At 73.4% G+C, this 99,504-nt stretch carries 99 protein-coding genes, 1 tRNA gene, 2 pseudogenes and 2 riboswitches; of the genes and pseudogenes, 47 read left to right on the forward strand and 55 right to left on the reverse strand.

The annotated features are described in order from the left end of the window. A partial coding sequence (locus ABD879_RS06875) for a hypothetical protein (protein WP_345018562.1) occupies positions 1–182 on the reverse strand: 182 nt, incomplete at its 3' end. Between the two features lie 85 nt (positions 183–267). Here ABD879_RS06875 and ABD879_RS06880 point away from each other — a divergent pair. Next, positions 268–747: a ribosomal protein L7/L12 gene (locus ABD879_RS06880; RefSeq protein ID WP_345018564.1), complete on the forward strand. Its 480-nt coding sequence runs from the start codon at positions 268–270 to the stop codon at positions 745–747. A gap of 17 nt (positions 748–764) precedes the next feature. Here ABD879_RS06880 and ABD879_RS06885 read toward each other — a convergent pair whose 3' ends face one another. Together ABD879_RS06885 and ABD879_RS06890 are read right to left on the reverse strand one after the other, a co-directional pair. Continuing rightward, positions 765–1,685, reverse strand: a complete 921-nt coding sequence (locus ABD879_RS06885) for an anti-sigma factor RsbA family regulatory protein (RefSeq protein WP_345018566.1) — start codon at positions 1,683–1,685, stop codon at positions 765–767. 4 nt (positions 1,686–1,689) lie between these two features. Further along, positions 1,690–2,610, reverse strand: coding sequence for an MEDS domain-containing protein (locus ABD879_RS06890; RefSeq protein WP_345018568.1), 921 nt, complete (start codon positions 2,608–2,610; stop codon positions 1,690–1,692). Between the two features lie 238 nt (positions 2,611–2,848). Between ABD879_RS06890 and ABD879_RS06895 the strand changes: the two genes are divergently transcribed. Then, positions 2,849–2,933, forward strand: a tRNA-Leu gene (locus ABD879_RS06895). Positions 2,934–3,008: 75 nt separating this feature from the next. Here ABD879_RS06895 and bcp read toward each other — a convergent pair. Then, entirely contained in the window at positions 3,009–3,476 is a 468-nt protein-coding gene (bcp, locus tag ABD879_RS06900) for a thioredoxin-dependent thiol peroxidase (protein ID WP_345018570.1), read from the reverse strand. Between the two features lie 188 nt (positions 3,477–3,664). On the opposite strand from bcp, the gene ABD879_RS06905 reads away from it, so the two are divergent. Then, positions 3,665–3,967, forward strand: a complete 303-nt coding sequence (locus ABD879_RS06905; RefSeq protein WP_345018572.1) for a DUF3618 domain-containing protein — start codon at positions 3,665–3,667, stop codon at positions 3,965–3,967. A gap of 80 nt (positions 3,968–4,047) precedes the next feature. Here ABD879_RS06905 and ABD879_RS06910 read toward each other — a convergent pair whose 3' ends face one another. The 6 genes from ABD879_RS06910 to ABD879_RS06935 all read right to left on the reverse strand — a co-directional run bounded on the left by ABD879_RS06910 (position 4,048) and on the right by ABD879_RS06935 (position 8,953). Further along, the gene (locus ABD879_RS06910; protein ID WP_345018574.1) at positions 4,048–5,175 is read right to left on the reverse strand and encodes a carbohydrate kinase family protein; all 1,128 of its coding nucleotides are present in this window, start codon (positions 5,173–5,175) and stop codon (positions 4,048–4,050) included. 55 nt (positions 5,176–5,230) lie between these two features. Then, on the reverse strand, positions 5,231–5,908 hold the full coding sequence (locus tag ABD879_RS06915) for an SIMPL domain-containing protein (RefSeq protein ID WP_345018576.1): 678 nt from the start codon (positions 5,906–5,908) through the stop codon (positions 5,231–5,233). Positions 5,909–5,941: 33 nt separating this feature from the next. Continuing rightward, positions 5,942–7,126 (reverse strand): amino acid deaminase/aldolase, encoded by a 1,185-nt coding sequence (locus tag ABD879_RS06920; protein ID WP_345018578.1) that lies wholly within the window; start codon positions 7,124–7,126, stop codon positions 5,942–5,944. 74 nt (positions 7,127–7,200) lie between these two features. Further along, the gene (locus ABD879_RS06925; protein WP_345018580.1) at positions 7,201–8,172 is read right to left on the reverse strand and encodes a CE1 family esterase; all 972 of its coding nucleotides are present in this window, start codon (positions 8,170–8,172) and stop codon (positions 7,201–7,203) included. Between the two features lie 53 nt (positions 8,173–8,225). Continuing rightward, complete coding sequence (locus ABD879_RS06930; protein ID WP_345018582.1) at positions 8,226–8,525, reverse strand: winged helix-turn-helix domain-containing protein; 300 nt, start codon at positions 8,523–8,525, stop codon at positions 8,226–8,228. Beyond that, complete coding sequence (locus tag ABD879_RS06935) at positions 8,522–8,953, reverse strand: hypothetical protein (protein ID WP_345018584.1); 432 nt, start codon at positions 8,951–8,953, stop codon at positions 8,522–8,524. The genes ABD879_RS06930 and ABD879_RS06935 overlap by 4 nt, the downstream gene beginning before the upstream one ends. Before the next feature lie 207 nt (positions 8,954–9,160). Here ABD879_RS06935 and purU point away from each other — a divergent pair, with 207 nt between their 5' ends. Then, entirely contained in the window at positions 9,161–10,027 is an 867-nt protein-coding gene (gene purU / locus ABD879_RS06940; RefSeq protein ID WP_345018742.1) for a formyltetrahydrofolate deformylase, read from the forward strand. 138 nt (positions 10,028–10,165) lie between these two features. Then, positions 10,166–10,756, forward strand: coding sequence for a DUF6286 domain-containing protein (locus ABD879_RS06945; RefSeq protein ID WP_345018586.1), 591 nt, complete (start codon positions 10,166–10,168; stop codon positions 10,754–10,756). Between the two features lie 496 nt (positions 10,757–11,252). Here the strand turns inward: ABD879_RS06945 and ABD879_RS06950 are convergent, their stop codons facing one another. Continuing rightward, positions 11,253–12,743 (reverse strand): cation:dicarboxylate symporter family transporter, encoded by a 1,491-nt coding sequence (locus ABD879_RS06950; RefSeq protein ID WP_345018588.1) that lies wholly within the window; start codon positions 12,741–12,743, stop codon positions 11,253–11,255. Positions 12,744–12,961: 218 nt separating this feature from the next. On the opposite strand from ABD879_RS06950, the gene ABD879_RS06955 reads away from it, so the two are divergent. From ABD879_RS06955 to ABD879_RS06980, 6 genes are all read left to right on the forward strand, one after another. Further along, positions 12,962–14,596 carry a sensor histidine kinase gene (locus ABD879_RS06955; RefSeq protein ID WP_345018590.1) on the forward strand — a complete coding sequence of 545 codons (1,635 nt, stop codon included), beginning with the start codon at positions 12,962–12,964 and terminating at the stop codon, positions 14,594–14,596. Next, positions 14,593–15,276, forward strand: coding sequence for a response regulator (locus ABD879_RS06960; RefSeq protein WP_345018592.1), 684 nt, complete (start codon positions 14,593–14,595; stop codon positions 15,274–15,276). The genes ABD879_RS06955 and ABD879_RS06960 overlap by 4 nt, the downstream gene beginning before the upstream one ends. A 67-nt stretch (positions 15,277–15,343) precedes the next feature. Beyond that, on the forward strand, positions 15,344–15,631 hold the full coding sequence (locus ABD879_RS06965) for a hypothetical protein (protein ID WP_345018594.1): 288 nt from the start codon (positions 15,344–15,346) through the stop codon (positions 15,629–15,631). 135 nt (positions 15,632–15,766) lie between these two features. Beyond that, positions 15,767–17,167, forward strand: coding sequence for an MFS transporter (locus ABD879_RS06970; RefSeq protein WP_345018595.1), 1,401 nt, complete (start codon positions 15,767–15,769; stop codon positions 17,165–17,167). 129 nt (positions 17,168–17,296) lie between these two features. Beyond that, positions 17,297–18,460 (forward strand): thiolase family protein, encoded by a 1,164-nt coding sequence (locus tag ABD879_RS06975; protein WP_345018596.1) that lies wholly within the window; start codon positions 17,297–17,299, stop codon positions 18,458–18,460. 90 nt (positions 18,461–18,550) lie between these two features. Next, entirely contained in the window at positions 18,551–18,991 is a 441-nt protein-coding gene (locus tag ABD879_RS06980; protein ID WP_345018597.1) for a winged helix-turn-helix transcriptional regulator, read from the forward strand. 42 nt (positions 18,992–19,033) lie between these two features. Here the strand turns inward: ABD879_RS06980 and ABD879_RS06985 are convergent, their stop codons facing one another. The 6 genes from ABD879_RS06985 to gcvT all read right to left on the reverse strand — a co-directional run bounded on the left by ABD879_RS06985 (position 19,034) and on the right by gcvT (position 23,893). Beyond that, positions 19,034–19,384, reverse strand: a complete 351-nt coding sequence (locus ABD879_RS06985) for a type II toxin-antitoxin system death-on-curing family toxin (protein WP_345018598.1) — start codon at positions 19,382–19,384, stop codon at positions 19,034–19,036. A gap of 20 nt (positions 19,385–19,404) precedes the next feature. After that, a complete protein-coding gene (locus ABD879_RS06990; protein ID WP_345018599.1) occupies positions 19,405–19,614 on the reverse strand; it encodes an Arc family DNA-binding protein in 210 nt (69 codons plus the stop codon). Between the two features lie 108 nt (positions 19,615–19,722). Beyond that, positions 19,723–21,096, reverse strand: a complete 1,374-nt coding sequence (locus tag ABD879_RS06995; protein ID WP_345018600.1) for an L-serine ammonia-lyase — start codon at positions 21,094–21,096, stop codon at positions 19,723–19,725. A gap of 48 nt (positions 21,097–21,144) precedes the next feature. Continuing rightward, positions 21,145–22,407: a serine hydroxymethyltransferase gene (locus ABD879_RS07000; protein ID WP_345018744.1), complete on the reverse strand. Its 1,263-nt coding sequence runs from the start codon at positions 22,405–22,407 to the stop codon at positions 21,145–21,147. Beyond that, on the reverse strand, positions 22,404–22,793 hold the full coding sequence (gene gcvH, locus ABD879_RS07005; protein ID WP_345018602.1) for a glycine cleavage system protein GcvH: 390 nt from the start codon (positions 22,791–22,793) through the stop codon (positions 22,404–22,406). The genes ABD879_RS07000 and gcvH overlap by 4 nt, the downstream gene beginning before the upstream one ends. A 20-nt stretch (positions 22,794–22,813) precedes the next feature. Further along, the gene (gcvT, locus tag ABD879_RS07010; RefSeq protein WP_345018604.1) at positions 22,814–23,893 is read right to left on the reverse strand and encodes a glycine cleavage system aminomethyltransferase GcvT; all 1,080 of its coding nucleotides are present in this window, start codon (positions 23,891–23,893) and stop codon (positions 22,814–22,816) included. Between the two features lie 84 nt (positions 23,894–23,977). Continuing rightward, positions 23,978–24,060: riboswitch (glycine riboswitch) on the reverse strand. 3 nt (positions 24,061–24,063) lie between these two features. Continuing rightward, positions 24,064–24,160: riboswitch (glycine riboswitch) on the reverse strand. A gap of 211 nt (positions 24,161–24,371) precedes the next feature. Here gcvT and ABD879_RS07015 point away from each other — a divergent pair. Next, positions 24,372–25,664, forward strand: coding sequence for a M50 family metallopeptidase (locus ABD879_RS07015; RefSeq protein ID WP_345018606.1), 1,293 nt, complete (start codon positions 24,372–24,374; stop codon positions 25,662–25,664). A 30-nt stretch (positions 25,665–25,694) separates the two neighbouring features. Here ABD879_RS07015 and cds1 read toward each other — a convergent pair whose 3' ends face one another. Continuing rightward, positions 25,695–26,792 carry an L-cysteine desulfhydrase Cds1 gene (gene cds1, locus ABD879_RS07020; RefSeq protein ID WP_345018608.1) on the reverse strand — a complete coding sequence of 366 codons (1,098 nt, stop codon included), beginning with the start codon at positions 26,790–26,792 and terminating at the stop codon, positions 25,695–25,697. A gap of 70 nt (positions 26,793–26,862) precedes the next feature. Continuing rightward, positions 26,863–28,464, reverse strand: a complete 1,602-nt coding sequence (locus ABD879_RS07025) for an ATP-dependent DNA ligase (protein WP_345018610.1) — start codon at positions 28,462–28,464, stop codon at positions 26,863–26,865. Between the two features lie 162 nt (positions 28,465–28,626). Here ABD879_RS07025 and ABD879_RS07030 point away from each other — a divergent pair, with 162 nt between their 5' ends. Then, positions 28,627–29,430, forward strand: coding sequence for a hypothetical protein (locus tag ABD879_RS07030; RefSeq protein WP_345018612.1), 804 nt, complete (start codon positions 28,627–28,629; stop codon positions 29,428–29,430). Positions 29,431–29,827: 397 nt separating this feature from the next. Next, positions 29,828–30,538, forward strand: coding sequence for a 4'-phosphopantetheinyl transferase family protein (locus ABD879_RS07035; protein WP_345018614.1), 711 nt, complete (start codon positions 29,828–29,830; stop codon positions 30,536–30,538). Between the two features lie 48 nt (positions 30,539–30,586). Here ABD879_RS07035 and ABD879_RS07040 read toward each other — a convergent pair whose 3' ends face one another. Together ABD879_RS07040 and ABD879_RS07045 are read right to left on the reverse strand one after the other, a co-directional pair. Next, entirely contained in the window at positions 30,587–31,450 is an 864-nt protein-coding gene (locus ABD879_RS07040; protein WP_345018616.1) for an SDR family NAD(P)-dependent oxidoreductase, read from the reverse strand. 60 nt (positions 31,451–31,510) lie between these two features. Continuing rightward, on the reverse strand, positions 31,511–32,137 hold the full coding sequence (locus ABD879_RS07045; RefSeq protein ID WP_345018618.1) for a TetR/AcrR family transcriptional regulator: 627 nt from the start codon (positions 32,135–32,137) through the stop codon (positions 31,511–31,513). An 83-nt stretch (positions 32,138–32,220) separates the two neighbouring features. Here ABD879_RS07045 and ABD879_RS07050 point away from each other — a divergent pair, with 83 nt between their 5' ends. After that, on the forward strand, positions 32,221–33,684 hold the full coding sequence (locus ABD879_RS07050) for a flavin-containing monooxygenase (RefSeq protein WP_345018620.1): 1,464 nt from the start codon (positions 32,221–32,223) through the stop codon (positions 33,682–33,684). On the opposite strand, the gene ABD879_RS07055 is transcribed toward ABD879_RS07050, so the two are convergent. The 6 genes from ABD879_RS07055 to ABD879_RS07080 form a co-directional block, all read right to left on the reverse strand. Further along, complete coding sequence (locus ABD879_RS07055) at positions 33,674–34,738, reverse strand: hypothetical protein (RefSeq protein ID WP_345018622.1); 1,065 nt, start codon at positions 34,736–34,738, stop codon at positions 33,674–33,676. The genes ABD879_RS07050 and ABD879_RS07055 overlap by 11 nt on opposite strands. 142 nt (positions 34,739–34,880) lie before the next feature. Next, positions 34,881–35,414 (reverse strand): DinB family protein, encoded by a 534-nt coding sequence (locus ABD879_RS07060; RefSeq protein WP_345018624.1) that lies wholly within the window; start codon positions 35,412–35,414, stop codon positions 34,881–34,883. A gap of 48 nt (positions 35,415–35,462) precedes the next feature. After that, the gene (locus ABD879_RS07065) at positions 35,463–36,110 is read right to left on the reverse strand and encodes a TetR/AcrR family transcriptional regulator (RefSeq protein ID WP_345018626.1); all 648 of its coding nucleotides are present in this window, start codon (positions 36,108–36,110) and stop codon (positions 35,463–35,465) included. Positions 36,111–36,215: 105 nt separating this feature from the next. Continuing rightward, positions 36,216–36,848, reverse strand: coding sequence for a TetR/AcrR family transcriptional regulator (locus tag ABD879_RS07070; RefSeq protein WP_345018628.1), 633 nt, complete (start codon positions 36,846–36,848; stop codon positions 36,216–36,218). 68 nt (positions 36,849–36,916) lie between these two features. Continuing rightward, positions 36,917–37,816, reverse strand: coding sequence for an aggregation-promoting factor C-terminal-like domain-containing protein (locus ABD879_RS07075; protein WP_345018630.1), 900 nt, complete (start codon positions 37,814–37,816; stop codon positions 36,917–36,919). Between the two features lie 101 nt (positions 37,817–37,917). Beyond that, positions 37,918–38,433 (reverse strand): MarR family winged helix-turn-helix transcriptional regulator, encoded by a 516-nt coding sequence (locus tag ABD879_RS07080; RefSeq protein ID WP_345018632.1) that lies wholly within the window; start codon positions 38,431–38,433, stop codon positions 37,918–37,920. Positions 38,434–38,636: 203 nt separating this feature from the next. Here ABD879_RS07080 and ABD879_RS07085 point away from each other — a divergent pair, with 203 nt between their 5' ends. The 10 genes from ABD879_RS07085 to ABD879_RS07130 all read left to right on the forward strand — a co-directional run bounded on the left by ABD879_RS07085 (position 38,637) and on the right by ABD879_RS07130 (position 48,635). Then, positions 38,637–39,452, forward strand: a complete 816-nt coding sequence (locus ABD879_RS07085) for an MlaE family ABC transporter permease (RefSeq protein ID WP_345018634.1) — start codon at positions 38,637–38,639, stop codon at positions 39,450–39,452. Beyond that, entirely contained in the window at positions 39,453–40,307 is an 855-nt protein-coding gene (locus ABD879_RS07090; protein WP_345018637.1) for an MlaE family ABC transporter permease, read from the forward strand. It begins immediately after the preceding gene. 43 nt (positions 40,308–40,350) lie between these two features. Beyond that, a complete protein-coding gene (locus tag ABD879_RS07095; protein ID WP_345018639.1) occupies positions 40,351–41,415 on the forward strand; it encodes an MCE family protein in 1,065 nt (354 codons plus the stop codon). Beyond that, positions 41,412–42,545: an MCE family protein gene (locus ABD879_RS07100; RefSeq protein ID WP_345018641.1), complete on the forward strand. Its 1,134-nt coding sequence runs from the start codon at positions 41,412–41,414 to the stop codon at positions 42,543–42,545. Before ABD879_RS07095 ends, ABD879_RS07100 begins: the two co-directional genes overlap by 4 nt. Then, positions 42,545–43,579 carry an MCE family protein gene (locus tag ABD879_RS07105; RefSeq protein ID WP_345018643.1) on the forward strand — a complete coding sequence of 345 codons (1,035 nt, stop codon included), beginning with the start codon at positions 42,545–42,547 and terminating at the stop codon, positions 43,577–43,579. The genes ABD879_RS07100 and ABD879_RS07105 overlap by 1 nt, the downstream gene beginning before the upstream one ends. After that, positions 43,579–44,637: an MCE family protein gene (locus tag ABD879_RS07110; protein WP_345018645.1), complete on the forward strand. Its 1,059-nt coding sequence runs from the start codon at positions 43,579–43,581 to the stop codon at positions 44,635–44,637. The genes ABD879_RS07105 and ABD879_RS07110 overlap by 1 nt, the downstream gene beginning before the upstream one ends. Further along, positions 44,634–45,749 (forward strand): MlaD family protein, encoded by a 1,116-nt coding sequence (locus ABD879_RS07115; protein ID WP_345018647.1) that lies wholly within the window; start codon positions 44,634–44,636, stop codon positions 45,747–45,749. Before ABD879_RS07110 ends, ABD879_RS07115 begins: the two co-directional genes overlap by 4 nt. Further along, a complete protein-coding gene (locus ABD879_RS07120; protein WP_345018649.1) occupies positions 45,746–47,044 on the forward strand; it encodes an MCE family protein in 1,299 nt (432 codons plus the stop codon). Before ABD879_RS07115 ends, ABD879_RS07120 begins: the two co-directional genes overlap by 4 nt. Before the next feature lie 24 nt (positions 47,045–47,068). Then, on the forward strand, positions 47,069–48,079 hold the full coding sequence (locus ABD879_RS07125; protein ID WP_345018651.1) for a hypothetical protein: 1,011 nt from the start codon (positions 47,069–47,071) through the stop codon (positions 48,077–48,079). A gap of 88 nt (positions 48,080–48,167) precedes the next feature. Further along, the gene (locus tag ABD879_RS07130; protein ID WP_345018653.1) at positions 48,168–48,635 is read left to right on the forward strand and encodes a MarR family winged helix-turn-helix transcriptional regulator; all 468 of its coding nucleotides are present in this window, start codon (positions 48,168–48,170) and stop codon (positions 48,633–48,635) included. Positions 48,636–48,658: 23 nt separating this feature from the next. On the opposite strand, the gene ABD879_RS07135 is transcribed toward ABD879_RS07130, so the two are convergent. After that, entirely contained in the window at positions 48,659–48,841 is a 183-nt protein-coding gene (locus ABD879_RS07135; protein ID WP_345018655.1) for an EamA family transporter, read from the reverse strand. Between the two features lie 179 nt (positions 48,842–49,020). On the opposite strand from ABD879_RS07135, the gene ABD879_RS07140 reads away from it, so the two are divergent. Beyond that, positions 49,021–49,281: a hypothetical protein gene (locus ABD879_RS07140; protein WP_345018657.1), complete on the forward strand. Its 261-nt coding sequence runs from the start codon at positions 49,021–49,023 to the stop codon at positions 49,279–49,281. Between the two features lie 123 nt (positions 49,282–49,404). Here ABD879_RS07140 and ABD879_RS07145 read toward each other — a convergent pair whose 3' ends face one another. Continuing rightward, positions 49,405–50,292, reverse strand: coding sequence for a TauD/TfdA dioxygenase family protein (locus tag ABD879_RS07145; protein WP_345018659.1), 888 nt, complete (start codon positions 50,290–50,292; stop codon positions 49,405–49,407). Positions 50,293–50,386: 94 nt separating this feature from the next. Next, complete coding sequence (gene rpsD, locus ABD879_RS07150) at positions 50,387–50,992, reverse strand: 30S ribosomal protein S4 (RefSeq protein ID WP_345018661.1); 606 nt, start codon at positions 50,990–50,992, stop codon at positions 50,387–50,389. A 66-nt stretch (positions 50,993–51,058) separates the two neighbouring features. Between rpsD and ABD879_RS07155 the strand changes: the two genes are divergently transcribed. Together ABD879_RS07155 and ABD879_RS07160 are read left to right on the forward strand one after the other, a co-directional pair. Next, entirely contained in the window at positions 51,059–51,952 is an 894-nt protein-coding gene (locus ABD879_RS07155; protein ID WP_345018663.1) for a DUF2470 domain-containing protein, read from the forward strand. Between the two features lie 333 nt (positions 51,953–52,285). Further along, complete coding sequence (locus ABD879_RS07160) at positions 52,286–53,518, forward strand: trans-sulfuration enzyme family protein (RefSeq protein WP_345018665.1); 1,233 nt, start codon at positions 52,286–52,288, stop codon at positions 53,516–53,518. An 8-nt stretch (positions 53,519–53,526) separates the two neighbouring features. On the opposite strand, the gene ABD879_RS07165 is transcribed toward ABD879_RS07160, so the two are convergent. After that, positions 53,527–54,714: a DUF5925 domain-containing protein gene (locus ABD879_RS07165; protein WP_345018667.1), complete on the reverse strand. Its 1,188-nt coding sequence runs from the start codon at positions 54,712–54,714 to the stop codon at positions 53,527–53,529. Between the two features lie 117 nt (positions 54,715–54,831). Between ABD879_RS07165 and ABD879_RS07170 the strand changes: the two genes are divergently transcribed. Next, positions 54,832–55,689 (forward strand): hypothetical protein, encoded by an 858-nt coding sequence (locus ABD879_RS07170; RefSeq protein WP_345018669.1) that lies wholly within the window; start codon positions 54,832–54,834, stop codon positions 55,687–55,689. 56 nt (positions 55,690–55,745) lie between these two features. Here ABD879_RS07170 and ABD879_RS07175 read toward each other — a convergent pair whose 3' ends face one another. Then, complete coding sequence (locus tag ABD879_RS07175) at positions 55,746–56,423, reverse strand: uracil-DNA glycosylase (protein WP_345018671.1); 678 nt, start codon at positions 56,421–56,423, stop codon at positions 55,746–55,748. A 245-nt stretch (positions 56,424–56,668) separates the two neighbouring features. On the opposite strand from ABD879_RS07175, the gene ABD879_RS07180 reads away from it, so the two are divergent. After that, positions 56,669–58,369, forward strand: a complete 1,701-nt coding sequence (locus ABD879_RS07180; RefSeq protein WP_345018673.1) for a WS/DGAT/MGAT family O-acyltransferase — start codon at positions 56,669–56,671, stop codon at positions 58,367–58,369. A gap of 798 nt (positions 58,370–59,167) precedes the next feature. Here ABD879_RS07180 and ABD879_RS07185 read toward each other — a convergent pair. Next, positions 59,168–60,256, reverse strand: a complete 1,089-nt coding sequence (locus ABD879_RS07185) for a GH12 family glycosyl hydrolase domain-containing protein (protein ID WP_345018675.1) — start codon at positions 60,254–60,256, stop codon at positions 59,168–59,170. A 316-nt stretch (positions 60,257–60,572) separates the two neighbouring features. Here ABD879_RS07185 and ABD879_RS07190 point away from each other — a divergent pair, with 316 nt between their 5' ends. After that, the gene (locus tag ABD879_RS07190) at positions 60,573–62,003 is read left to right on the forward strand and encodes an MFS transporter (protein ID WP_345018677.1); all 1,431 of its coding nucleotides are present in this window, start codon (positions 60,573–60,575) and stop codon (positions 62,001–62,003) included. Between the two features lie 63 nt (positions 62,004–62,066). Here ABD879_RS07190 and ddaH read toward each other — a convergent pair whose 3' ends face one another. Next, entirely contained in the window at positions 62,067–62,933 is an 867-nt protein-coding gene (gene ddaH, locus ABD879_RS07195) for a dimethylargininase (RefSeq protein WP_345018745.1), read from the reverse strand. 249 nt (positions 62,934–63,182) lie between these two features. Next, entirely contained in the window at positions 63,183–64,586 is a 1,404-nt protein-coding gene (gene lpdA, locus ABD879_RS07200) for a dihydrolipoyl dehydrogenase (RefSeq protein ID WP_345018679.1), read from the reverse strand. Between the two features lie 561 nt (positions 64,587–65,147). Here lpdA and ABD879_RS07205 point away from each other — a divergent pair. Beyond that, a complete protein-coding gene (locus tag ABD879_RS07205) occupies positions 65,148–65,603 on the forward strand; it encodes a hypothetical protein (protein WP_345018680.1) in 456 nt (151 codons plus the stop codon). A 115-nt stretch (positions 65,604–65,718) separates the two neighbouring features. Here ABD879_RS07205 and ABD879_RS07210 read toward each other — a convergent pair whose 3' ends face one another. The 3 genes and pseudogenes from ABD879_RS07210 to ABD879_RS32905 form a co-directional block, all read right to left on the reverse strand. Then, positions 65,719–66,309: a hypothetical protein gene (locus ABD879_RS07210; RefSeq protein WP_345018683.1), complete on the reverse strand. Its 591-nt coding sequence runs from the start codon at positions 66,307–66,309 to the stop codon at positions 65,719–65,721. Continuing rightward, positions 66,306–66,710 (reverse strand): hypothetical protein, encoded by a 405-nt coding sequence (locus ABD879_RS07215; RefSeq protein WP_345018685.1) that lies wholly within the window; start codon positions 66,708–66,710, stop codon positions 66,306–66,308. The genes ABD879_RS07210 and ABD879_RS07215 overlap by 4 nt, the downstream gene beginning before the upstream one ends. 188 nt (positions 66,711–66,898) lie before the next feature. Continuing rightward, positions 66,899–67,135, reverse strand: a pseudogene (locus ABD879_RS32905) (epoxide hydrolase N-terminal domain-containing protein); the annotation flags it as partial. A gap of 252 nt (positions 67,136–67,387) precedes the next feature. On the opposite strand from ABD879_RS32905, the gene ABD879_RS07225 reads away from it, so the two are divergent. From ABD879_RS07225 to ABD879_RS07235, 3 genes are all read left to right on the forward strand, one after another. Continuing rightward, complete coding sequence (locus tag ABD879_RS07225; RefSeq protein WP_378270044.1) at positions 67,388–68,809, forward strand: family 2B encapsulin nanocompartment shell protein; 1,422 nt, start codon at positions 67,388–67,390, stop codon at positions 68,807–68,809. A 135-nt stretch (positions 68,810–68,944) separates the two neighbouring features. Further along, entirely contained in the window at positions 68,945–70,315 is a 1,371-nt protein-coding gene (locus ABD879_RS07230) for a family 2B encapsulin nanocompartment shell protein (protein ID WP_345018691.1), read from the forward strand. An 8-nt stretch (positions 70,316–70,323) separates the two neighbouring features. Further along, positions 70,324–71,418 carry a family 2 encapsulin nanocompartment cargo protein polyprenyl transferase gene (locus tag ABD879_RS07235; RefSeq protein ID WP_345018746.1) on the forward strand — a complete coding sequence of 365 codons (1,095 nt, stop codon included), beginning with the start codon at positions 70,324–70,326 and terminating at the stop codon, positions 71,416–71,418. A 252-nt stretch (positions 71,419–71,670) separates the two neighbouring features. Here the strand turns inward: ABD879_RS07235 and ABD879_RS07240 are convergent, their stop codons facing one another. After that, complete coding sequence (locus ABD879_RS07240) at positions 71,671–72,324, reverse strand: DUF5701 family protein (RefSeq protein ID WP_345018693.1); 654 nt, start codon at positions 72,322–72,324, stop codon at positions 71,671–71,673. Between the two features lie 302 nt (positions 72,325–72,626). Here ABD879_RS07240 and ABD879_RS07245 point away from each other — a divergent pair, with 302 nt between their 5' ends. The 7 genes from ABD879_RS07245 to ABD879_RS07275 all read left to right on the forward strand — a co-directional run bounded on the left by ABD879_RS07245 (position 72,627) and on the right by ABD879_RS07275 (position 79,231). Next, entirely contained in the window at positions 72,627–73,310 is a 684-nt protein-coding gene (locus tag ABD879_RS07245; RefSeq protein ID WP_345018695.1) for a GntR family transcriptional regulator, read from the forward strand. Between the two features lie 79 nt (positions 73,311–73,389). Next, entirely contained in the window at positions 73,390–74,781 is a 1,392-nt protein-coding gene (locus ABD879_RS07250) for a hypothetical protein (protein WP_345018696.1), read from the forward strand. Between the two features lie 8 nt (positions 74,782–74,789). Further along, positions 74,790–76,253 (forward strand): PTS ascorbate transporter subunit IIC, encoded by a 1,464-nt coding sequence (gene ulaA, locus ABD879_RS07255; RefSeq protein WP_345018698.1) that lies wholly within the window; start codon positions 74,790–74,792, stop codon positions 76,251–76,253. A 29-nt stretch (positions 76,254–76,282) separates the two neighbouring features. Continuing rightward, positions 76,283–76,582 carry a PTS sugar transporter subunit IIB gene (locus ABD879_RS07260; protein WP_345018700.1) on the forward strand — a complete coding sequence of 100 codons (300 nt, stop codon included), beginning with the start codon at positions 76,283–76,285 and terminating at the stop codon, positions 76,580–76,582. Between the two features lie 40 nt (positions 76,583–76,622). Next, positions 76,623–77,357 (forward strand): sugar isomerase domain-containing protein, encoded by a 735-nt coding sequence (locus ABD879_RS07265; RefSeq protein ID WP_345018702.1) that lies wholly within the window; start codon positions 76,623–76,625, stop codon positions 77,355–77,357. A 24-nt stretch (positions 77,358–77,381) separates the two neighbouring features. Further along, positions 77,382–77,978 (forward strand): TetR/AcrR family transcriptional regulator, encoded by a 597-nt coding sequence (locus ABD879_RS07270; protein WP_345018704.1) that lies wholly within the window; start codon positions 77,382–77,384, stop codon positions 77,976–77,978. A 53-nt stretch (positions 77,979–78,031) separates the two neighbouring features. Continuing rightward, positions 78,032–79,231, forward strand: coding sequence for an NAD(P)/FAD-dependent oxidoreductase (locus ABD879_RS07275; protein ID WP_345018706.1), 1,200 nt, complete (start codon positions 78,032–78,034; stop codon positions 79,229–79,231). 171 nt (positions 79,232–79,402) lie between these two features. Here ABD879_RS07275 and ABD879_RS07280 read toward each other — a convergent pair whose 3' ends face one another. Together ABD879_RS07280 and ABD879_RS07285 are read right to left on the reverse strand one after the other, a co-directional pair. Then, the gene (locus ABD879_RS07280) at positions 79,403–79,984 is read right to left on the reverse strand and encodes a phosphoribosyltransferase (RefSeq protein WP_345018708.1); all 582 of its coding nucleotides are present in this window, start codon (positions 79,982–79,984) and stop codon (positions 79,403–79,405) included. 163 nt (positions 79,985–80,147) lie between these two features. Further along, positions 80,148–81,065, reverse strand: coding sequence for a DNA-processing protein DprA (locus ABD879_RS07285; RefSeq protein ID WP_345018709.1), 918 nt, complete (start codon positions 81,063–81,065; stop codon positions 80,148–80,150). 566 nt (positions 81,066–81,631) lie between these two features. Between ABD879_RS07285 and ABD879_RS07290 the strand changes: the two genes are divergently transcribed. Both ABD879_RS07290 and ABD879_RS07295 read left to right on the forward strand, forming a co-directional pair. Then, positions 81,632–82,000 carry a phage holin family protein gene (locus tag ABD879_RS07290; protein WP_345018711.1) on the forward strand — a complete coding sequence of 123 codons (369 nt, stop codon included), beginning with the start codon at positions 81,632–81,634 and terminating at the stop codon, positions 81,998–82,000. Between the two features lie 149 nt (positions 82,001–82,149). Next, positions 82,150–82,578 (forward strand): SRPBCC family protein, encoded by a 429-nt coding sequence (locus ABD879_RS07295; RefSeq protein ID WP_345018712.1) that lies wholly within the window; start codon positions 82,150–82,152, stop codon positions 82,576–82,578. Positions 82,579–82,651: 73 nt separating this feature from the next. Here ABD879_RS07295 and ABD879_RS07300 read toward each other — a convergent pair whose 3' ends face one another. The 7 genes from ABD879_RS07300 to ABD879_RS07330 form a co-directional block, all read right to left on the reverse strand. Further along, positions 82,652–83,608: a LamG-like jellyroll fold domain-containing protein gene (locus ABD879_RS07300; RefSeq protein WP_345018714.1), complete on the reverse strand. Its 957-nt coding sequence runs from the start codon at positions 83,606–83,608 to the stop codon at positions 82,652–82,654. A 138-nt stretch (positions 83,609–83,746) separates the two neighbouring features. After that, positions 83,747–85,861: a PQQ-dependent sugar dehydrogenase gene (locus tag ABD879_RS07305; RefSeq protein ID WP_345018715.1), complete on the reverse strand. Its 2,115-nt coding sequence runs from the start codon at positions 85,859–85,861 to the stop codon at positions 83,747–83,749. Positions 85,862–85,957: 96 nt separating this feature from the next. Next, on the reverse strand, positions 85,958–87,181 hold the full coding sequence (locus ABD879_RS07310) for an SLC5/6 family protein (RefSeq protein ID WP_345018717.1): 1,224 nt from the start codon (positions 87,179–87,181) through the stop codon (positions 85,958–85,960). A gap of 6 nt (positions 87,182–87,187) precedes the next feature. Continuing rightward, the gene (locus ABD879_RS07315) at positions 87,188–88,339 is read right to left on the reverse strand and encodes a Gfo/Idh/MocA family protein (protein WP_345018719.1); all 1,152 of its coding nucleotides are present in this window, start codon (positions 88,337–88,339) and stop codon (positions 87,188–87,190) included. Positions 88,340–88,575: 236 nt separating this feature from the next. Beyond that, complete coding sequence (locus ABD879_RS07320) at positions 88,576–89,391, reverse strand: ABC transporter ATP-binding protein (RefSeq protein ID WP_345018721.1); 816 nt, start codon at positions 89,389–89,391, stop codon at positions 88,576–88,578. Between the two features lie 75 nt (positions 89,392–89,466). Then, positions 89,467–90,489 carry an ABC transporter substrate-binding protein gene (locus ABD879_RS07325; RefSeq protein ID WP_345018723.1) on the reverse strand — a complete coding sequence of 341 codons (1,023 nt, stop codon included), beginning with the start codon at positions 90,487–90,489 and terminating at the stop codon, positions 89,467–89,469. Between the two features lie 93 nt (positions 90,490–90,582). Further along, entirely contained in the window at positions 90,583–91,479 is an 897-nt protein-coding gene (locus tag ABD879_RS07330) for an ABC transporter permease (protein WP_345018725.1), read from the reverse strand. Positions 91,480–91,613: 134 nt separating this feature from the next. On the opposite strand from ABD879_RS07330, the gene ABD879_RS07335 reads away from it, so the two are divergent. Continuing rightward, a complete protein-coding gene (locus ABD879_RS07335) occupies positions 91,614–92,762 on the forward strand; it encodes a LacI family DNA-binding transcriptional regulator (protein ID WP_345018727.1) in 1,149 nt (382 codons plus the stop codon). Between the two features lie 286 nt (positions 92,763–93,048). Here ABD879_RS07335 and ABD879_RS07340 read toward each other — a convergent pair whose 3' ends face one another. The 7 genes and pseudogenes from ABD879_RS07340 to ABD879_RS07370 all read right to left on the reverse strand — a co-directional run bounded on the left by ABD879_RS07340 (position 93,049) and on the right by ABD879_RS07370 (position 97,706). After that, a complete protein-coding gene (locus ABD879_RS07340; protein WP_345018749.1) occupies positions 93,049–93,423 on the reverse strand; it encodes a hypothetical protein in 375 nt (124 codons plus the stop codon). Positions 93,424–93,589: 166 nt separating this feature from the next. Next, positions 93,590–93,733: pseudogene (locus ABD879_RS07345) on the reverse strand (GntR family transcriptional regulator); the annotation flags it as partial. Between the two features lie 105 nt (positions 93,734–93,838). Next, a complete protein-coding gene (locus ABD879_RS07350; protein ID WP_345018729.1) occupies positions 93,839–94,309 on the reverse strand; it encodes a hypothetical protein in 471 nt (156 codons plus the stop codon). Between the two features lie 140 nt (positions 94,310–94,449). Then, complete coding sequence (locus ABD879_RS07355; RefSeq protein ID WP_345018731.1) at positions 94,450–94,875, reverse strand: SgcJ/EcaC family oxidoreductase; 426 nt, start codon at positions 94,873–94,875, stop codon at positions 94,450–94,452. Between the two features lie 192 nt (positions 94,876–95,067). Next, complete coding sequence (locus ABD879_RS07360; protein ID WP_285494976.1) at positions 95,068–95,211, reverse strand: hypothetical protein; 144 nt, start codon at positions 95,209–95,211, stop codon at positions 95,068–95,070. Between the two features lie 181 nt (positions 95,212–95,392). Continuing rightward, on the reverse strand, positions 95,393–96,907 hold the full coding sequence (glpK, locus tag ABD879_RS07365; RefSeq protein ID WP_345018734.1) for a glycerol kinase GlpK: 1,515 nt from the start codon (positions 96,905–96,907) through the stop codon (positions 95,393–95,395). Between the two features lie 31 nt (positions 96,908–96,938). Continuing rightward, on the reverse strand, positions 96,939–97,706 hold the full coding sequence (locus tag ABD879_RS07370; RefSeq protein ID WP_345018736.1) for an IclR family transcriptional regulator: 768 nt from the start codon (positions 97,704–97,706) through the stop codon (positions 96,939–96,941). A 339-nt stretch (positions 97,707–98,045) separates the two neighbouring features. Between ABD879_RS07370 and ABD879_RS07375 the strand changes: the two genes are divergently transcribed. Then, positions 98,046–98,873 carry an MIP/aquaporin family protein gene (locus ABD879_RS07375; RefSeq protein WP_345018738.1) on the forward strand — a complete coding sequence of 276 codons (828 nt, stop codon included), beginning with the start codon at positions 98,046–98,048 and terminating at the stop codon, positions 98,871–98,873. Positions 98,874–98,912: 39 nt separating this feature from the next. Continuing rightward, positions 98,913–99,504, forward strand: a 592-nt coding sequence (locus ABD879_RS07380) for an FGGY family carbohydrate kinase (RefSeq protein ID WP_345018740.1), incomplete at its 3' end; no start/stop codon positions are given.

Genomic DNA, 99,504 nt, shown 5'->3' on the forward strand with positions numbered 1-99,504 from the left:
GCGCCGCCCTCGCCCGCGGCCACCACGCCGTCCCCGCCCGCGCCGGCACCGTCCCCGGTCTCGACGCGGACGCCGGTGCCGGTGTCGACCGCGCGCCCCCGCGCCACGCGGTCGTCCGCGCCGACGACCCCCGACCCCGCGTCGACGGTGCGGCCCGAGGCGACCGCGAACCCGCCGTCCAAACGCCCCGTGACGCCCCGGACACCGCAGACCGCGAGAGCGTCGGAGACGGCCCGCCCGCCCGCGGGGGCGGGTTAAAGTGACGCAATGTCCCCGACCGAGATGATCATGCTCGGCGCCGTCGTCATGTTCATCCTGGGCCTGCTGACGGTCATGACGGCCCGGATCGCGGAGCGGCGGCGCCGGCGCAGGCACGAGGCGGCCCCCGCCGACCCGTCCACCGCCATCGTCGGCGTGCCCGCGCCCCGGCCCGCCCCGCCCGCCATCGCGGTCCCCGCCGCCACCCGCGACCGCGCGCTCGAACTGATCGGGCAGGGGCGGGTCATCCAGGCGATCAAAGAGGTGCGCATGGACACCGGCCTTGGCCTCAAGGAGGCCAAGGACTTCGTCGACTCCCTCAAGGACGGACGCGTCCCGCCCCGGCCCGTCACCGGCGAGGCCCCCCTCTCCGACCGGGTCCGGCGGCTCAAGGCCGACGCCGGCGTCGAAGCGGCCGTCTCCCTCGTCTGCGCCGAGACCGGCATGACCCGCGACGAGGCCGAACGGTTCGTCGCCGCCCTCGACTGACGCCTCGGGCGGCCGTCTCAGGCGATGTAGAGGCGCACGAACGTGCCGTCCCAGCCGGTGCGCAGCTCCATCAGGTCCACCAGCAGCCGGACCGTCCACAGCCCGAAACCGCGCTCCAGCGCCGAGCCCGGCGGCACGAACCCCGTCAGCGAGTCCGGCCGCGGACGCCACAGGCCGTGGTCGCCGACCTCGCACACCACCTTCCGGCCGTCCCGCCACACCCACAGCCCGACCGGCGGGCGGCCGTGGGCCAGCGCGTTGGCGGCGACCTCGTTGGCCGCCGTCACCAGATTGCGCGCCGACCCCTCGGGCAGCCCGTACCGCACCGCCCGCTCGCCGACGAAGGCGCGCAGCGGGTTCAGGTCGTCCGACCGGATCGGCAGGTAGTCGGCGCCGGCGGGACGGCCGACCCTACGGGCCCGGTCGCACTCCTCCCCGAACGCCACCGGATCGGTGTAGCGGCCGCTGCGCACCGTCGCACCGCCCACCAGCAGCAGCGGATGCGTGCGCCGGGCGTGGTCGAGGACCGCGTCAGGCAGCGCCGCCCGGTCGTACGAGCACAGCGCCCGCGCGTCCGCATCGCCGAACACCACGTTGATCAGCGACTCGTACCGCGCCCACTCCACCGCCTCCCTGGCGTCCCACCCCTGCCACATCGGCTCGGCCAGGGCCCGCACGCGGCGCGGCGCCATCGCGTTGACCAGCTGCTGGTACTGGTCCAGCGTCCGCACCGGATGCCGGTAGAACGTCTCGGCGTCGAAGAACTCCACGAGCCCTGCGGCGTCGGACAGGACGCGGCGCAGCGCGCTCAGCGCCGGCTCGCGGACCACCGCCACCACCGCCTCGCCCGCCCGCACCCCGTCGCGCAGGAACGGCGCGGCGACCCGCAGGAACTCCTCCGGCCCCCGGTAGAGGAGCGCCCGGTGCTCCAACGCCATGGGATCACGATCCCCTCGCCGGGGCGGAACCGCGGCGGCCCTGCAGCAGCCCGGGCAGCCGGTGCCGGCCGACCATGTCGATCAGCTCCGCCACGCCGGGCGGCACGTCGTCCAGCACCAGGCCGCGCCCGCCGGGCACGCCGGTGGCGTGCCGCGCCAGCAGGCTCAGCCCGGCCACGTCGATGAAGCGCAGCCCGGACAGGTCCAGGTGCGCCCGCCGCCGCAGGGCCGTGACCCGCGCCAGCCGGTCGGCGAACACCGCGTGCCGCGCCGCGTCCAGCTCGCCCTCCACCCGCAGCCCGTGCGGCTCGAACGTGCGCACGAGCCGCAGGACGCCGTCGTCGTACTCCGGATTGACCGCCACCAGCACCTCGTGCGCGTCGCGCAGCGCCGCCAGCTCGGCGCGCGGCAGGGCCGCGCGGTGCACCTGGCAGACCGCCATGGCGGTGGTGCTGGGCGCGACGGCCTGGTCGACCAGGTGCTCGCAGCTGAGCATCCGGGTCAGGGCGGCGGGGCCGGGCGCGGCCGGCAGCCGGCCGAGCTCGGTGGTGACCCGCACGGCCCGGAACTCCTGCCCGAACGCCGACTCCACCTCGCGCGCCACCGCGTCGGCCAGGCGCGGCGGATCGAACCGCCCGGCCCGGTCGAGGCAGGTCCGCTCCAGCGGCAGCACGCGCAGCTGCCGGCGGCGCAGCCGGTCGGCCAGGGCCGCAGCGGCCAGCCGCCGCACGCCCGGCAGCCGCTCGGGCGGCGCGTCGGTGACGTACACGACCTTCTCCTCGGTGCCGCGCAGCCCGTCGTGCACGAAGTCGCCGATGACGTGCTCGCGTTCCTCGGGCGTGCGGTAGGCGAGCCACCCGTGGTCCCCCGGCCGCAACTCGCCCACGGCCCGCTCGGTGAACCATCCGCCGTCCGGCCCGCTCATGACGGCTGCCTGCGGGACGGGCCGGCGTTCCGGCTCGCGAGACCGGGACCGCGCCGAGGGGGGAGCGGCACGACCCGCCTGAAACGAGGCCATGCCCAAGACTAACCGCCCGCTACTTTCCCGCCCCCGCCGCTTTTCCGACGGCGGCGGCCCGACGTGGCCGGGAATGCCGGTAAACCGGATGCGGCACCCACCCGTCCGGGCGCTAAGCTGATCGCAGTTTCCTCGTCACATTCCGGCGGGCGTGGCGAAATCGGGCATACGCGGCAGGTTTAGGTCCTGTTGGTGGTGACACCGTGGGGGTTCGAGTCCCCCCGCCCGCACTGGACATCCCGCCTTGGGCACCGCATTCGCGGTCGGCGAATGCGTCCGCCCGCGAATGGCGGTCGGCCGCGAAATCAAAGACCGAGGTCGCGGCGGAGGCGGTCGACGTGGCCGGTGGCCTTCACGTTGTAGTAGGCGTGCTCGATCTTGCCGTCGGGGTCGATGATGAAAGTGGAGCGGATCACGCCGACGACGACGCGGCCGTAGAGCTTCTTCTCGCCGTAGGCCCCGTAGGCGCGCAGCACGTCGGCGTCGGGGTCGGACAGCAGCGGGAAGGTCAGCCCCTCCTTCTCGCGGAACTTGGCGAGCTTGGGCGGCGCGTCGGGGGAGATCCCGACCACGGTGGCGCCCGCGGCCTCGAAGTCGGCCAGGCCGGCCTGGAAGTCGACCGACTCCCTGGTGCAGCCGGGGGTCATGGCCGCCGGGTAGAAGTAGAGGATCACTCGCCTGCCGCGCAGGGACGTCAGGGACACCGGGTTGCCGTCGGCGTCGGGAAGCTCGAACTCGGGGGCGACGTCTCCGGGCTGCAGCCGATCGGACACCACTTCCGCCTTTCTCCCTCGAATGGACGCCCTCCCACCGTACCGGCTGGGGTGTGGCGGGCGTTCGGCGGGAAGACCTGACAGACTGTTCGGATCATGCGCTGCCGACGCCCGTGCACGATGCCCGTATCCGGTCCTCGAACGGGCGGGACGATCTCGAAAGACCACCGACGACGATAGGAAACGGCATGGCTGACAGGGGCCGCGACCCGGAGGCGCTGGAGCGGGAGATCGAGCGCACCCGCCAGGAGCTCGCCCGCACCATCGACGCGCTGGCCGAGCGGGTCAGTCCGCGCAACGTCGCCCAGCGCGGCGCGGAGCGGATCAAGGAGGAGGCCGGGCAGGTCGCCAAGGTGGCCCGCACCGTGCTGACCCCGGACGGCCAGGAGCCGGGGGAGCGTGCGGGCGGCGACCGCCGGGCCCTGCTGATCGGCATCGGCGTGGCGGTGACGATCACCGCGTTCGTCATCTGGCGCCGCAGGCGACGCTGAACGATCCTCCCGGAGAACGGGCGCCGGTCCGCTCCCGCGGCCGGCGCCTTTTGCATGCCCGGGGGTGCGCGGGGCGCGGGTCAGCGGAGGGTCGGTTCGGCGCGGGTGACCCAGTCGTGGCCGCGTTCCAGTTCGGCCTCGGGGATGTAGGGGACGATGAAGGCGTACCGTTCGAGCACCTCGGGCGGCACCTCCCCGGTGTCGCCGAAGGCGGCGATCTCGCCCCAGCAGGGGGCGCCCAGCGAGCCGCTGTGGTGGCGGACGGACAGGCCCGCGCACAGGTTGGCGAACGACAGCCGGTGGGCGAGGGGCCAGCCGGCGAGGGTGCCGAAGCAGAAGCCGGCGGCGAACACGTCGCCCGCGCCGGTGGGGTCGAGGGCCTCGACCGGCAGGGCCTCGGCGCGGGCCTGCTCGCCGGTGGTCGAGTCGATCGCGATGGCGCCGGCGGCGCCCTGCTTGACGGCCACGACGGGGACCCGGTCGGCGAGGGCGTGCAGGGCCTCCTCGGGGGTGCGGGTGCGGGTGTAGGCCATGGCCTCGACGGCGTTGGGCAGGAAGACGTCGACGTGGCGCAGGCGGTCCAGGACGTCGGTGGACCAGGTCTCGGTGGGGTCCCAGGCGACGTCGGCGAAGACGCGGGTGCCCGCGCGGCGCAGTTCCAGGGCCCAGCCGGGGACGGGGCGGTCGATGTCGACGAAGCAGGTGGCGGCGGCGGGCGGGGCGGTGACCGGGGCGGTGCCGCCGGGCGGGAAGGGGCGGGCGTAGGTGACCATGCTGCGGTCGGAGTCGTAGGCCAGCGACACCGTGACCGGGGTGGGCCAGCCGGTGATCTCGCGGGACCAGCGCAGGTCGACGCCCTCCTGCTCGGCCAGGGCGCGCCACAGGTACGCCCCGAACAGGTCGTCGCCGAACGCGGCGGCCAGGCCGGTGCGCAGGCCCAGGCGGCTCATGGCGACGGCGAGGTTGGCGACGCCGCCGGGGGCCGAGCCGAGGCCGTCGGTGACCAGTTCGGTGCCGGGCGGGGGCAGGCCGGGCAGCCCGGTGAAGATCATGTCCATGAAGACCCGGCCGGTCAGGAAGACGTCCAGGCCGTGCGGTGCGTCCCCGGCGTGCAGGAGGTCGCCGGCGGGGCCGCGTTCGGCGCACGGGTCGCGCAGGGAGGGCTCGGGGGGCGTGCCGGGCGGCGGCCCCGGGTCGGTCACGGTCATCTCATCCCTCCGGGTCGGTGGCGTGCCCGCGCCGGCCCGCCGTCGCGCCGCCGCCCTAGCCGTCCAGGTCGGGAGGCGTCACGGTGAAGCGGGCCTCGACTGAGGAGCGCACGTACTGGGTCTCGGGTTCCAGGGTGATCGGCTCGGGTTCGGACGGGGGGACGCCGCGGGAGACCTCGCCGGCCAGGGTCGCCATCAGGGGCGCCGCGCCGCGGTGGTCGTCGCGGATGAGACCGGAGTCGGCGAGTTCGATCAGGCCGGTGAGGCGGGCGCCGAGCGCCTCGGCGTAGCTGCGGGCGCGGGCGACGGCCTCCTGGGCGGCCTGGCGGGCGGCGCGCGCGTAGACCTCGCTGTCGCGGCGCAGGTCCCACTGGGGGCCGTGGACGAAGGTGCGCTCCATGTCGCCGAGCCGGGTGACCAGCTCGCCGAGCACGGTGAAGTCGACGACGGTCACCTTGATCCAGGCGGTGCCCTGGTAGCCGCGGATCTCGCCCTCGCGGCGCCGCTGCCGCAGCACCGGGGAGATGGACAGGCCGCCGGTCTCGACGCGTTCGACCGCCTCCCCGTACGACCTGATCAGGTCGAGGGCGCGCTGGTTGCGTTCGACGAGGCGGTCCAGGGCGGTGCGGCGCTCGTCCTCCCGGCTCTGGACGTGCACCGACAGCAGGGCCAGTTCGGGCTGGGCCTCCAGCACGACCTCGCCGCGGACGCTGATCACTGGGGCGTCGCTCATGCCCACAATCTACGCGCGGCGGGGAAGGGGGCGTCAGAGGAAGGTGCGTCCCTCGCCCCGGTAGGTGGGGACGGTCCGCACCAGGCGGTCGCCGTCGATCAGGTGGAGTTCGGCGAAGCGTTCGCACAGTTCGCCGGCCTTGGTGTGCCGGAACCAGACGCGGTCGCCGATCGCGAGCTTGTCGGCGGTCGCGCCGAGCAGCGGCGTCTGCACCTCTCCGGCGCCTTCCTCCGGGTCGTAGGACAGGCCGGTGGGCAGGTAGGGCTGGGGGAGGCGCATCGGGTCGCCGGGGCCGGACGCCAGGTAGCCGCCGCCGAGGCAGGTGACGACGCCGGGGGCGGGGCGGCGGACGACCGGCAGGGCGAACAGGGCGGCGGGGCGGCCGCGGAAGTTGGAGTAGTGGTCGAACAGGTGCGGCTGGTAGAGGCCGGATCCGGCGGCGACCTCGGTGACGGCGCGTTCGGCGGCGGTCTTCTCGACGCTGCCGGTGCCGCCGCCGTTGACGAACTCCAGGTCGGTGAGGCGGCGGACGGCGGCGACGACGGCGGCGCGGCGGCGGGCGAGTTCCAGGCCGGAGCGGCGCTGCATGACCTGGATGGCGCGGGCGCGCACGGGCCGGCCGGGCGGCAGGTCGCCGACGCCGGCGATCTGCCCTTCGTAGGCCATGAGCCCGACCAGCCGCAGGCCGGGCCGTTTGAGGATGCGTTCGGCGAAGGCGCGCACCTGGGCGGGGGTGTGCAGCGGGGAGCGGCGGGCGCCGATGCGCAGCCGGCCGCCCAGGGCGCGGTAGGAGGCGTCGATGTCGATGCACACGCGGACGGGGCGGCCTTCGGCGTGCCGTTCGATGAGGTCGAGGTGGTCGTCGCAGTCGACCATGAGGGTGACGGTGCGGGCGGCGTGCTCGTCGCGGGCGAGGGCGGCGAGGGCGGCGCGGTCGGCGGTGGGGTAGGCGACGAGGATGTCGTCGCTGACGCGGTGCCCGGCCAGCCAGAGGGCCTCGGGGAGGGTGAAGGCCATGACGCCGGCGAAGCCGTCGAGGGCGAGGACCTCCTCCAGGAGCGCCCGGCAGCGCACGGACTTGCTGGCGACGCGGATGGGCTTGCCGGCGGCGCGGCGGACCAGGTCGGCGGCGTTGGCCCGGAACGCGGCCAGGTCCACGACCGCGAACGGGGCGTCGAGGGCGGCGGTGGCCGTGTCGTAGCGCTCCCGGAGGTTCATGGGCACACCCTGCCATAAGGACCGCTAAATATGAAAACACTTCATATCCGGCGGGGGTGTCCGATGCGGCCGTGTCAGGTGCGGGTGTGGTCGGCGAAGAAGTCCCAGAGCATGGCGCTCGCGCGGGACGGCCACTCGTGCGTGCCGCCCCGGACCCGGCACAGCGTGACCTCCGCGCCCCGCGCGCCCCTGCCGGTGGAGTCGCACTCGATCGCGCCGACGGCGATGACCTTGGGCCGCAGCCGGGGCAGGTTCCCGGCGTCGCGCCAGACGTCGACCGCGTAGGAGACGGGCGGGTAGGGGCGGTCGTCGTTGAAGTCGCGGCGCCCGCCGCCGTTGATCGGGACGTTGCGGTCGGCCGTGCCGTGGAAGATCATCGCGGCGACCGGGCGGTCCGGGGCGCACTCGGTCACCAGCGCGCCCTCGACCACCCCGATCGCGGCGACCTTGCCGGGCCGCTCGCAGGCGATGCGGTACGCCATGCCCGCGCCGTTGGAGAAGCCGGCGACGTACACGCGCCGGGCGTCGGCCAGGCCCGCGCCGGTCAGCCGGTCGATGAGCCCGGTGAGGAACCCGACGTCGTCGATCTTGCCGAGCTTGGCGGGGCCGCAGCAGTCGCCGGCGTTCCAGGTGGTCATGAAGCCGTCGGGGTAGGCGACCAGGAAGCCCTTGTCGTCGGCCAGGTCGTCGAACCCGGTCAGCGTGCGCATCTTGGCCATGGTGGCCAGGCCGCCGTGCAGCGCGATCACGAGCGGCAGGGGCCTGGCGGGCCTGCCGCCGCGCCATCGCCCGTTCGCCAGCTTCGGCGGGACGTGCAGCAGGTACTCGCGGTGCCCGAAGGTGCCCACGTCGAGTTCCTGCTTGTGCGTGCCGGCGGAGGTGGGGATGCCGGACACGGTCGCGGGCCGCTTGCCGTCCGCGTCCGAGCCTTCGCGCGTGCCGCCGGCGGTGCCGCTGCCGGTGCCGGTGCGGCCGCCACCGCCGCCGTCCGTGCATCCGGTGAGCGCCACCGTGACCGTCAGGAGGAGGACGAGGAGCCGCCGCATGCGTGCGAATCTAACCCGCCCCGCGCACCGAAACTACCGCTCGGTCAACGAAATCAGGGCGCCGTCCCCGCGATCTGGTTGAGCAGCGCGACGTGGCGGGTGAAGGCGGCCCGGCCCTCGTCGGTGAGGGCGATCCAGGTGGTGGTGCGGCGTCCGGACTGCGTCTTGCGGACGGTGACGTAGCCCGCCCGTTCCAGCGTCGTCAGGTGCTGGGACAGGGCCGAGTCGCTGAGCTCGACCGTCTCGCGGACGAAGCGGAACTCGGCGCGTTCGACCGCCGCCAGCAGCGCCAGGACGGAGAACCGCGCGGGGGTGTGGACGATCGGGTCCAGGTCGTGCCGGGGATGGCTCATGCCCGCCGCCCCGTCCAGGCGGCCGCGAAGAACGGCAGCGCCGCGACGGCCGAGGCGAGCGTCCAGGCCGGGACGGAGGTGTCCCACTGCCAGCGGGTGACCGGCCCGACCGCCACCAGGTAGAGGCCGAACCACGTCGCGGTGGCCGCCGTCAGCCTGCGCCCGGCGCCGAGCGGAAGCGCCGGGCGCCGCTTCATCCACTCGCCCGCCAGCAGGAACAGGGCCGCCCACGCCCCCGCCAGGGGGTAGCGGCCCTGCGGCCACACCGCCTCCATCGCGGTGATCCAGACGATCGACACGGCGCCGACCGCCGTGAGGAACCAGGGGAACCAGCGGCCCGACCTGCGGGCCTGCTCCTGGACGCGCTGCGCTTCGGCGAGGGCCGCACGGGCCTGGTCGGGGGTGGGCACGGTGAGCTTCCATTCCACTCAACTGCTTTAGTAAGGCTAAAGTACATGCCGACCCCTGAAACGGACAACCCGGTGCGCCGCCCGGCGGCGGCCGGCGGGCGGGGGCGGCCGTGAAAACTGCCGCTCAGGCGGCACGGCGCGCGGTGGCGGCGGCGAATGCGCCAGTAAGCTCGTAGGTCTCACCCTGCGTGAGCGTTGAGAAGTCTCCGAAAGCGACGAAAAGACATCGTGACCAGCTCCAGCGCAAGCGAATTCGTGCTGACGCTCTCCTGCCCGGACCGTCCCGGCATCGTGGCGGCCGTCTCCGGGCTGCTGGCCGAGCGCGGCTGCAACATCGTGGAGAGCCAGCAGTTCGGCGACCGCGACTCCGGCACGTTCTTCATGCGGGTGCAGTTCACCGCGCCGCCCGGCACCGACGCCGACGGGCTGCGGGGCGCGTTCGCGTCCCTGGGGCCCGAGCTGAGCCTGGACTGGCGGCTGTACGACGCGGCCGAGCGCACCCGCGTGCTCATCATGGTCTCCAAGGGCGGGCACTGCCTGAACGACCTGCTGTACCGGCAGCGGTCCGGGCTGCTGGACATCGACATCGTGGCCGTGGTGTCCAACCATCCCGACCTGCGGCCGCTCACCCAGTCCTACGGGATCGACTACCACCACCTGCCGGTCACCGCGGGCGGCAAGGCCGCGCAGGAGGCCGAGGTGCTCACCCTCGTCGAGCACTACCGCGCCGACCTGGTGGTGCTCGCCCGGTACATGCAGATCCTGTCCGACGAGTTCTGCGCCAAGCTGCCCGGGCGGGTGATCAACATCCACCACTCGTTCCTGCCGAGCTTCAAGGGCGCCCGGCCCTACCACCAGGCGCACGCGCGCGGCGTCAAGCTGATCGGCGCCACCGCGCACTACGTCACCGCCGACCTGGACGAGGGCCCGATCATCGAGCAGGAGGTCGCCCGCGTCGACCACACCCACAGCCCCGAGGACCTGATGGCGGTCGGCCGCGACATGGAGTGCCTGGCGCTGGCCCGCGCCGTGCGCTGGCACGCCGAGCACCGCGTGCTGCTGAACGGGGACCGTACCGTCGTCTTCCGCTGAGCGCCGCCCGCCGCCCCCGCCGGCCGTTCCGGCGCGCGTGCGCGGGAGTAATGATCCGTCACGGTGGGTAGTGGCGAGGTTACGCATGCCCACTTGTCGACGGGGGTGGCGATGGGCGAGACGACACTGGTCACACACGTGACGGAACGGGCGCGCGCACCGGAGGCCGCGCAGTGGCTGACCCGGCGGGCGTTCCGGCCGCAGTGCGCGCTGGCGGCGCTGGTCGCGGCGGCGGTGGTCACGGCCGCCGGGGCGGTGACGGCGGTCGAGGCGATCTGGGCGATGGCCGCGGGCGGGGCGCACCTGCTGCCGGTCGACCGGATGGCCGCCGTGCTGCGGCGCGTCACCTGGGGCGAGCCGCCCGTGCTGGCCGGGCGGGCCGCGCTGGCCGCGCTCGGGCTGGCCATGGTGGCCTCGGCGGTGCCGCGCAGGGGCCGGACGCTGCCGATGCGCGGCGTCACCCCGTGGTCGGCGGCCGGGATGAGCCGCGCGGACGTGCGGCGCGTCCTGGTCGACACGGCGGCGCGCGTGCCCGGCATCACGCGCGCGCGGGTGGGGGTGCGCGGCAGGCGGCTGCGGCCCCGGGTCGTCGTGCGGGCGACCACGCACTACTGCAATCCCGCCATGTTCGACTCGCGGGTGCGCCGGGCGGTGCTCGACCGGCTGGCCGAGCTGGACCTGCTGGAGGAGCGGCGCGTCAGCGCCCTGACGACGTGGCGGAGGGACTGACCGATGCGAGTCGCCACGGCCCTGACCGGCACGGTGCTGCTGATGTGCGGGGCGCTCGCGCTGTGCGCCGGCCTCGGCGCGTTCGGCGCGGCCTGGCAGCTGCGGCCGGTGCTCGACCCGGCGGTGGTCCGGTACGCGGCGCGCAACGCCTGGTTCTGGCCCGTCCTGGCCAGCGCCGCCGAGTTCCTGGCGCTGGTGGGGCTGGCCTGGCTGATCCGGGAGGGGCGGGCGGCGCTGCGCCGGTGGCGCCCCGCGCTGCGCGGCCACGTCCGCGCGCAGGTCCGGTGGGCGGGGGAGGAGCTGCTCCGCGACGCCGAGCGGGTGCCCGGCGTCGCGGAGGTGCGGATGCGGCTCACCGGCAGCGCGGCCCGGCCGCGGCTGCTGATGACCGTCACCTGCGCCGAGGACGCGTCCCCGGCCGCGATCTACGCCGCGCTGGTCGCGGGGCCGGTGGCCCGGTACCGCGCCGCGACGGCGATGGGGGGCCTGGAGGCCGTCATCGACTTCCGGCTGCGGCGGCCCGGGCGGGCGCGTCGCCGTCCGACCCCGGCCCGGACGCCGCGCCGCTGGAGGCCGCGGACGCCGTCGCGGACGCACCGGACGGTTCGGGCGCGGATCGCCCGGACGGCTCGGACGGTGTCGCCGGCTCGCCTGCTGCGCCGTGGTCGTCCAGGAGCGTCGCCTCGTTGAACGGGTCCTCGCCCGACAGCACGCGGCGCGCCCGGGCCGCGTCCAGCTCGCCCGTCCAGGCCCCGACGACCACGGTGGCGACGGCGTTGCCGGCGAAGTTGGTCAGCGCCCGCGCCTCGGACATGAACCGGTCGATGCCGACGATGAACCCGACGCCGTCCACCAGCTCGGGCCGGTGCGACTGCAGGCCGCCCGCCAGCGTGGCCAGCCCGGCGCCGCTCACCCCGGCCGCGCCCTTGGACGCGATGATCATGAAGACCAGCAGGGACAGCTGGGCGCCCAGGGACAGCGGGTCGTCCTGCGCCGCGGCGATGAACAGGGTCGCCATGGTCAGGTAGATGGCGGTGCCGTCCAGGTTGAACGAGTAGCCGGTCGGCACGGTGATGCCGACCACCGGCCGGCTGACGCCCAGGTGCTCCATCTTGGCGATCAGCCGCGGCAGCGCCGACTCCGAGGAGGAGGTGGACAGGATCAGCAGGAACTCGCGGGCCAGGTAGCGCAGCAGCCGGAACAGGTTGATCCGGGCCACCGCCCACAGCACGGCGCCGAGCACCAGCACCACGAACAGCACGCAGGTGATGTAGAACCCGAGCATGATCACCGCGAGGCTGCGCAGCGCGGACCAGCCGGTCTCGCCGACCACCGCGGCGATCGCGCCGAACGCGCCGACCGGCGCCACCCACATGATCATCGCCAGGATGCGGAACACCAGCCGCTGGACGTGCTCGATGCCGCGCAGGATCGGGGCGCCCGCGGGGCCCATCTTCTGCAGCGCGAACCCGGCCAGCAGCGCCACCAGCAGGGTCTGCAGCACCTCGCCCTCGGTCAGCGCCGACAGCAGCGAGGTGGGGATGATGCCGAGCAGGAAGTCGACGGTGCCCTCGCCGCCCTCGGCCGACTCGTGCGCCTTGGCGGCCGAGCCGGGGTCCAGGTGCATGCCCTCGCCCGGGTGCAGGAAGTTGCCGACCGCCAGGCCGATGCCCAGCGCGAACGTCGACATGACCAGGAAGTAGCCGAGGGAGATCAACCCGACCTTGCCGACCTTGGCGGCCTTGGCGACCGAACCGATGCCCAGCACGATCGTGCAGAAGATGATCGGCGAGATCATCATCTTGATCAGGTTGACGAAGCCGGTGCCGAGCGGTTTGAGTTCGGTCGCGACGTCCGGGGCGGCCAGGCCCACGGCGATGCCTGCCGCCACTGCGCCGATGACGGCCAGGTACAGGTAGTGCACCGCATCTCGGCGGCGTCGGGCCGGGGTGGTGCCGGTGCCGCCGGCTGTCGGCGTGGTGGACACGGTCGCCTCCTCGGGGTCTCGTGGACCTTCGCGGGTCCGGGGGGTGGACGGGAGAGCGCCGGGCGTCCCGGCGCACGTTCCGAAGAGCGACTATCCGGGTTCATGTGATGCCCGTCACGTTTTTGTACATTTCGTTCACATGCCGGTGATGTGCACGTCATGGAGGTCGAGCGATGAGGGGCCCTCGATGAGGGCGCCGCGATGAACGGGGTGCCGTGATGAGGCCGCCGATCCCGTGGGCGGGCCGGCGGTGGAGCCTGGCCGGGCAGCTGCTGGCGCTGCAGGCGGCCGTGGTCGCCCTGCTGGTGGTGCTCGGCACCGCGCTGGCGTACCTGGACGCGGCGCGCTCCGCCGACGCCCGCGCCCGCGAGAAGGTCACCGCCGTGGCCGCCACGCTGGCCCGCACCCCGAGCGTGCGCGAGGCGCTGGCCGGGCCCGACCCCAGCCGCACGCTGCAGCCGCTGGCCCAGCGGGTCCGCGCCGACACCGGCGTCGACTTCATCACGATCATGAACCGGAACCGGATCCGCTACACGCACGCCAACCCGGCGCAGATCGGCCGCCCCTTCCTCGGCAACGTCGGCCCCGCCCTGGCCGGGCGGACGTTCACCGAGACCTACACCGGCACGCTGGGGCCGTCCGTGCGCGCCGTCGCGCCCGTCTTCGACGAGCGGCGCCGGGTGGTGGCGATGGTGGCGGTCGGCATCACCATCCGCGTGATCTCCGCCGAGGTGCGCGGGCGGCTGGTCACGCTGGCCCTCATCGCGGCGGCGGTGCTGGCGGTCGGGATCATCGGCAGCGGCCTGGTCAGCGCGCGGCTGCGCCGGCAGACCCGGGGCGCGGCGCCCGCCGAGCTGCGCGCCATGTTCGACTACTACGAGTCGATCCTGCACGCGGTGCGCGAGGGCCTGGTCCTGCTCGACCGGGACGGCCGGGTCGTGCTGTGCAACGACGCCGCCCGCGAGCTGCTCGACCTGTCCGGCGACCCGGTCGGCCGCCCGGCCGCCGACCTGGGCCTGCCGGACGAGCTGGCCGCCGCGCTGGTGTCGGCCGAACCCCGGTCCGACGAGATCCACGTCGCCGACACCCGGGTGCTGGTCGTCAACACCGTCCCGGTGCGGTCCCGGGGCCGCGCCATGGGCACCGCCGTCACCCTGCGCGACCACACCGAGCTGCAGACGCTCACCGGCGAGCTGGGCGCGGTGCGCGGGTTCGCCGAGGCGCTGCGCGCCCAGGCGCACGAGGCCGCCAACCGCCTGCACACCGTCGTGTCGCTGGTCGAGCTGGGCCGCAGCGATCAGGCCGTCGAGTTCGCCACCGCCGAGATGCAGACCGCCCAGCGGCTCACCGACCGGGTGGTGGGCGCGGTCGGCGAGCCCGTGCTGGCGGCGCTGCTGCTGGGCAAGGGCGCCGACGCCGCCGAACGGGGCGTCGAGCTGGTCCTCACCGACGATTCCGCGCTCGGCGACGCGGTGATCGAGCGGGCCGGAATCGACCCCCGCGACCTGGTCACTATCCTCGGGAATCTGATGGACAACGCGATCGACGCGGCGCTCGAGGGCGCGGCCGCCCACGGCGAGTCGCCCAGGGTGGTGGTCACCGCCCGGGCGGACGGGGGCGAGCTGGTGCTGCGGGTGGCCGACAACGGTCCGGGCGTGGACCCCGAGCGCGTGCCCGCCATGTTCCGCCGCGGCTGGACCACCAAGCCCGCCGAGGGCCCGGTGGGGCACGGCCTCGGGCTCGCGCTGGTCGGCCGGGCGGTGCGGCGGTACGGCGGGTCCATCGAGGTCGCCCGCGACGTCGGCGCGGTCTTCACCGTCCGCCTGCCGCTGCCCGAGGGAGGCGGCCCGTGATCCGGGTGCTGGTGGTGGAGGACGAGCCGGTGGCCGCCGAGGCGCACCGGACGTACGTGGGACGCGTGCCCGGCTTCGCCGTCGCCGGGGTCGTGCACTCGGGGGCGGCCGCGCTGCGGTTCTGCGAGCGCACGCCCGTCGACCTGGTGCTGCTGGACTTCTACCTGCCCGACACCCACGGGCTGAAGGTCTGCCGGGCGCTGCGCGCCGCGGGCAGCACCGTCGACGTGATCGCCGTGACGTCCGCCCGCGACCTGGCCGCGGTGCGCTCGGCGGTGTCCTCCGGGGTGGTGCAGTACCTGCTCAAGCCGTTCACGTTCGCGGCGCTGCGCGACAAGCTGGAGCGGTACGCGCGGTTCCGGCAGCGCGTGGAGCGCTCCGGCGAGGTGGCGGGCCAGGCCGACGTGGACGCGATGCTCGCCACGTTGCGCACCCCCGACCGCGGCTCGCTGCCCAAGGGCATGAGCGAGGAGACCCTCCAGGTGGTCACCGAGGCGCTGGCGGGCGCGGACGAGGGGCTGTCGGCGGCGTCCGCGGCCGCCCTGACCGGCGTGTCCCGGGTGACCGCGCGCCGCTATCTGGAGTACCTGGCCGACCAGGGCGTGGTGGTGCGCCGCCCGCACTACGGCCAGGTCGGCAGGCCGGAGGTGCGCTTCTACCGGGTCGCCGCGGCGGAGTAGATCTTCGCAGGTCCGGGTACGTAACCCGCTGTCCGACCAGGACCGAACGGCAACGGGGGGATGCGCTGTGGGGGACCTGCACGACAACACCGATCGCACGGGCGCCGCGCGGGCGGGCGGCCGGGCCGGGGGCAAGGGCGCGGGACGGGACCGGCGCGCCGGCGGCGATGCCCGCCGCGGCGAGGTGCGCCGCGACGATACCCGCCGAAGCGAAGCCCGCCGTAGCGAGGCCCGCCGCGACGAGGCCCGTCCGGAGGACGCCCGGCGCACGGGACAGGTGCGCCGGACCCCGGACAAGGCCAAGCGGACCGAGGCGGCGAAGAAGATCAGGGCCATGTTCGAGCCCAAGCTGTAGCCGCCGCGCACGCGGAGGGCCGCCGGCCCTCCGCGTGCGACCGGGCGGTTGTGTTCCCGGACGCGCGGCGCTACGTTCGGGCGAGTGAGTTGGATTTTCCAACCCAAAGCCGAACGCGATCTCGAAAGGAACGCCGTGAGCAGTCCGACCACCCGGGCCGGGGACGCCGCAGCCGGCACGGCGGCGCGCGGGGCCCGGCCGGGGGCCGTCTTCGCCGTCGTCGCCGCCGGAGTGGCGATGTCCAATCTCGACATGTTCATCGTCAACGTGGCCCTGCCGCGGATCGGAGAGCGGTACGCGGGGGCACCGCTGTCGGAGCTGTCGTGGGTGCTCAACGCGTACGCGGTGGTCTTCGCCGCGCTCATGGTCCCCGCCGGCGGGTTCGCCGACCGGACCGGGCCCCGCCGCGCCTACCTGCTCGGCCTGGCGGTGTTCACGGCCGCATCGGTGGCCTGCGCCGTCTCGCCCGGGGTGTGGACCCTGGTGGCCGCCCGCGCCGTCCAGGCCGCCGGTGCGGCACTGCTCGTCCCCTCCTCGCTGGGCCTCCTGCTGGCCGCGACCCCGCCGCCGCGGCGGCCGGCCGCGGTGCGCGGCTGGACCGCCGTCAGCGGGCTGGCGGACCTGCTCGGCCCCGTCGCGGGCGGGCTGCTCACCCAGTTCGACTGGCGCTGGGTCTTCCTGATCAACGTGCCGATCGGGCTGGCGGTGCTGGCGGCGGGGGCGCGGCTGCTGCCCCGTCCGCCCGCCCGCGCGGACGGGACGCGGCCGGACCTGCCCGGCGCGGCGCTGCTCACCGCCGGGATCGCCGCGCTCGCCCTCGGCGTGGTCAGGAGCGACGACTGGGGCTGGACGGCGGCGCGGGTGGCGGGCTGCCTCGCGTCCGCCGCCGAGCTGCTGGCGCTGTGCGCGCGGCGGTCGGCGCGGCACCCGTCGCCGGTGGTCCCGCCCGGGCTGCTGAGGCTGCCCGGGTTCGGCCCGGCCACGGTCGCCGGCGTGCTGTTCTCGGTCGCGTTCGCCGCGATGCTGCTGTCGGCGGTGCTGTGGTGCCAGCAGATCTGGCACTGGCAGGCGCTGCGCACGGGGCTGGCGATCGCGCCCGGCCCGCTGATGGTGCCCGCGCTGGCGGTGGGCGCGGCGCCGCTGGCCCGCCGCCTGGGCGCCGGGCCGCTGTCGTTCCTCGGCTGCGCCGTCTTCGCGGCCGGCATCGGCTGGTGGATGTGGCGCGTGGAGGACGGCTACGCCGCCGGCATGCTGCCCGGCATGCTGCTGACCGGGGTGGGCGTCGGGCTGACCCTCCCCACGCTGATCGGGGCCGCGGTGTCCGCGGTGCCGCCGCAGGGCTTCTCCACCGGCTCCGCGGTGGTCACCATGGCCCGCCAGATCGGCACCGTCCTCGGTGTCGCGATGCTGGTGGCGCTGCTGGGCGCGGGCGGGCCGGGCGCGGTCTCCTTCGACACCGGCTGGCTGGGCACCGCGCTCGCCGCCGCGGCCGCCGCCCTGGCCTGCCTGACGCTGCCCCGCCCCCGCCGGCCCTGATGCCGGGCTGCGCCGCCGGATGTGATCACGCCCACCCGGAGAGTGGGTTGCTTCGTGCAACTGACCAGGAGAGAGTAGAAGCAGAACGAGATTCGGCCCGCTGGGGCCGACTCATCGAAGGAGATCCAGATGCGAGACGCGGTGATCGTGGAGGCGGTGCGCACGCCGGTCGCTAAGGGCAAGCCGGGCGGGCGACTGCACGGCGAGTACCCGGTCGACCTGCTGGCCCGCACCCTGAAGACCCTGGTGGAGCGGGCCGGGATCGACCCGGCCGAGATCGACGACGTGGTGGGCGGCGTGGTCACCCAGGTGGGCGACCAGGCGGTGAACGTCACCCGGTCCGCGGTGCTCGCCGCCGGGTTCCCCGAGAGCGTCCCGGCCACCACCGTCGACCGGCAGTGCGGATCCTCCCAGCAGGCCGCGCACTTCGCCGCGCAGGGAGTGATCAGCGGCGCGTACGACGTCGCGATCGCCTGCGGGCTGGAGTCGATGTCGCGCGTCCCGATGGGGTCGAACGTGCTGCCCGGCAGCGACCCCTTCGGCGCGCTCCTCCCCGAGCGCTACCCCGGCGGCCTCATCGGGCAGGGCATCGCCGCCGAGCGGATCGCCGCCCGCTGGAGGCTGTCCCGCGAGGAACTGGACGCGTTCGCCTGCGAGTCGCACATGCGCGCGCACGCCGCCTGGGAGAACGGCGAGTTCGACCGCGAGGTCGCCTGGACCGGGCAGCGCGACGAGACCATCCGGCCCACCACCTCGCCGGACGTGCTGGCCGGGCTCAAGCCCGCCTACTACGACCCCGTCTACGAGGAGCGGTTCCCCGAGATCGACTGGCGGGTCACCGCGGGCAACGCCTCCCCGCTCAACGACGGCGCGGCCGCGTTGCTGATCATGAGCGGTGACGCCGCCCGGCGGCTGGGGCTGCGGCCGCGGGCCCGCTTCCACTCCTTCGCGGTCACCGGGGACGACCCGCTGATGATGCTCACCGCGATCATCCCCGCCACCGAGAAGGTGCTGCGGCGCTCCGGCCTGGCCCCCGACGACATCGACCTGTTCGAGGTCAACGAGGCGTTCGCCTCGGTGGTGCTGGCGTGGCGGCACGAGCTCGGCGTCCCCGCCGACCGGGTCAACGTGCGCGGCGGCGCGATCGCCATCGGCCATCCGCTGGGCGCCAGCGGCGCGCGCATCATGACCACCCTTCTGCACGCCATGGAGGACCGCGGCGCCCGCTTCGGCCTGCAGACCATGTGCGAGGCCGGCGGCATGGCCAACGCCACCGTCCTCGAACGCCTCTGACGGCGCCCGGGAGGGGCCGGGGGCGGGCCCCTCCCGGGCGGAAGGCGAAACGGGCGCGTCGGAAAAACAAACCGACGTAGGCTGGGGCCCATGCCGAAAGACGCCGACCCGCGCGAGTGCTCCATCGCCGACGCCCTGCAGATCATCGGGGAACGCTGGAGCCTGCTGGTCATCCGCGAACTGGTCTACGGGGTGCGCCGGTTCGACGCGATCGCCCGCAACACCGGCGCTCCGCGCGACATCCTCACCACGCGGCTGCGCAAACTGGAGACCGCCGGGATCGTCCGCCGCGAGCTGTACAGCGAGCGCCCGGCCCGGTACGAGTACCACCTGACCGAGTCGGGCTGGGAGCTGAGCGACGTGCTGGCCGTGCTCATGAGCTGGGGCGACCGGCACATCAACCCCGACGACCCGCCCGTCCGCTGGACTCACGTCTGCGGCGAGCGCCTGCGGGCCCAGGTGGTGTGCGCCTGCTGCGGCCGCCCGGTCAGGGACGGCGCCACGCCCACCGGCCGCGGCGCCCGCACCTGACCCGCCGCCCGCGGGCGGGCGGCGCGGCCCCGGCCGGCCTCCTCACGCCGCGACGACGCGCAGCGCCTCGGCGATCTCCTTCACCTCGATGTCCGAACACGACGTCGCGATCCTGATCACCAGGTCGAACGCCTCGTCTTCGTTCAGCGCCGAGACATACCCGTTGGCGACGAGCATGATCTCCATCGTCGCCCATGCCGTTCGCTTGTTGCCGTCGACGAACGGATGGTTGCAGACGATGGAGTGGAGGAGGGCCGCCGCCTTCTCCTCCGCCTCCGGGTACGCCTCGACGCCGAAGGCGATCGTCTGAGGGCGGGCGACCGCGCTCTGCACCAGGCCGACGTCCCGCACGGCGGGCTCGCCGCCGAGCAGCCGCGCATTGATCGCGATCACCTGTTCGACGGTCGGGAAGATCATGTGTCGGCCAGCCGTCGGAACAGCCCTTCGCGCCGGGCGAAGACCTCCTCGGTGGCGGCGGAGATGGCGGCCTCCTGGGCACGGCGCGCCAGCAGCTCCTCGGCCGCCTGCACGAGGATCGAGTTCACGGAGGTGTGCTCGGACTTGGCGAGAGCGACCAGCCGCTCGTCGATGTCGTCGGGGATGCGGACGCTGCGAGTGGTCATGTCCGCAGCATAACTCGTTGTCATACCAGAATGGTATCGCCGAGTTGGCTCTATGTCATCGAACGGTCACAGACGGGTGAACTCTGTCCCCGCGCAGGGGGTCCGGGTTCAGCACTCGATCACATTGACGGCCAGGCCGCCGCGCGAGGTCTCCTTGTACTTGTCGAGCATGTCGCGGCCGGTGTCGCGCATGGTCTTGATGGCCTTGTCGAGGGAGACGAAGTGGCGGCCGTCGCCGCGCAGCGAGATGCGGGCCGCGCTGATCGCCTTGGTGGCGCCGACGGCGTTGCGCTCGATGCACGGGATCTGCACCAGGCCGCCGATGGGATCGCAGGTCAGGCCCAGGTTGTGCTCGATGCCGATCTCGGCGGCGTTCTCCACCTGCTCGGGGGTGCCGCCGAGCACCTCGGCGAGCCCGGCGGCGGCCATCGAGCAGGCCGAGCCCACCTCGCCCTGGCAGCCGACCTCGGCGCCGGAGATGGAGGCGTTCTGCTTGAACAGCACGCCGATCGCGCCGGAGGTGAGCAGGAAGCGGACGACGCCGGTGTCATCGGCACCGGGCACGAACCGGTCGTAGTAGTGCAGGACAGCGGGGATGACGCCCGCGGCGCCGTTGGTGGGGGCGGTGACGATGCGTCCCCCGGCGGCGTTCTCCTCGTTCACCGCCAGCGCGAACAGGGTCACCCAGTCCATCGCGTGCAGCGGGTCGGCGGGACGCTCGGCCAGCAGCTGGCGGTGCAGGTGGGGAGCGCGGCGCCGCACCTTCAGACCGCCGGGCAGCAGCCCCTCGCGGGTGCAGCCGCGTTCGACGCACGCGCGCATCACCCGCCACAGCTCCAGCAGCCCCGAGCGGATCTCCTCCTCGGTGCGCCCGAACGCCTTCTCGTTCTCCAGCATCAGCGCGGCGATCGACATGCCCGTGTCACGGCACAGCGCCAGCAGCTCGGCGGCGGACGCGAACGGATAGGGCAGGACGGTGTCGTCGGGCTTGATGCGGTCGGCGCCGGCGGCCTCCTCGTCGACGACGAAGCCGCCGCCCACCGAGTAGTAGATCCGCGAGCGCAGCTCGCCGCCGGAGTCGTCGTAGGCGGTGAACAGCATCCCGTTGGGGTGGCCGGGCAGGGACTGCTTGCGTTCGAACACCAGGTGCTCGCCGACGACGAACGGGACGTCGCGGGAGCCGAACAGCCGCAGCGAGCCGTTCGCCCGGACGGCGGCCAGCCGCTCGTCCACGGTGTCCACGTCGACGAGTTCGGGCTTGTCGCCCTCCAGGCCGAGGATGACGGCCTTGTCGCTGCCGTGGCCCTTGCCGGTCAGGCCGAGCGACCCGTAGAGGACCGCCCGGACGGAGGCGGTCTTGTCCAGCAGGCCGTCGCGGGCCAGGCCGCGGGCGAAGCGGTGGGCGGCCGCCATCGGCCCGCCGGTGTGCGAGCTGGACGGTCCGATTCCGATTTTGAAAAGGTCGAAGACGCTGATGGCCATCGCTGAGATCCCTCCGTGACCGGGGGGTCGCCCCGGTCACGGGAGGCGCTAGAGGGTCGGGTACAGGGGGTGCTTGTCGGCGAGGGCCCGCACGCGGGCCGCCAGGGCCGCCTGGTCGAACGACGGCTGCAGGGCCGCGGCGATCACGTCGGCGACCTCGGCGAAGTCCTCGGCGGTGAAGCCGCGGGTGGCGAGGGCGGGGGTGCCGATCCGCAGGCCCGAGGTGACCATCGGCGGACGCGGGTCGTTGGGCACCGCGTTGCGGTTGACGGTGATGCCGATCTCGTGCAGCCGGTCCTCGGCGTCCCGGCCGGTCAGCTCGGAGTCGACCAGGTCCACCAGGACCAGGTGCACGTCGGTGCCGCCGGTCAGCACCTTCACCCCGGCCTTGGCCGCGTCCTCGGCCAGCAGCCGCTCGGCCAGGATGCGGGCGCCCTCCAGGGTGCGGGCCTGCCGGTCGCGGAACTCCGCCGACCCGGCGATCTTCAGCGCGACCGCCTTGGCGGCGATCACGTGCTCCAGCGGGCCGCCCTGCATGCCCGGGAACACCGCCGAGTTGATCTTCTTGCCGTACTCCTCGCGGGCCAGGATCAGCCCGCCGCGCGGACCGCCGAGGGTCTTGTGCGTGGTGGTGGTGACAACGTCGGCGTACGGGACGGGCGAGGGGTGCAGCCCGGCCGCGACCAGCCCCGCGAAGTGCGCCATGTCCACCATGAGCAGGGCCCCGACGGAGTCGGCGATCTCGCGGAACGCCGCGAAGTCCAGCTGCCGGGGGTAGGCCGACCAGCCCGCCACGATCATCTTGGGGCGGTGCTCGGCGGCCAGCCGGGCGACCTCCTCCATGTCGATGCGGCCGTCCTCGGGCCGCACGTGGTAGGCGACCACGTTGAGCAGCTTGCCGGAGTAGTTCAGCCGCATGCCGTGGGTCAGGTGCCCGCCGTGCGCCAGGTCCAGCCCGAGGATGGTGTCGCCGGGCTGCAGCAGGGCGAAGTAGACCGCCGTGTTGGCCTGCGCGCCCGAGTGCGGCTGGACGTTGGCGTGCTCGGCGCCGAACAGCTCCTTGGCCCGGTCGATGGCCAGCTGCTCGGTGACGTCGACGTGCTCGCAGCCGCCGTAGTAGCGCCGCCCCGGGTAGCCCTCGGCGTACTTGTTGGTCAGCACCGAGCCCTGCGCCTCCAGCACCGCGACGGGCGCGAAGTTCTCCGAGGCGATCATTTCCAGCGTGCCCTGCTGGCGGCGCAGCTCGGCGGCGACGGCCTCGGCCACCTGCGGGTCGACGGCCGCCAGGGACTCGTTGAGGGACACGGTCAGCTCTCCTCGATCAGCTTGCTGTAGGCGGTGGCGTCGAGCAGGTCGCCCGGCTCCTCGCTTACCCGCACCTTGAAGATCCAGCCCTCGCCGTACGGGTCGTCGTTGATGACCTTCGGCTCGTCCACCACCGTGGCGTTGATCGCGGTGATCTCGCCGCTGACCGGCGAGTAGATGTCGCTGACCGACTTGGTCGACTCCACCTCCCCGCAGGGCTCCCCGGCCTCGACGGTGTCGCCCTCGCCGGCCTGCAGCTCGATGAAGACGATCTCGCCCAGGGCGTCGGCGGCGTGCTGGGTGATGCCGACGGTGACGATGCCGTCCTCGTTGTCGAGGCCGGACACCCACTCGTGCTCCTCGCTGTAGCGGAGCTGTTCCGGAACGCTCACGTTCGTTTCTCCCAGGTTTTTCAGGATCGCTTGTAGAACGGCAGGGGGACGACGTCGACCGGTTCGTGCCGGCCGCGGACGTCCACGGCGAGCCCGCTGTCCGCGGCGCCGCTGTCGACGTACGCCATGGCGATCGGCCTGCCCAGTGTGGGCGACGGAGCGCCGCTGGTCACGACGCCGCACGGCGTGCCGTCGGAGCCGACGACCGGGTACCCCTTGCGGGGCGCCCGGCGGCCGCGCGCGACCAGCCCCACGAGCCTACGGCCTGGCGCGGTCTCGGCCTGCGCCGCGAGCGCGGACCTGCCGACGAAGTCGGCCTTCTTGCCGAGCTTGACCACCCGGCCGAGCCCGGCCTCGTAGGGGGTGGTCTCGGCGGTCAGCTCGTTGCCGTACAGCGGCATGCCCGCCTCCAGGCGGAGGGTGTCGCGCGCCGACAGCCCGGCGGGCACCACGTCCTCGGCGTCGGCGAGCCTCCGCCACAGCGCCACGGCGTCGCCGGGGGAGACGAACAGTTCGAAGCCGTCTTCGCCGGTGTAGCCCGTGCGGGCGATGAGCGCGTCCACCCCGCCGACCTCCCCCGCCAGGACGGCGTAGTAACGCAGGTCGGCCAGCGGGGCGTCGGTGTGTTCGGACAGGACGGCCTGGGAGCGCGGGCCCTGCAGCGCGATCAGGGCGTAGGAGGCGGAGCGGTCGTCGACGGCCGCCTCGAAGCCGGCGGCCCGCTCGGTCAGCTCCGCGCGGACGGTGTCGGTGTTGGCGGCGTTGGCGACCACCAGGAACGTCTCGGCGGCGAGCCGGTAGACGATCAGGTCGTCCAGCACGCCGCCGTCGGGCGCGCAGATCATCGTGTAGCGGGCCTTGCCGACCGCCAGGGGGGACAGCTCGCCCACCAGCGCGTAGTCGAGTGCCGCGCCGGCCCCGGGCCCGGACACGAAGATCTCTCCCATGTGGGACAGATCGAACAGACCGGCCGCGGTGCGCACGGCGCGGTGCTCGGCGGTCTCGCTGTCGTAGCGCAGCGGCATCCGGTAGCCCGCGAAGTCGACGAGCGTGGCGCCGAGGTCGGCGTGGACCTCGTACAGCGGCGTCTTCCTGGACATGGGTGGGCTCCTTCATCGCGGGGGCGCGCGTCGGGACGGGCATCATCATCGTCCCATCGGCGCACCGGCGTCGTCGGTGCCTCCCCCTCTGTCATCGGCGCCTGAGAGCTTCACCCCTCGGGGGTTTTCACCTTCGGCGGGGGACGGCGTCCCCGCTTTCCAGAGGGCGCCTGGCCTGCGCGGTCCTGGGGCCTGAGAGGTTCCGGGGAGGATTTGCTCCTTCGGCGGCCCCCGCCGGCTGCGAGGGCGCTCTCCCGCGCGGGATCAGCGGCGCACGGCCAGCGTATCAGCGGCCCGTCCTCCCGCGTAGGCCCGCGTCGCACCCCTCCCGGGGTATGCCCGACCTGGGCACGCGCGGCCGGGAACGCCGCGGGACGCCCGAACGGCCCGCTACGGCCAAGGTGCACTCGTACGCGGTCGGATATACGGCTCATGACGTACCCTGAGCGGGTCGCCGAGATCACAGGAGGGTGCCACGGTGGACTGGCTGACGGGGGTGCTGATCCTCTTCCTGGGCCTGATGGCGTCCATCGCGCTGCACGAGCTCGGGCACTTCTCCTTCGCCAAGCTGTTCGGCGTGCGCACCACCCAGTTCATGGTGGGCTTCGGGCCCACGCTGTGGTCGCGGACCAAGGGTGAGACCGAGTACGGGATCAAGTGGATCCCGCTCGGCGGCTACATCCGCATGATCGGCATGCTGCCGCCGCGCCGGGGCGACCGGCCCGGGCAGGTCCGGCAGGTCTCCACCGGCCCGTGGCAGGGGCTGATCGAGTCGGCCCGCGGCGCGGCGCTGGAGGAGGTCCGGCCGGGCGACGAGAACCGCGTCTTCTACGCCAAGCCGTGGTGGCAGAAGCTCATCATCATGTTCGCCGGACCGGCCATGAACCTGGTCCTGGCCGTGCTGTTCTTCGCGATCCTGCTGATGGGCATCGGCACGCCCACCCCGCAGCCGGTGATCGGCTCGGTGGCCAAGTGCGCCATCCCGGCCGGGCAGGAGACCACCGAGTGCCCGGCGAACTACACGCCCACGCCCGCCGCGCAGGCGCGGCTGCAGGCGGGGGACCGGTTCGTCTCCTACGACGGCCGCAAGATCTCCTCCTACGAGCAGCTGCAGGAGCTGATCCGCGACTCCGGCGGCCGCACCGTGCCCGTCGTCGTCGAGCGCGACGGCCGCACGCTGCACCTGAGCATCGCCGTCACCCGCAACCAGATGTACGACCTCAAGGACCCCGACAAGATCGTCAACGTCGGGTTCCTCGGCATCACCCCGCTGCAGGAGCGCGAGCGGCAGGGCCCGGTGGCCGTCGCCGAGTACATGGGCGAGCTGACCGCGCACACCGCCGGGGCGCTGGTGCGCCTGCCCCAGCGGATGGTCGGGGTGTGGCAGGCGGCGTTCGGCGGCGAGGAGCGCGACCCCAACGGGCCGATCGGCGTGGTCGGGGTGAGCCGGCTCGGCGGCGAGATCGCCGCCTCCGAGAGCCCGGTGGTGGAGAAGCTGGCGATGTTCATCGCCCTGCTCGGCTCGGTGAACCTGGCGGTCGCCCTGTTCAACCTGATCCCGCTGCTGCCGCTGGACGGCGGGCACATGGCCGGGGCGCTGCTGGAGGCGCTCAAGAAGGCCGTCGCGCGGCTGCTCGGCCGGCCCGACCCGGGGTACGTGGACGTCGCCAAGGCGCTGCCGGTGACCTACGTGATGGCCGCCGTCCTGATCGTCATGGGCGGGCTGCTGATCTACGCCGACCTGGTCAACCCGATCAAATTCTCCGGCTGACGGCCCGCCCGCCGGGCGGGGGCGCCGGGGTCACGGCGACGCGGGCAGCTCGCCGGTCTTGTGGAAGGCGCGCAGCGCCTCCAGGTACGGGGTGATGTCCAGCCCCTGCTCGGCCAGCCACGCGTCCGACCCGTACGACCCCGCGTACCGCTCCGCGCCGTCGCAGATCAGCGTGACCACGCTGCCGCGTTCGCCGCGCGCCAGCATCTCCGCGATCAGCTCGACCGCGCCCCACATGTTGGTGCCGGTCGAGCCGCCGACGCCGCGCCCGGTGACCTCGGCGGTCCAGCGCATGGCGGCGATGGACGCCGCGTCCGGCACGTGGATCATCCGGTCGATCACCGACGGCAGGAACGACGGCTCGACCCGGGGCCGGCCGATGCCCTCGATCCGCGAGCCCGCCGCGGTGCGGGCCGGGTCCTCGTCGCGGAACGCCCCGAAGAACGCCGACCCCTCCGGGTCGACGACGGCCACCCGCGTCTGGTAGCGGCGGTAGCGCGCGTACCGGCCGATCGTCGCCGACGTGCCGCCGGTGCCCGCCCCCACCACGATCCACGTCGGCTCGGGGAAGCGCTCCAGCCGCATCTGCTCGTAGATCGACTCGGCGATGTTGTTGTTGCCGCGCCAGTCGGTGGCGCGTTCGGCGAAGGTGAACTGGTCCATGAAATGGCCGCCGCACTCCTCGGCCAGCCGCCGCGACTCGGCGTAGATCGCCGCCGGGTCGTCCACCAGATGGCAGCGGCCGCCGTGGAACTCGATCAGCTCGATCTTCTCCCGGCTGGTGGAGGCCGGCATCACCGCCACGAACGGCAGGCCCAGCAGCCGCGCGAAGTAGGCCTCGCTGACCGCCGTGGACCCGCTGGACGCCTCGATGATCGTCGTGCCCTCCCGGATCCACCCGTTGGCCAGCGCGTACAGGAACAGCGAACGGGCCAGGCGGTGCTTGAGCGAGCCGGTCGGATGCACCGACTCGTCCTTGAGGTACAGATCGACGCCCCATTCGGGCGGCAGGGGGAACACGTGCAGGTGGGTGTCCGCGCTGCGTCCGGCGTCCGCCTCGACCTTGCGGATGGCCTCGGCGATCCAGGCGCGCGACCCCGGGTCGCAGCGGTCCACGACGTGGCTCATGAGCGGCCTCCCCTCCCCGGTACACCGGGCACGATAGCTCCTGACATCTCCCGGTTCGCCGGACTTGGCGTCACGAGGGCGGCTCGGCGCCGTCCAGCACCGGGGCGACGGCGCGGACGGTGTCGATCGTGTCGGCCTCGGCGGCGGGCTTGTCGGGGCGGTAGTGCAGGACGCGGGCGAACCGCAGCGCGATGCCGCCAGGGTAGCGGGGGCTGCGCTGCACCCCGTCGAAGGCGATCTCGACCACCAGTTCGGGGCGCACGTGCACCGTCCAGGAGTCCTCGTGCGTGGCCAGGGCCCGCAGCCGCTCGGTCTGCCAGGCCAGCAGCTCGTCGGTCAGGCCCTTGAAGGTCTTGCCGAGCATCACGAACCCGCCGGTGGCCGGGTCGCGGGCGCCCAGGTGCAGGTTGGACAGGAACCCGCGGCGGCGGCCGTGCCCCCACTCCGCCGCCAGCACCACCAGGTCGAGGGTGCGGCGCGGCTTGACCTTGATCCACCCGGCGCCGCGGCGGCCCGTGGTATAGGGGGAGGCGAGCGACTTGACCACCACGCCCTCGTGGCCGTGCGCCACCGCCTCGTCGAACATCCGCTCGGCCTCGCCCGGGTCGCGGGTGACCAGCCGCGGCATGCGCAGCCCGCCGGGCACCACCCGGGCCAGCGCCGCCCCGCGCTCGGCGCCGGACGCATCCAGCAGGTCGGCGCCGTCCAGGTGCAGCACGTCGAACAGGAACACCGACAGCGGCACCGGCTCGGCGGGCTTGCGGGTGCGGGTGGCGGTGCGCGCCGCGGTCACCTGGAACGGGTGCGGCCGCCCGTCCGGCCGCAGCGCGATCAGCTCACCGTCGAAGACGGCGTCGCGCACCGGCAGGCCGCGCATCACCTCCAGGACCTCCGGAAGCCGCTCGGTGATCTCGTCCAGCGTCCGCGTGAAGATGCGCACCTCGGCCCGGCCGGGCTCGCCCTCAAACCCTTCTCCGGGGGCGCGGCGGATGTGGATCTGGGCGCGGATGCCGTCGAGCTTCCACTCGACGGCAGCGACGGCGCCCTGGCCGGGCCCTTCCGCGGGCAGCTTGGCGAAGGCCTCGTCCAGCGTGGGCGCGGAGGCGGCCAGCATGGGGCGGACCGGACGGCCGACCTCCAGGCCGAAGGCGCGCAAGCCCGGCACGCCCTCGGCGAGGGCGGCGGTGGCGACCGGGCCGAGCGCGCCGCGCAGCATCGCCGCCCGCCGCACCTCGGCGGCGGGCACCCCGGCGGCCGCGGCGATCGCCTCGGCCATCACCCCGTCCAGCGCGCCCTGGCGCAGCTCACCGGCCAGCAGGCGGACGAGGAAGTCCTGCTCGGCGGGGGTGGCGCGGGCCATCAGCGCGCCCACCAGCGCGCGCCGCCGGGCCACCGAGCCCTTGCCGGACACCGCGCCGATCTCGGTGAACGCCGCGTCCACCTGCGGGACCGTCAGGGTCGCCGCGGCGGCGGGAGGCGGGAGGCCGCGCAGCGCGGCGTACCCCACCCCGATCTGGCGCTGCGGAAGCTCACCGGACAGGTAGGCCACCACGATGGGCGCCTCGCCGGGCGCCGCGGCCCGCAGGCACTCGGCCAGCGCCCCGACCTTGGCCTTGCGCGCCGACGCCGCGGCCACCGCCGCCGAGGTGCGGGCGATCCGCTCCAGCAGCACACGACCCATTGTGTCTTCGGGGTCTGACAACTGGCGCCTTCGGGGGCCCTGGTCAGCACCTCGCCCGGCTGACTACCTTGCCTGGGGTAACGGGAGGAGCGATGCCCGGGCCGCGCGGACGCCCACGCGTGCCGCGGACGGCCGGGAGTGAGGAGCGGGAGAGTGGGCCTTCCGCGTCCGTCGGAGTTCCAGCGCGTCTACTCGACGCCCGAGCCGCCGTCGGGGCGGCGGCCGCGCCTTTTGGCCGTGGTGGTCGCGCTGGCGGCGTTCGCGCTGGCCGCCGGGGCGGTGTTCGTCCTGTCGGGCGGGGACGAGGGCGAGCGGGCCGCGTCGGCGTCGTCGCCGGACGCCGACCGGGGGCCCGCGACCGATCCGGCCGCCGCGTCCACGCCGCCGTCCGAGGCCCCGTCCGCGTCCCCCTCCTCCCCGGCGCCGTCGCGGGCGTCCGCATCGCCCTCGCAGGACACGGCGCGCCCGATCACCTCGCTGCCGTCGGCGTGCGATACCGTGCCCCGGGCGACGGTCGCGCGGCTGGTGCCGAACGCCCAGCGGCGCGAGAGCTCCAACAGCACGCTGACCACCTGCACGTACTCGTCCACGGGAAAGGACTTCCGCTGGCTGCGCGTCGAGGCCCACCTGTACGCGCCGACCGACACGCCCACGCCGGTGGAGGACGCCCGCGGCTACTTCGGCGCGCAGTGGACGCAGGCTCACGAGGCCACGCTCGAGCGCACCGTCCGCCTGGAGCGCCAGACCGGGCTCGGTGACGAGGCGTTCCGCTGGTTCAAGGTCGACAAGGGGCAGCCGACGGTGGTGGGGCAGGTCACGATGCGCATCCGCAATGTGGTCGTCACGGTCGCCTACAGCGAGCAGGCACGCGACGCGGCGGCCGCACGGGATCGAGAAAACGCTTGCCTGAGCAATGCCGGCGCGGTGGCGCGAGAAGTACGCGGCCGCTTCGGCTAACTTGGTTTCTGACCTCAATCGGCCGATCATGGCATATTCGCTGTCAATGGAAACTAAGGTGTTTTGGTAAAGGGGAGGAAAGACACCGGTCGGGGCCCGTGACCATGGGCGGGCCCACCGGCGCCGAGCGCCTGGGGAGGAGGAGATCGGCGACGTGACCGCATATCGGACAGGCGTGTCCTGGGTGTGAGGTAGCCGCTGTGAGCGGATCGACCACAAGGCCGCGGAATGGGGCATCCGTTCCGCGGCCTTTGCCGGTCCCGGTGCGGTCCGCGGTCCGGCGCCCGGACCGGCGCCGTGCGAACCCGTGCAGAAATACGGCCGTCGTCCTCTTTGCGGCGGCTTTCCTCAATCGTCATTGTGACGAATGTCGACGGCGCGTGAGAATGGAGTGAAAGTGGAACCGGTTACCGTGTGGTGGGGCGAGCCCGGCTGGGCTGGCGCCGAGCACGTGGCGTTGCTCGACCCGGTGGAGCGGGGCCGGCGCGACCGCTTTCTGCGGGACGCGGACCGGAACCGGTTCACGCTCGGCGCGGCGGTGACCCGGCTGGCCGTGGGCGCGCTGCGCGGACTGCCGCCGGAGCGGGTGCCGATCTCGCGGGCCTGCGCGGACTGCGGCAAACCGCACGGGCGCCCGGTCATCGAGGGCGGGCCGCACGTGTCGGTGTCGCACTCCGGCGACCGGGTGGCGGTGGCGCTGTCGCCGCACGGGCCGATCGGCGTGGACGTGGAGGCCGCCGACCGCAGGCTCGGCGCCGACATCGTCCCGCACTTTCTGAACGCGGCCGAGATCGAGGCGTCCGCCGGCGGGGAGGACATGGGCCGCGACGAGATGCTGACGTACTGGACGCGCAAGGAGGCCGTGGTCAAGGCCACCGGGGACGGGCTGCGCGTGTCGCTGAAAGACGTCACCGTGTCGCCCGCCGCCGAGGCGCCCCGCCTGCTGGCGTGGGGCCGCCGCCCCGACATGCCGGAGCGGATCGCCATGCGCTCCCTCGACCTGGGCGAGGGCTACGCGGCGGCCATCGCCCTGCTCGACCACCCGCCGGGTGTGCCGGTCGTCGAACGCTCGGCGGCCGAGCTGCTCAAGCCCGCCCCGCGCCTGTGAACGCCCCGCGGCCGCGAGCGCCCGGCGCCCCCGAGCGGCCCGGAGCGGTCAGCGCAGCGGGCTCGGGACGCGGGCCAGCAGGCGCATGGCGCCGGGCGACACGCGCGACAGCACGCGCGCGATGTGGCTCTCGGCCGAGACCGGCACCAGCGGCTTGTTCTTCACGATCGCGGTGACGATCTGCTCGGCGACCTTCTCCGGCGGGCGGCCGCGCACCCGCAGCACCTTCTCCGCGCGCTCGCGCGCCCGGCGCCGCCCGGCCTCGTCCCGCCCCGTGAACGTCGCGGCCCGGACGATGCCGGTGGCGGTGAAGCCGGGGCACACGGCGGTGACCCCGATGCGCAGGCCCGCCAGCTCGGCGCGCAGCGACTCGCTCAGCATCACCACCGCGGCCTTGGTGGTGTTGTAGGCGGCCCCCTCGCGCCAGGGCGCGAACGCGGCGGCCGAGGCGATGTTGACGATGTGCCCGCCGAAGTTGGGCGGCTCGGGACGGACCGGCAGCGCCCGCACCCGCTCGGCCATCTGGCGGCCGAACAGGCGGCAGCCGTGGATCACCCCCCACAGGTCGACCCCGACGATCCGCTCCCAGTCCGCCAGCCCCGTCTCCAGGAACGGGCCGGTGACCAGGATGCCCGCGTTGTTGACCACGATGTCGGGCACCCGGTGCTCGGTGCGCACCCAGTCGGCGAACCGCTCCATCGCCGCCGCGTCCGCCACGTCCACCTCGTAGGCGGCGGCGGCCGGGCCGACCTCGGCGGCCAGCGCGGCGGTGCGCTCGGCGGCGGGCCGGTCGAGGTCGGCGGCGACGACCGCCGCGCCGCGTTCGGCCAGGGCGAGCGCGGTGGCCCGGCCGAGGCCGCGGCCGGCGCCGGTGACGACGGCCAGCGCTCCGTCGAACTGCGCGATGGGCATGGGCACCTCCGGGAGGCAAGGGGTACCCCCACCGTACTCAGCGGGCGCCCGGCGGCGCGATCACTTCAGGTACGGCGCGAGCCCGTGGCGGCAGAAATCGGTCATGTGGCGGGCCGCGTCCTCCACGGTCAGCTCCGGGTGCCCGGCGCGCCACAGCGCCAGCCGCTCGCACGCGCCCACGATGATCTGGGTGTAGGCGGCGACGGCGGTGGCGGGGGCGTCCGGGGCGAACGTGCGCAGCACCCCGGCGATCAGCTCGCTCTGCTGGCGGCGGGTCTCCTCGATCGCCTCGGCGGTCCGCGGCGGGGCCGACAGCGGCTCCTGCACCAGCATCGCGAAGGGGCGGCAGTGGGAGTCGATGTAGGAGAAGTAGGCCACCATGCCGCGCCACAGGACCTCGTCGGGGGTGCTCGCCCCGGCCATGGCCTTCTGGGTCGCCTCGTACAGCTCGGCCTTGGCCCGGCCGACGCAGGCCAGCAGCAGCCCGTCCTTGGAGCCGAAGTACTCGTAGAGCATCGGCTTGGACACCCCGCAGCGCTCGGCGATCTCGTCCATGGACGTGCCGCGGTAGCCGCGCTCGACGAACACCTGCTCGGCGACGTCCATCATCTGCCGCTCCCGCTCGGCGCGCGACATGCGGCGGCGCCGCGGCGGCTCCGGGGCGGCGCCCGGTGTGGCGGCCTTCACAGCCGAAACCCCCTCATTGGACCTACCGTCAGTAACCTACCGCGAGTAACTTACTCATAGTAGATCACGCGGAGGGGACGAGTATGGACGAACGGCACCCCGCGATCGTCATCATCGGCTCCGGCTTCGCCGGGCTCGGCATGGCGGTCCAGTTGAAACGGCACGGCTTCCACGACTTCGTGGTGCTGGAGAAGAGCCAGGCCCTGGGCGGGACCTGGCACGACAACACCTATCCCGGCTGCGCCTGCGACGTGCCGTCGCACATGTACTCGTTCTCCTTCGAACTCAACCCCGGCTGGTCGCGCATGTTCGCGCCGCAGCCGGAGATCCGCGCATACCTGGAGCGCACTGCCGACAAGTACGGCGTCCGGCGGCACATCCGCTTCGGCGTCGCGGTCGAAGGGATGGAGTACGACGAGACGGCGCGGCGCTGGATCGTCACCACCGCCGACGGCGCCGTGCTGCGCCCGCGGGCGGTCGTGTCCGGCATCGGCGCCCTGCACATCCCCAAGTACCCGGACCTGCCGGGCATCGAGAACTTCCGGGGCACCGCGTTCCACTCCGCCGAGTGGGACCACTCCTACGACCTGACCGGCAAGCGCGTGGCGGTCATCGGGACCGGCGCGTCGGCCATCCAGTTCGTCCCGAAGGTCGCCGAGAAGGCCGCCGAGCTGGTGGTGTTCCAGCGCACCGCGCCCTGGATCCAGCCCAAGCCCGACTTCGCCATCCCCGCCCCGGCGCGCGGCCTGTTCAAGGCGGTGCCCGGCGCCGCCCGCGCGTTCCGGTACGCCATCTACTGGGCGCTGGAGGCGCGCGCCGTCGGCTTCACCATCGACCCGCGGTTGTCCGGCCCGCAGGAGCGGCTGGCGCTGCGGCACATCCGGCGGCAGATCCCCGACCCGGAGCTGCGCGCCAAGGTGACCCCCGACTACACCATCGGCTGCAAGCGCATCCTGCTGTCCAACGACTACTACCCCGCGCTCATGCGGCCCAACGTGGAGCTGGAGACCGCCGGCATCACCGAGGTGCGCGAGCACTCGATCGTCACCGCGGACGGCCGCGAGTACCAGGTCGACGCCATCATCTACGGCACCGGCTTCAAGGTGACCGAGGCGCTGGCCGAGCTGCGCGTCGTCGGCCGCGGCGGCCGGAAGATCCAGGAGGCGTGGGCCAACGGCATCGAGGCCTACCGGGGCACCACCGTCCCCGGCTTCCCGAACCTGTTCTTCCTGCTGGGCCCCAACACCGGCCTCGGCCACAACTCGGTCGTCTTCATGATCGAGGTGCAGATCCAGCACGTGCTGAGCTGCCTGCGGCTGCTGGCCGAGCACGGCGCCGACGCGATCGAGCCGCGCCCGGCGGCGCTGCGCCGCTTCAACGACCGCATGCACCGCCGCCTGCGCCGCGCGGTGTGGAGCGAGGGCGGCTGCCAGAGCTGGTACCTGGACGCCGACGGCGTCAACCGCACCCTGTGGCCCGGCCACACCTTCGAGTTCTGGGCGACCACCCGCAAGGCCAGGCCGGAGGACTACATCCTCACCCGCTGAACGCGCGCCTGCGGACCCTTCCGGACAGCTGCGGGGGCAGGGTGCGCAGGCGCGCCGCGGTCAGGCGCTTGCCGGCGTACAGGTGGCGGGCGCGGCGCACGTCGCGGCGGCGCCGCGCCACGCGCACCCGGACGAACACGATGGCGCCCGTCGAGGTGAGCGCGGCCAGCCAGCCCGCCTGGAGCGCGGCCAGGTCGCCGGTGTCCCAGCCGTCGTCCGGCACGGCCCGCAGCCCCGCCACGGGGGTGACCGGCTCCGGGCTCGGCGCCGTCTGCGGCGCGGACACCGGCGGCAGCGCCACCTGCGGCGCGCGGATCGCCGGCACCGACTGGAACGAGGAGTTGGTCAGCGGCGCCACCTGCGGCACCGCGGCGGTCGGCAGGGACGTCCCGGAGCCGGCGCCCGAGCCGGAGCCGCCGCCGCTCGACGGCGCCTCGACCACCGTGAACGTGAACGTCCGCGACACCGGCTTCGCCTTGGCCGCGGTGACCTTCGCGGTGAGCTTCACCGTGCCGGGCCCCGCGTCGGCCGGCACCCGCACCGTCACCCGCGCGGTGCGCCCGGCGGCGCCGACCTCGCCCAGCGCCACGCTGCCCGGTTTCACCGTCACGTCGGCGGCGTTGACGCTGAGCAGCGTCTCCCGCGCCGTCGCCGCGGCCGCCTTCACCCTGGCGGTGGCGGTCACCGACTCGCCGGGCCGCACCGACTTCTTCGACACCGACACGCGAACCGACAGCACCGGCGTCTTCGGGTTCTCACTCGGCGGTTCGCTGGACGGCGGATCGCTGGGGGACGGGTCGCCGCTCGGCGGGTCGCCGGGCGACGGCTCGCTCGTGGGCGGGGTGCTGGTGGGCGGATCGCTGGGCGGCGGCTCGCTTGCGGGCGGGTCGCTCGGCGCGGGCTCCGGTGACGTGGGCTCTGCGGACGGCTCGCTGGACGACGAGCCGCTCGGCGACGGGGTGGGATCGGCCAGCACGGGCGGAGCCAGCACCCCCAGAACAGCCGCCGCTCCGAGCCCGGCCAGGACCGCTCCGCTCCCCGTTCGCGACAGCACCCGTCCGCCTCCCCGGTCCGTCGTTGCGCATCCGTGACTAGTGATCAGATCAGAAGCGCACGGCCCGGTTCAACCCCCGTCAGACGAGCACTTCGGGCGCGCCGGGCGGGCGCGCCCCGGCGGTCGGCGGTGGGCGACCCTCTCACGTGCGGTTTCGCGCGCCGTACAGGGTGCGCAGCAGGCCGACCTCGGCGACGTTCTTGGTCAGCTCGACGGTCACCCAGCCCGCCACGTCCGCCAGCGTCATCTCCACGCCCCACGGCAGCCCGGCCGTGCGCTCGGCGGAGTCCAGGTCGGCGTCGGCGAGCCGGGTCAGCTCCGCGGCCCAGGCGTCCTTCAGCCCGCCCAGCCACGCGGCCGCCGCCGCGGCGGACCCGGGCCAGGCGATCTCCTCGCGCGCGGGCGCCCCGCCGCGGAAGCAGTGCCCGAGGACGGTCGTCCACCAGTAGCCGATGTGCCAGGTCACCCAGCCGATCGCGACGGCGGGCAGCGGGTCGGGCTCGGGCACCTGCCAGTCGGCGACCCAGCGTCCCCGCTCGTCCGGCCGGACGGTCCAGCAGTGCGGCGCCGGCTCCCACAGGCACGCCGCGTCGTCGAGCTCCTTCAGGTGCAGGTCGAACAGCGCCCAGGCGATGTCCGGCTGGCGCAGCAGCAGTTCGGTCCGAGGAACGGTCACCGGCGGAGTGCCCCACCGCGCCGACGGGCCGGCAGAGGATTCACCGGCCTACTTGAGCGGCGCGAAGAGGGGGCGCAGGCCGGTGATGAGGCGGCGGATGACAGCGCGCTGCTCGGCCGCGGTGCGGCCGCGCAGGCCGAGGACGGGGTCGAGACCGTCGTAGTAGGGGGCCAGCGCCAGATGCGGCAGCATCATCAGCATGACCGTCGCCAGCACGTCCAGGTCGGCGTCCTCGCGGATGTCGCCGCGCTCGCGCCACAGCTCCAGCGCCGGGTGGATGACCTGCAGGTAGTGCTGGTTGGCGGTGTCGCGCACCACCTCGCGCACCGTGTTGTCGAGCTCGAAGTTGGTGGCCGCCGTGACCGCGCGCTCCAGCGGGTGGTCGGCCATGTACTCGGTCCACTCGCACATGACGTCGAACAGCCAGTCGTCGAAGGGCTGGTCGAAGTCCAGGCGGGAGATGCGGCGCTCCATCTCCTCGCGGATGCGCCGGGACGTCTCGTCGCACACGAACGCGAAGAACTCGAGCTTGTCGGAGAAGTACTGGAACAACGAGCCCTTGGCGATGCCGGCCTCGCGGGCGATGGTGTTCAGGCTGCCGGTCGAGTACCCGTGCTCGCCGAACTCGCGCATCGCCACTTCGAGGACCCGCTCGCGCTTGGCGACGTTGAGCCGGAACCACGTGGAGGTGGGCATGTGGCGTCGTCTCCTGTCAGCGTGCGCGTGGCCGACAGTCAGGGTACCGGTACGCAGCGGGGTCGGGCAGGAGAACGGCGGCCGGCGGCGCGGCCGCAGCGCCGGTCAGCCCGCCAGGCGGATCAGGATGCGGCAGACCTCCTCGATGATCTCGTTGGCGTCCGCCTCGTCGTCGGCGAGCGCGATCTCCCGGCCCGCCTCGCCGATCACGGTGGTCAGCACCAGGCTGAGCACCTGCTCGGGCCGTCCGGTGCCGGCGACCCCGCGCAGCAGCTTGGTGTTCTGCCCGACCCACTGGCGGGCGCGGGTGCGGCGCATCAGCGAGAAGCCGGACGGGCCCTCCCCGCCGTGGAACAGCCGGGCGGCCTCCCGCCGCTCCCAGCAGACCCGCAGGTAGGCGCGGGCGCCGGCGATGAACAGGGCGATCGGGGCGCGCTCGCCGGCCTGGCGGGCGGCGGCCACCGCCTCGGCGGCGCTGCGCTCCTGCTCGGCGCTGAGCTCCTCCCACAGCGCCAGGTACAGGCCGGCCTTGCCGCCGTAGTGGTGGTAGAGGCTGCCCACGCTGATGCCGGACCGTTCGACGATCTCGGCGATGCCGGCGTCGGCGTAGCCCCGGTCGGCGAAGACCTCCAGGGCGGCCGTCAGCAGCGCCTGGCGGGTGGCGTCCGCCCGCGCCCACTGCCGTCCCGTGCCCTCGCCCGTGCCGTTGGCCCCGGTGCGGGCCCTGCTCGTCCGCATGCACACATGGTGCCTCACCCGGCCGCCGCGAACCGGCCTGTTCGGGATCGGCGGTTCGGCACCGGCCGTCAGTACCAGTGGTTGCGCTGCCAGAAGGCCCACGCCCGGCAGGGGTCCTTGTAGCGGGCCTTGATGTAGCCGAGGCCCCAGGCGATCTGGGTGGGGGAGCTGGTGCGCCAGTCCGCGCCCGCGCTGGCCAGCTTGGAGGCGGGCAGCGCCTGGGGGATGCCGTACGCGCCGCTGGACGGGTTCACGGCGCGTTCGTTCCAGCTGCTCTCGCGCGTCCAGAGGATCTCCAGGGACGGCCAGCAGCGGCTCCACCCCTTGAGGGCGTTCATCTTCTTGCCGTACGCCTTGTTCTGCGCGGCGGTGGGGTTGGACCGGGCCAGCCGTTCGCGCTCCTTCTCCGCCGCGAGCTTGGCGCGGGCGGCGGCGTCCCGCTCGGCCTTCTCGCGCAGCGCCTTCAGCTCGCGCTGGTGCCGCTCGTAGGCCCGCTTCTTGGCCTGCGCGATGGCGTCGGCGGCGACGGGGTCCATGTCGGAGGCGGTCATCAGCGCCAGCATGTCGTTGGTCGACAGGTCCCCGGCGCCCGGCGGCGGCTCGGGGTCGCCGGCGAACCGGTGCCAGTCGACCGCCACGACGGCCGCCATGACCGCCGCGATGGCCACGACGGTGATGGTGACGTTGCTGGTCAGCACCCTCAGGAGCCGGCGCCGCTTGCGCCGCCGCGGGGCCGGGGGCTCGGCGTCGGCCTCGTGGGGCGGGGGATCGTCGTAGGGGCCGTACCCGGCCGTCCCGTACGGGCCGGTCTCGTATCCGCCCGTCTCGTACGAGGGTTCGTACGGGGGCCCGGGCTCGTGGGGCGCGCCTCCCGCGCGGCCTGCCGCCCGCCCCGCGCGTCCGTGCCGGGAGCGTTCCGCGGGACGTGGCGCGGGGGTACGTCTGCGCGTGCCGTGACTTCGAGGCATGGGAGTACTTTGCCTTATCGCCTGTCGGGTTCGGCCTTCGCTGCGCCTGTACGCACCCGGTGCACCGTCCGGTTCAGGCCATGACGGCGGGCGGGGCGGGGTCACAGGTCGGCGTCGCCGGCCGCCAGACGGGCCGGCTGCAGGGCGTCGAAGATCTCGCGGTGCCGTCCGGCGAACGCGCCGAGGGCGCCGTCGGGCGACTCCAGCGCCTCGTTGGCCGCGGCGGCGCGCCGCCGTCCCTCCTCGGTGATGGACACCAGGGTGGCGCGCCGGTCGGTGGGGTGCGGGCGGCGCGTGACCAGGCCCGCCTCCTCCAGCTGGTCGACGGTCAGCTTCACCGTCGTCGGGTGCAGCAGCATCAGCCTGCTGAGGGTGCCGAGCCGGGCGTGGCCCTCGCGGGTCAGCGCCAGCATGGTCAGCAGGAAGTAGCCGGTGCGGCCGAGATCCAGCCGTTTCAGCTCCGCCTCCAGGGCCTTGGTGAGGAGATGGTGGAGCCGGGCCACCGAGCACATCGCCATGAACGGCCAGGGCGCGCCGGGCAGTCCGCGTTCGCTCCAGCGCTCCTGCACCCCGCTGACCAGGGGATCGTCTACGCACCTCGGCGTGGGTGTTCGCACCGGACGATCGTAGCCGCCCTGTATATCAGAAGTAAGTACTCGCTTCTTAGAGCTTTCTGGCCTAGAGTGCTCTAGATCACACCTGTGCTCCCGGGGCTGCGTGCGGCGGGAGGGAACGGGGTGAGGTATCGGACCGGCGTCCGAGCACGAAGGAGGGCTGGCATGTTCCTTCCCCCCGCCCCCGCAGGGGAGGGATCCGGCTGATGGCCCCCTCGCTCGTCACGGGCCTAGCGCGGGCACCCGACCTGGCCCGGCGGCGCGTCGAGAGGGCGCTCGACGAGACCGGCCTGCTGTGCGTGACGTTCCTGGAGGGGCTGCGCCGCACCTGGGACCTGCGCCGGTGGTGGGGCGAGTTCATCGAGCAGTGCTGGTTCCTGGCCCGGGTGACCAGCCTGCCGGTCATGCTGATCGCCATCCCGCTGGGCGCCACCATCTCGCTGCAGGTCGGCGACATCGCCCGGCAGCTCGGCGCGCAGTCCGGCACCGGCGCGCTGCTGGTCGCCGCGATGATCCAGCAGGTGGCGCCGCTGGCCGCGGCGCTGCTGGTGTCGGGGGTGGGCGGCTCGGCCATCACCTCCGACATGGGCGCCCGCAACATCCGCGACGAGCTGGCCGCGCTGGAGGTGATGGGCATCAACCCCGTGCACCGGCTGGTCACGCCGCGGCTGTGGGCGGCCAGCACGGTGTCGGCGCTGCTGTGCTCGGTGGTGATCCTGGCCGGGGTGCTCGGCGGCTACTACTTCAACGTCGTCCAGCAGGGGGTCAGCCCCGGCGCGTTCTTCGACGGGGCCACCACGCTGCTGCAGTTCTCCGACCTCGCGGTCACCCTGTTCAAGGCGTGGGTCTTCGGGTTCATCGCCGCGGCGGTGGCCTGCCACATGGGCATGAACTGCGACTACGGGCCGGTCGGCGTGGGCCGCGCGGTCAACAGGGCGGTGGTGGTCACCTCGATCGTGGTGTTCACCGCCAACTACGTGATCACCATGATCTACCAGGTCCTTTTCCCCCCGAGGTTCTGAATGGTCGCGATCTCCCCGGTACGCAGGATCGGCCGCGCGGTGCGCGGGCGCGCCGCCGGCCTGGGCGCCTCGCTGAACCTGCCGGTGTTCCTCGGCCGCGTGCTGTACCACCTGGCGGTGGACATCGTGCTGCGGCGCAAGTACGGCAGGACGCTGGCCCGCCAGGTCAGCGACATCACCGTCGGGGTGGGCGCGCTGGTGATCGGCGGCGGCATGATCTTCGTGATCGCCACCATGTCGCTGGCCACCGGCGCCATGGTCGGCCTGCAGGGCTACCCGGGGCTGGAGCGCATCGGCGCCGAGGCGTTCACCGGCCTGGTGGCCAGCTACTCCAATGTCCGCGAGGTCACCCCGATCATCGCCGGGGTGGCACTGGTGGCGCAGGTGGGCACCGGTTTCACCGCCGAGATCGGGGCGATGCGCATCTCCGAGGAGATCGACGCCCTGGAGGTCATGGGCATCAACTCGCTGGCCTACCTGGTGTGCACCCGGGTCGCCGCCGGGGTGATCGCGCTGGTGCCGCTGTACCTGGTGTCACTGTTCACGGCGTTCGCCGCGACCCGGCTGATCACCATCGAGTACTTCGGGCTCTCGCCCGGCATTTACGACTACTACTTCCACCTCTACCTGCCGCCGATCGACGTGTTCTACAGCGCCGTCAAGGTCGCGGTGTTCGCGTTCATCGTGATGTTCGTGCACTGCTACCGCGGTTACTACGCGGCCGGCGGGCCGGTCGGCGTCGGGGTGGCGGCGGGCCGCGCGATCCGGGAGTCGACGATCCTGATGATCCTGACGAACCTGGTCCTGTCCTACATCTTCTGGGGCCACGGCGGCACCGTGAGGCTGACCGGATGAGCGGCGCCCGGAGCGGCGGCGCCCCGGCCGACGGGAGGCGCCGATGAGCGAAGAGCCCCTGTCGGGCCGGACGCGGCTGATGTTCGGCCTGCTGGGCACCGGCGTGCTCGCCGCCGCCGCGCTGGCGGCGGCCGCCGGGGCCCGGGAGGACACCTCCGGCTCGACGTACTACACCGCCTCGTTCGGCCGCGCCGGGCAGGGCCTGGACCCCGGCCGGTCGGACGTGAAGATCCGCGGCATCACCGTCGGCACCGTCGACCGGGTGACCCTGGAGCGCGACGGCCGGGTGACGGTGCGGCTGCGGCTGGACGAGGGGGTGCGCGTCCCCGCCACCACCAGCGCCCGCATCGAACCGGTGTCGGTGTTCGGACCCAAGGACCTGGCGCTCGACCTCGGCCGCGACGAGGGCAGGGGCCCCTACCTGGCCGACGGCGGACGCATCACCCGCACCGAGGACCCGCGCGAGCTGTCGGAGACCGCCTGGCCCGCCTACCGGCTGACCCGGGCCGTCGACCCCGACGAGGTGACCGCCATCCTGCGCACGTTCGGCGCGGGGCTGTCCGGGGAGGGGCCCGCGCTGCGCCGCGCCATCGACAACGGCGCCAAGGTGATCGACGCCGCGCACGCCAACCGCGCGGTCATCCGGCGGCTGATCGGCGACCTGGACGGCCTGTCCGGCGAGCTCGCCGACAGGGGCGACACCCTCGCCGCCCTGTCCCGCGACTTCAACCGGGTCTCGCCCGCGCTCAGCGGACGCCCCGACAAGGTGGCGCAGCTGCTCGACCAGTCCGCGGAACTGGCCGGCAAGGTCGGCACGTCCCTCGAAGGCCACGGCGCCGACCTCGGCAAGATCGTCGACGGGGCGGGCGACACCGCGTCCGTGCTGGCCTCCGGCCGCCGCAACATGCCGATGATGCTGGACAACCTCAACGGGTTCTTCTCGATGCTGTCGCGGGTCATCCGCGTGCAGGGCCCGGAGGGCACCCTGCTGGGGCAGGTCGTCAACACCCTGCCGCTCGACCTGTGCCAGACGTTCGTCGACCTGTGCCCGACCCGGCCGGCGCGCACGGCGTTCCAGCAGCCGATCACGACGGTGGTGCAGCGGTGAGCGGGCTGGGCGGCATCGTCCTGCGCGGACTGGGCGTCCGGCGCGGCCGGAGCCGCGGCGCCCGCGGCCCGGCGCCCGGCGTCACGCTGAAGTTCGCGGTGTTCGCCGCGCTGACGCTGCTGCTGACGTTCTTCATCGGCCAGCAGGTCCTGGGCACCAGCCTGCGCCCGCGCTACCAGCTCACCGCCGTGTTCGACGACGTCACCGGCCTGCTGGAGGGCGATGTCGTGAAGATCGCCGGTGCCCCGGTGGGCCGCGTCGAGGACATCAGGGTGCGCGACGGCAAGGCCGTGGTGCGCATGGCGATCGACGACGACGTGCGCGTCCCCGCCGACTCCACCGCCGCCATCCGCTGGCGCAACGTCGCCGGGCAGCGCGTGGTGTACCTGGAGCCCGGCACCAGCCCCGCACGGCTGGGCGACGGCGCGCGGGTGCCGCACACCCGCTCGGTCGTCGACCTGGGCGAGATCGTCGACAGCCTGGGCCCGCTCACCCGCAACCTGGACCCCGACCAGCTCAACAAGATCCTGTTCGCGCTGGCGCAGGCGCTGGACGGCAACGCGCACAGCGTCAACCAGATGATCGACAACCTGGACGCGCTGCTCGGCACGTTCGCCGCCCGCCGGCAGACCATCGAGCGGATGATCGACGACTACGAGACCGTCTCCGCCGCCATCGCCACCCGCGACAAGCAGATCGCGGCCGCCGTCGACAACCTCAGGGAGCTCACCCGGGTCTTCGCGGGCAACCACCGGCTGCTGGAGGACGCCGTCGTGCAGATCGCCGGCGTCACCACCGACCTCAACAAGGTGCTCGGCGGCAACGACGCCCAGCTGTCGCGGATCATCCGCAACCTCGGGGTGCTCGCCGACACCTTCCGCCAGAACGTCGACCAGCTGGAGAAGATGGTCCAGCAGCTCCCGCTGACGATGCGGCAGCTGTTCGCCGCCGTCAACGGGGGCCACTTCATGCGCACCAACGCGCTGTGCCTCAACGTCGTCCAGGGGCCGTGCCCGTTCCCCATGGAGCTGCCGGGCTCGCAGAGCGGCGGCGGCGCGTCCGCGACGTCGAACGGGCCCACCAAGGAGGACCTCGAACAGCTCAGGCGCATCCTGCGGGGTGGTCGCTGATGGCACTGAAGTCCCTGCGCGACGTCAACCACCGGATCGTGGCGATCGTGACGCTGTCGGCGCTGACGGCGGGCTGCGTGTTCGCCTTCGCGGTCGGGCAGCTGCACCTGTTCGACCGCGGCTACACCATGAGCGGGGTGTTCACCGACACCGGCGGCCTGAAACCCGGCCAGGACGTGCGGGTCGCCGGGGTCAAGGTCGGGCGCGTCACCTCCGTCGAACCCGACTTCGACAACGGCCACGTCATCATCACCTGGCACGTCGACGCCGGGATCGACCTCGGCCCGCAGACCCACGCCGACGTGCAGACCACCACCCTGCTCGGCGGCCGCTACCTGCGCCTGTCCGGCCCGGTCGGCGAGCCGAAGATGGCCGACCTGCCGCGGTCGCGGCGGCGCATCCCGGTGGAGCGCACCAGCGTGCCGTACACCGTCCCGGACGCCATCGAGGGCGCCCAGAACATCGTCGGCCGGCTCGACCGGCGCAGCGTCGACAAGCTGCTGGACGAGATCAACAAGATCGAGTCGCCGGACGCGCCGAAGCTGCGCCGCATGCTGGTCAACGTGCAGGAGCTGTCGCGCACCCTCAACGACAGCTGGCCCGAGGTGCGCCGGCTCATCGCCGGCAGCCGCGAGGTCACCGGCACGCTGGCCGCCAAGGACGAGCAGCTCCGCGAGATCGTCAGCGCCGGGCAGGTGCTGCTGCGGGCGCTGGCGCGGCGGCGCGACGAGCTGGCCGCCACCATCGGGCAGGGCAGCCGCACCGTGCGCACCCTGTCCGAGGTCATCGAACGCAACCAGCGGGAGATCAACGGCCTGCTGGACGACCTGCACCTGCTCACCACCCGCCTGGCCCCCAACATGGACGCCCTCAACACCGACTTCGCGCTGATCGGCCCGACGCTGCTGCAGGTCGCGGGCGTCAAGGGCAACGGCGACTGGATCGAAGGGGTGCTGATCGGCCTGGGCCCGCTGCAGCCGCCCGGCCCCATCTCCACGCGGCGCCCGTCCACCGGGCGGGAAGGGGGCGACTGATGACACCCGGACCCGCCGCCCTGCGCAGAACGCTCCTGGCGGGGCTGTGCCTGCTGCTGACGGCGTCGCTCGGCGGATGCTCGCTCGTCCCGCGCCCCGCCGCCGGGCAGCGCACGATGACCGTCTACTTCGCCAAGGCCCGCTCCTTCTACCCGGAGTCCAAGGTCAAGATCATGGGCGCGGACGTGGGCCTGGTGGACCGCGTCGAACCCCAGGGCGACCGCGTCAAGGTCACCTTCCACCTGCGCCGCGACATCCGGCTGCCGCGCGGCGTGCGGGCGTCGATCGTCCCGCTGAACCTGGTGGGCGAGCGCAACCTGATCCTGCACCCGGCGTGGAAGCCGGGCATGCCGGTGGAGACGGGCGACGTGATCCCCATCGAGCGCACGCACGTGCCCGTGGAGGTCGACGACGCGCTCACCTCGTTCACCAACCTGGCCACGGCGCTGGACCCCACCAAGACCCGCAGCGCGCTCGACCGCGCCGCCCGCTCCTTCGCCGGCAACGGCCGCGAGTTCAACGCCGCGCTGGAGCAGAGCGCCCGCCTGGTGGAGAACGTCGCCGGGCAGGACAGGGAGCTGATCGAGGTGGCGCGCAACCTCGACCGCCTGGCCGGGGTGGTGCGCGGACGCGAGCAGGTGCTCGGCCAGATGATCAACGACTTCGCCGCGGCCACCCGGGTGCTCAGCGCCGAACGAGGCGAGCTGCAGGACCTGATCCGCGGCATCCTCGCCCTGGCCGACAACGGCGGCAAGCTGCTCGACAAGTACAAGGGGCGGCTGCCGTCCGACCTGGCCGTGCTCACCCGCACCGCGCTGATGCTGCGGGGCAACTCCCGGCAGGTCGCCCAGCTGATCGAGGCCCTGCCCGGTCTCAACGAGGCGGTGATCGGCGGCTACAACCCCGAGAACAAGTCGCTGCAGATCCGCTTCACCACCGACGCGTTCCTGCGCACCTGGCTCAAGGGGCTGCTGGACGACGACGACGTCGCCTGCCCGCTGCCCCCGCCCAACTCCAACTGCCCCTGGCAGAACGGAACGCGGGGAGGCGGCGAATGACCAAGGCGAACGCCGGGGCGGTGGCGGCCGTGTGCGCGCTGGTCGCCGCGCTGCTCGCCGGCTGCTCCATCCGGACCGCCGGCGCGCCCCGGGGCGGGCTGACCCTGACCGCGACGTTCGACGACGTGCAGGGGCTCGTCACCGGGCACAGCGTGCAGATGTCGGACGTCAAGGTCGGCACGGTGACCGGGGTGCGGCTGGACAAGCGCACCTTCACGGCCACGGTCACCATGTCGATCAAGGACGAGTACCGGATCCCGCGCGGCACCCGCGCCGAGATCAAGGTGACCTCGCTGCTCGGCGAGAACTACGTCGACCTGGTGCTGCCGCCCGGCGGCCGCACCGACCGCGGCCCGTTCCTGGCCGACGGCGCCGAGATCGCCGACACCGGCGTGCAGCCGTCGTTCGAGCAGGTGGTGGGGCAGGCCGGGCCGCTGCTGAAGGCGCTGGCCGGCGACGACGTGGCGGCCGTCGTCAACGCCGGGGCCACCGCCCTGGACGGCAACGGCGGGCGGCTGAACACCGCCGTGGCCAAGAGCGGCGACCTGCTGGCGACCTTCGCCCGGCAGCGGGCCGAGCTCGGCCGGTCGGTGGACCGGCTCGCCCGGCTGGGCCGGTCGCTGGCCGCGGGCGGCGACGAGCTGGAACGCACCCCCGCCGAGCTGGCGAAGACGACCCGGCTGCTCAACGACAACAAGGAGGAGATCCTCACGACGGTGCGGCGGCTCACCGACCTGGCGGTCCAGCTCAACGACAAGGTGCTTGAGGGCCGCGTCCGGCGGTTCCGCGAGCTGCTGCGCGACCTGGACCCGGTGCTGGCCTCCCTGGCCGCCAACCGGCGGCGGCTCACCGACCTGGTCGACGGGCTGGTGACGTTCACCCGGAAGCTGCCGCTGGCCACCTACGACGGCCAGCTGCTGATCTATCCGCTGCTGAAGATCGTGTGGCCGGACGGCACCCCGGTCGTCCCCAGCGGGAACACCGGCGGGAGCAAGGCGAACGGGAGCAGCGGCGGCGGGGCGCGGCCGGAGAAGGCGTCCGGGAAGCAGCCCGGCGCGCAGGAGAACGCCCTGCCCGATATCGGCGAGCTGCTGGGAGGACGGCCACGATGACCCGGCGCGTCGCGATCAACCTGCTGGTGTTCGCCGTCCTCGGCGTGGTGATGGTGGTCTGGGCGTTCCGCAACGTCGTCCGCTTCGACTTCATCGACCGGCCCTACCGCATCACCGTGGAGTTCGAGTCGTCGCCGGGCCTGCACCCGGGCTTCGAGGTGGACTACCTCGGCGTGCGCGTCGGCAAGATCGACTCGGTGCGGCTGGCCGGCGACCGGGTGGTGGTGCGGCTCGACATCGAACGCGGCGTGCGGATCCCGCAGGGCGTCACCGCCGCCGCGGCGCGCAAGTCGGCCGTCGGCGAGCCGGTGGTCGAGCTGACGCCCGGCCCGGGGCAGGGCGACGCGCCGCCGCTGCGTCCGGGCGCGGTGATCCCGGTGTCGAAGACCACGGTGCCGCCCAAGTACAGCGACCTGTTCGACTCCGTCCTGGACTCGCTGGAGGCCATCGACCCCGACGACGCCCGCGTCCTCACCCACGAGCTGGCCGAGGGCTGGTCCGGCCGGGACGGCTCGCTGCGGCAGATCATCCGCGGCTCCGACCGGCTCACCGCCGCGTTCGCGGGCAACAGCGAGCTGCTGGACGGCCTCACCCGCGACCTCGGCAAGATCACCGAGGTGCTCAACCGGAACCGCGGCCGGCTCGGCGAGGGCATCGACGACCTGGCCGCGCTGACCGCGGCGCTGCGGCAGGTCCGCGGCGAGCTGACCCGGCTGCGCGACGACGGCCCCGAGCTGCTCGACACCGTCAACGGACTGCTGGACGAGACCACGCCCGACTTCGAGTGCGCCGTCGACACCCTGGCGAACTGGGGCATCCGGCGGCACAACCCCGACCCGCTGGACGACCTGCGCCGGACGCTGGAGATGGCCCCGCAGCTGAACGAGGTGCTGCGCAACGTCGTCGGCCAGGACCGGGGCCTGCCGGTGCTGAACGTGGTCTTCCTGGTGACCCTCAAGGAGCAGGCCGCCCTGGAGTACCGCTACCCGCTGCCGCAGCCGCGCGTGTCGCCGATCCCCGACTGCCCGGACGGCCGGCGGCCCGGCGTGACCGAGCAGAAGCCCTACAAGGCCGAGGACCCGGGGGAGACCATCCCCACGCACGACCCGTCCGTCCAGCAGGCCGATGGCGATCTGCAGGCGCGCAACGCCGCCGGCCGGTCCGCGCAGGACGGGTCCGGGGGGCCGCCCGGGTGGCTGCTGTACCTGCCGCCGCTGCTGGCCGTGCTGGTGCTGATCAGGGTGGCGGCGGGCTCCGTCCCCGTCCTGTCCCGCCTGCGGCGCGGCAGGAGATGACCCCGACCCCGAGGAGCATCCGAAGTGACAGACAGCGAGAACACGGCCGCGGAGCGCCCGGGCGGCAAGGGAGCCGCGTCCGCCGACCGGCCGCGCCGCAGGCGCCGCGTGCGGGTCATCGAGGTGCTCGACGACGAGGACCTCGACGGGATCCTGGACGCCATCGAGGCCGAGGAGGAGCGGGCCGCCGGGCCCGCCCCGAAGCCCGCCGCCGCCAAGGCCCGCCCGGCGGAGGAGACCTCCCCCGCCGAGGCCGAGGAGCCCGACGCGGATGACGAGGAGGAGCGGGCCGCCGAGGACACCGCGACACCCCCCGAGCCGGCGCGCAAGACCGCCGGCGCATCCGCGGAACCGTCCGCCGACCCGCCCGCGGAGGCGCCCGGCGAGAAGGCCGGGCGGCCACCGCACCGGACCTTCCTCGGGTTCACAACCGGGCAGGCCGTGGCCGTGGTGCTGCTGGTCGCCGTGCTGGCGACCGTGGCCCTCTGGCAGTGGCGCAGCGCGTCCGCCCGGTCGTCCGCCGAGGACGAGCGCGACGAGGTCGCCAAGGTCGCCGCCGCCTACGGCGACGCGGCGCTGACCTACAACGCCTCCAACTACCGGCAGAACATGGCGCGGGCGCAGCGGCTGATGGGCGGCGACCTGCTGGAGTACACCAAGAGCACGCTGCTGTCGAACCTGGACGGCCTCTTCAAGAACAGCCCCAAGGGCGAGTTCCGCTCCAAGACCAGCCAGGTGTTCGTGGGCACCGTGGACGAGCGGTTCGCCACCGCCGTCATCTCGGTCGACATCACGGTCAGCAACGCGGGGCAGTCCGCCGAGGAGCCCGCCACGCTGCTCCGCCTGGCGCTGTCCAAGATCGACGGTGAGTGGAAGGTGACCCGGCAGTACGCCTCGGGCGTCAACGACCAGAACCGCGACAGCGGCACCCTCGGCAGCGTGCCGAGCGGCTCCCCGTCCGCGTCGCCCAGCGCGTCCTCCACCGGCAAGGAGGGCGAATCCGGCGCAGACGGCAAGGCCGGTGGCGACGACTGAGCCGGGATTGTGGCAGTGTGCGCCCTGTGCGGAAGTCGTACGGGGCGCACGTGCGTTGTCAGGGGCCGGGACGGGGGAGGAGGCGGGGATGGGGACGCCCGCGGAGGGGGACGGGGTGGTCCGCGAGTTCGGCGTGCTGCTGGAGGCGGCGACGCTGCTGGAGCGCATCGCGGGCCGCGAGCTGGAACGCCGCTGCGGCATCCGGCATGTGGCGTTCGAGGTGCTGCTGCGGCTGTCGGAGGCCGACGGCCCGCTCACCATGGGCAGCCTGGCCGAGCAGCTGATCCTCACCAGCGGCGGCATGACCCGGCTGGTCGACCGGATGCAGGCGGCCGGGTACGTGCGGCGGCACGCCGCGCCCGGCGACCGGCGGCGGCAGCTGGTGGAGCTGACCGACGCCGGACGCGCCAAGCTGGCCGAGGCGCTCCAGGTGCACGGCGCCACCCTGGACCGCCACTTCGCCGGGCCGCTCGCGCCCGAGCAGCGGCGCCGGCTCGTCGAGGCGCTCGCCGTCCTGGGCGAGCGCGCCCGCGCCGAGCTCGGCAGCCTCGGCTGACGTGCGCGCGGGCGGCCCGCCGCTCACGGGCGCGTCGTCGGGATCGTGCTCACGGCGACCGGGAGCACGGCGAGCAGGGCGAGCAGCGAAACGCTCTCGCCGAGGAAGACCATGCCGAGGGCGACGCTGAACAGCGGCGGCATGAACTGGGCGACGCTGGCGCGGCCCGGTCCCACGCGTTGGATCAGCAAGAGCCACAGCGTCATGCCGGGCACCGACGAACGCGCCCGCGGCGTGGTGCAGTGCGAGCTGCACCGCGCCGAACCGCCGGGCCGCGCTCGCCTACTGCCGCTCCTGCTACGACCACCTCGCCGGCGAGCTCGGCGTCCGCCTGTACGAGTGGCTTCTGCGGCGCGACGCGCTGCACCAGGACGACGACGGCAACGTGGACTTCGGGGAGCAGGCCGAACGCGCCTTCATCGACCTCGGGGTGGGGCTCACCGCGCTGCCCGCGGGGCGCCGCCACCTGGGCTTCGCCTGCCGCGACTGGACGCAGGGGCGCTACCGCCTCGGCGGCGCGCTGGGGGCCGCCCTGCTGTCGGGGCTGTTCGAGCGCGAGTGGCTCACCCGCGAACCGGGGAGCCGGGTCCTGCGCCTCACCGGATCCGGCGAGCGCAACCTGCTCGCCCTGCTGCCGCGCGAATGAGGACGAGGGGCCTCGCGGCGGCGAGCGCCCCTCGACGTTCGAAGGCCCCGCCTCGGATGCCGCGTCAGGTGCCGCACCGCGCCGGGACCGGCCGGCGCCGGGCGCGGCGCGTCGGCGGCGGTGTCACAGATAGCGGGCGGCGGCGGTCTCGGCGGGGGCGTCGGCACCGGTGACGCCGCCGGGGCCCTTGGGCACGCCGTCGTCGATCTCGGCGGGCGCGTTGATGGTGACGCGGTGCATCTTGCGGCGCTGGGTGTAGTCGGCCACGGCGTAGTGCTGGGTGGGGCGGTTGTCCCAGAACGCCAGGGTGCCGACGCGCCAGCGCAGCCGCACCTGGAACTGGGGGTCGCGGACGGCGTCGAACAGCAGCGGCAGGATCTGCTCGTTCTCCCGGCGCGACAGGCCGACCAGCCGGGTGACCGACGAGCGGTTGACGTACAGCGCCTTGCGGCCGGTCTCGGGGTGCACCCGCACCACCGGGTGGATGACCGGCGGGTTCTTCTCCTGCATCTCCCGCAGGTCCAGCCGGTGCCCCTTGTCGATCGCCTTGGTGACCGACATGGTCAGGTCGTGCTCGGCGTACAGCTCGTCGCACAGCCGCCGCAGCCAGGGCGCCAGCGACTCGTACACCAGGTACATGTTGGCCCACAGGGTGTCGCCGCCGACGTCGGGCAGGATGACCGCGCGCAGCAGCGAGCCCATGGGCGGGGTCTTCATGAAGGTGTTGTCGCTGTGCCAGGAGTCGCCGCCCTCGCCCTTGGGATCGGTCTGGTCCAGGACGTGCACGGGCCCGCCGGAGACGTCCATGGGCGGCAGGTTGGCGGTGCCGAACCGCCTGGCGAACGCCACGTGCTGCTCGTCGGTGATGTGCTGGTCGCGGAAGAACAGCACCATGTGGTCGAGCAGGCCCTGCCGGATCGTCTGCACCTGCTCCTCGTCGAGCGGCTTGCCGATGTCGACGCCGGTGACCTCGGCGCCGATGTTCCGGGTCACGGGGTGGAATTCGATCATGTCCTGGGGCCTCCCCATCGGTCACCAAGCAATCGCTAGGTTGATGCTAGCCGATGGAGGTGGAGACCTGTCCAGAGGCGGGGGGCGGCCGGACTCAGCGGGAGTAGTGCTCGACGACGAGCTGCTCGTCGCACACGACCGGGATCTCCGCGCGCGTGGGCAGCCGGGTCAGCCGGGCGGCGAGCGCCTCGTGCCGCACCTCCAGGTACGGCGGGACGCGTTCGGCGTGCGCGCCCGCCGCCGCCTCGACGAACGGCGCCATGGTGCGGCTGCGCGCCGCGATGGAGATCACGTCGCCGGGCCGGACGCGGAACGACGGCCGGTCCACGCGGCGCCCGTTCACCAGCACGTGCCGGTGCACGACGAACTGGCGGGCCTGGTAGATGGTGCGGGCGAACCCGGCGCGCAGGACGAGCGCGTCCAGGCGGCGCTCCAGGTCCACCAGCAGGGCCTCGCCGGTCTTGCCCGCGGACCTGGCGGCCTTGGCGAAGGCGTTGCGCAGCTGGGCCTCGCGGATGTTGTACTGCGCGCGCAGCCGCTGCTTCTCGCGCAGCCGCAGCTTGTAGTCCGACTCCTGCCTGCGGTCGCGCCCGTGCTCGCCGGGCGGGTAGGGGCGGGCCTCGAAGTACTTGACGCTCTTGGGGGTCAGCGGGATGCCGAGCGACCGGGACGGCTTGATCTTGGGCCGGGGGTTGTTCACGGTCCTCCTCGGATGATTAGGTAAACCTTAGTTAGGTAAGCCTAACCTACATGCCGAGGAGGGGTCGTGAGCGACCAGCCAGCCGTGAGCGAGCAGCCGCACGACGGGGCGGGCGCGCGCCCCGGGCGGCGGGGCCGGCCGTCCCGCCCGACGGCGGGGGAGCGGGCGCGCACCCTGGCCTACGGGGTCGCCGACGGCGCCCTGATGGTGCCGGACGTGCCGTACGCACCCGTGCCGGCGCACGCCACCGACCCCGACGGCCGCCCGCTGCTGCTCGTCGAGGCCGCGTCGCCCGTCGCCGCCGCCCTGCGCGCCGAGCCCGATCTGCCCGCCGTCCTGCAGATCGGCGACGTGGCGCCGGTGCCGTTCCCCGACCGGGTGCGCGGGCGGGCCTGGCTGCACGGCTGGCTCGTCGAGGTCCCCGCCGACGCGCGCCGGCGGGCGGCGGCGGTGCTGGCGCGCCTGCACCCGCGGCCCGAGGTCCTCGGCATCCGGGCCGCAGGTCGCAACGCGTACGGAACCGGGCCGTGGCGGCTGCTGGCGCTGGAGGTCGCCGAGGTCGAGATCGAGGACCCCTGGGGCGGCGCCACCGTCGAAGCGGAGGAGTACGCCGCCGCCGCGCCCGACCCGTTCGTGGTCGTCGAGGCGGGGGTGCTGTCCCACCTCGACGGCCACCACCGCGACGAGCTGGCGGCGCTGGTGCGCGGACTGGTCGGCGGCCGGGCCCCGGCCGGGCCGGAGGCGCCCTGGAACGAGGGGCTCGCGGCCGTCGCGCGCGCCGAGACGGTGCGGCCGCTGGCCCTGGACCGGTTCGGCATGTGGCTGCGCTGCACCCGCCCCGGGGAGGACGGCGCGGCGCCGTGGACCGCGGACGTGCGGGTGGTGTTCCCCGAGCCGGTCAGTGATCTCCCCGGTCTGCGGTGCGCGTACCGGCGCCTGTACGCCGCCGCGTTCCACTGAGCGCCACCACCTACGTGGTCGGGGAGCCGGCCACCCCGTAGTGAAATCCGGGTCGATTACCGGTGTTGTCCCGGATGTCAAAAACATCGCCGCCGGGCGATCCTCGGTACTCCGGTCATGGGGCGGCCCGCGGCGCCCGGCCCGGCCCGTTCCGGTACGTCTTGCGGGGTTGGCGATCCGGAGCGGGAATCGGGGACGGGCCTTTCATGGCGCCCGGGACGCCCTGACCGGTCGACGGTGGTCCGGTGCCGCGGTGTTCACGGGGACGCGGCCCGGGCCACTCTTCGTGATTGGATCTGTCGGCGCCGTGCGTCCCGCCCGCACCCTGGTGTCATGAGCGACGCATACCCGACGAACACCCCATCACCGGACGTACAACCCTCGAACGGACAGCATCCGCAGACGCGGACCGTCCACCCGCCCATCGAGACGCCCGTCGGGAGCCGACCGCTGAACGTCCCCCTCTACCAGGGGCACCTGTTCGCCTTCGACGACGCCGACGCCATGGCCGCGGCGTTCGACGGCCCCCGCGCCGCCTACCTGTACGGGCGCATGGGCAACCCCACCGTGCGCGCCTTCGAGAACGCCGTCGCCGAACTGGAGGGAGGCGCCGGCGCGTACGCGGCCGCCTCCGGGATGGGCGCGATCAGCGCCGTGCTGATGGCGCTGCTGCGCACCGGCGACCACGTGATCGCCCAGTCCGGCCTGTACGGCGGCACGTGGGCGCTGCTGCGCGACCTGCGCGAGCGCTGGGGCGTCGAGGTCACCGAGGTCTCCGGCCAGGACGCCGGCGAGGTGCGCGCCGCACTGCGCCCCGCGACCCGCCTGCTGTACCTGGAGACCATCGCCAACCCCATGACGCAGGTGGCCGACATCCCCGCGCTGGCCGCCGCCGCCCGCGAGGCCGGGGTCACCACCGTCGTGGACAACACCTTCGCGCCGCTGCTGTGCCGCCCCCTCGACCACGGCGCCGACATCGTGGTGCACTCGGCTACCAAGTACATGGGCGGGCACGGCGACATCGTCGGCGGGGTCGCGGTGTTCGCCGACCCCGCCGTGCACCGCCGCGTGTGGGACCACGCCGTCGAGCTGGGCGCCACCGCCGACCCGTTCGCCGCCTGGCTGCTGCTGCGCGGCCTGGTCACGATGCCGATGCGCGTCGAGCGGCAGTGCGCCACCGCGCTGGAGCTGGCCCGGCGCCTGGCCGCCCACCCGTCGGTCGCGGGCGTCCGCCATCCGGGGCTGCCCGGCCATCCGCAGCACGAGCTGGCGGGCCGGCTGCTGTCCGGCGGCTACGGCGGCGTGCTGTCGTTCGACCTGGCGGGCGGGCGCGCGGCCGGACGGGCGTTCATCGAATCGGTGCGGGTGGCGTCGCTGGCCGTGTCGCTGGGCGACGCGGCGACGCTGGTGATGCACCCGGCCAGCACCTCGCACCGGCAGCTGGACGCCGCCGCGCTCGCCGCCGCCGGCATCGGGGAGGGCACCGTCCGCGTCGCCGTCGGCCTGGAGGACCCGGACGACCTGTGGGCCGACTTCGAGCAGGCCCTCGCCAAGGCGGCGGCCTGAGCCCGGGGTTACAGGTAGAAGCCGGTCGCGCCGGAGGGGGCGTCCTCGTCGTCGGGGCGTCCCCCGCTCCTGCGCAGCGCCGCCAGCTCCGCCAGCGTCGCGCCCTCGGCGGGGACGGCGTCCCGGGCGGGCGAGTCGTCGCCCAGCCACGCCAGCGCCTCCGGCCGGGTGAGCGGCCCCACCTCGATCTGGGCCAGGCAGCGTCCCGGCCGCACCACCGCGGGGTGCAGGGCCGCGATGTTCTCGTTGGTGGTGATCGCCACCAGCACGTTGCGGCCCTGCCCGAGCATCCCGTCGGTCAGGTTGAGCAGCCGCGCCAGGCCCTGGCCCGTCGCCTGCTTGGCGTCGCCGCCGATCAGCTCGTCGCAGTCCTCCAGGATGAGCAGCCGCCAGCGGTCGGCGCCGTTCTCGTCCTCGTCCTCGTCGCCGATGGCGACGCGCATCAGGTAGCTGGGCGTGCCGAACAGCGCCTCGGGGTCGAGCACGCAGTCGGTCTGGCACCACGGGCTCCACGCGCGGGCCAGCGCCCGCAGCGCGGTGGTCTTGCCGGTGCCGGGCGGGCCGTGCAGCAGCAGGAGCCGCCCGTGCGCCTCGCCGCGGCGCAGGTTCATCACCCGGTCCAGCCGGCGGGCGACGCGGGCGGTGTAGTTGCCGCGGATGTCCGCCCAGGCGTCCGCGCTGATCGGCCGCTCGGTGCGCTGCGGGCACTGGGCCAGATGCCAAAAGCCCATCGGCACCGCGGCCGCGTCCGCCTGCGCCGGTTCGACGGCGTCGCGCAGGCACTCGTCCATGACCGCGTCGGCCAGCTCCTCGCTGACCGCCGACACCTCGATGTAGGCGGTGCTGTTGGGGTAGCGGATGGTCAGCAGGCTCCAGCCGTCGCCCTCGGCCAGCTCCGCCGCCCGCGCCCTCTCCCGGGTCGCCCGCACCACCCGGGCGTTCGGCGGGCGCAGCGGCGCGTCGGGGCGGACGCGGTCCAGGCGGGTGGACCGCCCCCACGGGTGCTGCCCGGTGGCGAACGGGCGCAGCGACAGGACCTGCATCACGTCGGCCTGGCTGCTGCTCTCGTCGAGGTTGAGCGCAACGGGCAGCCCCAGACCGTCGCCTCCGAAGACCGGCTTGAGTGCGGGGGCTGGCTGCTGCCGGGCCTGGGGGAGGCGGACGACCTCCTGCGGCCCCTCCTTGGAGGCGGACATGCCTTCGATGATCGTGGGTGGCGGCCGCAGCCGTCCAACGAATTACCCGAGGGATCGCCGTGTACGCCCCATCTCTGCCATGGTGGGAGGGACGTGATCCTGTGAAGGGGGATGAGCATGGAACCGTTGGACGCGGCGGCGGACGCGCACGCGCTCATCCGGGACCTGCTCCCGGTGCTGGCGCCCACCGCCTGGTTCGACGGCGGAACCTCGGAGGTCGTGGTGCCGGTCGGCCGGTCCGAGGCCCGCGCCTCCACCTGGACGCTGCTGGAGCGGTGCGCGCGGGCGCCGCGCCCGGCCTGGCCGCGGCTGGTGGACGAGTGGGTGCGCGAGGTCCGCGACCGCGCCTTCATGGCGATCGGCGAGATGGAGCTGTTCGGCGACCTGCGCGAGCTGCTGCGGCTGCGGATCGTGCCGAAGCTGGACCCGCGCGACCGGGAGGGCCTGGTGGTGGTCCCGGCCGGGGACCACTTCGACGCCATGGTGATGATCGAGCATCCCCGGTACGGCGGTCCGCTGACCAAGGCGCGGGCCGGGCTGCTCGGGCTGCGCCGCCTGGGCTATGTGGTGACCAACACCCACGACCGGGAGCTGGCGGACGTGGTGGCGCGCGAGCAGCCGCTGCTGGTCGGCGAGAACGTGCGCGTCGTCACCAAGCCCGGCAGCCGGTACGTGTCGGCGCTGCTCGGCGAGATCGAGCAGTTCCTGCCCCGGCACAATCCGTACGGCGCGCTGGTGGGCGTGCCGAGCCACAGCACGCTGCTGCTCTATCCGATCCGGTCGACCTCGGTGCGCCGGGTGCTGCCGGTCTTCGCCGACGTGGTCCGCGAGATGCACGACGACGCCGACGACCCGTGCGCGCCCGGCGTGTACTGGAGCCACGGCGAGCGCCGCCTCACGCCGCTGCGCCCGCCCGCCGACCTGGAGGGCGGCACCGAGTTCGCCGCCATGCTCCGCCGCCTGCCCGAGGAGTGAGCCGACGGGCTCGCGCCCGGCCGCGGGGCGCGGGCCGGGGCGGCTCCGGGCCGGCGCTAGGGCAGCTTCCAGTCGACCGGATGGGCGCCCTGGCGTTCGAGGAGCTGGTTGGCGCGGCTGAACGGGCGGGAGCCGAAGAAGCCGCGGTCGGCCGACATCGGGCTGGGGTGGGCCGACTCGATGCACGGGACGGCGCCGAGCAGCGGCTTGAGGTCGCGGGCGTTGCGTCCCCACAGGATCGCCACCAGGGGGCGGCCGCGCGCGGCCAGGGCGCGGATGGCCTGCTCGGTGACCTCCTCCCAGCCCTTGCCGCGGTGCGAGTTGGGCTTGCCGGGCATCACCGTCAGGGACCTGTTGAGCAGCAGCACCCCCTGCTCGGCCCAGGGCGTCAGGTCGCCGGTGGAGGGCATGGGGTGGCCGAGGTCGTCGCAGTATTCGCGGAAGATATTGATCAGGCTGCCGGGCAGCGGCCGTACGTCCGGCGCCACCGAAAAGCTCAACCCCACCGGGTGGCCCGGGGTCGGGTACGGGTCCTGGCCGACGATCAGCACCTTGACCTCGTCGAACGGCTGGGTGAAGGCGCGCAGGATGAGGTTTCCGGCGGGCAGGTAGCGGCGGCCGGCCGCCACCTCGGCGCGCAGGAAGTCGCCCATGGCGGCGATCCGCCCGGCCACCGGTTCCATCGCCCGGGCCCAGCCCGCCTCCATGATCTCGGTGAGTGGTCGTGCCGTCATGACCGACCAGCGTAACGACGTGCCGTGGGGGCCGTTCACGGAACGCTTCTTTGATATCCCGGTAAGGTCGCTTGACCATTTCGGGTCAGAAAAATTGCTCGTTTTCCATGCTTCAGCCGGGTGAACTGTGACGTATGTCCTGTTAAGTCCGCGTTACTTTCTGCGTCGGCACATTGACGTACCGTCCCGTACCGACATACCTCTCGGAAGAGCAGCGGACTTCGACCGGGACGGGGACGACGAGCATGAGCCAGTTGACCGCCGTGGACGCCGCGTTCCTCAACGCCGAGACGGACACCACGCACGCGCACATCGCCGGGGTCGGGATCCTCGACCCGACCGCCTGCCCGGGCGGCAGGCTCACCGTGACCGACGTGGCGGACATGATCCGGCGGCGCGCCCACCTGGCCCGCCCGCTGCGGCAGCGGCTCGTCCAGGTCCCGCTCGGCCTCGACCTGCCCTACTGGGAGGACGACCCCGACTTCGACCCCCGCCGCCACATCCTGGAGATCGCGCTGCCCGCCCCCGGCGGTCCCGCCCAGCTCAACGAGGCCGTCGCGATGCTGCACGAACGCCCCCTCGACCGGGCCCACCCGCTGTGGGAGCTGGCGCTGATCCAGGGGCTGGCGGGCGGGCGCGTGGCCGTGTACCTCAAGGTGCACCACGCCGCCATCGACGGCGTCATGGCCGCCGAGACCCTCGCCGCCTTCCTGGACCCGTCCCCCGTGCCGCGCGAGGTGCCCGCCGACGACGAAGAGCCCCGGCGCGCCCCCGGCCCGCTGCGCATGCTCCGCACCGGCCTGCTCAATACGGCGCTGCACCCGGTTCGCAGTGCCGTGACCATGGCCAGGACCGCCCCTTACCTGGACGAGATACCCGTGCTCTCCCAGCTCCCCGGCGCGGGGCTGATGTCCCAGGTCGCGCAGGCGATCGGCCGCGAGGAGATGCCGCCCGCCCCCCGCGTCAGCGCCCCGCCCACGCCGTTCAACCGCCCCATCGGCCGCCGCCGCTCGGTCGCCTGCGGGGAGCTGTCGCTGGCGGAGGTCAAGCAGGTGCGGCGGGCGCTCGGCGGCAGCGTCAACGACGTCGTCATGGCGATCTGCGCCAGCGCGCTGCGCATGTGGCTGGACAAGCGCGGCGAGCTGCCCGACCGCCCCCTGGTGGTGGGCGTGCCGGTGTCGCTGCGCCGCCGCGGCGGCGCCGGGGAGGCGGGCAACCAGCTGTCGATCATGTCGGCCCCGCTGGCCACGCACATCGCCGACCCGGCCGACCGCTACGCCGCCGTCCGCGCCGACATGGACGCCGCCAAGCGCCGCTTCGTCGCCTCCGACGGCGCCTGGGTGCGGCAGGTGAGCCGGCTGCTGCCCGCGCCCCTGGCCGCGCCCGTCACCCGCCTGGCCCTGCAGGCGCTGCCCGCGCTGCGCGCCGTCCCGGCCCCGGCGCTGCGGCCCATCAACCTGATCATCTCCAACGTGCCCGGCCCGCAGTTCCCCCTGTACCTGTGCGGCGCCCGGGTGCTCGGCTACTACCCGATCTCCGTGGTCACCGACATCAGCGGCGGCGTGAACATCACCGTGTTCTCCTACGACGGCAAGATCGACGTGGGCATCGTCGCCGCCCGCGACCTCGTCCCCGAACCCGTCGAGATCGTCGACCACCTGCGCGACGCCCTCAACGAGCTCAAGGACCTGGCCGAGGTCGCCCGCCTAACCGAGGAGCAGGGCGCGGTGGTGCCACGCCAGGCGCAGGGCGGCGGCGCCGGCGGGCTGCATGGGGGACGGGACGGTGCCGTCGAAGACGGCCGTGCGCACGTCGCCCTCGGCGTTGACGGCGACCAGGCCGCCGAACACCTCGGCGAACAGCGCGTCGTCGAAGACGGCCACGGTGAGGACGTCGACGGCCAGGGTGAGCGGGTCCACGCCCAGGCCGAGGCAGTGCACGCGTAGGCGGCCCTCTGCGCGGGCGCGGGTGAGGGCCCGGTGGAACGGCCATGACTCCTGGTCGAAGCCGGGTCCGTAGTCCTCGGACGTGCCGAGCAGCTCCTCGCTGTACTCGCGCACCATGCACCGCCACAGGTCCAGGTCGGCGCGCTCGTCGGTGAGGGGCTGGAACACGCCGACCGGCATGACCTGGTGCAGCCCCCCGGCGTGGGCGACCTTCTCGGGGTCGCGCCAGTGCAGCACGTACGACCCCGACCGCGTCAGCGTGAGCGTGGTGATGGCGACCAGGGCCGGGCGGCGCGTCAGGTCGCAGGGGTCGCCGATGCGCGTCCTCAAAGGCAGGCCCGGGGGCGAGGCCGCCAGCTCGTGGGCGACCGCCTCGCCGACGTTCACGCCGTCGAAGTACCGCGCAGGGCCCAGCCGCAGTACCGCGTCCCCCTCCAGGTCGGCGTGCAGCAGCCGGTAGCTGGGGCGGTCGTCGAACACCCTGGGAGGAGCCAGGGCGGCCATGGCCTCGGCGTAGGTGCGGAAGCCCGGCGGCAGCCCGTCGGACGGTTCCGCCACGGCGGGCGGGGCGGGCTGCTCGTCCCACTCCAGCCGCAGGTCCCCCAGGGGGATCGGCGCGGAGGGCACCCACTGCGGGCGGCACAGCAGCGAGGTGCCCGCGACACGCGGCATGTCGCCTGGATACAAGCCGTCGGCCGCACGGCCCAGTTCGTGACGGCTGCGGTTGAGGCGCGCGCGGACCTGCTCCCACACGCGCCTCAGCCTAGATCGTGTGCGTACGGCTCGGCCGTGTGCCGGTCAGTTGGGCGTGCAGTTCAAGGACGTGCCGCCCGGTGCGGTTCCGCTGCCCTGGAAGCCGAAGGTCGTCGTGCCGTTGACGGCGACCGCGCCGTTGTAGGGCGCGTTGACGGCGCGCACCGACTGCCCGCTCTGCGTGACGGCGGCGTTCCAGGCGTTCTGCACCTGCTGGCTGCCGGGGAACGTCCAGTCGACGGTCCAGCCGTTCAAGGACCGGGTGCCGGTGTTGGCGACCGTCACCGTCGCGGTGAACCCGGTGTCCCAGGAATTGTCGACGCGCAGGGTCGCGGTGCACGCCCGGTCGCCCGCCGGCGGGTCGGTGGGCGGGTCGGTGGGAGTCGTGCCGCCGACGGTGACGGAGAACGCGTCGGTGGCCAGGCCCGCGCCGCCCTGCCAGATCTCGAAGCCGGCCTCCACGCCGATCAGGTACCAGGAGTCCTGGATCCGGCCGCGGGCGACGGCGTCGCGGGTGAAGGCGCGCAGGTCCAGGTCGGACACCGACGAAGTGCCGGACGTGCGGACGTAGGCGATGTAGTTCCAGTCCATCTGGGCCGTCCACACGTCCCAGGTGGCGCCGGCGATCTGCACGCCCGTCGCCACGCGCGACCCGGCCGGCTGCACGCCGCCGTTGTGGTTCAGCCAGATCATCACCTCGGCGCCGTCGGGTGCGCCGGTGGTGGACGGCGTGGTGTTGTACCAGAGGTCGTAGGCGACGTTGTAGGCGCCGCTGCCGGTCTGCGTCGTGCTCCAGCTGCTGGTCACCGCGGGCATCGAGCCGACCTGCACCGGCAGCCCGCTGTCGGTCGTGCACAGGCCCCAGTGGCATCCCTTGAACAGGGACGGATACGAGGCGGGCGAGCCGCTGGTGCTGTTCTGGTGGCCGGAGGAGTCGACGCGGAACGACGTGCCGTCCACGGTGATGCACTGCGGGGTGGACGCGCCCCAGATGTTGTTCTGGGCGACGTACTGCCCGCCGCTGACGGACAGGGTGTCGGTGGCGCCGCACAGCTGCGTCGCCGCCTGCGCGGGGAGCGCGAGACGCACCGCCAGGCCGACGGACAGCGCCACCAGACTGAGCGCGGCGGCCACGGCGGCGGCCGCCTTCCGGAACGGCGCCCCGGGCGATGTGCCGGGTGAAAGAGAGGTTCTGGGGTTCGAGGACATCGTGGGATCGCTCACTCTCCGGGCCGGACGGGGGATCGGCCCTCCAGGGATGGGAGCGCTCCCAAATTCCGCGAACCTGTTTCCGGGTGTCAAGCGGAAGCCCTTGTCGCACGGGCCCTCCGGCCCGCTGACCGGTGGCTGCGCCGCGCACGCCGGTGAAAGGCCGGTGAAAGGCCGGTGAAAGACGGCCGGAACACGCCGTTCACCGAGTGGGCGAAAGGCTAGGTTATGGTGAGTAAACGTGCAAAACGAAAAAACCCTTACGCGTGCCCCGTCCCCGACCCAGCCGCCGACCTCCTCGCACACCTCCGCGCACATCTCCCGGGACACCCGCGTACCCGCCCTCGCCTGGACGATCTGGGCCGTCGGCGTCGCCGCGTACGTGGTGGCCGTTTTGCACCGCACCTCCTTCGGCGTGGCCGGACTGGACGCCGTCGACCGCTACGGCGCCTCCGCCGGGATTTTGGCCTCGTTCACCGTCCTGCAGCTGGTCGTGTACGCGGGGCTGCAGGTCCCCGTCGGGCTGATGCTCGACCGCCTCGGCCCGCGCCGCATGGTCGCCGGCGGCGCACTGGCGATGGCCGCCGGGCAGGGGTTGCTGGCGTTCTCCACCGACATCGGCACGGCCGTCGCGGCGCGCGTGCTGGTGGGCGCGGGCGACGCCATGACGTTCATCAGCGTGCTCAGCCTGGTGACCGCGTGGTTCCCCGCGCGGCGCGTCCCGGTCGTCACCCAGCTCACCGGCCTGCTCGGGCAGAGCGGGCAGGTGCTCAGCGCCGTCCCGCTGGCGGCGCTGCTGCACGGCCCCGGCTGGAGCGCCGCGTTCGGCTCCGTCGCCGGGCTGGGCGTGCTGGTCGGCGTGCTCGCGCTGGCCGTGCTGCGCGACGCCCCGGCCGGAAGGGAACGTTCCAAGACGTCCGGCCTGGCCGAGCTCGGCGGCAACCTGGTCGCCGCCTGGCGGCAGCCCGGCACCCGCCTGGGCCTGTGGACGCACTTCGTCACCCAGTTCTCGGGCACCGTCTTCGCACTGATGTGGGGCTACCCGTACCTGGTGTCCGGACAGGGCATGGCACCGTCGACGGCCAGCACGCTGCTGACGGTGTTCGTGCTGGCCACCATGGTGTCCGGGCCCTACGTGGGGAGGCTGGTGGCCCGCTACCCGCTGCACCGCTCCTGGCTGGTGCTGGGCGTCGTCGCCCTCAACGCCGGCGCGTGGGCGGCGGTGCTGGCCTGGCCGCCGCCGGCGCCCGCCTGGCTGCTGGTGGTCCTGGTGCTGTGCGTGGCGCTCGGCGGCCCCGGCTCGATGATCGGCTTCGACTTCGCCCGCACGTTCAACCCGCCGAGTCGGCAGGGCGCCGCCACCGGCATCGTCAACATGGGCGGGTTCTGCGCCGCGCTGGTGACGATCCTGCTGATCGGGTTCGTGCTGGACGCGCTGTCGCCGGGCCGCGAGTTCACGCCCGAGGCGTTCCGCGTCGCGTGGCTGGTGCAGGTGCCGATCTGGGTCATCGGGGTCGCCTGCCTGCTGCGCAGCCGCACCCTGGCCCGCCGCCGCCTGGCCGAGGAGGGCGTCGCGGTGCCGTACATGCGGCACGCCGTGCGCCGCACCGTGCGGGCCGCCGTCCGCCGCCCCCGCCGCCGCGCCCCGGGCCGCCGCTCGCCCCGCCGCTGACCGCCCTACCGGTACGCGCCCCCGCCGGTGGGCGCGTACCGGTAGATGCCGTGCCGGTGAGCGCTAGGCCGGGACCTGGCGGGGGCGCAGTTCCAGCGTGCAGCACTTGGGGCCGCCGCCGGACTTGCGCAGCTCCGACATATCGACCGGGACGGGCTCGTATCCGTGCCGCCGCAGCGTCGCGATCAGCCCGGTGGCCTCGGCGTTGATCACCACGTTGCGGCCGTCGCAGACCGCGTTGAGGCCCAGCACGGCCGCGTCCCGCTCATCGGCGATGATCGCGTCCGGGAACAGCCGCTCCAGCACGGCGCGGCTGCCCGGGGAGAACGCACCCGGGTAGTAGGCCACGTTGTCGTCGCCGAGCGGGAACAACGCCGTGTCCAGGTGGTAGAAGCGCGGATCGACCAGCCGCAGCGTCACCACGGGCACGCCGAGGTACTCCTGGGCCTCCTGGTGGGCCGCCACCTCGGTGCGGAACCCCGTCCCGGCCAGGATGAGGCGGTCCAGCACCAGGAAGTCGCCCTCGCCCTCGTTGGTGTGGGCGGGCTCGCGCACGTCCGGGAAACCGTTGGCGCGCAGCCATGCGGCGTACGCGGGGGCCTCGGCCGCCCGCTGGGGATGGGCGAACCGCGCCCCGTACGCCCGGCCGTCCGCCACCAGCGCCCCGTTGGCGGCGAACACCATGTCGGGCAGGCCCTCGATCGGGTCGATCAGGCTGACCCGGTGGCCCAGGCTCAGGTACGCGGCGCGCAGCGCCTCCCACTGCGCCACCGCGCGGGCCGTGTCGGCGCCCGCCGCCGGGTCCATCCAGGGGTTGATGGAGTAGGTGACGGCGAAGTGCTCCGGGCGGCACATCAGGAAGTGGCGCGGCCGCGCGACGCGGGCGCCGCGCCGCACGCTCCGCGGCAGCGGCGAGGAGGCCGGTTCCATCGCCGGGGACAAGGTCATGCGCAGCTCCCGAAAGGCTTCCCAGAGGAGGATCGGATGATCGAAAGCCTAGGAAGCGCGCGGGCCGCGACCAAGCCGCCGACCTTGCGTTGACCTGCGCATTCGTTGCGTCTTAGGTCGGTTGGGTGGCGATTCGTTGCACCCGGCGCGCGCCGGAACCGGCGCCCGGCATGGCGGCGCCCGGTGCGCCGGGACGGGCGCACCGGGCGGGCCGGGTCGGCGGCGTGCCGGTCAGAGGTTGATCATGTGCCCGGCGGCGCCGTGCACCGCCTCCTTGATCGCCTCGCTGAGGGTCGGGTGGGCGTGCACGTTGCGGGCGACCTCGTGCACGGTCAGGTCCCAGCGCTGGGCCAGGGTCAGCTCGGGCAGCAGCTCGGTGACGTCCGGGCCGATCATGTGGGCGCCCAGGATCTCGCCGTACTTGGCGTCGCTGACCACCTTGACGAACCCGTCGGAGTCGCCGAGGCCGAGGGCCTTGCCGTTGGCGCTGAAGGGGAACTTGGCCACCTTGACGTCGAAGCCCTGCTCGCGCGCCTGCGCCTCGGTCAGCCCGAAGCTGGCGACCTGCGGCTGGCAGTACGTGGCCCGCGGGATCATCTCGTACTCCAGCTCCATGGTCTCGGCGCCGGCGATGGTCTCGGCCGCGATGACGCCCATCGCCTCGGCGGTGTGCGCCAGCATCAGCTTGGCGGTCACGTCGCCGATGGCGTAGATGTGCGGCACCGAGGTGCGGCAGCGGCCGTCGACCGCGATGGCGCCCCGGTCCGTCAGCGCCACGCCGGTCTTCTCCAGGCCGTAGCCCTCCACGTTGGGCTGGAACCCGATGGCCTGCAGGACCTTGTCGGCCTCCAGCACCTGCTGCGCGCCGTCCTTGCCGGTGACGGTGACCTTGACGACGTCGCCGGAGTCGTCGATGGCGTCCACCCGGGTGGAGGTCAGCACGTCGATGCCGAGCTTGCGGTAGCGGCGCTGCAGCTCCTTGGACACCTCGGCGTCCTCGTTGGGCACCATCCGGTCGAGGAACTCGACGATGGTCACCTTCACGCCGTAGTTGTGCAGCACGTAGGCGAACTCGACGCCGATCGCGCCCGCGCCCGCGATGACGATGCTGCGGGGCAGCTCGGAGCTGAGGATCTGCTCCTCGTAGGTCACCACCCGCTCCGACAGCGACGTGCCGGGCAGCAGCCTGGTGTGCGCGCCGGTGGCGATGATGCAGTGGCCGAAGGTGACCGTCTCGGACGAGCCGTCGCTCAGGGCCACCTGCAGGGTGTTGGGGTCGGTGAACGTGCCGCGTCCCTGGAACGTGGTGATCTTGTTCTTCTTCATCAGGAACTGCACGCCCTTGACCAGGCGCTCCGACACCTGGCGGCTGCGCCGGAACGCCTCGCCGTAGTCGAAGGTGACCTGCCCGTCGACCTTGATCCCGTACGTCTTCGCCTCGTGGGTGAAGATGTGCGCCAGTTCGGCGTTGCGCAGCAGCGCCTTGGAGGGGATGCAGCCGACGTTGAGGCAGACCCCGCCCCAGTACTTCTCCTCGATGATCGCCGTCTTCAGCCCGAGCTGTGCCGACCGGATCGCGGCGACATAACCACCCGGGCCCGCGCCCAGGACCACGACGTCAAAGTGATTGCTCATTCTTGAGACGATATTCGGCTCCGGTGGGTCCTCGCATCCCGACCCGGCACCAGTGTGACCTGCGTCCATGCGTCCGCCGCGCGGTACGGCACGCCGGTGCGGGACGGTCCGCGCAGCAGCGGTCCGCGCGGGGGCGTCGGCGGGGCGCCGTGCGCGCGGGCGGTGGACGCCTGTTAGTGTTTCGAGCAGCCCCACGTGGTCACGACTCTTCTGCGTAGCGCGGGGGCGCGTGAGCTACGCGACCTCCGACCTGACCTGGAACTTCTCGCGTCGGCGGCATCGTTGTCGCCTCATCGGCCCGCCGGACGTGCGTGCCCAGTCCTCGCCGTCCGGCCCGCCCTGGGCACGCCCGCGGCCGCGCCCACGGTCCTGCCTTCGGCGCCCGGCCCGGACACCATCCGGCGCGGGCGCGGCAGGCCGGCCCCCGCCGGGACCACGCCGATCGCAGGCCGCCGGCGCCCTGGACGCCGCCCAGGCGCCGGCGGCCGAGGGCGGCGAGGGGACGCGGCGCGCGGGGCGCCGGGCGGATCACTGAGCGGCAGAACCGGAGGAGAGAGCCGAGTGAGGATTCCCAAGCGCGTCAACACCGTTCTCGACCGGGCGGAACAGCACCTTGGCGCTCTTGCGGCCGTCGCCGCGCTGGTGGCCGCGGCCGCCGCGGCGATGTGGATCCCCGTGCTCGCCGCTTTCATCCTCGGCGTCGCCGTCGGCGGCTTCCTGGTGCACCTGCGCAAGGCCCGCCGGATGGCCCGGCTGCGCGCCGAGGTCGACGACCTGCTGCGCCAGAACGGCGCCCTGCGGCACCGCAACAACGTGCTGGCCAGCGGTGTGATCACCAAGGAGGCCCAGGTCACCCAGGCGCTGCTGCAGATCCCCGAGGACGGGCTGCTGAAGATCAATGGCGATCCGGGGCGCACCCAGCGGCTGCCCGAACTGCCCGACGACCTCGACGTCTCCCCGGAGGACACCCCGGGGGAGGGCGCGGGCGGCGGCGCCAAGAGCGCATCGTCCGGCTAGAACCCGCCCGTGATCCGAGACGGCGGGCGTGCCCATCCAGCGCGCCGGACAGCCACGCCCGCGCCGCGCCGCCGGGGCCCGCCGCCTGCATCTCGGCACCCGCTGGACCCGGGGCTCAGTCCCAGTCGGCCTCCGTCCAGAACCGGGCGCGGCACCACGCCTCCTCGAACTCGGCGGCGTCGATCGCCAAGGGGACCAGGGCCGGGTCGTACAGGTCGATCGGCGGGTTCAGGGGGAACACCGTCTCGTCGGAGGCCACGGCCTCGCCGTCCGGGCGGATCTCCACCTGCCGGATGCGGCGCCCGTCCGGGCCGTGCTCGGTGAGGAAGACATGGTCGGCGAACGCGTCGTCGCCGGCGCCGTCGGGCTCCTCGGCGCTCGGGTCCCGGTCGCCGGGCGTGCGCAGGTAGACGCGCTCGTGACCGGCCAGGGCGCCGAAGCCCGGCCGGCGGCGCTGCCGGTCCCGTCTGGCGCGCATGTCGCTCAGCGAGACGTCGTCCTTCGCCGGGGCGTCGACGTCGGCCTCGTGCAGGTCCCAGTCCTCGGCCTGGGCGATCAGCTCGGGGTCGGTCACCACGACCGTCTCGGCGAAGGTGGTGACGACCTCCTCGGGAGACCTCGCCCAGATCCACCACCACACGCCGCCCATGCCGTAGTCGTGGCAGACCAGATGGCGCGTCCTCCCGTCCCGGGCGCTCATGGTCATGACGCCCGCTTGCCGGCGGCCGCCAGGCGTTCCAGGGCGCCGTCCAGCAGGTCCCAACCGTCGATCTCGACCGGGCCGGTGTCGAACCCGTGGCCGCGGTGCAACGCCTCCTCCAGCAGCGCCCGCACCGTCCCGGGACGGTGCAGGTTCAGGTAGGCGTCGTCGTCGGCCCGTACGACGGCGCCGTTGTGCAGCAGACCGTCGGCGACGAGACGGCCCGGCCCCGCGCGGAAGACGATGTCCAGCCGACCGGGCGAACCCTCCCGGCGGACGGTGAGCACCTCCCGGCAATCGAGCAGCCGGGGGCGGCCCATGTCGTCCTGCCCGCGCGTATGGGCGTGGCCTGCGCCCCAGCGGTAGACGACAGCCCCCACCAGGAGGCGTCGGATGCGGCGACCCATGATCCGCAGTCAACCAGCAGCCTCCGGACACGCGCGACAGGTTTACCGGCCCGCGCCCTCCCAGGGGCTCGCCCCCATCCGCGCCCGGGGCCTGCGCGCCTGGGGGCGGCGATTATTCGGCTGACGTCGGTGAGCTCGCTTGGCCAGCCGTGGGCAAGGGGAGCGGCGGCGCGTCGGGTTTCGAGGGAGCGGGCGTGCAGCAAATGTGTGCGTCGGGCCCCGATCTCGGCGTTGAACTGCGGAAATTCGTTCAGCTGCGTCTCGTGCCGCCGCTGGTCGTATTCGGTGCGCCGGTATTCGGTCGGCTCTTTCGCACGTTCCAATGGCATGTTGCGGCCGTCGATCCATCCGGCCGGGTCGTGCAGGGCGTCCGGATCGCCTTGCGGGACGGCGATGCGGAACGGTCGGATCCCGGTCTCGCCCATGCCCGAAACACGGGGCGCGACGGCGGTCGAGGGACGTCCGCCATGGTCGGCGGCATGCCGTTCGCCGGGGGAGCCGGTATCGCGGCGCAGGTAAAGCGGGGGTAAGGAAAGTCTCCCGTTGCGTTTGAATGATTACGATGGGTAGCGTCGCTGGCGGATGCGGGCCGCGCATTCCGAAAGAAGCGTCCGCGGCGATTTCCCACGCGCTTTTCCGTGGCTGTGCCGTGCGCGTTCCGACGATTCGCGGTTCCTATGACGGCGACAACGGATCGGTGGTGGACCGTGACCGAACAGCAGTTCAGCCTCGCCACAGCTGCTGCACGCAACCTGGCGACGACGACCAAGTCCGTCCCGCAGATGCAGGGCATCACCTCGCGGTGGCTGCTGAAGCTGCTGCCGTGGGTGCAGGCGTCCGGCGGGACGTACCGGGTGAACCGCCGCCTCACCTACACCGTGGGCGACGGCATCGTGACCTTCGTCGTCGAGGGGTCGGACGTGCGGGTCGTCCCGCAGGAGCTGGGCGAGCTGCCGCCGCTGCGCGGCTATGAGGACGAGCAGGTGCTGCGGGCGCTGGCCGACCGGTTCACCCAGCGCCGCTATGCCCCGGGCGAGACGATCGCCGAGGCGGGGCAGCCCGTCGACCAGGTGTTCCTCATCGCGCACGGCAAGGTCAACGAGATCGGCGCCGGCGAGTACGGCGGCGAGGCGGTGCTCGGCGTGCGCAGCGACGGCCGGTACTTCGGCCATACCGCGCTGCTGGACGAGCAGGGCCGCTGGGAGCACACCTACCGCGCCCTGACCCCCTGCACGGTGCTGGCGCTCAGCGCCGACGAGTTCCGCCAGGTGCGCGACAACGCCGAGTCGCTGCGCGAGCATCTGGCGCGCACGCACGACGAGACCGAACCGGCCTACGACGAGAACGGCGAGGCCGCCATCGCGCTGGCGTCCGGCCACGAGGGCGAGCCGGTGCTGCCGGGCACGTTCGTCGACTACGAGCTCCACCCCCGCGAGTACGAGCTGAGCGTGGCGCAGACCGTGCTGCGCGTGCACACCCGCGTCGCCGACCTCTACAACAAGCCGATGGACCAGGTCGAGCAGCAGCTGCGGCTGACCATCGAGGCGCTGCGCGAGCGGCAGGAGCACGAGCTGATCAACAACCCGGACTTCGGCCTGCTCGCCAACGCCGACCTGCGCCAGCGCGTCCCCACCCGCAGCGGCCCGCCCACCCCCGACGACATGGACGAGCTGCTGTCGCTGGTGTGGAAGGACCCGGCGTTCTTCCTGGCCCACCCGCGCGCGATCGCCGCGTTCGGCCGCGAGTGCAACCGGCGCGGCATCTACCCCGACACCGTCGACGTCGGCGGCCACAAGATCCCGGCCTGGCGCGGCGTGCCGATCTACCCCTGCAACAAGATCCCGGTCAGCGCCACCCGCACCAGCTCGATCCTGCTGATGCGCACCGGCGAGGCGGCGCAGGGCGTGATCGGCCTGCACCAGACGGGAATCCCCGACGAGTACCAGCCGGGCCTGTCGGTGCGGTTCATGGGCATCGACGAGCGGGCCATCATCTCCTACCTGGTCAGCGCCTACTACTCGGCGGCGATCCTGGTGCCCGACGCGCTGGGCGTGCTCGACAGCGTGGAGGTCGCGCACGGCGACGGCACGTTCGCCTGAACCGTCCCGTGCCCGTCGGGGCGGCGGCGCGGCGGGCCGGTGCGCGGGCAGGCGCACCGCTTCAGGGGCCCCGCCGCGCCGCCCCGGGCCCGCGGGGCCGCAATCGTCCATCCGTGAAGGCGGGAGGAGCAGGTCGTGACGGTCGAGCAGTTGAGCCTGAGCACGGCGGCGGCGCGCAATCTGGCGACCACCACCAAGTCCAGGCCCCAGATGCAGGGCATCACGCCGCGGTGGCTGCTGCGCGTGCTGCCCTGGGTGGACGCACCCGGCGGGGCGTACCGGGTGAACCGCCGCCTGACCTACCGGGTGGGCGACGGCCGGGTGACGTTCGCGGTCACCGCCGGCCGGGTGCAGGTGGTGCCGCCGGAGCTGGCCGAGCTGCCGGTGCTGCGCGGCCTGGACGACGGCGAGGTCCTGGAGGGCCTGGCCGGGCGGTTCGCGCAGCGGGCGTACGAGCCCGGCGACACGATCGTCGAGGCCGGCGCGCCGGTCGACCGGGTCGTGCTGATCGCGCACGGCAAGGCCGTCAAGCTCGGGCCGGGGGAGTACGGAGGCCTCACCCGGCTCGGCGTGCTGGCCGACGGCGAGTTCTTCGGCGACCGCGCACTGCTGGGCGGGGACGAGCGCTGGGAGTTCACCGTCCGGGCGCTCACCCCCTGCACGGTGCTGACGCTGCCGCGCGCCGACATCGACGAGCTGACCGGCCGGTTCGACGCGCTGCGCACCCACTTGGAAGAGCGGCGGTCGGCGGTCGTGCCCCCGCACAACCGGCACGGCGAGGCCGAGATCGCGCTGGCGTCCGGGCACGAGGGCGAGCCGGTGCTGCCGGGCACGTTCGTCGACTACGAGCTCCACCCCCGCGAGTACGAGCTGGCCGTGGCGCAGACGCTGCTGCGCGTGCACACCCGCGTCGCCGACATCTGCAACGGCCCCTACGACCAGGTGGGCGAGCAGCTGCGGCTGACCATCGAGGCGCTGCGCGAGCAGCAGGAGCGCGAGATCGTCAACAACCGCGACTTCGGGCTGCTGCACAACGTGGACCTGCGCCAGCGCGTCCAGACCGACGGCGGCCCGCCCACCCCCGACGACCTGGACGAGCTGCTGAGCCGCCGCCGGGGCACCCGGGTGCTGCTGGCGCATCCGCGGGCGATCGCCGCGTTCGGCCGCGAGTGCACCCGGCGCGGCGTGTACCCGCGTCCGGTCGAGGTGGACGGGGCCCGCGTGCACGCCTGGCGGGGCGTGCCGCTGCTGCCCTGCGACAAGATCCCGGTCAGCCGCCGGGGCACCACCGCGATCCTGGCGATGCGGCTCGGCGAGGACAGGCAGGGCGTGGTCGGCCTGCGGCAGACCGGCATCCCCGACGAGGTGTCGCCCGGCCTGTCGGTGCGCTTCACCGGCATCGACGCGCGGGGCATCCTGTCGTACCTGGTCAGCACCTACTTCTCGGCCGCGGTGCTGGTGCCCGACGCGCTGGGCATGCTGGAGAACGTGGAGATCGGCCGGTGAGCGCCGCCATGCCGGCCGCCCGGCCCCCGGCCGCCGGGCGGGCGGACGGCGCGCCGCGCCCGGCGGCGGAGGTGCTGGCCTGGAGCCGCGCCCTGATCGACCCGGGTCTGCGCGCGGTCGTCGACGGCATGCCCGACGAGGTGCGGGCGGTCGCCGCCTACCACTTCGGCTGGCTGGACGAGCACGGGCGGCCCGTCACCGGCGACGCGGGCAAGGCGCTGCGCCCGGCGCTGGCGCTGCTGTCGGCGCAGGCCGTCGGCGGTGCCGCCGCCGACGGCCTGCCCGCCGCGCTCGCCGTCGAGCTGACGCACAACTTCTCGCTGCTGCACGACGACGTGATGGACCGCGACCGCACCCGCCGCCACCGGCCCACGGCGTGGAGCGTGTTCGGCGCCAACGCGGCGATCCTGGCCGGGGACGCGCTGCTGGCCTGCGCCTTCGACAGCCTGACGGGCGCTCCGCCCGCCGCGGGCGCGTCGGCGCGGCACGTGCCGGCCGCGGGGGTGCTGGCCGAGGGCGTGCGGACGCTCAGCCGCGCCGTGCTGGACCTGGTGGAGGGCCAGTGCGCCGACCTGTCGTTCGAGACCCGCACCGACGTCGAGGTGCCCGAATGCCTGCGCATGGCCGAGCACAAGACCGGTGCGCTGCTGGCCGCGTCATGCGCGCTGGGCGCCGCGTACGGGGGCGGGACGCCGCCGCAGATCGGGGGGCTGCGGCGGTTCGGCGCGTATATCGGCCTGGCGTTCCAGCTCGTCGACGACCTGCTGGGCATCTGGGGCGATCCGGCCGTCACCGGCAAGCCCGTCCACGCCGACCTGCGCCGCCGCAAGAAGTCGCTGCCCGTGGTGGCCGCGCTGGCGTCGGACACCCCGGCGGGCGGCGAGCTGGCCCGCCTCTACCTGCGCGACGGCCCGCTGTCCGACGGCGACGCCGCCCGCGCCGCCCGGCTGGTCGAGGAGGCGGGCGGCCGGGCGTGGGCGCGGCACCGGGCCCGCCGCCTGAAGGCCGACGCCCTCGCCGAGCTCGACGCCGCCGCCCCGGCCGAACGTCCCCGCGCCGAGCTGCGCGCGCTGGCCGACCTGATCCTCGACCGCGACCACTGACCGGCCCGCCGCCTCGGACACCAGCGCCGCCTCAGTCCCCCACGGGCGGCGCTGGGGCGGCGGCCTGCTCGCACCCGCCTCGGCCGCGGCCCGGCGCATCGCCATGTCGAATCGGCATGTCGAATCGCCGTGTCGATCCGCTGCGTGCGCGCGGCGGAGACGTGGCTCGCCGCGTCCGCCGGGGGAGGGCTCGTGTCGTACGGCAGGCCGGTCGCGCGCACGGCGACCGGCCTGCCGATGGCCCGGCCGGCCTCACATGGCGGCGGCGCGCCCCGCGGCGGAGGCCATCCCCAGCCAGGTGTGCGGGTTGCCCGCCCAGCACCAGCCGAGCTTGGGCGCGTTCCGGCTGATCCAGATCGCGGGGACGCGGCGGTCGCCGCAGCGCGAGCCGCCCAGGGAGAAGCACTTGTTCTTGGCCAGCGTCGCCGGGTACTGCGTCACCAGCGCGATGCCCTCCTCGATGGTCAGCAGCGTGCGTCCCCGGCCGGCGATCGCGGCCATGGCGTCCTCGGGGACCGCCCCGCAGAACTCCTCGCCGCGCTCGACGTCGAACAGCACGTAGGCGCGCGCGTCGGGCGGCTCCACCTCCTTGGTCGGCGTGAAACGGATGAGATCGCCGTCGGCGTAGTGGCGGTCCACGACGCCGGGCTTGGTGCGGCCCGCCAGCGTGGTGAGCGGGACGGCCCGCTCGACCGGCACCACCTCCCTGGTCACCACCAGGACGAACGGAACACGTCCCGCTTCCGGAGGCGCCGCCGCCCCGGCCCGTGCCGTCGCGGTCTCCCGCAGCGGAGCCAGCAGGGCCCCGAACTCGGCGGGGGTCAGTCCGGCGGCCTCGGGGTAGCCGCGCTCCAGCAGCGTGCGGACCTGGCGATCGAACTCGGCGGCTGCGTCGAAGGCGGTCAAGGGCCCTCCTCACGGTCGGCGGCAAACAACTCCGTACAACATACGGAGAAATTGCCGTATTCCCGCCGGTTGTGTCCCGCGCACGTCTCCTGGGCTGGTGGGCCTTCTCGATCCGACGCGTGCGTTGCGGGGCGCGGAGCGGCGCCCGACGCGTGATCGGCCGGAGGGCTCCCCGGAAAAAGTGGTATTGACCACTTCGGCGGCCGACCGTACCGTGGACGGCGATGGGAAAGACGGCGAGAGGTGCAGGAGACCTGCGATCCGGTGACGCAGGGCAGTCTGCACCGACGAAACGGCGGGCGGTGCGGCGGGAGTTGCTGGCGATGCTGGACGGTCTGGAGGTCGGCGACGCGCTGCCGTCCGAACGGCGGCTGGCCGAGGAGCTGGGCGTGTCGCGGCCGACGCTGCGCGCGGCGATCGACGGGCTGGTCGCCGAGGGGCGGCTGGAACGGCGGCACGGCAGCGGCACCTACGTCGCCGAACCCCGTATCGCGGTGCCGCTGACCATGACGTCCTTCACCGAGGACATGCTCCGGCGCGGGATGAAGCCCGGCGGGCGGGTGCTGTCGTTCCGGGTCGAGGCGGCCGGCGCCAGGATCGGCCGCAAGCTGTCGCTGTCGCCGGTGGAGGAGGTCTTCACCATCCGGCGGCTGCGGCTGGCCGACGGTTCGCCGATGGCCATCGAGACGCTGCACATGGCCCGGGCGCTGCTGCCCGGCCTGCGCCGCGAGGACCTGGAGGGCCGGTCGTTCTACGAGCTGCTGCGCGAGCACGGCGTCGTGCTCGGCGCGGGGACGGAGACGATCGAGCCGACCGTCACCACGCCCGAGGAGGCGGAGGTGCTGGGGGTGCCGGTGCACGCCCCGGCGTTCCTGTTCGAGCGGCTGACGCGCGACGAGCGGGGCGGTCCCGTGGAGTTCGTCCGCTCGGTCTACCGCGGCGACCGGTACCGGCTGGAGCTGGAGCTCCGGCCGCCCGGCGACTGACCCCCAAATTGGTCAATACCAGTTGATTCGTCCGCGCCGTCCCGGGAGGCGCAGCGCCCGAGGAGAGGGAGGGCACGCCTTGAGGAGATGCTGGAAGGCCGCCATGGCGGCCGCAGGAGCGACCGCCGTGGCGGCCGCCTCCGGCGCGCGGCCGGTCGCCGCGCAGTCCGCGTCCGGTGCGGGACGCGACGGCTGGCGGCTCGTCGCCCGGGAGGACTTCGACCGGCCGCTGCCCGTCGACGGCGCGCCGTGGCGGCGCGATCCGCACGGTCCGCGCAGCCCGTGGCACGTGGACGCGTTCGACGACGACGGCGAGGCGTGGAAGAAGATCAGCGGGCCCGCGTTCGAGCGGCAGCTGGCGACGCTGAACGTGTTCCGCAAGCGCGTCCCGTTCGGCCGGGACGGCTGGCTCACCGCCGAGATCGCCGCCGTCGACAAGGACCGCGACGGCCGCCCCGACTCCCGGCCGGGCCTGGCGAACGCGACGCTTCCGGACGGCCAGCGGGTCGCGCGCATCTCCGAGCCGAGCTGGGACGCCGGGGTGCTGATCCGCCCCACCCGCCCCCTGCCGCGCCGCTACCGGGTGGAGATGACGCTGCGCGGCATCGACTTCGGCGGCAAGCGCGGCGGCACGTTCGACTACGGCGGCAGGCACAACGGCTACACCAGGGAGCCCTGCAAGACCCGCTTCCCGTGGACGTTCTGGGGCGCGCTGGAGGGCAAGACCCGGTGCGAGTACCCCGACGTCACCAGGGAGAACGGGTTCTACTACCTGACGATCCTCGACTACCCGACCCCGGCGCCGCACGGCAACCCCGGCATCCACTTCCGGCGCAAGGTCATCATGGACGGCTACTACAGCGACGACGACCGCTGGAAGAACGCCGGCACCTGCAACCCGAAGACACGGCGGATCTACCGCACCTTCGACGGCACCTTCAACGGCGTCAACGCCCTGTTCGTGCGCGGCGACAAGTTCCGCGAGGCCGCCAACAACAACGTCAGCAACGAGTACTACATCAAGACCCCGTGCGGGAACGTGTCCATGGACCGCCCGTACGGGCCGGGCGGCCGCTTCCAGGGCCACCTCACCAGCGTCGAGCTGCGCCCCGAACTGCTGCCCCGGGCCGCCTACCGGTTCGCGGTGGAACGCGACAACTCCGGCTACACGCTGGAGATGAGCGGCCCGTTCCGGCACACCGGCCAGACGACGCTGCGCGTCCGCCACGAGTTCGTCGAGGACGGCCGCCCGATCTGGCACTACAACCAGACGCCCGGCGAGTACGACGGGCGCTTCGACCGCAGGCTCGTCCACACCGGCCCCGCCGGCACCCACATCACCGAGCACACCTGGCCGAAAGGCTCGGCCTACCCCGACTCGTTCATCATCGGCGACCCCCACCTCAACTACTACGAGGGGTCGGCGCTGGTGGATGACATCCGCCTCTACGTCCCCGACAACGCGAGGTGACACCCCCCATGGACATCGTCAAAGACGTCCTCACCTTCCTGGCGGACAACGTGTTCGGCCAGGTTCCCGTCCTCATCGGGCTGATCACGCTGATCGGCCTGCTCCTGCAGCGCAAGCGCCTGGAAGACGTGCTGGCGGGCGCGCTGCGCGCCACGATCGGCGTCGTCATCCTGTTCATCGGCGTGGAGGTGTTCACCGGCGGGCTGACCAGCTTCCAGACGGTGCTGGCCAGTGCCATGGGCACCGAGCCGCCCAAGGCCGACCACACGCTCGCCGAGTTCCTGTCCCGCCAGGGCGGCACGGTCGCCCTGGTGATCACGGTGGCGTTCCTGGTGCACGTGGTGATCGTCCGGCTGTTCCCGGCGGCCCGGTACCTGTACCTGACCGGGCACCTGATGTTCTGGATCAGCACCGTCACGGTGGCGGCGCTGGTCACCGTCGCCCCGGACGCCGACCAGCCCACCCTCGTGCTGTGCGGCGCCGGGTTCGTGGCCGCCTACTGGACGCTGCAGCCGCTGTGGATGCGGCCGCTGATGCGCCGCGTCATGCCGGACGACCGGTTCGGCTACGCCCACACCAGCTCGCTGGCCGCGCTCGTCACCGGCTATGTCGCCCGGCCCTTCGGGGACCGCGAGCGGCACGACACCGAGAAGCTCAAGCTGCCCCGCCAGCTGTCGTTCTTCAAGGACATCAACGTCAGCACCGCGCTGGTCATCACGGTGATCATGCTGGCCGCGGTGGCGTTCGCCGACGACGCGGTGGTCGCCAAGCTGGCCGCCGAGATGGACGACAAGCTGTCGCCGTGGGTGTGGGGCCTGCTGGTGGGCCTGCGCTTCGCGGGCGGCATCGCGATCCTGCTGTTCGGCGTGCGGATGTTCCTGGCCGAGATCGTGCCCGCGTTCAAGGGCCTGAGCGACCGGGTGATCCCCGGCACCCGGCCCGCACTGGACGCCCCGACCGTCTTCCCCGTGGCGCCCACCGCCGTCATGATCGGGTTCGTGTCCGCACTGGCGGTGTTCCTGGCCTGCCTGGCGGCGTTCGCCGCGGCCGGCTGGTTCACCCTGGCCCCGCCGATGATCATGCTGTTCTTCGTGGGCGGCGCGGCCGCGCTGTTCGGCAACGCGGTGGCGGGCTGGCGCGGCGCGGTCATCGGCGGCGTGATCAGCGGTCTGACGCTGGCCGTCGGGCAGGCCGTCACCTGGGACCTGTTCGAGCGCACCGCGCCCGAGCTGGCCACCCTCGCCGACCCCGACTGGTACGCGATCGCCTGGCTGCTCAAGGCCGCCGACCCGCTGCTGGGCGGCGCCGCCGTCTGGGCCGTCCCGGTCGTGGCGCTGGCCGCGACCGTGGCGACCCTGCTCGTCCTCGGCCGCCGGGAGAGCCGCCGCGCGGCGGTGCGGGACGCCGACGGCACGGACGCCGGCGGGGACACCGGTACGGGCAAGGGCGCCGAGGCCGTCTCCGGCGCGTGAACCGCCGGCACCGACACGAAGGAGAGAACATGGCACTGGACCGCAGGCTCGAAGTGCTCGCCGTCTGCGGCGTCGGCATGGGGTCGAGCCTGATGCTCAAGATGACCGCCGAGGACGCGCTGCGTTCGCTCGACGTGGACGCCCGGGTGGAGAACACCGACATCTCCACCGCCCGGGGGATGCGCCCCGACGTCGTCATCGGGCAGGGCATGCACACCGCCGAGATCGGCGACCTGGCGCCCGTCGTCATCACGGTCACCGACTTCCTCGACCGGGACGGCCTGGAGAAGCGGCTGCGCGAGGCGTTCACCGCGCAAGGCTGGCTCTGACCCCGACCGATCACACCCCCCCCGAAGGAGGCTGCGCCCGATGCCTGAAGGGCATCCCGCCCTGGTCCGCGCCCTGCTCGACGAGCTCGACGAGCGATCGGCCAAGCCGATCGGCGACGCCGCCGCGCTGGTGCTGGAGGCCGTCGCCGCCGACGGCCTGGTGCACGTCGGCGGGGCCGGGCACTCCCTGGCCCTGGTGTGCGAGACGTTCTACCGCGCCGGCGGCCTGGCGTGCGTGCGGCCGCTGTGGGACCCCTCCGTCCTGCCCCTGCACGACGCCATGGCCAGCACCGACGCCGAACGCCGCCCCGGCCTGGGCCGGTCGGTGGTGCGGGCGGCCGACCCGTCGCCCCCGGACGTGGCGGTGGTGTTCTCCACCAGCGGGCGCAACCCCTACCCCGTGGAGATCGCCCGCGAGTGCGCCGCGCGCGGCGTGCCCGTCATCGCCGTGACGTCGCCCGAGGCGTCCCGGCACGCCGCGGCGCGGGCGGGCAGCCGGCTCACCGACCATGCCGCGGTCGTCGTGGACACCGCCGTGCCGCCCGGCGACGTCGTGCACCCGCCGGGCGCGGCCCGCACCGCCGCCGTCTCCACCGTCCTGGCCGCCTACGCGTGGACCCGGCTGCTGGCCGAACTGCACGACCTGGCCGCCGCGCGCGGCCTGGACCTGCCGTGCTGGACCAGCGCCAACGTCCCCGGCGGGGACGAGCGCAACCGGCACCTGCTGGAGCGCTACCGCCACCGCGTCCCCGAACTGGGCGGCCCGCCGGGCTGACCGGCCGGTTATACGCTCGTCGGCATGGGACGACCGCCGCGCCACGACGCCGACCGGCTGCTCGACGCCGCCGCCGACCTGGTGGCGGCGTCCGGGCCGCGCAGCGTCACGGTCGCGGCGGTCGCCCGTACCGCCGGCGCCCCCAGCGGCTCGGTGTACCACCGCTTCCCGGGGCTGCCCGCGCTGCTGGCGGCCCTGTGGGTGCGCACCGTCGAGCGCTACCAGGAGGGGCTGTACGACGCGCTGCGGCTCGACCCGCCGGGCCGGGCGGTCATCGCCGCGTCCCGGCACACGCTGGTGTGGAGCCGCGAGCACCCGCGCGACGCGCGCATCCTGCTCTACAGCCCCGCCGACTTCGACGAGCCGAACTGGCCGCCGGAGACCCGCGAGCGGCTGCGCGCCGCCAACCGCCGCGTCCTGGCCGAGGTGCGGGCCCTCGGCGGCCGGATGGGCCTGGACACCCCCGAGGGCCTGGAGCGCCTGTACCAGATCGTCGCGGACCTGCCGCTCGCGGTCGCCCGGCGGCACCTGTCGGCGTCCGGCACCGTCCCCGGGTGCGCCGAGACGATGCTGGTGGCCAACCTGGAGGCGCTGCTGGCGGGCGATCCCGCGGCATCGTGACCGCATGTGGTCAGACCGTCACGCACCGGTCGCCTGCCGGGAACGATCGGGCCGTGACCGATGTGATCGTGGTCGGTGCGGGACCCGCGGGCTCGGCGGCGGCCTGCCACCTCGCCCGCGCGGGCCTGGACGTGCTGGTGCTGGAGAAGGCCGCGTTCCCGCGCGAGAAGGTCTGCGGCGACGGCCTGACGCCTCGCGCGGTCCGCGAGTTGATCGCCCTCGGCGTCGACCTGGACCGCCCCGGCTGGGCGCGCAACCGCGGCGTCCGCCTGGTCGCCGGGGGACGCGCGCTCGACCTGCCCTGGCCCGACGGCACCGCGTTCCCCGCCTTCGGCCTGCTGCGCACCCGCCGCGACCTCGACGAGCTGCTGGCCCGCCGCGCCGTGGCCTGCGGCGCCGTGCTGCGCGAACGCACCCGGGTGACCGGCCCGCTGCTGGACGACCGCACCGGCCGCGTCGTCGGCGTCAGCACCGACGCCGGCGCGCACGAGGCGCGTCTGGTCGTCGCCGCCGACGGGGCCTCCTCCCGCCTGGCCGTCGCGCTCGGCCTGCGCCCCCGCGCCGACCGCCCCGTCGGCGTGGCGGTGCGCCGCTACTTCCGCAGCCCGCGCCACGACGACGACATGCTCGAATGCCATCTCGACGTCGCCCCCGCCGGGTACGGCTGGGTGTTCGGCATGGGCGACGGCACCTGCAACGTCGGCGTCGCCCTGCTGCGCCGCACCCGGCGCGACCCGCGCCGCCTGATGGACTCCTGGCTGGCCGCGCTCCCGCCCGCCTGGGGCCTGGCCCCGCACAACGCCGCCGGCCCCGTCCGCGGCGCCGCGATCCCCATGGGCTTCTCGCGGCTGCCGCACTACCGTCCGGGCCTGCTGCTGGTCGGCGACTCGGGCGGCATGGCCAACCCGATGAACGGCGAGGGCATCGGCTACGCCCTCGAATCCGCCCGCATCGCCGCCGACGTGATCGTCCAGGCCCTGGCCCGCCCGACGGCGTCCCAGCGCGAACGCGTCCTGCACACCTACCCGCGGGCGTTGCGAACGTCCCTCGGCGCCCCCTTCACCCTGGGCCGCTGGTTCACCCAGGCGATCGAGAACCCGCAGATCATGCGCCTGGCCACCCGCCAGGGCCTGACGCACCCCTCCCTCATGCGCCTGGCCGTCCACATTTTGAGCGGCCACACCGACCCGTCCCCCCGCACCCCCGCCGACCGCCTGGCCAAAGCCCTGACCCGCCTGACCCCCGCCCCCTGACACCACCCCGCCCCCGGCATGGCGACTCCTTACCCTGGAGTGACCGTGACCGGTGCGCCTCCTCCAGTGCCGTCGATGCGGACTTCTCGACCGGCCGCGCGCCGCGGCTCGTGGACGACCTCGCCGACTCCGAAGTCCGCGGTCGAGGACCGTGCCCGCGACGCTCTCCCGTCAGCGGATGTGAAAAGGGCAGTCGTCCATCCGGAACGGCTCGTCTCGGACCTTCTGGAGGATCGGCCGCCACTCATCCCAGACTGGATTGACACGCCGTCCGAGCACGACCGCCACCACCTTCGCCGCACCCGCGGCCTTGAGCGTGTGGGACGCCGACTGGATCCGCGATCCGGTCGTCCACGTGTCGTCGATCAGGAGGACGGTCCGGCCCTCCACCCACTCGCGCGCCCGGTCGTTCAGGCCGAATCTGTCCCGCTGGAACGTGCGGCTCTGGCCGTCCGGCCTCGCCCCGGGGGCGAGCGGCAGCCAGGGGAGGCCGAGCCGGTCGCCTATCAGCGTCCGGAGCGGATGCAGGCCGGGCCGCCCCTTGGTGCTCGGCACGACCGCCGCGGCGGACGGAGCCGTGCCTCCCGCCGCTTCCACCAGGCAGCGGCCGTGGTCGGCGAGGAACACGACGAGCAGACTGAGTAACCGGCTGCGGCTGATCTCCGGCGGGGTGCGCCACTTGTACGTGCGAAGGTCGTGCATGTGCTGCTCATGCGCGTGGGCGTAGGAGATCGGCGCCACGACGTCGGCCATGCTGTCCGGGGCCGCCCGGAAGTGCTTGTCGCACGGTATGCAGCGGAGGAACGAGGAGCCGGCAGGACCCCTGCACGTCATGCAGATTCCGGCCCCGGCCGGGAGCGGATTGCGAAGGTACTGGGCGTGTTCGGCGAGCCAGGCGCGCAGCGGCGCGACAGGGTCACGTCCAGGCAAAGGGGGGCGCCTCCGAAAGCGAGTCCGGCGATATCTCGGCCCGGCGGATCAGTGTGTTGGCGACGTCGAGCATCTCCGCCGCGCTGTGCACCACGTGAACACCGGGGCGCCGAGCGAAATCGCGCGCCCAGTCATGCTCCAGCAGCCTGTCGGTGATGATCACCGGTCGGCCGTGGGCGAGGGCGAGCCCCGCCTGGCTGCGCGCGCCACTGCGCCACGGCGCTTCGACGACCAGAGTGGCCGCAGCATAACCGCTCATGACGGCGTTGCGCATGAGAAAACTGCGCTTGTGCGGCGGTGCGTCCGGCCAGAACTGGCTGATCACCAGGCCCTGACGGGTGATCTGCTCCTGAAGCTCGCGGTTCTCCGCCGGATAGTGCCGCCGGATCCCGGTTCCGATCACGGCGACGGTGCGACCGCCCGCCCTCAGCGCAGCGCGGTGCGCGGCCGTGTCGATGCCTCTGGCCAGGCCGCTGACCACGGTGACTCCATCGGCGGCCAGTTCGCAGGCCACGGTGTCGGCGATCCGCAGGCCCTCCGGGCTGGCCTGCCGGGTGCCGACCACCGCGATGGCCCGGCGGTCCTCGGCGAGTGCGCCCCTGGTGAACAGGATCGGCGGCATCTGGTGGATCTCGCGCAGCTGCGCCGGATAACGCGGGTCGAAGAAGGCGTGCACGCCCAGCCCCTCGGCCTGCCAGGCCGTCACGTCGCGGGCGGCCTCCTCGATCGCCTCTTCGACAGGGTCTCCTTCGGTGAACAGGACCTCCTGTGGGCGGAGCCGTCGCGCCAGCACATCGACGGCGCTGTCGGCCTCCAGGACCTCCTGGGCCGTCTCTTGCCACTGTGCCCCTGGCAGACGCAGCAGGGCGACGAGAGCGCTCCGTTCTCGCAGCTGGGGGTCCATGTCCCAGATGCTAACCCGGGGCACCGTCACAGCGGCGGGGTAGGTCCCTGTTTTATCGAAAGTATGTGCGAACGTGGTCGTCCGAGGTGGTGGCGGAGCGAGGGCTCGGCCCAGGATGCCAGGTAGCGCGCGCCCTCGTGGCGACTCGACCGTTCTTGGACCGCTGTCGTGGAGCGGCGCCTCGGCCGCATTGGCCCCGCTCGGCTGTCAGTTCCGACGGGCCGTACATCGCCGCCTGATGGCGCAGAACGGAACCGTTTCTGCCGCACTTGATGGTTGGGGCTCGTCGCGGCATCGTGATCGAATTCGAGCGCGGCGATGCCTGCTGTCCGGTTGCGCTGTTCGCCCACGACGGGGCCGACGGGTACGCGACCAGCCGTGAATGCACCGTCGCCCCGGAAGCAGTGTGCCGGGGGCTGGTAACGCCACCGGCCTTGCCGGGCGCGGCTGCGGTGGCCGCTGGGGCTGCCCCTCGGCGATGGGGAACGCTGTCGCGGATCGTCCAGGTGTGGTGCTGTGGTAGGGGCTCACATGCTTAGGAAGGTGGGGGTGGGTAGGGGACGGGCATGGTTAAACAGGCCCCGCGAGAGGCGCTCGACCAGAGCGTGGCGATCACGCGGGACGTGGCCGAGGCGGCGCAGCGGGAGATGTGGGACAAGGCGCAGCGCCGGCTGCCGGCCGTGCAGATGGGCATGGTGGCCGGGACGCTCGGCGCGCTGGCGACCGCGGCCTCGTACCGGCTGAGCGTGCTGCTGCTGGAGAAGAGGCTGCGGCCCGAACTCGCCGCGGCCGTGGCGGCCGCCGCGTACGGCGGCGGGGCCGGGGCGGCGGCGATGGCGGCGGTGCGGCGGTGGCGGGGCCATCCGGTGCCGCTGCCGACCGAGACCGCCCGCAAGGTCGCCGAGATCCTCGCGGACGCGGCGGGCGGTGAATAGGCCGGGTGCGGCCCGACGTCGTCGCCGTTCCCCCGGCCGTGGAGGAGGGGTTCGACCGCGTGGACGTGATCAGGCCGGAGTTTGGGCAGGTTAGGGCGGATATTTCCGGGTAGCCGTTACCCCGTCGTCCAGATCCGGGAGTGAGGGCCATGGAGTACGAGGCCAGCCGCACGATGCCGGCCGACGGCCGCGTGGTGTTCGACGTCGCCGCGGACACGGCGAACATGCACCGGTGGCTGCCCGGCGAGATCGACGTGCACGAGACCGCCCCCGGTTTCGCCGAGGCAAAGGACCACGCCCACGGCGTCGACCGCGAGGGCGTCGTGCGCACCTCGCCCGAGCGGTTCCGGCTGGAATGGGAGAGCCGGGGCACGCGCGACTACGCGGGCTGGCTCCAGGTCATGGACAACCCCGGGGGCACCAGCGAGGTCGTGGTGCACCTGTCGTTCCTCGGCGACCAGCCGGAGGCGACGGGGGAGACGCAGGCGTACGACCACGCCGAACGCGAGCTGCGGCAGTCGCTGGACCGCCTGGCGCAGGAGGTCGCCCGCCGCGCCGGACAGCCCGGCGGGAGCTGACCGCCGCCCGGACATGGAGCCGGCCCGATCGGCGGGGCGGTTCCCGCCGACCGGGCCGGGCGTCATGGCCCGCCTACCTGCGGGCGACGAGGTGGTACTGCCGTTCGATCTCCCAGGCGGTCAGCGGGCGGTCGAACAGCATGACGCTGTCGATGCGGCAGTTGCAGGGGTTCTGCTCCCGCGTGTTCTGCGGGAAACTGCCGCCGATCTTGATGCCGCGCGGGTCGGTCGCGCTGGTCGTGTGCGGGCCGGGGGTGCCGCCGATGGCCCACGGGTCGTCGGTGCGGGTGTAGAAGCCGGACAGCGGCTTGCCGTTCTTGTACAGGGCCATGGTGCCCTTGTCGAAGTCGAACGTCGCGGCCAGGAACACCCAGGTGTTCAGCGGCAGGATCTTCTGCCAGTCCTCGTCGGCGGCGAAGGTCTGGGAGTTGCCGCCGTCGATGCGGCGGCCGAGGGCGACGACGCGCTGCTGTCCCTGCACGTCGATGATCTCCAGGAGGGCGCGCACGTCGTGGCCGTTGGAGTCGCCGCTCAGCACGCCCGCCAGTCCGGTCGCGTTGTACCTGTCGTCGGGGTCGGCGGTGTTGGAGTTCGGGCTCGGGTTGGCGCCGGTCATCTTGAACCAGCCCAGCACGGTGGCGCCGCGCGTGGCGTTGAACGCGCGCAGCGTCGGCACGCCGGTCTCGGAGTAGATCCCGGCCTTCCAGTCGTCGTTGCCCGCGGCGGTCGGGTTGACCTGCCCGAGCTGGATCGAGCCCTTGCTGCCGCGGTGCGCGCCGTCCGGCACCCGCATGGCGGCGCCGCCGTTGACCAGGTCGATGTCGGTGCCGGACGGGCCGAGGTCGCGTTCGCGCGCCGGGTCGCCCTTGACGGGGTGCTCGAAGTCGTAGTGCGCCACCAGGCCGTGCCGGAGGCTGGGGAACACGTCCGGGCGGCCCTTGCCCGACGCCGCGTCGGCCTGGGCCTGCGCCGGGACCGCGGCGAGCGCGCCGCCGAGCAGCGCCGCCACCGCGATACGGCGAACGATCATCGTCTTCTCCTTGGGGCGGGGGAGTGTCCGTGGGACGAAGGGGCGGCCCCGGGCGGGCGAGGGAGGTCTGGCGCCCGCCCGGGGCCGGCCGCACGGCCGTCGGAGCGTCGCAAGGCGGCCGTGCCGGTCACCTGGTGATCAGCCGGCGCGGGTCCCGGTGACGGTCAGGTCGCGGACGCTGCCGACGTTGTCGAACGAGCCGAAGCCCACCCGGCCGGAGCGGAACGTGGTGTCCACGGCCGTCATCAGCGGGCGCTTGGAGCCGTCCAGGTAGACGGCGATCTCGCCGGTGTCCGCGCAGTGCTTGACGCGCACGTCGTGCCACGCCTCGTCGGTGACGGCGGGCGGCGCGCCGTGCGGGACGAGCCGGTCGCCGTTCCACTGCTGGTCGATGCGCGTCCGGTCGGCGTCGTTCACCACGAAGATCCCGTTGTGCGGGTAGATGGTGTTGTCGCTGGACAGGTGCGCGTAGTAGAAGCGGGTGTCGGACTGGTAGCCGAAGACCAGGACGACGTCGCGGTTGCTGACCGACACCGGCGTGTCCAGCCGGACCTTGGCGGTGATCTCGCTGGAGCCGAGCTGCGGGCCCTTGGTCAGCACGGCGTACTCGTACGGGCGGCGCGGGCCGGGACGCTCGGTGCCCGCCTCGGCCAGCACGGCCTCGCGGCCGTTGAACCGCCACTTGGACGGGGTGACCGGCGCCCAGTCCTTGCCCGAGGTGGCCTGCACGCGGACCGGCGTGGTGCGGCAGTCGGCGAAGGTCTTGGTGCCGACGACCTTCCAGATCTTGCCGTTGGCCTTGGCCAGCAGGTACGGCTCGCCCTGCGCGTCCTTGCCGAACCGGGCGTCCACCCGGGTGTCGCCGGCCAGCTGCTGCAGCGTGACGGGGTTGCCCTCGGTGTCGTAGGCGGCCATCGAGTAGAGCTGCGCGCGCTTCTGCCCGGTCGGGTCGCGCTGCATCTCCTTCTCCTCGGCGTACAGCAGCCGGCCGTTGACGATGTCGGTGATCAGCAGCTTGCCGCGCAGGGCCGGCAGCTTCCCGCCGCGGTAGACGAAGCCGGTGGAGATGGCGTTGCCGCTGTCGGCGGTGCAGGACAGGTTCGGCGGACGGTCGTGGTCGTAGGCCGCCACCGGGTAGGTGTAGCCGTACTCGGCGTCGTCCTCGGGCAGCGGGTGCAGGTAGCAGCGGTCGTTCTTGTCGAACCGGAACGCGCCCTCGCGCTCGCTCCAGCCGAAGTTGTCGCCGGGGCGCACGTCGTAGACGGCCTCGATGGCGTGCTCGCCGATGTGGCCGAGGAACATGCGCTTCTGCCCGCCGGTGTCCCAGCTGAACCGGTGCGGGTCGCGCATGCCGACGGCGTAGATCTCCTTGACCACGCCGTCGCGGCCGGCGTAGGGGTTGTCGGCGGGGATGCCGTACTTGCCGTTGTCGCTGTTGTCGCCGGCCGGGTCGATGCGCAGGATCTTGCCCTGCGGGACGGCGAGGTTCTGCGGGTCGCCGCCGTTGTCGCCGACGTTGCCGTTGCCGCCGTCGCCGACCGCCAGGTAGAGCTTGCCGTAGTCGGCGCTGCCGGGCCGGGCGTTGGGGTTGAAGTCGATCTGCTGGATGCCGTGGATCCGTCCGGAGAACCCGATGCGCAGCAGCTCGCGGTGGGTGCCGCTGAAGGTCTGCGCGGACGGGTCGTCGGCCGTCCACTCGCTGACGATGCCGTGGTAGGCGGTGTTCGGCTGCGGCGTCAGGTCGGGCTTCTTGGTGGTCAGCGCGTTACCGGACTCCACGTGCACGGTGTAGAACTTGCCGTTGCGCTTGAAGTCGGGGTGGAAGGCGACGAAGCCGAAGCCCTGGCCGAGGCCCTGGGCGGAGAAGAAGTCGGGGAACCGGGCCTTGACGTCCAGGTAGACGTGGTGCCGGTAGGTCTTCTTGTCCAGGAAGTACAGGTTGCCGTTCAGGTCCGGCACGTACAGGCGGCCGGAGTTGTCGGGCACCTCGCCCACGTAGTTGATGCGGTTGCGCCGCACCAGCCGCGGGTCGGTGACCATGTCGGCCGGGGTGGGGGTGGACTCGGGGAGCTGGGCGACCTCTTTGAGGACCAGCCCGATTCCGGACGGTGCGGGGTCCTCGGGAATGGGGTCGACGATCGGGTCGTCCGCCTTCGCCTGCGGCGGGGCCGCCAGCAGCGCGGCGACCAGCGCCGTGAACAGGGCTGTGACGAGTGCGACCAGTTTCGGAGGAGACCAGCGGATTTCTGTCATTCCGGCCCTCCAGGGGGTGGGGGGTGGGGTGAAAGCGCTTTCTGTAAGCGCTTTCCTAGAACGTACGAGTGTCGATCCGGTCCGTCAAGAATGAACTTATGGTTGCTGGTGTGGCCGGTTTCGGACGCAGTGGTGCCCCAAGGTCAGCACAGCCGAAACCAGGAGTCCGGCCGGGGCCGCCGCCGCGAACCCGGCCAGTGTGAGCACCAGCGCGGCGCCCGCCGCAGGCGCCCACAGCCAGGTGGACACGGGCCGCGCCGGACGCCCCCGGCGCCGCCGCGCCGCCTCGGCCGCCAGCGGCGGGATGAGCGCCGGCAGCGCCGCCGCCAGCAGGGTCAGCCAGGACAGCAGCATCTGGTCCACGCGCAGCGCGGCCAGCACCGAGCCCGGCACCGCGATCGCCAGCACCGCCGCCGCGTGCGGCAGCGGCGGGGCGAACCGCCGGACGGCGAACACCCCCGAATGCACCGTCGCCAGCGTCGGTGCGATCACCGACGCGGCCACGAACAGGTTCGCCACCGGCAGCCCGTGCGGCCCGGCCAGCACCGCGACCACGTCGGTCGAGCCGCTGGAGGCCGCCAGCCCGGCCCCGACCACCGAGGCCGCCAGCGCCGGGACCACCAGCAGGCCCACGCACCAGGCCAGGTCGCGGCGGTCGCGCAGCCCCACCGTGAAGTCGGGCGCGCGCACCGCGAACACCGACACGTAGCCGACGTAGCCCGCCAGGTCGGTCACCAGCGTGACCGGCGGTCCCGCGCGCGACCACACCACCGGCGGGTCCGGCGGCGCCAGCCGCACCGCCACGATCGCCACCAGCGCGATCGCGGTGAGCGTGGTCCCCACCGCCACCGCGTTCCAGCGGCCGCTGCCGCCCAGCAGCACCGCCACCAGCGGCACCGCCAGCAGCGCCACCCCGACCGGGGCGGCCAGCCCGGTCAGCTCGCCCAGCGCCGCCCCGCCCAGGCCAACGTTGAACCCGAACCAGCCGACCATCGCCACCGCGAGCAGCCCGGTCAGCGTCCGCTCGGCCGGGCCGGGCAGATACCGCGGCATCAGCGCGGCCACCGCCACGCCGTCGCCGCGCGGCGGCCGCAGCCCCAGCCGCCCGCCCGCCGCCAGCAGCAGCGCCATGACCGCGCCGCCCGCCGCCAGCACCAGCACCGGCAGGACGCCGTCGTGCCGCCCGCCGATCTGCGCACCGAGCACCAGCGCGCCCGGCGCCGTGCCGATGCCCAGCCACGCGCCCGCCGCGTTCCGCCACGTCCGCTCGGGGACGCCGGCGGAGCCGGCGGGCCCGGACCGGTCCGACGCGCCCGCCATGAGCGGTCAGCGGCCCAGGTCGGGGATCTCGATGCGGCGCCCCTCCCGCCAGGACCGCAGGCCCAGCTCGGCGAGCTGCACGCCGCGCGCCCCGGCGTAGAAGTCCCAGGTGAACTCCGCGTCCTCGGCGACATGCCGCAGGAACATCTCCCACTGCACCTTGAAGCCGTTGTCGAAGTCCGCGTTGTCGGGGACCTCCTGCCACTGGTCGCGGAACTTCTCGGTGACGGGAAGGTCGGGGTTCCACACCGGCTTGGGCGTCATGGCGCGGTGCTGGACGCGGCAGCGGCGCAGCCCCGCGACGGCGCTGCCCTCGGTGCCGTCCACCTGGAACTCCACCAGCTCGTCGCGGAACACCCGGGTGGTCCAGGAGGAGTTGATCTGCGCGACGATCCCGCCGTCCAGTTCGAAGATGCCGTACGCGGCGTCGTCGGCGGTGCAGGTGTAGGTCTTGCCGTTCTCGTCCACCCGCTCGGGGATGTGCGTGGCGCCCAGGCACTGCACCGACCGCACCGGCGCGAAGATGTCCTCCAGCACGTACCGCCAGTGGGCGAACATGTCGAGGATGATGCCGCCGCCGTCCTCGGCCCGGTAGTTCCAGCTGGGCCGCTGGGCCTCCTGCCAGTCGCCCTCGAACACCCAGTAGCCGAACTCGCCGCGCACCGACAGGATCCGGCCGAAGAAACCGCCGTCCACCAGCCGCTTCAGCTTGCGCAGCCCCGGCAGGAACAGCTTGTCCTGCACGACGCCGTGCTTGACACCGGCCTCGTCGGCCAGCCGCGCCAGCGCCACCGCCTCACCGGTGTCCTCGGCCAGCGGCTTCTCGGTGTAGACGTGCTTGCCCGCGGCGACCGCGGCGCGGATCGCCGCGGCCCGCGCGCTGGTCACCTGCGCGTCGAAGTAGATCTCGACATCGGATCGTTCCAGCGCCGCGTTCAGGTCGGTCGTCCACTCGGTGAGCCCGTGCCGGTCGGCCAGGGCGCGCAGCTTGTCGGCGCTGCGCCCGACCAGCACCGGCTCCGGCCACAGCACGGTCCCGTCGGCCAGCCGCAGCCCGCCCTGGTCGCGGATCGCCAGGATCGAGCGCAGCAGATGCTGCCGGTACCCCATCCGGCCGGTCACGCCGTTCATGACGATCCCGAGGGGCCTGCGTGCCATCCGTTCCTCCTGTGTCCGTCGCTTCCGCGGCGCCGTTTCGCCGCGTCCGCGACCTCGGTCCTCGCCGGGCGGCTCGATCGCCTGGCGGCTGTCCTCTTCGCTCCCGCGCCCCCGGGCCCGGGCCAGGCGGCCTGCACCTGGCCCGGCGGCCCGGTTCCGGCGCGGCGACCTGCCCACGGCCCGGTGGCTCGACCCCGGAAGCCGTGGCGGGCGGCCCGCGCGCCGCCCGGGACCGGTCAGTCGGCGGCGGCGCCGGCGCCCAGCAGCTCGCGGATGCGGGCGGTGACCCGCGCGAACTCCGGGGTGGCCACCGTGGTGGAGTACTCGCGCTCCGCCGGCAGGTCCACGTCGATGATCTCCGCGATCCGGCCCGGCCGGGACGTCATCACCACCACCCGGTTGGCCAGGTATGCCGCCTCGGCGACGGAGTGCGTGACCAGCAGCACCGTGGTGCCCGTCTCCCGCCAGATCCGGTTGAGCTCGATGTTGAGCTGCTCGCGGGTGAGGGCGTCCAGGGCGCCGAACGGCTCGTCCATCAGCAGCACCGGCGGCTCGTGCAGCAGCGCCCGGCACAGCGCCACGCGCTGCTGCATGCCGCCCGACAGCTCGTGCGGATAGGCGTCCTCGAAGCCGGTCAGCCCGGTCATCGCCATCAGCTCGGCGGTGCGCCGCCGGGCCTGCTCGGCGGGCATGCCGCGCATCTCCGCCTGCAGCAGGATGTTGCGCTTGGCCGTGCGCCACTCCAGCAGCGCCGCCCGCTGGAAGACGTAGCCGATGTCGTGCCGGGGACCGGTCACCGTCTCGCCGCGCAGCCGCGCCGTGCCCGACGACGGCTTCAGCAGCCCCGACACCAGCTTCAGCAGCGTCGACTTGCCGCAGCCCGACGGCCCGACGATCGCCACGAACTGGCCCATCGGCACGGTCAGCGAGACCTCGGCCAGCGCCGTCACGTCGCGCTTTCGGGTGCGGAAGCGCACCGCCACGCCGTCGAGCTCCACGGCGTTCTCGGTCGCCCGGTCCGGTGCCTCGGCCGCTGTCTCCGCCTTGCTCATGATCCTCATCGCTGCTCGTCCCGTCGCTCGTCGGTGCGGCCGCCGGAGCGCCCCGCCGGCCCGCTCACCTGCGTGTCACCCCTGCGGCGCGGTGTCGGCCAGCCAGTACTCCGACGGCGGCTGGGCCTTTTCGATCACACCGGCCTGGTGGAAGACGTCGATCGTCTGCTTCCAGTCCGCCTCGGTGTTGACGCCGGGCGCCTTGCCCTGGGTGTTGGGCGTGTGCAGCAGCGTCAGCGTCGTCTTGAACTGCTCGGTCAGCACCGACTCCGGCGGCAGCTGCTCGGAGGCGCCCTGCATGGACGCCACCGCGCCCGCCTGGTCGGACTGCGCCGCCGTCCACGCCTCGCTGGTCGCGGCGACCATCTTCTTCACCAGGTCGCGGTCGCTGTTCAGCTTGCGCTCGCCGACCAGCAGCCCGTTGGAGTAGAAGTTCAGCCCGTACTCCGAGAAGCGCAGGTACGACACCGGCTTGCCCGCCTTGTTCTGCATGGTCGGGCCCTGGTCGCTGGCGTAGCCGAGCAGCCCGTCGGCCTGCCCGGAGATCACCGCCGACATCTTGCCCGCCGGGTCGGTGTTCTGGATGCGCACGTCGCTCTCGCTCAGCCCGTTCTTCTTCAAAAAGACCGGGAAGGTGCGCGACAGCGCGTCGCCCGCGGTGCCCGCGATGCGCTTGCCCTTCAGGTCGGCGGGCTTGGTGATGCCGGTGGCGGTGAACGACTGCACCGACGCCGGGGTGGTCTGCAGGAACACGCCGATGCTCTTGACCGGCATGCCCTTGTCGACGGCCGCCAGCAGCGCCGGGGTGTCGGCCCAGCCGAAGTCGGTCTGCCCCGCGCCGGTCGCCTGGACGGTCTTCTGCGAGCCCTGGCCCGCGTTGATCGTCAGGTCGATGCCGTGCTTTTCGTAGATGCCCTTCTTCTTGCCGTAGTAGAACGGCGCGTGCTCCCCGTAGGGGTACCAGTTGAGGGTCAGGGTGACCTTCTTCAGCTTCTTGCCCGAGGCGCTGGTGGTCTCCTCGCTGTCACCGCCGCCGCACGCGGACAGCGCCAGCGCGGGGATCAGGGCGGTGGCCGCCAGGGTGGCAAGTCGTCTCATTGTCCGGCCTCCGAGGATGGGGTGGGTCACGCCGCTGGGGGTCGAAGCGGGGTGCGGCGGCATGGGGGGGTGGGATGCGGACGCGGCGTCCGCTCAGAAGGTGGTGGTCGCGGCGTCCGTCCGGCGGCTGGCGTGCCAGGGCAGCAGCAGCCGTTCGGCCAGCTCGATCAGCACGAACAGCACGACGCCGAGCGCCGACATCACCAGCAGCGCGGCGAACAGCATCGGGGTGTCCAGGTTGCCGTTGGCCTGCTGGATCACATAGCCCAGGCCCTCGTTGGCGCCGACGAACTCGCCCACCACGGCGCCGGTGACGGCCAGGGTCACCGCCACCTTCAGCCCGGAGAACAGGTGCGGCAGCGAGGCCGGGAAGCGGATCTTGGCGAACGTCTTCCAGGGCCCGGCGCCCATGGTGGCCGACAGCTGCAGCATCTCCGGATCCACCGACTTCAGGCCGGTCACCATGGCGATGACCACCGGGAAGAACGCGATCAGCACCGCGACGAAAATCTTGGGCGTCACCCCGAAGCCCAGCCACACCACGAACAGCGGGGCGACCGCGATCTTCGGGATGACCTGCGCGAACAGCAGGATCGGGTAGAGCGTGCGCTCCACCGAGGAGGAGTACACCATCACCACGGCCGCGGCCACGCCGATCAGCGCGGCCAGGATGAACCCGGCCACCGTCTCGTACGTGGTCACCCAGCTGTGGTGCCAGATGTAGCCCCATTTGTCGACCATCAGGTCGAGCGTGGCCCCCGGCGAGGGCACCAGGTAGGACTCCACGAGTTCGGCCGCGGTGACCGCCCACCAGGCGGCCAGGCAGGCCAGCAGCATCGCCACCGGCCGCCAGGACCGTTCCAGGGCCTCTCGGGCCCGTTCGCCCAGGGGCGGGCGGCCGCGTTCGACCACCGCCGCGTGCGGCGAGTTCTCGGCCGCGGGCGTCGCGGACGCCGCCGTGGACGTCGACGTCGTGCCCTGGCTCACCATCGGGGCCACCTCCGTGGTCGGCTTGGAAAGCGATTTCAGAAAGCGCTTTCTGATGTACCGTAAGAACGACGCAGCGTGCGGTCAAGAGGCGGATCGGAAAGTGACCGCGCGATCGGGGCGACCGAGAGGCGGCGATGGGAGTGCAGACGGGACCTGGGCGTTCGCACGTGACCCTGCGCGATGTGGCGCGGCGGGCAGGGGTGTCGCTGGCGACGGCGTCCCGGGTGCTCAACGGCACCGCGCAGGTGCGCGCCGACCTGCGCGAGCGGGTGCTGGCCGCGGCCGCCGAGCTGGCGTACGCGCCGAACGCGCACGCCCAGGCCCTGGCCAGCGCGTCCAGCAAGGCCATCGGCGTGATCTGCCACGACGTCAGCGACCCCTACTTCGCCGCGATCTCCCGGGGGGTGATGCGCACCGCCGCCGAACACGGCCTGCTGGTCATGCTGGCCAGCACCTTCCGCGACCCCGACCGCGAGATCGAGTACATCGCGATGCTGCGCGCCCAGCGCGCCCGCGCCATCCTGCTCATCGGCTCCGGCTTCGAGGACCGCGCCTGGGAACGCGCCATGGCCGCCGAACTGGACCCCTACGTGCGCGCCGGCGGCCGCGTCGCGGTCGTCAGCCGCCACCGCAGCCTGCGCGTCGACACCGTCCAGCCGCAGAACCGCGAGGGCGCCGCCGCCCTGGCGCGCGCCCTGCTCGACCTCGGCCACCGCGACTTCGCGGTGCTGACCGGCCCGCGCTCGTTGACCACGGTCGCCGACCGGCTGGCCGGCTTCACCGGCGCGCTGGCCGACGCCGGGCTGCGCCCCCGCGTGGTGGAGGGCGGCTTCACCCGCGACGGCGGCTACGCGGCCGCCACCGAACTGCTCCGCCTCGACCCCCGTCCCACCTGCGTGTTCGCGGTCACCGACGTGATGGCGATCGGCGCGCTGACCGCCTTGCGCGACCACGGCGTCGACGTGCCCGGCGAGGTGTCCCTGGCGGGCTTCGACGACATCCCGATCGTCGCAGACCTGACCCCGCCCCTCACCACGGTGTCCCTCCCGCTGGACGAGATGGGCGAACGCGCCATGCGCCTGGCCCTCAAGGAGCCCCGCGCCAGCCGCAGCCGCATCGAACGCATCGCCGGCCGGGTCATCCTCCGCGCCAGCACCGCCCCGCCCCCCAGCGCTCCCGCCCCGCGCGCGCCCCGCCCGGCGTCCTCCGCCGACCGCCGCCGACACGGCGCCTCCGCCGAGCACCGAACCGCCGCTGACAGTTCCGCCGCCCCCGCCCGCTAGCGCACGTCTGGTGGATCATGGTGGGCCCGCAGCAGCCCGGCGACCAGGGCGATCCCGACCACGTCGCGGCGTCGGCAGGGCGGCCGCACCGAAGACGGGCAGGCGGCCGCCGCCCCGGCCAACTCGCGCGGCGGACGACCCGGCCGGTGCCCCCACCCGCATTCAAGAACCGCAGGCCAAGATCCACCAGCTGTGGTCAGCGCTTGCCCGCAACCTGCCTCGGGGGAACAGGCAAGGGCGTTGGATCACAGCAACGCGGCCGTGAGAGGTCGGCCGCTGAGCGCGGCTACGGACCCGGAGCCACAGGCGGGCCGTCGGGGCCGGTGGCCTGGTGCGGCCACTTCGCCGAGTCGTCGCGTCGCAGCCGGGCCACCTCTTCCATGCGGTCACCCGGGATGACGACCTGCGTGACGTCGACGGCCTTCTCGTCCTTCGCGCTGCAGCCGATGCGCACGATCTCCGGCACCTCCTCCGAGATGCGGGGGTGGATCCACGTCGTCGAGATCTGGAAGGCCGGTTCGCCCTCCGGTCCGGTGACCCGGAGCCGTCGCGTGACGACCTCCCCGACCGGCACGTTCAGCAGGTGCGCCAGCCGCGGATCGTTGAGCGGAGCCTTGCCGGTCTTGGGGGTGATGTGGTGGATCCACAGCTCGTCGCCCATCGCAGCCGGAAAGCTGTACCCGCCCGCGGCCTGCCGGCCGTCCTTCACGTGCCGGGTGTTGCCTGACCACGTCCGTCCGCATGACGACCTTGCGGTGCTTCGGCCGGACGACGGTGCCCCTGCGCGGCACGGAGACCAGGCGGCCCTGCTCGGCCGGCTTGCCGACGGCCCGCGCGACGGCGTTGCGGCTGGCGCCGTAGTGCTCGGCGAGCCGCGCCATCGGCGGCAAGGTCTCGCCGGCCTGCCACTCGCCCTCATCGATGCGCCGCAGCAAGTCCTCCGCGATCTCGCGATACCGCGCTGACCCCACGTGCCCAACCCTTCACTCACCGATTTGTTGAAGCTTATTGACGGATACGCTGCGTGGAGAGCGCCGCAGGCAACGAATAGCTCCACCCACTTTCGAGAGAGCGGCTCAGAAGAGGTGGGCGCGTTCGTCGATGGTGTGGGTCGGGGGAGTCAGGAAGATGTTGTGCGGGAAGGCGGGGCCGTAGGCGAGGTTGAGGGTGTCCAGCCGGTACGACCAGCCGTGGTAGCCGCTGAAGCGGTAGTTGATCTTCCAGCGGAGGGTCTCGCCGGCGGCCAGGCGGATGTTCTTCGGGCGCCCTTGCCGCCAGGGGTTGCCGAAGGGGGACGGCCTGAGTTCGACGTGCAGCAGGCCGTCACGCTCGTGGACGTGCACGAGGTCGCGGTGCGGCGGGCCCCCGGTGACGGTCTCGTGCGGGGCGAAGTCGTGTTCCTCGCGCATGTGGACCGTGTGCACGAACGGCGGGTCGGCCGAGGGGAGCGGAAACGCCTCGGGGCAGGCGTTGCGGCGTGCGGCGCCCGGGGCGCCGCGGGACGCCTTCGTCCAGGAGACGCGCACCAGCTGGGTCGTGACGTTCACCCCTCGATGATCGCGCCTGCGAACCCGTCGGGGCGCCCCCGGAGTGGAGGCGCCCCCGAGTCCGTGTTCGGACGGACGACCGGTCTGGATGTCGGCCGACGCGGTGTCTGCGTCGCATCGGCCAAGGCCGTCCGCGTGTGTCACTCGGTGGTGTACGGGGTGTTCTGGCCCGCGACGATCTTCCAGCCGTCGTGCCGCTTGGCGATGACGTAGAAAGCGGTGCCTTGGGTTCCCTTGACAGGGGTGCCTCCGCTGTCGGTGGGGGTCTGCGTCACGTTCACCGCGATCACGTCAGGGGCGAGTTCCAGCAGCTTGACGACGTCGTAGCGGGCGTAGGCGTCGCGCAGGAAGGTCTGCATCGCCGGGGCGCTGAACTCCGCGATCGCCTTGCGGCCGTCCAGGCGCTTGCCAGCGGCGTTCGTCCAGGACGTCTGCTCGGCGAACTGCTCGCTCAGGGCGATCGGATCCTTGTCGTTGAACGCCTTTTCCAGCGCCTTGACCACGTCGACGACGGCGGCCTGGGTCTCCGCCGGGATGTCTCCCACTACGAGGATGTCCTGTGCCATGGCCGTGCCCTTCTTGCGGTTCGTTGATCACTGCCATGGCCTACTCAACAACCTCAAGCAAGGTTGAGGTCAACTCGGCCGGGGCCGGCCGGGGGCGCCGTCACGGTCGCGGGCGCCCCCGGCGGGCACAGCGGTTGGGGGTAGGAAGCCCGTGGTCGGTCGGGCCCATCGAGCAACCTGGATGTCGGCCGATCAACGATCGGCGCGCTCTGCCGCGGGCGCGGGTGACGTGGACTCGGCCGGCTTGGCGTCCTGGTCGGTCCGTACGTCGACCGTGCGCTGCTTGGGCCAGGCGTCGAGCCTGGTGCGGCGAGGGTTGGCAAGACGGCTGCTCATGTTCGCGGTTTTCCTCCCATGGGGCCGCTGCCGCGGCCGATGATCTTGTGAGTTGGACCGATCGTCCTTGCGGTACAACACCTGCAAGTGGACAGATCTTCTCCGATAACCCGGCCCCTACCGCAAAATGGTCTAGACCGTTAGGCGCGGGTCTGCCTTGCGCAACGACCGTTATGCCTGGTCAGTCCCGTTTATTGGGCTTTGCCCAGTCGAACGTGCGTTCAACCGCCCGGCGCCAGTTTTCGTACTCGCTCTCCCGCCGCCGCGGGTCCATCGACGGGACCCAGCGGGCGGCGCGGTGCCAGTTGCGGCGCAGGCCGCGCAGGTCCGGCCAGTAGCCGACGGCGAGCCCGGCGGCGTAGGCGGCGCCCAGGGAGACCGTCTCGACGACCATGGGCCGCTCGACCGGCACGTTCAGCACGTCGGCGACGAACTGCATGAGCAGGTTGTCGGCGGTCATGCCGCCGTCGGCCTTCAGCTCGCGCAGGCTGAGCCCGGAGTCGCGGTTCATCGCGTCCACCACCTCGCGGGTCTGCCAGCCGGTGGCCTCCAGCACCGCGCGGGCCAGGTGCCCCTTGGTGATGTAGGAGGTCAGGCCGACGATGATGCCGCGGGCCTCGCTGCGCCAGTGCGGGGCGAACAGCCCGGAGAACGCCGGGACGATGTAGCAGCCGCCGTTGTCCTCGACGGTGCGGGCCAGCGTCTCGATCTCCGGGGCGGTGGAGATCAGCCCGAGCCGGTCGCGGAACCACTGCACCAGCGCGCCGGTCACCGCGATCGAGCCCTCCAGCGCGTACACCGCGGGCTCGTCGCCGATCTTGTAGCCGACGGTGGTGAGCAGCCCGTTGGCCGACCGGACGGGGGTGGTGCCGGTGTTCATCAGCAGGAACGCGCCGGTGCCGTAGGTGCACTTGGTCTCGCCGGGGGAGAAGCACGTCTGCCCGAACAGCGCGGCCTGCTGGTCGCCGAGCGCGGCGCCGATGCGCACGCCGGGGAAGATCCGGCGGGCGGTGGCGTAGGTCTCGGTGGACGAGCGGATCTCCGGCAGCATGGCCCGGGGGATGTCGAAGAACGCCAGCAGGTCCTCGTCCCAGCTCAGCGTCTTGAGGTCCATGAGCAGGGTGCGGCTGGCGTTGGTGACGTCGGTGACGTGCACCCCGCCGTCCACCCCGCCGCTGAGGTTCCAGATCAGCCAGCTCTCCATGGTGCCGAACAGCACCTCGCCGCGTTCGGCGCGTTCGCGCAGGCCGGGGACGTGGTCGAGGGTCCAGCGGATGCGCGGGGCGGAGAAGTAGGTGGCCAGCGGCAGGCCGCTGCGCTCGGTGACGATCCCGGCGCCCGGGGCGCGCGACAGCTCTTCGACGAGGGCGTCGGTGCGGGTGTCCTGCCAGACGAGGGCGCGGCCGACGGGCGCGCCGGTCAGCCGGTCCCACAGCACGGTGGTCTCGCGCTGGTTGGCGATGCCCACGGCGGCCACCTGGGCGGGGGTGGCGCCGGCCTGGGCGAGGGCCTCGGGCGCGATGCGTTCGAGGTTGCGCCAGATCTCCACGGGGTCGTGCTCGACCCAGCCGGGCCGGGGGAAGTGCTGGCGGTGCTCGCGCTGCGCGACGGCGACGAGGCGGCCGCTGTGGTCGAACAGGATGCACCGGGTCGACGTGGTGCCCTGGTCGATGGACATCACGTAGCGTTCGACCACGGCCCCTCACCCCCTGTCGTCGCCGGCGCCGTCACCAGCGCGATCCCCCCAGGTCGCGGGAGACGGCGCGCGCCGCGTCCCGCACGAATCCGACGAGCTTGGCGGCCGGGACGCGCTGGGCGTCGCAGATGCGCTCGACCGCCCCGGACACCCCGATCGCCCCCACGACCAGGCCGCCGTGGCCGCGGATCGGCGCGGCGATGGCGGCCTCGCCGATCGACAGCTCCTCGATCTCCGCCGCCCAGCCGCGCTCGCGGACCTGGGCCAGGGCGCGGGCCAGCTGCCGGGCGTCGGTGACGGTGCGGCGGGTGAACGCCTCCAGCGCGACGCCGCGCACGCAGGCGGCGGCGTTGGCATCGTGGGCGAGCAGCGCCTTGCCGAGCGCGGTGGCGTGCAGCGGCAGCAGCGAGCCGACGTCCAGCGCCTGGAGGGTGTCGTCGGGGCGGAACACGTGGTGCACGACGAGGACCTGGCCGTCCAGCAGCGTGCCGATGCGCACCGCCTCGCCGCTGCGGGCGGCCAGCGCGTCGGCCCAGTTGATGGCGCGCGAACGCAGCTCGTTGACGTCCAGATAGCTGGTGCCCAGGTGGAGCAGGGCGGCGCCGAGCTGGTACTTCCCGCTGGCCTTGTCCTGCTCGACGAACCCCACGCGCTCCAGCGTGCGCAGGATGCCGTGGGCGGTGCCGCGCGCCAGCCCGAGCGACTGGGCGATCTCCCCGACGCCCAGCCGGCCCGAGCTGCCGGCCAGCAGCCGCAGAATGGCCGCCGCCCGCTCGATCGACTGCACCGGTCCCGGCATGGACGCGAGCGTAGTTCATCTTCATCGCGGGTGCCGACATTGTCGACATAGGTCGGCATCACCGTCATTTCCGCTGCGAACTGCCCTAATGGTGTGATCCGCCGCACAGCTGGGAGGGTAACCGGCCGGGGGAGACGGGGGAAGTGTTCGACATTGTCGGCACCCGTCCGTTGCCGGTCGCCGAGCGCCGTTCTAGCGTCCACGGCACCGAGGAGCGCACGCGCCCTCCCCCTCGGCCGCGATCCGGCCGCCGACGCGGCGCCCCTCGCCCCGACGTGCGGCCGCCCCCCGACCACCCACGGCCGCACGCCTGTGCCCGCCCCGTCCGAGGAGGTCAGCATGGCGGTACGCAGCAGGGAGCCGGGACTCGCCGGGGAGATCGCCGCCGAGTTCGCCGGCACCATGATCCTCATCCTGTTCGGAGTCGGAGTGGTCGCGCAGGTCGCCGCGGCCGGCATCGGCGACCACGACAGCATCGCCTGGGCCTGGGGCATCGGCGTCACCCTGGGCGTCTACGTGGCGGCGCGCATCAGCGGCGCCCACCTCAACCCCGCCGTGACCGTCGCCCTGGCGGTCTTCCGCGACCACCCGTGGCGCAAGGTCGCGCCGTACGTGCTGGCGCAGACCGCCGGCGCGTTCGTGGCGGCGCTGGTCGTCCGCTGGAACTACAGCGAGGTGCTCGCCAAGGCCGACCCCGGCCACAGCATCAAGACGCAGGGCGTGTTCTCCACGCTGCCGGGCAACGGCGAACTGCCGGTGACGATGTGGGGCGGTTTCCGCGACCAGATCATCGGCACCGCCATCCTGCTGTTCGTGATCCTCGCCCTCACCGACGTCCGCAACCGGCCGCCGCTGGCCAACCTGACCCCCGTGGTGATCGGCCTGCTGGTGGTCGCTATCGGCATGGCCTGGGGCACCGACGCCGGGTACGCCATCAACCCCGCCCGCGACTTCGGCCCGCGCCTGGCCTCGTTCCTCACCGGATACGAGACCGCCTGGCGCGACCAGCACGGCGACCTGTACTTCTGGGTGCCGATCGTGGGCCCGCTGGTCGGCGGGGTGCTCGGCGCGGGGCTCTACAAGGCGCTGATCCACCGGTTCCTGCCGGGCGACGAGGACGGCGCCGCGGCCGCCGTCCCGGAGAAGGCCGAGCACCAGCCCGCCTGACCCGCCCCCGATCCCGCCCCACCACCTGGAGAGAGACACATGGCTGACTTCGTCGGAGCGATCGACCAGGGCACCACCAGCACCCGGTTCATGATCTTCGACCACGGCGGCAACGAGATCGCCCGCCACCAGCTGGAGCACGAGCAGATCCTGCCGCGGGCGGGCTGGGTCGAGCACAACCCCGTCGAGATCTGGGAGCGCACCCGGGCCGTCATCGAGACCGCCCTGACCAAGGCGAACCTGCAGTACGGCGACCTGGCCGGGCTCGGCATCACCAACCAGCGCGAGACCACCGTGGTGTGGGACCGCCGCACCGGCCGCCCGTACCACAACGCGATCGTCTGGCAGGACACCCGCACCGACGCCATCGCCGCCGCGCTGGACCGCGACGGACGCGGCGACGTGATCCGCCGCAAGGCGGGCCTGCCCCCCGCCACCTACTTCTCCGGCGGCAAGATCCAGTGGATCCTGGAGAACGTCGCAGGGGTGCGCGAGGCCGCCGAGGCCGGCGACGCGCTGTTCGGCACCACCGACACCTGGCTGCTGTGGAACCTCACCGGCGGCCGCGACGGCGGCGTGCACGTCACCGACGTCACCAACGCCAGCCGCACCATGCTCATGGACCTGGAGA

It is taken from the genome of Actinomadura keratinilytica (assembly GCF_039539665.1).
GTDB classification, from domain to species: domain Bacteria; phylum Actinomycetota; class Actinomycetes; order Streptosporangiales; family Streptosporangiaceae; genus Spirillospora; species Spirillospora keratinilytica.

Coding starts and splice junctions, on each gene's coding strand:
- ABD879_RS07110 (WP_345018645.1), top strand. CDS start 43,579: ATGACACCCGGACCCGCCGCCCTGCGCAGAACGCTCCTGGCGGGGCTG.
- ddaH (WP_345018745.1), bottom strand. CDS start 62,933: ATGGAACCGGCCTCCTCGCCGCTGCCGCGGAGCGTGCGGCGCGGCGCC.
- gcvT (WP_345018604.1), bottom strand. CDS start 23,893: ATGTCCAGGAAGACGCCGCTGTACGAGGTCCACGCCGACCTCGGCGCC.
- ABD879_RS07290 (WP_345018711.1), top strand. CDS start 81,632: ATGGTTAAACAGGCCCCGCGAGAGGCGCTCGACCAGAGCGTGGCGATC.
- ABD879_RS07270 (WP_345018704.1), top strand. CDS start 77,382: ATGGGACGACCGCCGCGCCACGACGCCGACCGGCTGCTCGACGCCGCC.
- ABD879_RS07165 (WP_345018667.1), bottom strand. CDS start 54,714: ATGTCCGCCTCCAAGGAGGGGCCGCAGGAGGTCGTCCGCCTCCCCCAG.
- ABD879_RS07355 (WP_345018731.1), bottom strand. CDS start 94,875: ATGGCACAGGACATCCTCGTAGTGGGAGACATCCCGGCGGAGACCCAG.
- ABD879_RS06995 (WP_345018600.1), bottom strand. CDS start 21,096: ATGGCCATCAGCGTCTTCGACCTTTTCAAAATCGGAATCGGACCGTCC.
- ABD879_RS07280 (WP_345018708.1), bottom strand. CDS start 79,984: ATGGCCGACGTCGTGGCGCCGATCTCCTACGCCCACGCGCATGAGCAG.
- ABD879_RS06905 (WP_345018572.1), top strand. CDS start 3,665: ATGGCTGACAGGGGCCGCGACCCGGAGGCGCTGGAGCGGGAGATCGAG.
- ABD879_RS07285 (WP_345018709.1), bottom strand. CDS start 81,065: ATGGACCCCCAGCTGCGAGAACGGAGCGCTCTCGTCGCCCTGCTGCGT.
- ABD879_RS07145 (WP_345018659.1), bottom strand. CDS start 50,292: ATGATCGAATTCCACCCCGTGACCCGGAACATCGGCGCCGAGGTCACC.
- ABD879_RS07265 (WP_345018702.1), top strand. CDS start 76,623: ATGCCTGAAGGGCATCCCGCCCTGGTCCGCGCCCTGCTCGACGAGCTC.
- ABD879_RS07375 (WP_345018738.1), top strand. CDS start 98,046: ATGGCGGTACGCAGCAGGGAGCCGGGACTCGCCGGGGAGATCGCCGCC.
- ABD879_RS07105 (WP_345018643.1), top strand. CDS start 42,545: ATGGCACTGAAGTCCCTGCGCGACGTCAACCACCGGATCGTGGCGATC.
- ABD879_RS07260 (WP_345018700.1), top strand. CDS start 76,283: ATGGCACTGGACCGCAGGCTCGAAGTGCTCGCCGTCTGCGGCGTCGGC.
- ABD879_RS06975 (WP_345018596.1), top strand. CDS start 17,297: ATGCGAGACGCGGTGATCGTGGAGGCGGTGCGCACGCCGGTCGCTAAG.
- ABD879_RS06980 (WP_345018597.1), top strand. CDS start 18,551: ATGCCGAAAGACGCCGACCCGCGCGAGTGCTCCATCGCCGACGCCCTG.
- ABD879_RS06990 (WP_345018599.1), bottom strand. CDS start 19,614: ATGACCACTCGCAGCGTCCGCATCCCCGACGACATCGACGAGCGGCTG.
- ABD879_RS07175 (WP_345018671.1), bottom strand. CDS start 56,423: ATGACGGCACGACCACTCACCGAGATCATGGAGGCGGGCTGGGCCCGG.
- ABD879_RS07070 (WP_345018628.1), bottom strand. CDS start 36,848: ATGCGGACGAGCAGGGCCCGCACCGGGGCCAACGGCACGGGCGAGGGC.
- ABD879_RS07160 (WP_345018665.1), top strand. CDS start 52,286: ATGAGCGACGCATACCCGACGAACACCCCATCACCGGACGTACAACCC.
- ABD879_RS07210 (WP_345018683.1), bottom strand. CDS start 66,309: ATGACCATGAGCGCCCGGGACGGGAGGACGCGCCATCTGGTCTGCCAC.
- ABD879_RS07360 (WP_285494976.1), bottom strand. CDS start 95,211: ATGAGCAGCCGTCTTGCCAACCCTCGCCGCACCAGGCTCGACGCCTGG.
- ABD879_RS07120 (WP_345018649.1), top strand. CDS start 45,746: ATGACCCGGCGCGTCGCGATCAACCTGCTGGTGTTCGCCGTCCTCGGC.
- ulaA (WP_345018698.1), top strand. CDS start 74,790: ATGGACATCGTCAAAGACGTCCTCACCTTCCTGGCGGACAACGTGTTC.
- ABD879_RS07330 (WP_345018725.1), bottom strand. CDS start 91,479: ATGGTGAGCCAGGGCACGACGTCGACGTCCACGGCGGCGTCCGCGACG.
- ABD879_RS07215 (WP_345018685.1), bottom strand. CDS start 66,710: ATGGGTCGCCGCATCCGACGCCTCCTGGTGGGGGCTGTCGTCTACCGC.
- lpdA (WP_345018679.1), bottom strand. CDS start 64,586: ATGAGCAATCACTTTGACGTCGTGGTCCTGGGCGCGGGCCCGGGTGGT.
- ABD879_RS07135 (WP_345018655.1), bottom strand. CDS start 48,841: ATGACGCTGTGGCTCTTGCTGATCCAACGCGTGGGACCGGGCCGCGCC.
- ABD879_RS07300 (WP_345018714.1), bottom strand. CDS start 83,608: ATGATCGTTCGCCGTATCGCGGTGGCGGCGCTGCTCGGCGGCGCGCTC.
- ABD879_RS06955 (WP_345018590.1), top strand. CDS start 12,962: ATGAGGCCGCCGATCCCGTGGGCGGGCCGGCGGTGGAGCCTGGCCGGG.
- ABD879_RS07335 (WP_345018727.1), top strand. CDS start 91,614: ATGGGAGTGCAGACGGGACCTGGGCGTTCGCACGTGACCCTGCGCGAT.
- ABD879_RS06920 (WP_345018578.1), bottom strand. CDS start 7,126: ATGAACCTCCGGGAGCGCTACGACACGGCCACCGCCGCCCTCGACGCC.
- ABD879_RS07075 (WP_345018630.1), bottom strand. CDS start 37,816: ATGCCTCGAAGTCACGGCACGCGCAGACGTACCCCCGCGCCACGTCCC.
- ABD879_RS06890 (WP_345018568.1), bottom strand. CDS start 2,610: ATGAGCGGGCCGGACGGCGGATGGTTCACCGAGCGGGCCGTGGGCGAG.
- cds1 (WP_345018608.1), bottom strand. CDS start 26,792: ATGAGCCACGTCGTGGACCGCTGCGACCCGGGGTCGCGCGCCTGGATC.
- ABD879_RS07170 (WP_345018669.1), top strand. CDS start 54,832: ATGGAACCGTTGGACGCGGCGGCGGACGCGCACGCGCTCATCCGGGAC.
- ABD879_RS06885 (WP_345018566.1), bottom strand. CDS start 1,685: ATGGCGTTGGAGCACCGGGCGCTCCTCTACCGGGGGCCGGAGGAGTTC.
- ABD879_RS07095 (WP_345018639.1), top strand. CDS start 40,351: ATGAGCGAAGAGCCCCTGTCGGGCCGGACGCGGCTGATGTTCGGCCTG.
- ABD879_RS06910 (WP_345018574.1), bottom strand. CDS start 5,175: ATGACCGTGACCGACCCGGGGCCGCCGCCCGGCACGCCCCCCGAGCCC.
- ABD879_RS07305 (WP_345018715.1), bottom strand. CDS start 85,861: ATGACAGAAATCCGCTGGTCTCCTCCGAAACTGGTCGCACTCGTCACA.
- ABD879_RS07180 (WP_345018673.1), top strand. CDS start 56,669: ATGAGCCAGTTGACCGCCGTGGACGCCGCGTTCCTCAACGCCGAGACG.
- ABD879_RS07065 (WP_345018626.1), bottom strand. CDS start 36,110: ATGCCCACCTCCACGTGGTTCCGGCTCAACGTCGCCAAGCGCGAGCGG.
- ABD879_RS07225 (WP_378270044.1), top strand. CDS start 67,388: ATGACGGCGACAACGGATCGGTGGTGGACCGTGACCGAACAGCAGTTC.
- ABD879_RS07050 (WP_345018620.1), top strand. CDS start 32,221: ATGGACGAACGGCACCCCGCGATCGTCATCATCGGCTCCGGCTTCGCC.
- ABD879_RS07325 (WP_345018723.1), bottom strand. CDS start 90,489: ATGAGACGACTTGCCACCCTGGCGGCCACCGCCCTGATCCCCGCGCTG.
- ABD879_RS06880 (WP_345018564.1), top strand. CDS start 268: ATGTCCCCGACCGAGATGATCATGCTCGGCGCCGTCGTCATGTTCATC.
- ABD879_RS07340 (WP_345018749.1), bottom strand. CDS start 93,423: ATGGGCGACGAGCTGTGGATCCACCACATCACCCCCAAGACCGGCAAG.
- ABD879_RS07130 (WP_345018653.1), top strand. CDS start 48,168: ATGGGGACGCCCGCGGAGGGGGACGGGGTGGTCCGCGAGTTCGGCGTG.
- ABD879_RS07085 (WP_345018634.1), top strand. CDS start 38,637: ATGGCCCCCTCGCTCGTCACGGGCCTAGCGCGGGCACCCGACCTGGCC.
- ABD879_RS07315 (WP_345018719.1), bottom strand. CDS start 88,339: ATGGCACGCAGGCCCCTCGGGATCGTCATGAACGGCGTGACCGGCCGG.
- ABD879_RS07295 (WP_345018712.1), top strand. CDS start 82,150: ATGGAGTACGAGGCCAGCCGCACGATGCCGGCCGACGGCCGCGTGGTG.
- ABD879_RS07115 (WP_345018647.1), top strand. CDS start 44,634: ATGACCAAGGCGAACGCCGGGGCGGTGGCGGCCGTGTGCGCGCTGGTC.
- ABD879_RS07370 (WP_345018736.1), bottom strand. CDS start 97,706: ATGCCGGGACCGGTGCAGTCGATCGAGCGGGCGGCGGCCATTCTGCGG.
- ABD879_RS06925 (WP_345018580.1), bottom strand. CDS start 8,172: ATGCGGCGGCTCCTCGTCCTCCTCCTGACGGTCACGGTGGCGCTCACC.
- ABD879_RS06915 (WP_345018576.1), bottom strand. CDS start 5,908: ATGAGCGACGCCCCAGTGATCAGCGTCCGCGGCGAGGTCGTGCTGGAG.
- ABD879_RS07040 (WP_345018616.1), bottom strand. CDS start 31,450: ATGCCCATCGCGCAGTTCGACGGAGCGCTGGCCGTCGTCACCGGCGCC.
- ABD879_RS07320 (WP_345018721.1), bottom strand. CDS start 89,391: ATGAGCAAGGCGGAGACAGCGGCCGAGGCACCGGACCGGGCGACCGAG.
- ABD879_RS07310 (WP_345018717.1), bottom strand. CDS start 87,181: ATGGCGGGCGCGTCGGACCGGTCCGGGCCCGCCGGCTCCGCCGGCGTC.
- ABD879_RS07235 (WP_345018746.1), top strand. CDS start 70,324: ATGCCGGCCGCCCGGCCCCCGGCCGCCGGGCGGGCGGACGGCGCGCCG.
- ABD879_RS07090 (WP_345018637.1), top strand. CDS start 39,453: ATGGTCGCGATCTCCCCGGTACGCAGGATCGGCCGCGCGGTGCGCGGG.
- ABD879_RS06930 (WP_345018582.1), bottom strand. CDS start 8,525: ATGAGCCATCCCCGGCACGACCTGGACCCGATCGTCCACACCCCCGCG.